General features: G+C 75.0%; 109 protein-coding genes, 3 tRNA genes and 1 other RNA gene (2 of these 113 only partly in view). 66 read left to right on the top strand and 47 right to left on the bottom strand.

Features of this window, described 5'->3' with window-relative positions:
* Positions 1-1,173, top strand: partial view of a hypothetical protein gene (locus tag ATJ88_RS18045; RefSeq protein ID WP_141538620.1) — the 3' portion only. It extends 468 nt beyond the left edge of the window; the window shows 1,173 of its 1,641 coding nt (coding positions 469-1,641); the start codon falls outside the window, past its left edge; its stop codon occupies positions 1,171-1,173.
* Positions 1,174-1,235: 62 nt separating this feature from the next.
* Complete coding sequence (locus ATJ88_RS05875; RefSeq protein ID WP_098463020.1) at positions 1,236-2,096, top strand: siderophore-interacting protein; 861 nt, start codon at positions 1,236-1,238, stop codon at positions 2,094-2,096.
* Between the two features lie 43 nt (positions 2,097-2,139).
* On the opposite strand, the gene ATJ88_RS05880 is transcribed toward ATJ88_RS05875, so the two are convergent.
* Positions 2,140-3,906: a phospho-sugar mutase gene (locus ATJ88_RS05880; RefSeq protein WP_098465150.1), complete on the bottom strand. Its 1,767-nt coding sequence runs from the start codon at positions 3,904-3,906 to the stop codon at positions 2,140-2,142.
* A 12-nt stretch (positions 3,907-3,918) separates the two neighbouring features.
* A complete protein-coding gene (locus ATJ88_RS05885) occupies positions 3,919-4,770 on the bottom strand; it encodes a purine-nucleoside phosphorylase (protein WP_098463021.1) in 852 nt (283 codons plus the stop codon).
* 54 nt (positions 4,771-4,824) lie between these two features.
* Between ATJ88_RS05885 and ATJ88_RS05890 the strand changes: the two genes are divergently transcribed.
* Positions 4,825-6,279 (top strand): NAD(P)H-quinone dehydrogenase, encoded by a 1,455-nt coding sequence (locus tag ATJ88_RS05890; protein WP_098463022.1) that lies wholly within the window; start codon positions 4,825-4,827, stop codon positions 6,277-6,279.
* A gap of 87 nt (positions 6,280-6,366) precedes the next feature.
* Here ATJ88_RS05890 and ATJ88_RS05895 read toward each other — a convergent pair whose 3' ends face one another.
* Positions 6,367-8,358, bottom strand: a complete 1,992-nt coding sequence (locus tag ATJ88_RS05895; RefSeq protein WP_098463023.1) for an endonuclease/exonuclease/phosphatase family protein — start codon at positions 8,356-8,358, stop codon at positions 6,367-6,369.
* A complete protein-coding gene (locus tag ATJ88_RS05900; protein ID WP_245852169.1) occupies positions 8,355-8,873 on the bottom strand; it encodes an NUDIX domain-containing protein in 519 nt (172 codons plus the stop codon). The genes ATJ88_RS05895 and ATJ88_RS05900 overlap by 4 nt, the downstream gene beginning before the upstream one ends.
* A gap of 90 nt (positions 8,874-8,963) precedes the next feature.
* On the opposite strand from ATJ88_RS05900, the gene ATJ88_RS05905 reads away from it, so the two are divergent.
* Complete coding sequence (locus ATJ88_RS05905; RefSeq protein WP_098463024.1) at positions 8,964-10,331, top strand: MFS transporter; 1,368 nt, start codon at positions 8,964-8,966, stop codon at positions 10,329-10,331.
* A 98-nt stretch (positions 10,332-10,429) separates the two neighbouring features.
* Here the strand turns inward: ATJ88_RS05905 and ATJ88_RS05910 are convergent, their stop codons facing one another.
* The 8 genes from ATJ88_RS05910 to ATJ88_RS05945 form a co-directional block, all read right to left on the bottom strand.
* Positions 10,430-12,247, bottom strand: coding sequence for an acetyl/propionyl/methylcrotonyl-CoA carboxylase subunit alpha (locus ATJ88_RS05910; RefSeq protein WP_098463025.1), 1,818 nt, complete (start codon positions 12,245-12,247; stop codon positions 10,430-10,432).
* A 283-nt stretch (positions 12,248-12,530) separates the two neighbouring features.
* On the bottom strand, positions 12,531-13,178 hold the full coding sequence (locus tag ATJ88_RS05915; protein WP_098463026.1) for a Maf family protein: 648 nt from the start codon (positions 13,176-13,178) through the stop codon (positions 12,531-12,533).
* Positions 13,179-13,200: 22 nt separating this feature from the next.
* On the bottom strand, positions 13,201-14,121 hold the full coding sequence (locus ATJ88_RS05920) for an AEC family transporter (protein ID WP_098463027.1): 921 nt from the start codon (positions 14,119-14,121) through the stop codon (positions 13,201-13,203).
* A gap of 1 nt (position 14,122) precedes the next feature.
* Complete coding sequence (locus ATJ88_RS05925) at positions 14,123-15,874, bottom strand: DUF885 domain-containing protein (protein ID WP_245852171.1); 1,752 nt, start codon at positions 15,872-15,874, stop codon at positions 14,123-14,125.
* 136 nt (positions 15,875-16,010) lie between these two features.
* A complete protein-coding gene (locus ATJ88_RS05930; protein ID WP_098463028.1) occupies positions 16,011-16,571 on the bottom strand; it encodes a hypothetical protein in 561 nt (186 codons plus the stop codon).
* On the bottom strand, positions 16,568-16,807 hold the full coding sequence (locus tag ATJ88_RS05935; RefSeq protein ID WP_098463029.1) for an acyl-CoA carboxylase epsilon subunit: 240 nt from the start codon (positions 16,805-16,807) through the stop codon (positions 16,568-16,570). The genes ATJ88_RS05930 and ATJ88_RS05935 overlap by 4 nt, the downstream gene beginning before the upstream one ends.
* Positions 16,804-17,346 carry a hypothetical protein gene (locus ATJ88_RS05940; protein WP_098463030.1) on the bottom strand — a complete coding sequence of 181 codons (543 nt, stop codon included), beginning with the start codon at positions 17,344-17,346 and terminating at the stop codon, positions 16,804-16,806. The genes ATJ88_RS05935 and ATJ88_RS05940 overlap by 4 nt, the downstream gene beginning before the upstream one ends.
* A gap of 23 nt (positions 17,347-17,369) precedes the next feature.
* On the bottom strand, positions 17,370-18,947 hold the full coding sequence (locus ATJ88_RS05945) for an acyl-CoA carboxylase subunit beta (RefSeq protein ID WP_245852173.1): 1,578 nt from the start codon (positions 18,945-18,947) through the stop codon (positions 17,370-17,372).
* A 135-nt stretch (positions 18,948-19,082) separates the two neighbouring features.
* Here ATJ88_RS05945 and ATJ88_RS05950 point away from each other — a divergent pair, with 135 nt between their 5' ends.
* Complete coding sequence (locus ATJ88_RS05950; protein ID WP_098463032.1) at positions 19,083-19,955, top strand: biotin--[acetyl-CoA-carboxylase] ligase; 873 nt, start codon at positions 19,083-19,085, stop codon at positions 19,953-19,955.
* A 58-nt stretch (positions 19,956-20,013) separates the two neighbouring features.
* Positions 20,014-21,084 carry an adenylate/guanylate cyclase domain-containing protein gene (locus tag ATJ88_RS05955; RefSeq protein ID WP_245852175.1) on the top strand — a complete coding sequence of 357 codons (1,071 nt, stop codon included), beginning with the start codon at positions 20,014-20,016 and terminating at the stop codon, positions 21,082-21,084.
* A 1-nt stretch (position 21,085) separates the two neighbouring features.
* On the opposite strand, the gene ATJ88_RS05960 is transcribed toward ATJ88_RS05955, so the two are convergent.
* On the bottom strand, positions 21,086-21,868 hold the full coding sequence (locus ATJ88_RS05960; protein ID WP_098463033.1) for an SOS response-associated peptidase: 783 nt from the start codon (positions 21,866-21,868) through the stop codon (positions 21,086-21,088).
* A 94-nt stretch (positions 21,869-21,962) separates the two neighbouring features.
* Between ATJ88_RS05960 and ATJ88_RS05965 the strand changes: the two genes are divergently transcribed.
* The 3 genes from ATJ88_RS05965 (at position 21,963) to ATJ88_RS05975 (ending at position 26,930) form a co-directional block, all read left to right on the top strand.
* The gene (locus ATJ88_RS05965) at positions 21,963-23,189 is read left to right on the top strand and encodes a multidrug effflux MFS transporter (protein ID WP_098465154.1); all 1,227 of its coding nucleotides are present in this window, start codon (positions 21,963-21,965) and stop codon (positions 23,187-23,189) included.
* Between the two features lie 75 nt (positions 23,190-23,264).
* Positions 23,265-25,541 (top strand): esterase-like activity of phytase family protein, encoded by a 2,277-nt coding sequence (locus ATJ88_RS05970; RefSeq protein ID WP_098463034.1) that lies wholly within the window; start codon positions 23,265-23,267, stop codon positions 25,539-25,541.
* Between the two features lie 105 nt (positions 25,542-25,646).
* Complete coding sequence (locus ATJ88_RS05975) at positions 25,647-26,930, top strand: LCP family protein (protein ID WP_245852177.1); 1,284 nt, start codon at positions 25,647-25,649, stop codon at positions 26,928-26,930.
* Here the strand turns inward: ATJ88_RS05975 and ATJ88_RS05980 are convergent.
* Entirely contained in the window at positions 26,907-27,839 is a 933-nt protein-coding gene (locus ATJ88_RS05980) for an ArgP/LysG family DNA-binding transcriptional regulator (RefSeq protein ID WP_098463035.1), read from the bottom strand. The genes ATJ88_RS05975 and ATJ88_RS05980 overlap by 24 nt on opposite strands.
* A 74-nt stretch (positions 27,840-27,913) precedes the next feature.
* On the opposite strand from ATJ88_RS05980, the gene ATJ88_RS05985 reads away from it, so the two are divergent.
* Complete coding sequence (locus tag ATJ88_RS05985; RefSeq protein ID WP_098463036.1) at positions 27,914-28,528, top strand: LysE/ArgO family amino acid transporter; 615 nt, start codon at positions 27,914-27,916, stop codon at positions 28,526-28,528.
* Positions 28,529-28,640: 112 nt separating this feature from the next.
* Here the strand turns inward: ATJ88_RS05985 and ATJ88_RS05990 are convergent, their stop codons facing one another.
* Positions 28,641-29,846 (bottom strand): aminotransferase class I/II-fold pyridoxal phosphate-dependent enzyme, encoded by a 1,206-nt coding sequence (locus ATJ88_RS05990; RefSeq protein ID WP_098463037.1) that lies wholly within the window; start codon positions 29,844-29,846, stop codon positions 28,641-28,643.
* Between the two features lie 319 nt (positions 29,847-30,165).
* Here ATJ88_RS05990 and ATJ88_RS05995 point away from each other — a divergent pair, with 319 nt between their 5' ends.
* From ATJ88_RS05995 to ATJ88_RS06080, 18 genes are all read left to right on the top strand, one after another.
* Entirely contained in the window at positions 30,166-31,413 is a 1,248-nt protein-coding gene (locus ATJ88_RS05995; protein ID WP_098465156.1) for a TadA family conjugal transfer-associated ATPase, read from the top strand.
* Entirely contained in the window at positions 31,413-32,270 is an 858-nt protein-coding gene (locus ATJ88_RS06000) for a type II secretion system F family protein (RefSeq protein ID WP_098463038.1), read from the top strand. Before ATJ88_RS05995 ends, ATJ88_RS06000 begins: the two co-directional genes overlap by 1 nt.
* Positions 32,267-33,199, top strand: a complete 933-nt coding sequence (locus ATJ88_RS06005; RefSeq protein ID WP_098463039.1) for a type II secretion system F family protein — start codon at positions 32,267-32,269, stop codon at positions 33,197-33,199. Before ATJ88_RS06000 ends, ATJ88_RS06005 begins: the two co-directional genes overlap by 4 nt.
* Positions 33,200-33,223: 24 nt before the next feature.
* A complete protein-coding gene (locus tag ATJ88_RS06010) occupies positions 33,224-33,406 on the top strand; it encodes a hypothetical protein (RefSeq protein WP_098463040.1) in 183 nt (60 codons plus the stop codon).
* Positions 33,403-33,798, top strand: a complete 396-nt coding sequence (locus ATJ88_RS06015; RefSeq protein ID WP_098463041.1) for a TadE family protein — start codon at positions 33,403-33,405, stop codon at positions 33,796-33,798. The genes ATJ88_RS06010 and ATJ88_RS06015 overlap by 4 nt, the downstream gene beginning before the upstream one ends.
* Positions 33,795-34,322, top strand: a complete 528-nt coding sequence (locus tag ATJ88_RS06020; protein WP_245852178.1) for a pilus assembly protein — start codon at positions 33,795-33,797, stop codon at positions 34,320-34,322. The genes ATJ88_RS06015 and ATJ88_RS06020 overlap by 4 nt, the downstream gene beginning before the upstream one ends.
* The gene (locus tag ATJ88_RS06025) at positions 34,319-34,777 is read left to right on the top strand and encodes a hypothetical protein (protein WP_098463042.1); all 459 of its coding nucleotides are present in this window, start codon (positions 34,319-34,321) and stop codon (positions 34,775-34,777) included. Before ATJ88_RS06020 ends, ATJ88_RS06025 begins: the two co-directional genes overlap by 4 nt.
* A gap of 96 nt (positions 34,778-34,873) precedes the next feature.
* Complete coding sequence (prfB, locus tag ATJ88_RS06030) at positions 34,874-35,983, top strand: peptide chain release factor 2 (protein WP_098463043.1); 1,110 nt, start codon at positions 34,874-34,876, stop codon at positions 35,981-35,983.
* Between the two features lie 408 nt (positions 35,984-36,391).
* A complete protein-coding gene (ftsE, locus tag ATJ88_RS18315; protein ID WP_170023541.1) occupies positions 36,392-37,432 on the top strand; it encodes a cell division ATP-binding protein FtsE in 1,041 nt (346 codons plus the stop codon).
* Positions 37,433-37,434: 2 nt separating this feature from the next.
* Complete coding sequence (gene ftsX / locus ATJ88_RS06040) at positions 37,435-38,346, top strand: permease-like cell division protein FtsX (protein ID WP_098463044.1); 912 nt, start codon at positions 37,435-37,437, stop codon at positions 38,344-38,346.
* A gap of 3 nt (positions 38,347-38,349) precedes the next feature.
* Entirely contained in the window at positions 38,350-39,816 is a 1,467-nt protein-coding gene (locus ATJ88_RS06045; protein ID WP_098463045.1) for a M23 family metallopeptidase, read from the top strand.
* A 100-nt stretch (positions 39,817-39,916) separates the two neighbouring features.
* Complete coding sequence (gene smpB, locus ATJ88_RS06050; protein ID WP_098463046.1) at positions 39,917-40,408, top strand: SsrA-binding protein SmpB; 492 nt, start codon at positions 39,917-39,919, stop codon at positions 40,406-40,408.
* A 102-nt stretch (positions 40,409-40,510) separates the two neighbouring features.
* Positions 40,511-40,878: a transfer-messenger RNA gene (gene ssrA / locus ATJ88_RS06055) on the top strand.
* Between the two features lie 194 nt (positions 40,879-41,072).
* Positions 41,073-42,125 (top strand): NAD(P)-dependent alcohol dehydrogenase, encoded by a 1,053-nt coding sequence (locus ATJ88_RS06060; RefSeq protein ID WP_098463047.1) that lies wholly within the window; start codon positions 41,073-41,075, stop codon positions 42,123-42,125.
* Between the two features lie 69 nt (positions 42,126-42,194).
* Positions 42,195-43,964, top strand: a complete 1,770-nt coding sequence (locus ATJ88_RS06065) for a beta-N-acetylhexosaminidase (protein ID WP_245852180.1) — start codon at positions 42,195-42,197, stop codon at positions 43,962-43,964.
* A complete protein-coding gene (locus ATJ88_RS06070; protein ID WP_098463048.1) occupies positions 43,961-45,565 on the top strand; it encodes an N-acyl-D-amino-acid deacylase family protein in 1,605 nt (534 codons plus the stop codon). The genes ATJ88_RS06065 and ATJ88_RS06070 overlap by 4 nt, the downstream gene beginning before the upstream one ends.
* A 14-nt stretch (positions 45,566-45,579) precedes the next feature.
* Entirely contained in the window at positions 45,580-46,719 is a 1,140-nt protein-coding gene (locus ATJ88_RS06075) for an alanine racemase (protein ID WP_098463049.1), read from the top strand.
* Between the two features lie 9 nt (positions 46,720-46,728).
* A complete protein-coding gene (locus ATJ88_RS06080) occupies positions 46,729-47,139 on the top strand; it encodes a RidA family protein (RefSeq protein ID WP_098463050.1) in 411 nt (136 codons plus the stop codon).
* A gap of 46 nt (positions 47,140-47,185) precedes the next feature.
* Here ATJ88_RS06080 and ATJ88_RS06085 read toward each other — a convergent pair whose 3' ends face one another.
* A complete protein-coding gene (locus ATJ88_RS06085) occupies positions 47,186-48,136 on the bottom strand; it encodes a DUF4349 domain-containing protein (RefSeq protein WP_098463051.1) in 951 nt (316 codons plus the stop codon).
* Between the two features lie 176 nt (positions 48,137-48,312).
* Between ATJ88_RS06085 and ATJ88_RS06090 the strand changes: the two genes are divergently transcribed.
* The 9 genes from ATJ88_RS06090 (at position 48,313) to ATJ88_RS06130 (ending at position 58,331) form a co-directional block, all read left to right on the top strand.
* A complete protein-coding gene (locus tag ATJ88_RS06090) occupies positions 48,313-49,467 on the top strand; it encodes an ROK family transcriptional regulator (RefSeq protein ID WP_098463052.1) in 1,155 nt (384 codons plus the stop codon).
* Between the two features lie 72 nt (positions 49,468-49,539).
* The gene (locus ATJ88_RS06095) at positions 49,540-50,877 is read left to right on the top strand and encodes an extracellular solute-binding protein (RefSeq protein ID WP_098463053.1); all 1,338 of its coding nucleotides are present in this window, start codon (positions 49,540-49,542) and stop codon (positions 50,875-50,877) included.
* Between the two features lie 77 nt (positions 50,878-50,954).
* The gene (locus tag ATJ88_RS06100) at positions 50,955-51,896 is read left to right on the top strand and encodes a carbohydrate ABC transporter permease (RefSeq protein WP_098463054.1); all 942 of its coding nucleotides are present in this window, start codon (positions 50,955-50,957) and stop codon (positions 51,894-51,896) included.
* Positions 51,893-52,840, top strand: coding sequence for a carbohydrate ABC transporter permease (locus ATJ88_RS06105; RefSeq protein ID WP_098463055.1), 948 nt, complete (start codon positions 51,893-51,895; stop codon positions 52,838-52,840). Before ATJ88_RS06100 ends, ATJ88_RS06105 begins: the two co-directional genes overlap by 4 nt.
* A gap of 1 nt (position 52,841) precedes the next feature.
* A complete protein-coding gene (locus tag ATJ88_RS06110; protein WP_245852182.1) occupies positions 52,842-53,831 on the top strand; it encodes an ROK family protein in 990 nt (329 codons plus the stop codon).
* 75 nt (positions 53,832-53,906) lie between these two features.
* On the top strand, positions 53,907-55,220 hold the full coding sequence (locus tag ATJ88_RS06115; protein WP_245852184.1) for an extracellular solute-binding protein: 1,314 nt from the start codon (positions 53,907-53,909) through the stop codon (positions 55,218-55,220).
* 49 nt (positions 55,221-55,269) lie between these two features.
* A complete protein-coding gene (nagB, locus tag ATJ88_RS06120; protein WP_098463057.1) occupies positions 55,270-56,052 on the top strand; it encodes a glucosamine-6-phosphate deaminase in 783 nt (260 codons plus the stop codon).
* 96 nt (positions 56,053-56,148) lie between these two features.
* Positions 56,149-56,475, top strand: a complete 327-nt coding sequence (locus ATJ88_RS06125; protein ID WP_098463058.1) for a DUF3039 domain-containing protein — start codon at positions 56,149-56,151, stop codon at positions 56,473-56,475.
* Positions 56,472-58,331, top strand: a complete 1,860-nt coding sequence (locus ATJ88_RS06130) for a DEAD/DEAH box helicase (RefSeq protein ID WP_098463059.1) — start codon at positions 56,472-56,474, stop codon at positions 58,329-58,331. The genes ATJ88_RS06125 and ATJ88_RS06130 overlap by 4 nt, the downstream gene beginning before the upstream one ends.
* Positions 58,332-58,341: 10 nt before the next feature.
* Here the strand turns inward: ATJ88_RS06130 and ATJ88_RS06135 are convergent, their stop codons facing one another.
* Positions 58,342-59,739: a nicotinate phosphoribosyltransferase gene (locus ATJ88_RS06135; protein WP_245852607.1), complete on the bottom strand. Its 1,398-nt coding sequence runs from the start codon at positions 59,737-59,739 to the stop codon at positions 58,342-58,344.
* Positions 59,740-59,876: 137 nt separating this feature from the next.
* Here ATJ88_RS06135 and clpS point away from each other — a divergent pair, with 137 nt between their 5' ends.
* The 6 genes from clpS to ATJ88_RS06165 all read left to right on the top strand — a co-directional run bounded on the left by clpS (position 59,877) and on the right by ATJ88_RS06165 (position 63,208).
* Positions 59,877-60,185: an ATP-dependent Clp protease adapter ClpS gene (gene clpS / locus ATJ88_RS06140; RefSeq protein ID WP_211287556.1), complete on the top strand. Its 309-nt coding sequence runs from the start codon at positions 59,877-59,879 to the stop codon at positions 60,183-60,185.
* A complete protein-coding gene (locus ATJ88_RS06145) occupies positions 60,182-60,802 on the top strand; it encodes a DUF2017 family protein (protein WP_098463062.1) in 621 nt (206 codons plus the stop codon). The genes clpS and ATJ88_RS06145 overlap by 4 nt, the downstream gene beginning before the upstream one ends.
* Before the next feature lie 138 nt (positions 60,803-60,940).
* Positions 60,941-61,744 carry a glutamate racemase gene (gene murI, locus ATJ88_RS06150; RefSeq protein WP_098463063.1) on the top strand — a complete coding sequence of 268 codons (804 nt, stop codon included), beginning with the start codon at positions 60,941-60,943 and terminating at the stop codon, positions 61,742-61,744.
* Positions 61,741-62,547, top strand: coding sequence for an MBL fold metallo-hydrolase (locus ATJ88_RS06155; protein ID WP_098463064.1), 807 nt, complete (start codon positions 61,741-61,743; stop codon positions 62,545-62,547). The genes murI and ATJ88_RS06155 overlap by 4 nt, the downstream gene beginning before the upstream one ends.
* Entirely contained in the window at positions 62,544-62,843 is a 300-nt protein-coding gene (locus tag ATJ88_RS06160) for a hypothetical protein (RefSeq protein WP_098463065.1), read from the top strand. The genes ATJ88_RS06155 and ATJ88_RS06160 overlap by 4 nt, the downstream gene beginning before the upstream one ends.
* The gene (locus tag ATJ88_RS06165) at positions 62,840-63,208 is read left to right on the top strand and encodes a DUF3054 domain-containing protein (RefSeq protein WP_098463066.1); all 369 of its coding nucleotides are present in this window, start codon (positions 62,840-62,842) and stop codon (positions 63,206-63,208) included. The genes ATJ88_RS06160 and ATJ88_RS06165 overlap by 4 nt, the downstream gene beginning before the upstream one ends.
* Positions 63,209-63,307: 99 nt before the next feature.
* Here ATJ88_RS06165 and rdgB read toward each other — a convergent pair whose 3' ends face one another.
* The 7 genes from rdgB to ATJ88_RS06200 all read right to left on the bottom strand — a co-directional run bounded on the left by rdgB (position 63,308) and on the right by ATJ88_RS06200 (position 69,434).
* Complete coding sequence (gene rdgB, locus ATJ88_RS06170) at positions 63,308-63,967, bottom strand: RdgB/HAM1 family non-canonical purine NTP pyrophosphatase (RefSeq protein ID WP_098463067.1); 660 nt, start codon at positions 63,965-63,967, stop codon at positions 63,308-63,310.
* Positions 63,964-64,701: a ribonuclease PH gene (rph, locus tag ATJ88_RS06175; protein WP_098463068.1), complete on the bottom strand. Its 738-nt coding sequence runs from the start codon at positions 64,699-64,701 to the stop codon at positions 63,964-63,966. The genes rdgB and rph overlap by 4 nt, the downstream gene beginning before the upstream one ends.
* Before the next feature lie 32 nt (positions 64,702-64,733).
* Positions 64,734-65,561 (bottom strand): LytR/AlgR family response regulator transcription factor, encoded by an 828-nt coding sequence (locus tag ATJ88_RS06180; protein ID WP_098465160.1) that lies wholly within the window; start codon positions 65,559-65,561, stop codon positions 64,734-64,736.
* 5 nt (positions 65,562-65,566) lie between these two features.
* Positions 65,567-66,892, bottom strand: coding sequence for a histidine kinase (locus ATJ88_RS06185; protein WP_098463069.1), 1,326 nt, complete (start codon positions 66,890-66,892; stop codon positions 65,567-65,569).
* Positions 66,879-68,570: a sodium/solute symporter gene (locus ATJ88_RS06190; RefSeq protein WP_245852187.1), complete on the bottom strand. Its 1,692-nt coding sequence runs from the start codon at positions 68,568-68,570 to the stop codon at positions 66,879-66,881. Before ATJ88_RS06190 ends, ATJ88_RS06185 begins: the two co-directional genes overlap by 14 nt.
* Positions 68,567-68,899, bottom strand: coding sequence for a hypothetical protein (locus ATJ88_RS06195; RefSeq protein ID WP_098463070.1), 333 nt, complete (start codon positions 68,897-68,899; stop codon positions 68,567-68,569). Before ATJ88_RS06195 ends, ATJ88_RS06190 begins: the two co-directional genes overlap by 4 nt.
* Before the next feature lie 64 nt (positions 68,900-68,963).
* Positions 68,964-69,434 carry a hypothetical protein gene (locus ATJ88_RS06200; RefSeq protein ID WP_245852188.1) on the bottom strand — a complete coding sequence of 157 codons (471 nt, stop codon included), beginning with the start codon at positions 69,432-69,434 and terminating at the stop codon, positions 68,964-68,966.
* A 270-nt stretch (positions 69,435-69,704) separates the two neighbouring features.
* Between ATJ88_RS06200 and ATJ88_RS06205 the strand changes: the two genes are divergently transcribed.
* Together ATJ88_RS06205 and ATJ88_RS06210 are read left to right on the top strand one after the other, a co-directional pair.
* On the top strand, positions 69,705-70,031 hold the full coding sequence (locus ATJ88_RS06205; protein WP_098463071.1) for a DUF4212 domain-containing protein: 327 nt from the start codon (positions 69,705-69,707) through the stop codon (positions 70,029-70,031).
* Entirely contained in the window at positions 70,028-71,704 is a 1,677-nt protein-coding gene (locus ATJ88_RS06210; protein WP_098463072.1) for a sodium:solute symporter family protein, read from the top strand. Before ATJ88_RS06205 ends, ATJ88_RS06210 begins: the two co-directional genes overlap by 4 nt.
* A gap of 155 nt (positions 71,705-71,859) precedes the next feature.
* Here the strand turns inward: ATJ88_RS06210 and hpxO are convergent, their stop codons facing one another.
* From hpxO to uraD, 3 genes are read right to left on the bottom strand one after another with little or no spacing between them, the layout of a single operon-like run.
* Positions 71,860-73,053, bottom strand: coding sequence for an FAD-dependent urate hydroxylase HpxO (gene hpxO, locus ATJ88_RS06215; RefSeq protein ID WP_098463073.1), 1,194 nt, complete (start codon positions 73,051-73,053; stop codon positions 71,860-71,862).
* A gap of 2 nt (positions 73,054-73,055) precedes the next feature.
* The gene (uraH, locus tag ATJ88_RS06220) at positions 73,056-73,385 is read right to left on the bottom strand and encodes a hydroxyisourate hydrolase (RefSeq protein ID WP_098463074.1); all 330 of its coding nucleotides are present in this window, start codon (positions 73,383-73,385) and stop codon (positions 73,056-73,058) included.
* Entirely contained in the window at positions 73,382-73,894 is a 513-nt protein-coding gene (uraD, locus tag ATJ88_RS06225) for a 2-oxo-4-hydroxy-4-carboxy-5-ureidoimidazoline decarboxylase (RefSeq protein WP_245852189.1), read from the bottom strand. Before uraD ends, uraH begins: the two co-directional genes overlap by 4 nt.
* Positions 73,895-74,028: 134 nt before the next feature.
* Between uraD and ATJ88_RS06230 the strand changes: the two genes are divergently transcribed.
* The 8 genes from ATJ88_RS06230 (at position 74,029) to ATJ88_RS06265 (ending at position 83,242) form a co-directional block, all read left to right on the top strand.
* On the top strand, positions 74,029-75,282 hold the full coding sequence (locus ATJ88_RS06230) for an MFS transporter (protein ID WP_098463076.1): 1,254 nt from the start codon (positions 74,029-74,031) through the stop codon (positions 75,280-75,282).
* Positions 75,279-75,620 (top strand): ArsR/SmtB family transcription factor, encoded by a 342-nt coding sequence (locus tag ATJ88_RS06235; RefSeq protein WP_098463077.1) that lies wholly within the window; start codon positions 75,279-75,281, stop codon positions 75,618-75,620. Before ATJ88_RS06230 ends, ATJ88_RS06235 begins: the two co-directional genes overlap by 4 nt.
* 65 nt (positions 75,621-75,685) lie before the next feature.
* Entirely contained in the window at positions 75,686-76,354 is a 669-nt protein-coding gene (locus ATJ88_RS06240; RefSeq protein WP_170023543.1) for a helix-turn-helix domain-containing protein, read from the top strand.
* A gap of 109 nt (positions 76,355-76,463) precedes the next feature.
* On the top strand, positions 76,464-77,852 hold the full coding sequence (gene allB, locus ATJ88_RS06245; protein WP_098463079.1) for an allantoinase AllB: 1,389 nt from the start codon (positions 76,464-76,466) through the stop codon (positions 77,850-77,852).
* A gap of 113 nt (positions 77,853-77,965) precedes the next feature.
* Positions 77,966-79,054 (top strand): acetamidase/formamidase family protein, encoded by a 1,089-nt coding sequence (locus tag ATJ88_RS06250; RefSeq protein ID WP_245852190.1) that lies wholly within the window; start codon positions 77,966-77,968, stop codon positions 79,052-79,054.
* Positions 79,051-80,694 (top strand): AtzH-like domain-containing protein, encoded by a 1,644-nt coding sequence (locus ATJ88_RS06255; RefSeq protein ID WP_098463081.1) that lies wholly within the window; start codon positions 79,051-79,053, stop codon positions 80,692-80,694. Before ATJ88_RS06250 ends, ATJ88_RS06255 begins: the two co-directional genes overlap by 4 nt.
* Positions 80,691-81,926, top strand: a complete 1,236-nt coding sequence (locus ATJ88_RS06260; protein WP_098463082.1) for a pyridoxal-phosphate-dependent aminotransferase family protein — start codon at positions 80,691-80,693, stop codon at positions 81,924-81,926. Before ATJ88_RS06255 ends, ATJ88_RS06260 begins: the two co-directional genes overlap by 4 nt.
* The gene (locus tag ATJ88_RS06265; protein ID WP_098463083.1) at positions 81,923-83,242 is read left to right on the top strand and encodes a Zn-dependent hydrolase; all 1,320 of its coding nucleotides are present in this window, start codon (positions 81,923-81,925) and stop codon (positions 83,240-83,242) included. Before ATJ88_RS06260 ends, ATJ88_RS06265 begins: the two co-directional genes overlap by 4 nt.
* Positions 83,243-83,248: 6 nt before the next feature.
* On the opposite strand, the gene ATJ88_RS18545 is transcribed toward ATJ88_RS06265, so the two are convergent.
* Positions 83,249-83,833 (bottom strand): TetR/AcrR family transcriptional regulator, encoded by a 585-nt coding sequence (locus ATJ88_RS18545; protein ID WP_211287470.1) that lies wholly within the window; start codon positions 83,831-83,833, stop codon positions 83,249-83,251.
* Between the two features lie 105 nt (positions 83,834-83,938).
* Between ATJ88_RS18545 and ATJ88_RS06275 the strand changes: the two genes are divergently transcribed.
* Positions 83,939-84,994, top strand: coding sequence for a 2,3-butanediol dehydrogenase (locus ATJ88_RS06275; RefSeq protein WP_098463084.1), 1,056 nt, complete (start codon positions 83,939-83,941; stop codon positions 84,992-84,994).
* A 100-nt stretch (positions 84,995-85,094) separates the two neighbouring features.
* On the opposite strand, the gene ATJ88_RS06280 is transcribed toward ATJ88_RS06275, so the two are convergent.
* The 8 genes from ATJ88_RS06280 to ATJ88_RS06315 all read right to left on the bottom strand — a co-directional run bounded on the left by ATJ88_RS06280 (position 85,095) and on the right by ATJ88_RS06315 (position 94,928).
* Positions 85,095-85,898: an ABC transporter permease gene (locus tag ATJ88_RS06280; protein ID WP_170023545.1), complete on the bottom strand. Its 804-nt coding sequence runs from the start codon at positions 85,896-85,898 to the stop codon at positions 85,095-85,097.
* Positions 85,895-86,704, bottom strand: coding sequence for an ABC transporter permease (locus ATJ88_RS06285; protein WP_098463085.1), 810 nt, complete (start codon positions 86,702-86,704; stop codon positions 85,895-85,897). The genes ATJ88_RS06280 and ATJ88_RS06285 overlap by 4 nt, the downstream gene beginning before the upstream one ends.
* Positions 86,704-87,555, bottom strand: a complete 852-nt coding sequence (locus ATJ88_RS06290) for an ABC transporter ATP-binding protein (protein ID WP_098463086.1) — start codon at positions 87,553-87,555, stop codon at positions 86,704-86,706. Before ATJ88_RS06290 ends, ATJ88_RS06285 begins: the two co-directional genes overlap by 1 nt.
* Positions 87,556-87,561: 6 nt before the next feature.
* On the bottom strand, positions 87,562-88,674 hold the full coding sequence (locus tag ATJ88_RS06295) for an ABC transporter substrate-binding protein (protein ID WP_098463087.1): 1,113 nt from the start codon (positions 88,672-88,674) through the stop codon (positions 87,562-87,564).
* Between the two features lie 105 nt (positions 88,675-88,779).
* Entirely contained in the window at positions 88,780-91,539 is a 2,760-nt protein-coding gene (locus ATJ88_RS06300; RefSeq protein WP_098463088.1) for a molybdopterin-dependent oxidoreductase, read from the bottom strand.
* Complete coding sequence (locus ATJ88_RS19000; protein ID WP_098463089.1) at positions 91,536-92,390, bottom strand: FAD binding domain-containing protein; 855 nt, start codon at positions 92,388-92,390, stop codon at positions 91,536-91,538. The genes ATJ88_RS06300 and ATJ88_RS19000 overlap by 4 nt, the downstream gene beginning before the upstream one ends.
* Before the next feature lies 1 nt (position 92,391).
* Positions 92,392-93,750 carry an 8-oxoguanine deaminase gene (locus ATJ88_RS06310; RefSeq protein WP_098463090.1) on the bottom strand — a complete coding sequence of 453 codons (1,359 nt, stop codon included), beginning with the start codon at positions 93,748-93,750 and terminating at the stop codon, positions 92,392-92,394.
* A complete protein-coding gene (locus ATJ88_RS06315) occupies positions 93,747-94,928 on the bottom strand; it encodes an XdhC family protein (protein WP_098463091.1) in 1,182 nt (393 codons plus the stop codon). The genes ATJ88_RS06310 and ATJ88_RS06315 overlap by 4 nt, the downstream gene beginning before the upstream one ends.
* A 74-nt stretch (positions 94,929-95,002) precedes the next feature.
* Between ATJ88_RS06315 and ATJ88_RS06320 the strand changes: the two genes are divergently transcribed.
* A complete protein-coding gene (locus tag ATJ88_RS06320) occupies positions 95,003-95,575 on the top strand; it encodes a nucleotidyltransferase family protein (protein ID WP_342744838.1) in 573 nt (190 codons plus the stop codon).
* A 156-nt stretch (positions 95,576-95,731) separates the two neighbouring features.
* On the opposite strand, the gene ATJ88_RS06325 is transcribed toward ATJ88_RS06320, so the two are convergent.
* Positions 95,732-96,175, bottom strand: coding sequence for a hypothetical protein (locus tag ATJ88_RS06325; protein ID WP_098463093.1), 444 nt, complete (start codon positions 96,173-96,175; stop codon positions 95,732-95,734).
* Between the two features lie 109 nt (positions 96,176-96,284).
* Here ATJ88_RS06325 and ATJ88_RS06330 point away from each other — a divergent pair, with 109 nt between their 5' ends.
* On the top strand, positions 96,285-97,931 hold the full coding sequence (locus ATJ88_RS06330) for an ATP-binding cassette domain-containing protein (RefSeq protein WP_098463094.1): 1,647 nt from the start codon (positions 96,285-96,287) through the stop codon (positions 97,929-97,931).
* Between the two features lie 18 nt (positions 97,932-97,949).
* On the opposite strand, the gene ATJ88_RS06335 is transcribed toward ATJ88_RS06330, so the two are convergent.
* The gene (locus ATJ88_RS06335) at positions 97,950-98,354 is read right to left on the bottom strand and encodes a type II toxin-antitoxin system VapC family toxin (RefSeq protein ID WP_245852191.1); all 405 of its coding nucleotides are present in this window, start codon (positions 98,352-98,354) and stop codon (positions 97,950-97,952) included.
* A complete protein-coding gene (locus ATJ88_RS06340; protein ID WP_098465164.1) occupies positions 98,351-98,605 on the bottom strand; it encodes a type II toxin-antitoxin system Phd/YefM family antitoxin in 255 nt (84 codons plus the stop codon). The genes ATJ88_RS06335 and ATJ88_RS06340 overlap by 4 nt, the downstream gene beginning before the upstream one ends.
* Positions 98,606-98,779: 174 nt before the next feature.
* Between ATJ88_RS06340 and ATJ88_RS06345 the strand changes: the two genes are divergently transcribed.
* The gene (locus tag ATJ88_RS06345) at positions 98,780-99,055 is read left to right on the top strand and encodes a hypothetical protein (protein ID WP_141538622.1); all 276 of its coding nucleotides are present in this window, start codon (positions 98,780-98,782) and stop codon (positions 99,053-99,055) included.
* 5 nt (positions 99,056-99,060) lie between these two features.
* On the opposite strand, the gene ATJ88_RS06350 is transcribed toward ATJ88_RS06345, so the two are convergent.
* On the bottom strand, positions 99,061-99,630 hold the full coding sequence (locus ATJ88_RS06350; RefSeq protein WP_098463097.1) for an NUDIX hydrolase family protein: 570 nt from the start codon (positions 99,628-99,630) through the stop codon (positions 99,061-99,063).
* Between the two features lie 163 nt (positions 99,631-99,793).
* Between ATJ88_RS06350 and trxA the strand changes: the two genes are divergently transcribed.
* Positions 99,794-100,171 (top strand): thioredoxin, encoded by a 378-nt coding sequence (trxA, locus tag ATJ88_RS06355; protein ID WP_098463098.1) that lies wholly within the window; start codon positions 99,794-99,796, stop codon positions 100,169-100,171.
* 88 nt (positions 100,172-100,259) lie between these two features.
* Here trxA and ATJ88_RS06360 read toward each other — a convergent pair whose 3' ends face one another.
* Positions 100,260-103,217, bottom strand: coding sequence for a glycosyl hydrolase (locus tag ATJ88_RS06360; RefSeq protein WP_098463099.1), 2,958 nt, complete (start codon positions 103,215-103,217; stop codon positions 100,260-100,262).
* Positions 103,218-103,417: 200 nt separating this feature from the next.
* Here ATJ88_RS06360 and ATJ88_RS06365 point away from each other — a divergent pair, with 200 nt between their 5' ends.
* Positions 103,418-103,753: a hypothetical protein gene (locus tag ATJ88_RS06365; protein WP_098463100.1), complete on the top strand. Its 336-nt coding sequence runs from the start codon at positions 103,418-103,420 to the stop codon at positions 103,751-103,753.
* A gap of 56 nt (positions 103,754-103,809) precedes the next feature.
* Positions 103,810-103,895 (top strand) — tRNA-Leu (locus ATJ88_RS06370).
* A gap of 16 nt (positions 103,896-103,911) precedes the next feature.
* Here ATJ88_RS06370 and bcp read toward each other — a convergent pair.
* Entirely contained in the window at positions 103,912-104,385 is a 474-nt protein-coding gene (bcp, locus tag ATJ88_RS06375; RefSeq protein WP_245852192.1) for a thioredoxin-dependent thiol peroxidase, read from the bottom strand.
* A 94-nt stretch (positions 104,386-104,479) separates the two neighbouring features.
* On the opposite strand from bcp, the gene ATJ88_RS06380 reads away from it, so the two are divergent.
* The 3 genes from ATJ88_RS06380 (at position 104,480) to ATJ88_RS06390 (ending at position 105,150) form a co-directional block, all read left to right on the top strand.
* The gene (locus ATJ88_RS06380; RefSeq protein ID WP_425432661.1) at positions 104,480-104,833 is read left to right on the top strand and encodes a GroES family chaperonin; all 354 of its coding nucleotides are present in this window, start codon (positions 104,480-104,482) and stop codon (positions 104,831-104,833) included.
* A 124-nt stretch (positions 104,834-104,957) separates the two neighbouring features.
* A tRNA-Lys gene (locus ATJ88_RS06385) sits at positions 104,958-105,030 on the top strand.
* Positions 105,031-105,074: 44 nt separating this feature from the next.
* Positions 105,075-105,150: transfer RNA gene (locus ATJ88_RS06390), tRNA-Lys, on the top strand.
* A 62-nt stretch (positions 105,151-105,212) separates the two neighbouring features.
* On the opposite strand, the gene ATJ88_RS06395 is transcribed toward ATJ88_RS06390, so the two are convergent.
* Positions 105,213-106,043 (bottom strand): SDR family oxidoreductase, encoded by an 831-nt coding sequence (locus ATJ88_RS06395; RefSeq protein WP_098463103.1) that lies wholly within the window; start codon positions 106,041-106,043, stop codon positions 105,213-105,215.
* A 76-nt stretch (positions 106,044-106,119) separates the two neighbouring features.
* On the opposite strand from ATJ88_RS06395, the gene ATJ88_RS06400 reads away from it, so the two are divergent.
* From ATJ88_RS06400 to trmB, 3 genes are read left to right on the top strand one after another with little or no spacing between them, the layout of a single operon-like run.
* Positions 106,120-108,738 (top strand): LuxR C-terminal-related transcriptional regulator, encoded by a 2,619-nt coding sequence (locus tag ATJ88_RS06400; protein WP_098463104.1) that lies wholly within the window; start codon positions 106,120-106,122, stop codon positions 108,736-108,738.
* A 55-nt stretch (positions 108,739-108,793) separates the two neighbouring features.
* On the top strand, positions 108,794-109,204 hold the full coding sequence (locus ATJ88_RS06405) for a pilus assembly protein CpaE (protein ID WP_098463105.1): 411 nt from the start codon (positions 108,794-108,796) through the stop codon (positions 109,202-109,204).
* Positions 109,205-109,249: 45 nt separating this feature from the next.
* The gene (trmB, locus tag ATJ88_RS06410; protein WP_098463106.1) at positions 109,250-110,035 is read left to right on the top strand and encodes a tRNA (guanosine(46)-N7)-methyltransferase TrmB; all 786 of its coding nucleotides are present in this window, start codon (positions 109,250-109,252) and stop codon (positions 110,033-110,035) included.
* A gap of 15 nt (positions 110,036-110,050) precedes the next feature.
* On the opposite strand, the gene ATJ88_RS06415 is transcribed toward trmB, so the two are convergent.
* The 4 genes in view from ATJ88_RS06415 to ATJ88_RS06430 are tightly spaced (each overlapping or abutting the next) and all read right to left on the bottom strand, a layout consistent with a single transcriptional unit that may run on beyond the window.
* Entirely contained in the window at positions 110,051-110,656 is a 606-nt protein-coding gene (locus ATJ88_RS06415; protein ID WP_211287471.1) for an energy-coupling factor transporter transmembrane component T family protein, read from the bottom strand.
* Positions 110,653-111,342 (bottom strand): energy-coupling factor ABC transporter ATP-binding protein, encoded by a 690-nt coding sequence (locus tag ATJ88_RS06420; protein WP_098463107.1) that lies wholly within the window; start codon positions 111,340-111,342, stop codon positions 110,653-110,655. Before ATJ88_RS06420 ends, ATJ88_RS06415 begins: the two co-directional genes overlap by 4 nt.
* Positions 111,339-112,511, bottom strand: coding sequence for a thiolase family protein (locus ATJ88_RS06425; protein WP_245852193.1), 1,173 nt, complete (start codon positions 112,509-112,511; stop codon positions 111,339-111,341). Before ATJ88_RS06425 ends, ATJ88_RS06420 begins: the two co-directional genes overlap by 4 nt.
* On the bottom strand, positions 112,508-112,883 hold the 3' end of the coding sequence (locus ATJ88_RS06430) for an AMP-binding protein (protein WP_141538623.1). It continues 1,016 nt past the right edge of the window; 376 of the gene's 1,392 nt are visible here — the last part of the coding sequence; the start codon falls outside the window, past its right edge — the gene reads right to left on this strand; the stop codon is at positions 112,508-112,510. The genes ATJ88_RS06425 and ATJ88_RS06430 overlap by 4 nt, the downstream gene beginning before the upstream one ends.

Raw genomic sequence — 112,883 nt, forward strand, 5'->3', positions numbered from 1 at the left:
TGGCGCCGCGGCGTCCTGGCCCTCGCGCTCGCGGCCCTGGTCGGCGGACTCGTCGGGTCCGCGCTGGCGGCCGCGTTCGTGGGCGGGCCGCAGGACGGGATCGCCCCGGTCGCGCTGGCCGCGTGGACGCTGTGCGCCGCCGGGTTCTCCCTCGCCCCCGTCGCCGTGGGGGTCGCCGGGCAGGGTTCACGACGGCGGTCCATCGGGCTCGTGGCGGTCGTCGGGCTCGTCGTCGTCGCCGTGGCCGCCGCGCTCGGGGGTGCGGAGCTCGTCGCCGACCCGACGACGGCGCCGGCGTGCGTCGGCGGGCTCCCGGCCGCCTGCGCGTCGTCCGGGCCGCCCGCGCTCGTCGCCGGCGCGGCCGTCCTCGTCGCCGCGACCTCGTCCTGGCTGGTGCTCGCGGTCCTGCCGGAGACCGTCGACCCCGACACCGCCGCCGCCGCGGGCGCGACGGCGCGCACCACGGGCGTCGGCCTCGCGGCGGGGGAGGCCGCCGGGCTCCGGCCCGTCATCGCGCCACCGCGCCGCGGCGTGCCGGGCCGGCTGCCCGGCGTCCTGCTGCCGCACGTCCCTCTCGTCGCGCGCGACGTCCTGGGCCTGTGGCGACGACGGCGGGCCACGGGCACCGCGCTGCTCGTGGGCGCCGCGGGGGCGTTCCTCGTCGCGGCCCACGGCGGCGTGCTGGTCACGGTGGTGGGAGCGCTGCTCCTCTACGGGGCCGCGGCCGCCTGGACCCGAGGGCTCGACGCGACCGCCGCCCATCCCGTGCCGGGCGGTCTGCTGCCCCACCGTCCCGGTCGGCTGCTGACCGAGCACGCCGTGGTCCCGACCGTCGCCGGTGTCGTCGTGGCCGTCGCCGGGCTCGCGACCGCGGCCGGGGTGGGCGCCGCGTCCGCCGCGCCCGCCGTCGCCGTCGTGGCCGTCGCCGTCCTCGGCGCCCGGGTCGGCGTGGCCGGGGCGACCACGGTGCCGCCCGGCCTGTTCACCCCCGTCGCCGGACCGGCGGGTGACGTGTCGCCGCTGGTCGTCGGCGCCTGGTACCTGCGGGGGTGGCTCGTGGTCGCGGCGGTCGCCTGGGCGACCGTGCGGTCCTGGCCGCTGGCGGTCGTGCTGGTCGCGGGCGTCGTCACGTGGGCGGCGGCGGGTGCGGTGCACCGTCTCGCGCGGTCCTGACGGCGGGTGTGACCAGGAGCACCCTGACGGCCGCGCGGCGTCGGAGGTTAGGCTCACCTGCGATGGAGACCTCGACGCAGCCGACCGACCGCCCGGGCCCGTCCCGGCGGGGCACGCCCCACCGCGCGACGGTCACCGCGGTGCGCCGGCTCACCCAGCACACCGTGCGCGTGACCCTCGGCGGGCCGGAGATCGCCGCGCTCGACGCCGGCGTGCACACCGACCGGTACCTCAAGCTCGTCCTCGGGCCGCCGCCGGTCGAGGGCGCCCGGCCCGTGGTCCGCACCTACACGATCCGCGCGGTGCGCGACGGTGAGTGGGACGTCGACCTCGTCGTCCACGGTGACGCCGGGCTCGGCGGCCCCTGGGCCGCTCGTGTGCAGCCGGGGGAGGAGGTCACGTTCCTCGGTCCGGGCGGCGGGTACGCGCCCGACCCCGAGGCGCCCTGGCACCTGCTCGTCGGCGACGACTCCGCCCTGCCCGCCATCGCCGCGGCCGTCGAGTCCCTGCCCGCCGGCGCGCGGGCCGTCGCGTTCGTCGAGGTACCCGGCCCCGGGGACGAGCAGCCCCTCGGGACCGCCGCCGACGTCACCGTCGTGTGGGTGCACCGCGGCACCGCGGACCTGGCGGACGTCGTCGCCGCCGCGCACGCCGCCGGCGACCTCCCCGCCGGCGTCCCGCACGCGTTCCTGCACGGCGAGGCCGGGTGCGTGCGCACCCTGCGGCGCTGGGCGCGCGCCGAGCTCGGCGTCGGCACGGACCGGCTCTCGGCGTCGGGCTACTGGCGGCTCGGGCACGACGACGAGGCGTGGCGCGCCGCGAAGCGCGACTGGAACGCCGCCGTCGAGCAGGACGACGCCACCCTCCGACCCTCCGGTGGCAGCGACGAGCGTGCTGGCTTCGTACCTCATCCCACAGGATGAGGTACGAAGCCAGCACGCTCGTTCGTGCGGCAGGGGTGGGACGTCAGAGGCCCAGCGCCGCCGACAGCTCCTTCTTCAGGCCCGCCAGCCGCTCCCGGGCCGCGACGCGGGCGTGCCCCACGTCCAGGGCGGAGGCGTCCACCGCCACGGGGGTGACGACCTCCAGGTAGCACTTCACCTTGGGCTCGGTCCCGGACGGGCGCACGATGACGCGGGTGTGGTCCTCGGCGAGCAGCAGCATGCCGTCGGTGGGCGGCAGGCCGTCGTACCCGGCGGACAGGTCCACCACGGTGTGCACGGGCGACCCGCCGAGCGTCGCCGGGGGAGCGGAGCGCAGCCGCGCCATGGTCTCCGGGATCTGGTCGAGGTCGTCGAACCGGGCGGAGAGCTGGTCGGTGACGTACAGCCCGTGGGCGCGCGCCACGTCGTCGAGGGCGTCCACGAGGGTGTGGCCCTCCGCCTTGAGGCGGGCGGCGAGGCCGGCCACGACGACGGCGGCGCTGATGCCGTCCTTGTCCCGAACGGTGGCCGGGTCCACGCAGTACCCGAGGGCCTCCTCGTAGCCGAACACCAGCTGCGGCGTGCGGGAGATCCACTTGAAGCCCGTCAGGGTGGTGACGTGCCCGACGCCCGCGTCGGCCGCGATCCGGCCGAGCGCCCGCGACGACACGACCGAGCTCGCGACGGTCGCCCCGGGGCGGGCGACCGCACCGGCCACCGCCTCCGCGCCGAGCAGCATCCCGACCTCGTCGCCGTGCAGCATGCGCCACCCGCTGGAGCGGGCCGTCTCGACGCCCAGGTGCGTACCGAGCGTCACGTCGCGCACCGCGACGGCGCAGCGGTCGGCGTCCGGGTCGTTGGCGATGACGAGGTCCGCGCCCCAGTCCTGCGCCACCCCGAGGGCGAGGTCGATCGCCCCCGTCTCCTCGGGGTTGGGGAACGCCACCGACGGGAAGTCGGGGTCGGGGGCGACCTGCTCCTCCACCGGGGTGACGTGCGTGAACCCGGCGTCGGCCAGGGCTCGCGCCAGCACGCGGCCACCGACGCCGTGCAGCGACGTCGTCACGACGCGCAGCGCGGCGGCGGCCTCACCCGCGGCCGTGCGCAGCGGCACCAGGGACGCGAGGTAGGCCTCCACGACGTCCGTGCCGAGCACCGTCCAGCCGCCCTCGGCGCGCGGCACCTCGTCGGCGGGCCCGACCGCCGCGATCCGCTCCGCGATCCCGGCGTCGTGCGGCGGCACGATCTGCGCACCTTGCCCGGCGCCCGGCTCGACCCGCCCGCCGAGGTACACCTTGTAGCCGTTGTCCGCGGCCGGGTTGTGGCTCGCGGTCACCATGACCCCGGCGTCGGCCTCGAACCGCCGGACCGCGAACGCCAGCACCGGGGTGGGCAGCGGGGCGGGCAGGAGCAGCACCTCCGCGCCGGCCGCGGCGAGGACCGCCGCCGTGTCGTGCGCGAAGTCCGCCGAGCGGTGCCGGGCGTCGTAGCCCACCACGACCCGCGGGCCCGAGCCGGGCCCGAGCGTCGCCGCGAGGTACGCGCCCAGGCCCGCCGCCGCCCGGGTCACCACGGCGCGGTTCATCCGGTTCGGCCCGGCCGCCATCGCGCCGCGCAGGCCCGCCGTGCCGAACTGCAGGGTGCCGTCGAACCGGTCGCGCAGCTCGGCCAGCGCCCGCGGGTGACGCTCGCCGTCGTCGGCGCTCGCCCGCGCCACGAGCCGCGTCAGCTCGTCGGCGTCACGGTCGTCGACGTCGTGCCTGATCCAGGTCTCGACGCGCGCCAGCAGGGACTCCAGGGACTCGGGCATCGTGCCTCCCACTCAGATCGCCCGGACGATCCGGGCCAGCAGATCGCTGATGCGCGGACCGGCGGCCTGACCCGCCTCGAGCACCTCGGCGTGGGACAGCGGCTCGGGGCTGATCCCCGCCGCGAGGTTCGTCACCAGCGAGATCCCCAGCACCTCCATGCCGCAGTGCCGGGCCGCGATGGCCTCCAGCGTCGTCGACATCCCCACCAGGTCGGCGCCCATGATCCCCGCCATCCGCACCTCGGCCGGGGTCTCGTAGTGCGGGCCGGGGAACTGCGCGTACACGCCCTCCGGCAGCTCCGGGTCGACCGACCGGGCCACGTCCCGCAGCCGCGGCGAGTACAGGTCCGTCAGGTCGACGAACGTCGCGCCCTCCAGCGGGGAGCGCGCCGTGAGGTTGAGGTGGTCCTTCAGCAGCACCGGCTGTCCGGGACGCCAGGAGATGTGGAGTCCGCCACAGCCGTTCGTCAGCACGACGGCGCTGCAGCCCGTCGCGGCGGCCGTGCGCACGCCGTGCGCCACCCGGCGCACACCCTTGCCCTCGTAGAGGTGGGTGCGGCTGCCGATGACCAGCGCGTGGCGCGTGGAGCCGTCGGGCCGCTCGACCCGGATCGACCGCGTCGTCGCGACGTGACCGTCCACCGACGGGCGCGAGAAGCCCGGGATCTCGTGGGTCGGGATCTCGGCGACGACCTCGCCCACGAGCTCGGCGGCGCCGCCCCAGCCGGAACCGAGGACGAGGGCCACGTCGTGACCGGACACCCCGGTGGCGGTGGCGATGTGGTCCGCGGCGGCGCGGGCGACGTCGAACGGGTCCGTCGTCGGGTCGTCGAGATCAGCGGTCGTGGGGGCGTCGGTGCTCATGGGCCGAGCGTATATCCGCCCGCACCGACCCGCCGGGCCTGCCACAATGGGCGCGTGCCTGAGCAGAACGCAGCCCTCGCCGGTCCCAACCAGAGCGTCGTCGTCCTCGGTGGTGGCCCCGGCGGCTACGAGGCCGCGCTGGTGGCGCGCCGTGCCGGCGCCGCCGTGACGGTGGTCGAGCGTGCCGGTCTGGGCGGCGCGGCCGTCCTCACCGACGTCGTCCCGTCGAAGACCCTCATCGCGACCGCGGAGTGGCTCACCATCGCCGAGTCCGCGCCCGAGCTCGGCATCCGCACGGGCGCCGCCCCGGTGTCCCCGACGGACGGCCAGCAGGCCCGCCGCGCGCTCGTCGACCTGGAGGCCGTCAACACGCGCGTGCTCGCGCTCGCGGCCGCGCAGTCGGCCGACGTCCGGGGGCGGCTGGAGCGCGAGGGCGTCGTCGTCGTCGACGGGTCGGGACGCCTCGACGGTCCGGGCCGCGTGGTCGCGACGCCGTCCGACGGAGGCCCGGAGGTCTCGTTCGACGCCGACATCGTGCTGGTCGCCACCGGGGCGACGCCGCGCACGCTCGCCACGGCGGAGCCGGACGGCGAGCGCATCCTCACCTGGACCCAGCTCTACGACCTCGACGAGCTGCCGGAGCGGCTGATCGTCGTCGGGTCGGGTGTCACCGGCGCCGAGTTCGCGGGCGCCTACCTGGCGCTCGGCTCCGACGTCGTGCTCGTCTCCTCGCGCGACCGCGTGCTCCCCGGCGAGGACGAGGACGCCGCCGAGCTGCTCGAGGGCGTGTTCCGGTCCCGCGGGATGACGGTCATGTCCCGCTCGCGCGCCGCGGCCGCGGAGCGCACCGCCGACGGCGTGGTCGTCACCCTCACCGACGGCCGGACCGTCGAGGGGTCCCACGTCCTCATCGCGGTCGGCGGCGTGCCCAACACCGCGGGCATCGGCCTGGAGGAGGCGGGCGTCCGTCTCACGGAGTCCGGGCACATCGCCGTCGACAAGGTGTCCCGCACGTCCGTGCGCGGCGTGTACGCCGCCGGTGACTGCACCGGCGTGCTGCCGCTCGCCTCGGTCGCGGCCACGCAGGGTCGCGTCGCGATGGCGCACGCCCTCGGCGACGCCGTCGTGCCGCTGCACCTGGGCAACGTCGCCGCGAACATCTTCACCGCGCCCGAGATCGCGACCGTCGGCTACTCCGAGCAGGGCCTGCGTACGCAGGGCTCCCGCTACGTCACCACCACGCTGCCGCTGGCCCGCAACCCGCGCGCCAAGATGCACGGCGTGCACGACGGGTTCGTCAAGCTGTTCGCCCACCCGGAGGCGGGGGTCGTGCTCGGCGGCGTCGTCGTCGGGCCGCGCGCCAGCGAGCTGATCTTCCCCGTGACCCTCGCCGTGTCCCACCGCCTCACCGTCGACGACGTCGCCGAGGCGTTCACCGTCTACCCGTCCCTGACGGGCACCATCGGCGAGGCCGCGCGCGTCCTGCACGGCCAGCTCACCCCGCGCTGACCTCCTCCCGCGCCGCGTCGGCCCGTCACGTCACCGTGGCGGGCCGTCGTGCGTGCGAGGGTCGGGTCGTGGGGGCGTGCGGCGCCGTCAGGGCAGGTCGAGCGTGACGAGCAGCGGCCGGTGGTCGGAGTCCACGACGTCGATCACCTCGGACGACGTCGCCGGGACGTCGGGGCCCGAGAACACCCAGTCGACGCGGTAGCGGGGCACGACGGCCGGGGACGTGAGCGCGGCGGGGTCGCCGACGGCGTCCTGCGCGCTGACCAGACCCTCGTCGGTGATCGCGGCGATCTCGGCCCAGCCCGGCTCGGCGTTGAGGTCGCCCGCCAGCACGTACGGTCCGTCGACGGGCTCCGCGGCGAAGATCGCGTCGAGCTGCGCGAGCCGGGTCGCGTGGTTCTCCTCGCGGTGCTGCAGGTGCGTGGTGACGAGCCGGAACGGCACGGCCCGCGGGGCGGCGTGCACGGTGACGGTCGCCGCGAGGGCGGAGCGGCGCTGCGGTCCGGCGCCGTACGGCAGCTCGACGACGGCGACGTCCGTGACGTCCGCGCGGTCCGGGTCCCACAGCAGCGCGTTGCCGAACTGCCGGTCCGCCGCGGGCGCCCAGGCGAGCTCCCGGCCGGTCGCGCGCGCCAGCGCCGACGCCATGTCGCCGCCGCCGCCCAGCACCCAGCCGCGCGAGACCTCCTGGAGCACGACGACCTCGGGGTCGGCCGAGGCGATGACGTCGACCATCTCGTCCAGGCGCACCGACGGGTCCGCGCTGACGCCGTAGTGCACGTTCCAGGACAGCACCCGGACCGCTCCGGCGTCCACGTCCGGGTCGTCCCCGGCCGTGCCCGGGAGGGCCACCACGACCGTCCCCGCGACGGCGACCGCCGCGACCGCACCGCACAGTACCGCGCCGCCGGGGGCCGGGACGGTGACCCCTCGACGTGCCTGCACCACCGCGGGCAGCGCCACGGCGAGGGCCGCCACGACCGGGGCGAGGCCGTTCGGGAACGGCAGGGGCACGTCGTAGTCGAGCTGGTAGACCAGCAGCGGCAGCGCGGTGCCGAGCCCGACCGCCGCGGCGGTGCCCGTCAGCCATGCCGTGCCGTGGACCCGCGCCGGCTGCGACCACAGCGGTGCCACGGCGCGGGCCCCGGCGGCGGGCAGCGCCGTCGCGACGGCCAGCAGCAGCCACGCCGCGACCGGGCCGGGCGGGGCGGCGAGGAACAGCACCCACACGCCGAGGACCAGGACGACGGCCGCGGCGAGGGGGCCGGCCAGCGGCCGCAGGAGGGACAGGGCGGCGCCGGTGGCGAGGGTCGCGACGGCCAGCGCGGCGCCGGCGACGGGGAGCGGGAGGTTCGCGTCGGAGGCGACGAACGCGGGATTGGCGAACACCTGCACGCCGAGGGCCACGTAGGGGCCCAGCACCCACAGGCTGCGCGTGCAGGGTCCGGCGGGGCGGCCGCGCAGCAGCCAGGCCGTGGCGAGCGTCCCGGCGGACAGCACGCCGACGACGACCCACGCCGCCGCGTCGGCGCGCCAGACGGCGTCCCAGGTGCCGAGCAGCAGGTGGACGGCCGCCGACCCGAGCAGTCCGTACGTGACACCGCGGGCGACGAGCGAGCCGCGGGCCGCGGGGGTGTCGGTCCCGGGCTCGGACGGCGGCTGGTCGCGCGCCGTCGGCTCGTCCGCGGGGGCCGAGACGAACGCGGCCACGACGACCAGCACGCCGAGCCCGAGCGCGACCGTCGCCAGCCCGAGCCAGGCCCGGGCCTCGCCCGCACCGGGGGCGAGGTCGACGGCCGCGACCTGCGCGCCGAGCACCTGCAGGGCGACCCGTGCCGCGACCAGCAGCGCCACCGCGAGCAGCACCACCCGGCCGGAGACCCGCCGTCCGACCGTCAGCGCCGCCACCACGACCGCGGGGGCGACGTAGGTGACGAGCGCGACCGTGGCGGCCGTCGTCACCCCCTGGGCGAACGCGCGGTCCAGCAGCGGGCCGCTCGCCCGCACGAGCTCCGCGACGAGGCCCGTGACGAGCGCGAGCAGGAACAGCTCGGAGCGTGCGCGCGACGCCGGGTTCACGCCGCCGAGGCTACCGCGAGCAGGTGCGGCAGGGCGTCCGCGAAGCCGGGGTGCAGGGGCAGCGCGGGGATCCGGTCCACCGGCACCCAGCGCACCTCGATGCTCTCGGAGTCGGTGGCCGCCGGCACCACGTCCGCGTCCGGCGCGACCTCCGCCACGACGGTCGTGTACGACCAGGGTCCGTGGTCGAGCAGGTGCTCGCCCAGCACCCGCACGGTGGCCGGGTCGACGCCGGCCTCCTCCGCCGCCTCCCGCAGGGCGCCCGCCTCGGGGGACTCGTGCGGCGCCACCGCGCCGCCCGGGACGCCCCACGTGCCGCCCTCGTGGGACCACGCCGCGCGGTGCTGCAGCACCACGTCGGTCACCCGCGGCACGCCGTCCGCGTCGAGCGCGCGCCGCACGAGGAACAGCCCGGCCGCGCCGTGCAGACCCCAGTGGCGGTGGTCGCCGCACTCCACCCAACCGTCACCGGGGTGCCGGTGGATCGCGTCCCGCGGCGGAATTGGACTTGGCACCCGGTCAGGCTACCGGCGAGAGTAGGCGCACCGTCGGCCGCGCCCACCCGGCGCGCCCCGACGGCCGCCCGACCAGGACGAGGAAGAACCATGACCGGACCCGCCCCCGCCGACCCGACGCCCGCCGCCGGGCACGACGGACCCGCCGCACCCGCCGACGGCGCCACGCACCCCGGCTGGGTGCGGAACGTCGCCGTGTTCCTCACCGGGCAGACCGTGTCCCTGCTGGGCTCGATGCTCGTCCAGTACGCCGTCATGTGGCACCTGACCATCACCACGCAGTCCGGGTCCGTGCTCATGCTGAGCATCGTGTTCGGCATGCTGCCGCAGGCGTTCGTCTCGATCTTCGGCGGCGTGTGGGCCGACCGGCACCACCGCAAGCTGCTCATCATCGGCGCGGACTCCGCCATCGCGGTGGCGACGCTCGCCCTGGCGCTCCTCATGGTGTCCGGCATCGACGACCTGTGGATCATCTACGCGGCGCTCGCAGTGCGGTCCACGTTCGCCGGGATCCAGACCCCGGCGGTGAGCGCGATGATCCCGCAGATCGTGCCCACCGCCCAGCTCGTCCGGATCAACGGCGTCAACCAGACCATCCAGTCCGGCATGATGCTGCTCGCGCCCGTCGTCGCGGCCGCGATCTACGCCAACTTCGACATCGTGGCCGTGTTCTTCATCGACGTCGTCACCGCGCTCGTCGGCGTCGGGCTGCTCCTCGCCGTGCGCGTGCCGCGGCTCGTGCGGTCGGACGCCGCGGCCCCGCCGAGCTACTTCGGCGACCTCGCCGCAGGCGTGCGGTACATCCGCTCCCACGGGCCCGTGAAGTGGCTCATGACGGTGTTCGCCGTGACCATGGTGCTCGTCGGCGCGCCCTCCTACCTGACCCCCCTCATGGTGGCCCGCACGTTCGGGCCCGAGGTCTGGAAGCTCACCGCCAACGAGATCTTCTGGGCCGTGGGCATGCTGCTCGGCGGCATCGCCATGGCCGTCGTCGGACCGCGGGTGACGAACCGGATGGGTCTGATCGTCGGCGTCGTGCTGGGGGCGGGCGTCTTCACCGCCGGGCTCGGGCTCGCCACCGACATGTGGGTGTTCTTCGTGCTCGGCCTGCTCGTCGGCACGTCGTTCACCCTCATGTCCGCGCCCGCGATGGCGATCCTCCAGGAGACCGTCGAGCCCGAGATGCAGGGCCGCGTCTTCGGGTTCGTCGGCATCGTCATGACCGTCGCGATGCCGCTCAGCATGGTCGCGTTCGGGCCGCTCGCCGACCGGTACGCCGTCGAGACCCTGCTCGTCGTCGCCGGAGCCCTGCTCACCGCGTTCGTGCTCGTCGTCCTCGCGATCCCGACGGCACGACGGTCCCTCGCCGCGGTCTCCCGGCCGGTCGCCGCACCGGACGCCACGACCGACGACGCCGACGCGTCGGCCGCCGAGGTCGCCCCGTCCACCCGGAACTGACCCGCCCGCCGACGAGCCCGCGCCCGGGTGCGTCGGCCACGCACGACGAAGGGCCGCCCCGCAGCGCAGGACGGCCCCTCGGGAGGACGGGACGCGGATCAGTCCGCGTCGACGATGTCGCAGATCGCGGCGCCCGCGGTCACGCCCGCGCCCGGCTCCAGAGCCAGGCCGCGCACGACGCCCGCCCGGTGCGCCACCAGCGGCTGCTCCATCTTCATCGCCTCCAGGACGACGACGAGGTCGCCCTCGGCCACCAGGTCGCCCTCGGCGACGGCCACCTTGACGATCGTGCCCTGCATGGGGGAGGCGAGCGTCGCACCGGTCGCACCGGTCGCGGCGGACCCGCCGGACCGACCCGTGCGGCGCGCCGGACGGCGTGCGGAGCCACGCCCCGCGCTCGCCGACCGGGCACGCGCCATACCCAGACCGGCGGGCAGCACCACCTCCAGGCGGCGACCCCCCACCTCGACGACGACGCGCTCCGGCTCCGCGTCCGGCTCGTCGTCGGCCGCGGGCTCCGCCGACGCGGCCGGGGCCAGCGCGGCGAGCTCCTCGGCGAACTCCGTCTCGATCCAGCGGGTGTGCACCCCGAACCCGGTGGCGTCCTCGCCCGCGGCCGGCACGAACGCCTCCGCCTCCAGCACCGCCCGGTGGAACGGCACCACCGTCGGGATGCCCGCCACCTCCAGCTCGCGCAGCGCACGGCGGGCGCGCTGCACGGCCTGCGTGCGGGTCGCACCCGTCACGATCAGCTTCGCGATCATCGAGTCGAACATCCCCGACACCGTGTCGCCCTCGACCACGCCCGTGTCGACGCGCACGCCCGGCCCCGACGGCCAGCGCAGCGTCGAGATCGTGCCCGGCGCGGGCAGGAACCCGGCGGCCGGGTCCTCCCCGTTGATGCGGAACTCCAGCGAGTGCCCACGGACCGTCGTGACGTCGTAGCCGAGCGGCTCGCCCGCCGCGATCCGGAGCTGCTCGCGCACCAGGTCGATGCCCGTGACCTCCTCGGTCACCGGGTGCTCCACCTGGAGACGCGTGTTCACCTCGAGGAAGGACAGCGTGCCGTCCACCCCCACGAGGAACTCGCACGTGCCCGCCCCGACGTACCCCGCCTCGCGCAGGATCGCCTTCGACGCCCGGTCCAGCTCCGCGCGCTGCTCGTCCGACAGGAACGGGGCCGGGGCCTCCTCGACCAGCTTCTGGTGACGGCGCTGCAGCGAGCAGTCGCGCGTCGACACCACCACGACGTTCCCGTGCGCGTCCGCCAGGCACTGCGTCTCCACGTGCCGCGGCCTGTCCAGGTACCGCTCCACGAAGCACTCGCCGCGCCCGAACGCCGCGACCGCCTCACGGACCGCCGAGTCGTACAGCTCCTCGATCTCGTCGTGGGTGCGCGCCACCTTCAGCCCGCGGCCGCCACCGCCGAACGCCGCCTTGATCGCGATCGGCAGACCGTGCTCCGCCGCGAACGCCCGCACCTCCGAGGCGTCCGCCACCGGGTCCTTCGTGCCGGGCACCAGCGGCGCCCCCGCACGGTCCGCGATGTGCCGGGCGCTCACCTTGTCGCCCAACGACTCGATCGCCGCCGGCGGCGGACCGATCCACGTCAGACCCGCGTCGATGACCGCCTGCGCGAACGCCGCGTTCTCCGACAGGAACCCGTAGCCCGGGTGCACGGCGTCCGCACCCGACCGGCGCGCCACGTCGAGCAGCTTCGCGACGTCCAGGTACGTGTCGGCCGCCCGGACGCCGTCGAGGGCGAACGCCTCGTCGGCGAGCTGGACGTGCAGGGCCTGGCGGTCCGGGTCGGCGTACACCGCGACGGACGCGATGCCGGCGTCGGCGCAGGCACGGGCGATGCGGACGGCGATCTCACCGCGGTTCGCGACGAGGACCTTCGTGATGGTGGGCACGGCTCACCGTAACGCGCCCGGCCGCAGCGACCAGCACCCGCACGGCCCCGCCGGGGAAGTCTGTGCCCCCGGCCAACGGCCCTCGGGTGCGTTTTGGAGGGTTCCCACATTGGCACCGGCCCACGACGCCCCGGGAGAACCTCGCGCTTGGTGGAATCGGCAGGTCGGCCCCCACCTGCGGGACGCTCCGGGTCAGCCCTCGCGGTGACATGGTCGGGCCGGCCCTGCGCGTCCCTGCGGCGGGTGCCTCGTTCCTCGGCCCCCACCTGCGGGACGCTCCGGGTCAGCCCTCGCGCAGCGCGTGCCAGGGGACGTCGATCTCCGCCAGCACCTCGCGCAGCAGCGGCAGGCTGACGCCCACCACGCCGTGGTGGTCGCCCTCGATCCGCTCCACGTACGGACCGCCCAGACCGTCGATCGTGAATGCGCCGGCGACCTGCAGCGGCTCGCCCGTGGCGACGTACGCGTCGATCTCCTCGTCGTCGAGGTCCGCGAAGAACACCGTCGTGGACGACGTCGCGCCGAGCGTCGCGCCCGTGCCGCCGTCCTCCACGTCGCGCACGTCGACCACCCAGTGGCCCGTGTGCAGCACGCCGGAACGGCCGCGCATCCGCCGCCAGCGCTCCGCCGCCGTCTCCGGCGTGCCCGGCTTGCCGACGATCTCCCCGTCGATCTCCAGCATCGAGTCGCAGCCCAGCACCAGCGCGCTCGGACCGTCCGTGTCCTCGACGTGGTTCGCCACCGCCTCCGCCTTCGCCTGCGCGAGTGCCAGCACGGCGTCCTCCGGCGGGAGGTCCGCGAACCGCTCCCGCACGTCGGCGAGGACGGCGTCCTCGTCCACGTCCGAGACGATCACGGTCGGGTCGACGCCCGCCGACCGCAGGGTGGACAGACGGGCGGGGGACTGGCTGGCCAGCACGAGATGCACCACGGGACGACCCTAACCGCTGCGGTCAGGTCAGCAGCGCGGTCGCGACGAGCATCACCACGGGCGAGGCGAGCGTCGTGACCAGGACGACGTCGCGCGCCAGGACGTCACCGCGGCGGAACCGCGCCGCGTAGTTGTAGACGTTCTGGGCCGTGGGCAGCGCGGCGAGGGTGACCGCCGCGACGACGTCGGCGTCGTCGAGCCCGAACGCGAGCCGGGCGGCGACGAACGCGACCGCCGGCATGACGACGGCCTTGAGCACGGACGCCACGACGACCGGCCCGCGGCCCTCCTCGCCGCGCAGCGGCCGCGACCCGTGCAGGGACATGCCGAACGCGAGCAGGATCATCGGGACGGCGGCGCCGCCGAGGATCTCCAGCGGCGCGAGGACGACGTCGGGCACGCCCACGCCCGTCAGGGACACGACGGCGCCGGCGAGCGCACCGAGGATGATCGGGTTGCGCACCGGCTGGCTGAGCACGAACCGCCACGACACCGTGCCGCTGGTCGAGGTGTCCAGCAGGAGCAGCACCAGCGGGCTGACGACGAGCAGCTGGAGCCCGATGACGGGCACGACGGCCGTCGCGTCCCCGAGCACGTACACCGCGACGGGCAGGCCGATGTTGCCCGCGTTGACGTACCCGGCGCCGAGCGCGCCGATCGTGGCCTCCGGCACGCGCAGCCGGAACCACAGCAGGTTCACGGCGACGAACACCGCCGCCACGGTGGCCGCCGCGACGAGCTGCACCAGCAGCGGGGCGCCCAGCAGGGCGCCCAGGTCGGCGTCCGCCACGACGGTGAACAGCAGCGCCGGGCTGGCCACGAAGAACCCGATGCGGTTGAGCGCCGTCGTCGCGTCCGGGCCCCCGAGGCGCAGCCGCGCCGCGAGGTACCCGGCCGCGATGACGACCCCGATGATCGCGAAGCCGGTGACGATCCCCTGCACGTCAGGCGAGCGCCTCGCGCAGCACGTCCAGGCCCACCGAACCCAGGCCGAGCGCGCGGGCGTGGAAGGCGCGCAGGTCGAACTCCTCGCCGCGAGCCTCGGCGGCCGCGCGGGCGTCGTCGCGGACCTGCTCCCACAGCCGCTGCCCGACCTTGTACGACGGCGCCTGCCCCGGCCAGCCGAGGTAGCGGTCCAGCTCGAACCGCAGGAACGACTCGTCCATGTTGGCGTTGGCCGCCAGGAACGTCCACGCCTTGTCGGCGTCCCACACCCCGCCGCCCCACTCGTCCGGGCACGGCTTGCCGAGGTGCACGCCGAGGTCGAGGACGACGCGGGCCGCGCGCAGCCGCTGCGCGTCGAGCATGCCGAACCGGTCGCCCGGGTCGTCGAGGTGGCCGAGGTCCGCCATGAGCCGCTCGGCGTACAGGGCCCAGCCCTCGCCGTGCCCCGACACCCAGCAGGCGAGCCGGCGCCACGAGTTCAGGGTGTCGCGCGCGGCCACCGCGGCGGCGCACTGCAGGTGGTGACCCGGGACGCCCTCGTGGTAGACGGTCGTGGTCTCGCGCCAGGTCGTGAACTCCGTGACGCCCGCCGGCACGGACCACCACATGCGCCCCGGGCGGGAGAAGTCGTCGCTCGGCGGGGTGTAGTAGATGCCGCCGGTCTGCGTGGGCGCGATCACGCACTCGATGGTGCGTACGGGGCCCTCGATGTCGAAGTGGACGCCCGCGAGGTCCGCGACCGCGCGGTCGGCGGTCTCCTGCATCCAGGCGCGCAGCTCGTCGGTGCCGTGCAGCTGACCGGCCGGGTCGGCGTCCAGCACCGCGACGGCGTCCGCCACCGTCGCGTCCGGCCCGGCGATCTCGCGCGCCAGGGCCTCCTGCTCGGCGACGATCCGGCCCAGCTCCGCCAGGCCCCACTCGTACGTCTCGTCGAGGTCGACCGCCGCGCCGAGGAACTCGCGCGAGTACCGTGCGTACGCCTCCCGGCCGACGGCGTCCTCCTGCGGTGCCTGCGGCGCGATCTCGGACTCCAGGAGGTCCGCCAGCTCCGCGTACGCCGCCCGCGCGGCGGTCGCGCCCCGCTCCAGCTCCGCGCGCACCAGCGAGCACGCCGCCGAGTCGTCCAGGACGCGGGCCGCCTCCTGGCCGGTCACCAGTGCCGTGAACGTCGAACCGTCGCCCGCGAGGTCGCGGGCCTGCTCGACGCACGCGCGCACCTGGCGGACCGCCGCCACCCGGCCGCGCGCCGCGCTCCAGCGCAGCGACTCCGCGTACCCGGCCAGCGCGGCGGGGATCGCGTTCAGACGAGCGGCGATGTTCTCCCACGCCTCCACCGTGCCCGTCGGCATCACGTCGAACAGGTCCCGCAGGTCCTGCACCGGCGACGCGATGTTGTTGAGGCTCATCTGCGGGTCGCCCGCCTCGTGCTGCTCCACCGCCAGCCCGACGCGCTCCCGCAGCGCCGCGAGGGTCACCCGGTCGACGTCGTCCACCGGCGTCTCGCCGGCGGCCTCCAGCTCGTCCAGCCGGCGCAGCAGCGCCCGGTCCAGGTCCGCGCGCGCGTCGTGGCCCGCGGGGGACAGGTCCGGCAGCTCGTGGTCGTGCCCCGGCAGCCCCATGACCGTCGCGGCGTCCGGACGCAGCGCCGCGGCCTCCTTGACGTAGGCGTCGGCGACGGCGTCCAGCGGCGTCGGGGTGCGGGGGGTGTGCTGCGCGCCGGTGTGGGGGGCGCCGGAGGTGTCGTGGGTCACGCCGCGAGCCTACCGGCCGGGAGAAACCGCTTCCTGCGTGCGGGGCCTTCCCGGGATCGCCGTCGAGCGTCTCTGAAAGTCCGCCGTCAGCCCCGCAGGGCTGACGTTCAGAGACGCTCGACGGCGGGACGCACGGTCAGCGTCGGGCGCGACGCCGCACGTCGTCCGCCCAGCCGCGGTGGTACCGGGCCACGACGACGTCGGTGCCCGGCGCCCACCAGACGGCGACGGGGTCGCCGGGGCGCGGTCCGGGGGCGTCGTCGTCGCCGACGAGGAGCGACCAGGTGTCCTCGGCGGTGTCGGTGCCCCGCGGGTAGGTGAGCAGGCCGCGGAGCATGACGCCGTCGGCGACGGGCCGCTCGGACACCGTCACGGAGCCGGTGGTGGAGCGGGCGTCGCGGCGCAGCGCCTCGACGGCCCGGGTCTCGGTGGCGCGGAGCTGGTCGTCGCGGTACCGCACGAGCGCGGCGACGGCGGTCACGGCCAGCGCGCCGAGCAGCGCGAGCATGAGCCACATCTCGAGCTCGCCGGACGGGTTCTGGACGAGCCGCTGCGCGGCGTACACGCCGACGGTGACGACGAGCGCGGCGAGCCACAGCCAGCGCCGCGCGAGACCGGGCCTGCGGGGTGCGGGGAGGTCGCCGAGGGGCGCCTCGACGTCGGCGGGGGAGCCGACCTGCTGCCAGCGGACGCTCACGAGCGCAGGCTCCAGCGCCAGGAGTCCATGTTGTGACGTCCCGAGCGGCCGCCGAAGCTGCGGGCGGTGGCCGCGCCGTTGCCGCGCAGGTTGCGGGCCCGGTTGGTCCACTCCTCCACGGGGGCGACGTCGTCGGGGAGGTCGTCGCGGGCGGAGACGGCGGCGAGGCCGGCCACAAGCGCGGCCACCTCGACGTCGTCCGGGGCCCCGCGCACGACGCGCACCTGCGGGCTCATGCCTCGTCCTCCTCGTCGTCCGCGTCGTCGCCGAACCCGGGGGGCAGGCCGCGCGACGCCGCCCACTCCATGACGTGGTAGCCGCCGTCGACGAGCCGCGAGGCGGCCTGCTCGCCCGCCTCGTCGAGGAGCTCGATGACGCCGTCGAGCGTCATGGACGCGCCGGCGGGGGAGTCCGCGACGACGAACCCGAGGTAGAACGCCTCGGCGGGGACGGTGCCCTCGGGCAGCTCGCCGGCGTCGTCGTGCTCGTCGTCGTCCTCGGGCTCCCACACGGACGTGGTGAGGTCGGGGTGCATGCCGAGCGCGTCGTGCAGCGTGTCGAACAGGGTGCCGTTGAGCGTGCCGACGCGGTGCTCGAGGGCGAGGATCCGGGGGTCCTCGTCGGCCTCGTGCGCACCGAACTCGGCGCGCACGCCGACGGCGGCGTCGACGTACTCGTGCAGCGCCGCGGCGAGCGCGTCGACGGCCCGGTGCATCGGGTCGGCGTCCACGTCGCCCAGGGGCGAGGGTCCGTGGGTCGTGTCCTCGTGGCTCATCGTCCGATCCTCTCAGACACCGCTCACAGCGGGATGTTGCCGTGCTTCTTCGGGGGCAGGCTGGCGCGCTTGGTGCGCAGCGCGCGCAGGGCGCGCACGATCTGCACGCGGGTCTCGGACGGCCGGATGACGGCGTCGACGTAGCCGCGCTCGGCGGCGTCCCACGGGTTGACGATGGCCTCGGTGTACTCGTCGGTGAGGCGGGTGCGCTCGGCGTCGACGTCGAGCCCGTCGTTCGCGGCGGCCTGCAGGGCGCGGCGCTGGAGGATGTTGACCGCGCCGGAGGCGCCCATGACCGCGACCTGCGCGGTGGGCCAGGCGAGGTTGACGTCGGCGCCGAGCTGCTTGGACCCCATGACGATGTACGCGCCGCCGTACGCCTTGCGGGTGATGACGGTGACGAGCGGGACCGTGGCCTCGGCGTACGCGTAGATGAGCTTGGCGCCGCGGCGGATGATGCCCTGGTGCTCCTGGCCGACGCCGGGCAGGAACCCGGGCACGTCGACGAACGTCAGGACGGGGATGTTGAAGGCGTCGCAGGTGCGCACGAACCGGGCGGCCTTCTCGGAGGCGTTGATGTCGAGCGTGCCCGCCATCTGCTGCGGCTGGTTCGCGATGACGCCCACGGCCTGGCCCTCGACGTGGCCGAACCCGACGAGCACGTTGGGCGCGTACAGCGGCTGGACCTCGAGGAACGAGTCGGGGTCGAGGACGGTCTCGACGACGGCCCGCATGTCGTACGGCTGGTTGTCGCCGTCGGGGACGATCGTGTCGAGCGCCTCGTCGTCGGCGGTGACCTCGAGCTCGGTCTCGTCCTCCGGCGCGAACGTCGGAGCGTCGGACAGGTTGTTCTGCGGCAGGTAGCCGAGGAGGTGGCGGACGTAGTCGATCGCGTCGTCCTCGTCCTCGCCGAGGTAGTGCGCGACGCCGGAGGTCGCGTTGTGCGTGCGACCGCCGCCGAGGGTCTCGAAGTCGACGTCCTCGCCGGTGACGGTCTTGATGACGTCGGGGCCGGTGATGAACATGTTCGACGTCTGGTCGGCCATGACGATGAAGTCCGTCAGCGCGGGGGAGTAGACGGCACCGCCGGCGCTCGGCCCGAGGATGAGGGAGATCTGCGGGATCACGCCCGACGCGGCGACGTTGCGCCGGAACATCTCCGCGAACTGGGTGAGCGCCGCGACGCCCTCCTGGATGCGGGCGCCGCCGCCGTCGGAGATCCCGACGATGGGCACGCCGGTGCGCAGCGCGAGGTCCTGCACCTTGGCGATCTTCTCGCCGTGCACCTCGCCGAGCGATCCGCCGAACACGGTGAAGTCCTGCGAGAACACGCACACCTGGCGGCCGTCGACGGTGCCGTACCCCGTCACGACGCCGTCGCCCGGCAGCCGCTTGGCGTCCATGCCGAAGTTGCGGCTGCGGTGCGTGGCCAGCGCGTCGAGCTCGACGAAGGACCCCTCGTCGAGCAGCGCCTCGATGCGCTCGCGGGCCGTCTTCTTGCCGCGCGCGTGCTGCTTGGTGCGGGCGGCCTCCTCGGGCGCGGTGATCGCGGCGGCGCGGCGGCGGTCGAGCTCGGCGAGCTTGTCGGCAGTGGTCTTCACTCTCGTGACCCTAGGTGGTGGGGCGGCGAGGATCGATGCGCGACAGGCCCGCGCCCCTCCCACAGTTTTGTGCGGTTCCCACAAACCGGGTCCGTCGTGGTGCCCGCGGGTGGTGCGGGCGGGCAGCATGGGCGCATGACCCGTGACGCCTCCCGCGCCCCCCTCGACGTCGACCGGTTGCGCCGCGCCCTGCTGCGCCCCGCGGGGCCGCTGGCCCGCCTCGACGTCGTGACCGAGGCCGCCTCGACGCACGTCGACCTGGTGGCCCGGGCCCGCGCGGGCGGGGCCGAGGTCCCGGCGCTCCTGGTGGCGGAGCACCAGTCGGCCGGCCGGGGCCGGGCGGGGCGGACGTGGACGACGCCGCCCGGGGCGGCGCTGGCCGCGTCGTTCCTGGTGCGTCCCGAGGTCCCGGCGGTCGCGCTGGGCTGGGTGCCGCTGCTCACCGGCCTGGCGGTGGTGCGGGCGCTCGCCGGGGCGGGGGTGGACGCCCGCGTGAAGTGGCCGAACGACGTCCTGCTCGCGCACCCGGACGAGATCGAGGGGTTCGGCGGGTCCCGCAAGGTCGCGGGCGTGCTCGCCGAGGCCGTGCCCGCGGCGGACGGGGGGCGGCCCGCCGTCGTCCTCGGCGTGGGGCTCAACGTGGACCAGCGCGCCGACGAGCTGCCCGTGCCGACGGCGACGTCCTTGCGCCTGGCGGCCGCGCCGGGCACGACGACGCCCGGGAGGGTGTCCCTGCTCGTGGCGCTGACGCAGGAGCTGAGCGAGTTGCTGGCCCGGCTCGGGGAGGCCGGCGGCGACGCGGCCGCCGCCGGGATCGCCGACGGGTACGCGGCGGCGTCCGCGACCCTGGGCGCGCGGGTGCGGGCCGAGCTCGCCGGTGACGGCGGCACCGTGGAGGGCGTGGCGGTGCGCCTCGCCGACGACGGCTCGCTCGTGGTGGCGACCCCGGCGGGGGAGCGGACCGTGACGGCCGGCGACGTGCACCACCTGAGGCTCGCCGACGGGTGACCCGGAGGGCCCCGGACGGGCCGCCGTCGCAGCGGGTGACCGCCGTTACAGTAAGGGCGTGACCAGCAAGACCCCCCAGGAGGCCCCCGAGGCCTCCGTGCCCGCGGCGCCGGACGCCTCCCCGACCGCCACGCCCCGAGACGCCGCCGCCCGCATCGACGAGCTGATCCTCGGCGGCCCGCGACGGTTCGACTTCGACGACCTCCTGCGGGAGACGGGGGCGTCGGCCGAGTTCGTCGAGGACTACTGGCGCTGGCTGGGGCTGCCCGTCACGGACCCCCACGAGGCCCGGTTCAGCGCCGCCGACCTGGAGTCGCTGCGCGAGATCCGCGACCTCATCGAGCGCGGCCAGCTCGACGAGCAGGCGCAGATGACCCTGGTGCGTTCCCTCGGCCACACCGCGGACCGGCTCGCCCTGTGGCAGGTCGAGGCGTTCGTCGAGCACCTGTCGCGTCGGTTCGACCTCGACGACGTCGCCGCCCGGCAGGCGACCCTGGACCAGGTGCCGCACTTCGCGGACGTCCTGGCGCGCCAGCTCGACCACGCGTGGCGCCGCCAGCTCGCCGCGCTGATGGGCCGGTTCGCCACCGAGCTGCGGGGCGTCGACGGCTCGGAGGTGTCCCGCGGTCAGCTCCCGCTGCGCCGCGCCGTCGGGTTCGCCGACATCGTGTCGTTCACCAAGCGCACGGCGGGCCTGGGCTCCCAGGAGCTCAGCGAGTACGTGCAGGCCTTCGAGTCGCGCGCGAGGGACGTCATCGTCGAGGCGGGCGGCCGGGTCGTCAAGACCATCGGCGACGCCGTGCTGTTCGTCGCGGACGACGTCGTCACGGGCGCCGAGGTGGCGCTCGGGCTCGCCGCGCCGCACGCCAGCGCCGAGGAGATCCCGGTCCGGGTGGGGTTCGTGTGGGGCCGCGTGCTGTCCCGGTTCGGCGACGTGTTCGGCCCGGACGTCAACCTGGCCTCGCGCATCACCGAGCTCGCCGAGCCGTCGACCGTGCTGGTGGACCCGACGACGGCGGCGCTGCTGTCCTCGTCGGCTCGGTACGCGCTGACGGCGCAGTCGCCGCAGGCCGTGCAGGGGCTGGGGGAGATCCAGCCCGTGCGGCTCCAGCGCGCCTACACGGGCTGAGTCACAGCAGCACGACGTCCGGGTCGAGGGGGTCCGGGTCCGGCTCGAGCAGCGACGGGTCGTCGTGGCGCACGTTGCCCACGGCCGCGCGCACGGGTCGGGTGCTGAGCGCGACCTCGGCGTCGTCGAGCAGGTCGTAGGCGTCCTGCGCGCCGACGGCGGGGTCGAGCCAGTCGTCCCACCGCGCGGCGGGCAGGTGCACGGGCATGCGGTCGTGGATGCGGTCGAGCCCGGGCGCGGCGTCGCGGGTGATGATCGTGGTGGAGACGAGCCAGCGGTCGGGGTCGTCGTCGGCGCGCGAGCGGTCGCGCCAGAACTCGTAGAGCCCGGCGAACGCGACGACGCCGCCGTCGGCCGGGTGGATCCAGTACGCCTGCTTGGGGACCTTGCGCGTGCCCTGCCCGGCGGGCAGTCGGCGCCACTCCCAGTAGCCGTCGGCGGGGACGAGGCAGCGGCGCACGCCGAGCGGCTTCGCGAACGCGCTCTTGTCGAGCAGGGTCTCGCGGCGGGCGTTGATCATCCGTGCGCCGACGCCGGGATCCTTCGCCCACGAGGGCACGAGGCCCCACCGCGCCGCCTGGAGGGAGCGCGTGATCTCCCCGGCGGTGGTGCCGCCGTCGGGCAGGGGCTCCCGGCGGGGCCGCTCGACGACGATCCGGACGTCGTCGGTGGGGGCGACGTTCCACCGGGGGCCGAGCAGGCGGACGTCGTCGGCGACCTCGGCGACGGCGAGCTCGTCGGCGAGGTCCTGGGACTCGGTGAAGGACGCGTACCTGCCGCACATGACTCCATCGTCGCGCACGCCTCCGACAGTCGGGTGAGCGGGGTCACCGGCATTTCCGTCGCCCTCGTCGTATCGATTCGATACGATGTTCGCCATGCCCGACGACCTGACCTCACCCCGGCGTGCCCGCACCTACCGCTGGGTGATCATGCTCGGCGCGCTCGCCGCGCTGCCCGCGTTCACGGTCGACATGTACCTGCCCTCGCTGCCCGAGGTCGCCGCCGACCTCGGCTCCACGGACTCCTTCGCCCAGCTGTCGGTCTCGATCATGCTCATCGGCGGCGCCTTCGGGCAGCTCGTCATCGGGCCGCTGTCCGACCGCTGGGGCCGTCGCGCCCCGCTGATGTGGGGCCTCGCGCTGCACGTCGTCACCTCGCTGCTGTGCGCGTTCGCGCCCACGATGGACGTCCTCATCGGGCTGCGTCTCCTCCAGGGGTTCTTCAACGCCGCCTGCGGCGTCGCCGCCATGGCCGTCGTGCGCGACCGGTTCGTCGGCGCCGAGGCCGCCCGCATCCTCTCGCGCCTCATGCTCATCATCGGCGTCGCGCCGATGCTCGCCCCCGCCTTCGGGTCCGCCGTCGCCGCGGCCGCCGGCTGGCGCTGGGTCTTCGCGTTCCTCGCCCTCGCCGGCGTCGGCATGGCGGTCGTCGTGTGGCGCCTCATGCCCGAGACCCTGCCCGTCGAGCGCCGCCAGGGCGGCGGCCCCCGCACCGTCCTCGGCGGCTACGGCACCCTCCTGCGCGACAAGCACTTCATGGCGCTCGCCGTCCTGCCGGGCCTCGGCCAGGCCGTCCTCATGAGCTACGTCGTCGGCTCGCCGTTCGTGTTCCAGGAGTACTACGGCCTCAGCCACACCCAGTTCTCGCTGCTGTTCGCGATCAACGGGCTCGGGCTCGTGCTGTCCGCCCAGGTCAACGCGTCCCTCGTGCGCCGCGTCGCCCCCATCCGGCTGCTGCGGTCCGCGCTGCTCGTCCAGGGCGTGTTCGCCGTCGGGCTGCTGGTCGTGGCGATCACCCAGTTCGGCGGTGTCGTCGGGCTCCTCGTCATGCTGTGGATCGTCCTGGCGTTCCAGGGCCTCATCCCCGCCAACGCGTCCGCCATCGCCCTGTCGCGGCACGGCGAGCGCGCCGGGACCGCCGCCGCCGTCATCGGCGCCGTCCAGTCCGGCGTCGCGGGCGCCGTCTCGCCGCTCGTCGGCGTCCTCGGCGGCGACGCCGTGGCCATGTCCGCCGTCATGCTCGGCGCCTGGGTGTGCGCGCTCGCCGTGCTCGCCCTCGCCACGCCCGCCTACCGCCGCGGCGGCTGGACCCAGCTCGCCTGACGACTTCACCCGGCCGCCGCCCAGGTTTCACCCGGGGTTCGGCCGGACGACGTCCCGCGCCGCTGACATGGGCGCATGCGACGAACACGGCAGTCCGTTGTCCTTGCCCGCACGGTCGCGGCCACCGCCGCCGCGACCCTCCTGCTCACCACCGCGGCCGCCGGGGTCGCGGCCGCCGCCCCGGCCACCGGTCGCGGGCACGACCCGCACGATCCCGGGCGCTCCGGCACCCGGGTGGTCCCCGTCCTGGAGGGCCGCGCCACCCTGAGCGCGGACTTCCTCGCCGACGGCCCGCCGTCGGGCGCCCGGGCCTCCGCCGCCAACGGTCGCCAGGGCCCCTGGGACGGCCAGGTCGTCCCCGGGTTCTCCGCCATGGTCGACAACGGCGACGGCACGTTCTGGGCGCAGCCCGACAACGGCTTCGGCGCGAAGGGCAACAGCGCCGACTTCCTCCTGCGCAACTACCTCGTGCGGCCCGACTGGGACACCGGTACGCGCGGCTCGGGCGAGATCGAGATCCTCGACCGCATCGACTACGACGACGCCGACCACGTGCTCGACTTCCCGATCGTGCACGAGGACACCGAGCAGCGGCTGCTCACCGGCGCCGACTTCGACGTCGAGTCCGTGGTGCGGGCGAAGGACGGCACGTTCTGGGTGGGGGAGGAGTTCGGGCCGTACGTGCTGCACTTCGACGCGACCGGCACCCTGATGTCCGCGCCCGTCGCGCTGCCCGACGGCCTGAAGTCCCCACAGAACCCCACCCTCGCCGCCGGCGAGACAGCCCGCGTGCGCGCCAGCGGCGGCTTCGAGGCGATGAGCGCCTCGCCCGACGGCCGCTACCTCTACCCGGTCGTGGAGAACGGGCTCGTCGGCGACGACGAGCGGCGTCGGGTCGTGTTCGAGCTCGACACCCGCCGTGGCGAGTACACGGGTCGCACCTGGAGCTACCAGGTGGACGCCCCCGGGAACCTCGTGGCCGACGCGTTCACGGTCGGCAAGGGCCGCTTCTGGATGGTGGAGCGGGACAACGCCGACGGCGCCGCGTCGGTGACCAAGCGGGTGTACGAGGTCGACCTGCGCCGCACCGACGCCGAGGGCCACCTGCGCAAGGAGCTGGTCCTCGACGCGCTGAAGATCGCCAACCCCCGCGGGATCGACGCGGGCGAGGGCTACGGCCTCGGCGAGACCTACGCGCTGCCCGTGCAGTCCTTCGAGACCGTCCTGCGGCTGCGCGACGGCCGCGTCCTGATCGGCAACGACAACAACTACCCCGGCAACGACGCCCGCGTCCCGGGCACGCCGGACGACACCGAGATGGTCGTCGTCGACCTGCGTCGCGAGCGGGTCCGCGACGACGGCGTCACCGTCGTGGGGCACCGCGGCGCGTCGGGCGACCGGCCCGAGCACACGCTGGCCTCCTACGAGCAGGCGATCCTGCAGTGCGCCGACTACATCGAGCCCGACGTCGTCGCCACGAAGGACGGCGTGCTCGTGGCCCGGCACGAGAACGAGATCGGTGGCACCACCGACGTCGCCGACCGGCCCGAGTTCGCCGACCGCCGCACCACCAAGCAGATCGACGGCCGTGCCGTCACCGGATGGTTCACCGAGGACTTCACGCTCGCCGAGCTGCGCACCCTGCGGGCCGTCGAGCGCCTGCCGCAGCTGCGACCGGCGAGCGCCGCCTTCGACGGTCTCTACCAGGTGCCGACCCTCGACGAGGTGATGGACCTGGCGCGCCGCTCGGTGACGTGCGACGGGGACCAGGTGGGCGTCTACCCGGAGACGAAGCACCCGACGTACTTCGACTCCGTCGGGCTGTCCCTGGAGGAGCCGCTCGTGGCGGCGCTGCAGGCGAACGGGCTGGACTCGCGGCGCGCCCCGGTGATCCTGCAGTCGTTCGAGACGGGCAACCTGCGCGAGCTCGACCGGATGACCCACGTGCGGATCGCGCAGCTGGTCTCGGCGAGCGGCGCACCGTACGACCTGGAGGCCGCCGGGTCGCCGGTCACGTACGCGGACCTGCTGACCGCGCGGGGCCTGCGGGACGTCGCCCGGTACGCCGACGGTCTCGGCGCGGTGAAGGACGTGCTGGTGCCGCGGCGCGCGGACGGCACGCTGGGCACCCCGACGTCCGTGGTCCGGGACGCGCACCGCGCCGGGCTCGACGTGCACGCGTGGACGTTCCGGGCGGAGAACACGTTCCTGCCCGCGGACCTGCGCACCTCGGCCGACCCGGCCGCGCACGGCGACCTCGCGGCGGAGATCGAGGTGTTCCTCGACGCGGGCGTCGACGGGATCTTCACCGACCAGCCGGCCGTCGCGGCCGGGCTCCTGGGCCGCGACTGAGGGCGTCCGGTCGGGCGGCGGCGGTCGCGGACGCACCGCGGCCGTCGCCGCCCGGCACGGACCTCTCGATCCTCGCCAAGGTGACATTCGACATAGGCTGAGCAGGTGACGAAAGCCCACCCCCGGCACACCGGCCCCGTCGCCGGTCATCCCGTGATCCGCTGGGTCGCCCTCGGCGTCACCGCCGTGCTGGCGTTCACCGCGTCGGCGGCGGTGGCCGCCTACGTGGACCTGCGGTCGCAGATGGAGGTGTCCGACGTCGACGCGCTGCTGGGCCGCGACGACCCGGAGCCCGTCGCGGAGCCGGCGGACGAGCCCGCCGACCCGAGCGACCCGTTCGCGGGCAAGGCGCGCAACATCCTCGTCATGGGCACGGACTTCCGTGACGCGCAGAACGCGAAGATCGCGGGGGCGGGCGAGGAGTTCCACTCCGACACCACCCTGCTGGTGCACATCAGCGGGGACCGGACCCGCATCGAGGCGGTGTCGATCCCGCGCGACTCGCTGGTCGACATCCCGTCGTGCCCGCGCCCGGACGGCAGCTCGACGTCGCCGCAGTACAACGCCATGTTCAACACGGCGTTCGCGCTGGGCGGCGGCCCGGAGCAGGACATCACGGGCGCGGCGGCCTGCACCATCCTCACGGTGGAGGCGCTGACCGGGCTGCGGATCCAGGACCACGTCGTGGTGAAGATGACGGGCGTCGTCGACATCGTGGACGCGCTCGGTGGCGTGCCGATGTGCTTCCCGGAGCCGGTCAAGGGCGACACCCGCTACTCGGACCTCGACCTGCCGGAGGGTCCGCACACCCTCGACGGGGAGGAGTCGATCCAGTTCCTGCGCGTCCGCAAGGGCGAGGGCATGGGCCTGGAGTACGGCAGCGACCTCAAGCGCATCGAGCGGCAGCAGGCGTTCATCGACTCGATGCTGCGCGAGGTCCTCGACCAGAACGTCATCACGGACACGTCGTCCCTGTACCGGATGGTGCGGGCCGCCCTCGGCGCGATGTCCACCAGCCCGCGGCTCGGCAGCCCGGCCGCGCTCGCCGGGCTGGCGTGGAGCATCAAGGACATCGACCCGGCGAACATCGTGTTCGAGTCCGTGCCCGTGGCGACCGCCCCGACCGACGCCAACCGGGTGGTGTGGACGTCCGAGGCCGACGAGATCTGGGCACGGCTCGACGCCGACGAGCCCCTGCGGGAGACCCCGAGCCCGACGCCGACGCCGAGCGTCACGGCGACGACGAAGGCGACCGACGAGAAGTCGTCGGGCGAGGAGTCGTCCGGCCAGGGCGACGGCGGGGGCTCGGACGGCGCGGGCAGCGGGTCGCAGGACGCCTCGCCGTCCCCGTCGCCCAGCCCGTCACTACTGCCCGGCGTCTGCGGCTGACGGCTGCGGCAGGGCCCGGCGCGCCGCCTCGCGCAGCGCGTCGGTGACGCGGTCCAGCACGGTCGAGCGCAGCCGCCACTGCTGCAGGTGCAGCGGCACCTCGACGACCGTGTCGTCGAGGGCGACCACGTCGGCGTCCGGCTCCAGCACGGCGAACCGGGCGCCGGCGCGGGGGAGCGGACCCCACATGCCCCACCCCAGGCCGTGCCGCACCGCGTCGAGGAACTCCGCGGTCGAGGGCACGTGGTGGCGCGGCGGGTCCGGCACGGCGGTGCCCGCGGCCGCGGCGACGTCCCGCAGCCAGCGGTCCTGCAGGTCGTCGGTGCGGGCGAACACCACCATCGGCGCGCTGTCGAGGGCGTCGGGCGTCGGTCCGTCGGGGAACCAGCGGACGGCCGCGTCCCGCCGGGCCGAGGGCCGGTACCGCGTGAGGCCGAGCGGCGTCGAGGTGCAGCCCTGCACCGGCTCCGCCCGGGACGTCACCGCCGCCATGACGGCGCCGTCGGGCAGCAGGTCGACCGTGCGGTCCTGGTCGGCGACGTGCACGTCGAACACGACGCCGTCCACCGCCGCCAGCGCGGGCAGCACCCAGGTGGCCAACGAGTCCGCGTTGACGGCGACCGGCACGGTGACGGGCCGGCGGTCGTCGTCGGTCGGCCCGAGCTCGTCGGCGGCCTCGGCGCCGAGCAGTTCCACCTGCCGGGCCAGGCGCAGCAGCACCCGGCCGGGGTCGGTGGCCCGCACGGGACGCGACCGGCGCACCAGGACGGCGCCCGCGGCCGCCTCCAGCGCGCGGATGCGCTGGCTCACCGCCGACGGTGTGACGTGCAGGGCGCGCGCGGCGCCCTCGAACGAGCCCTCGGCGACGACGGCCGCGAGGGCGGCGAGCTGTCCGGAGTCCCAACGCATGTCTGAAGTATCGCTTCATCAGGTGCAGGAACGATCGCTGGACTTCATCAGGGTGTCTGCCTAGCGTCGACGGCGTGATCCTCCTCGCCGGGTTCGGCCTCGGGCTGTCCCTCATCGTCGCCATCGGCGCCCAGAACGCCTTCGTCCTGCGCCAGGGCGTGCGCCGCGAGCACGTCGGCGTCGTCGTCGCCGTCTGCGCGCTCAGCGATGCCGTGCTCTACTCCCTCGGCGGCGCCGGCCTCGGCGTCCTCGTCGAGGCGCACCCCGGGTTCGTCACCGCCGCCCGGTACGCCGGGGCCGCCGTCGTCCTCGGCTACGGCGCGCTCGCCGCCCGCCGGGCCCTGCGCGGCGGCGAGGAGCTCGTCGCCACCGCCGACACCAGCGTCCCCGACGCCGGCCGCCGCCTGCGCCCCGTCCTGCTCACCGCGCTCGCCCTCACCTGGCTCAACCCCCACGTCTACCTCGACACCGTCGTCCTCCAGGGCGCCGTCGCCGCCTCCTACGGCGACGACCGCTGGTGGTTCACCGCCGGCGCCGTGGCGTCCAGCCTCGTCTGGTTCGTCGCCCTCGGGTACGGCGCCCGCCTCGCCGCGCCCCTGCTCGCCCGCCCCGGTGCGTGGCGCGTCGTCGACGGCGTCATCGCGGTCGTCATGCTCGCCGTCGCGGCGTCCCTCGTCGCCGGCGCCTGACGGCCCCGGCGCGACCGCCGGCTCGGCGTGAGTCAGCGCGGCTCGGCGCGACTCAGCGTGAAATCCGTTCACTCAGCGCTCGAGATCGCGAGTCAGCGCTCGATGGCGTGAGTCAGCGCGAGCCGGCGAGCGTGGCGAGCCGCCCGACGGCGTCCTGAAGGACCTCCGGCCGCTTGACGAACGTGAACCGCACCCGCGACGCGAAGGCGTCCGCCGCCGTCGACCCGGGGCGGCAGAACGCCGACACCGGTACGCCGACCACCCCCGCGAGGTCGGGCAGCCGGCGGCACAGGTCGTGACCGTCGGCGAACCCCAGCGGGGCGCCGTCCGCCACGACGAAGTACGTCCCCTGCGGCACGACGACGTCGAACCCTGCGGCCCGCAGCCCGTCGCACAGCAGGTCCCGGCGGGCCGCCAGCGACGCGGCGAGCTCGCGCGGCACGTCGTCGTCGGCCAGCGCCCGGGCGATGGCGGGCTGGAACGGCGAGCCCGAGGCGTACGTGACGAACTGCTTGACGGTGCGGATCGCCGTGACGAGCTCGGCCGGTCCGTGGACCCAGCCGACCTTCCAGCCGGTGAGGCTGAACGTCTTGCCCGCCGACGACACCGTGAGCGTGCGCCCCGCCATCCCGGGCAGCGTCGCGACGGGCACGTGGCGGGCGTCGTCGAACACCAGGTGCTCATACACCTCGTCGGTGACGACGACGGCATCACGCTCGCGGGCGACGGCGGCGACGTGCTCCAGCTCGGCGCGGGTGAGCACGGTGCCCGTCGGGTTGTGGGGTGTGTCGACCAGGATCATCGCGGTGCGGTCGCTCGCGGCGGCGCGCAGGGCGGCGACGTCGAGCCGCAGGTCGGCGGTGAGCGGCACCGGGACGTGGGTCGCGCCGGCCATCGCGATCGCCGCGGCGTGCGAGTCGTAGAACGGTTCGAGGGTGATGACCTCGTCGCCCGGGCCGACCAGGGCGAGCACGGCGGCGGTGAGGGCCTCGGTGGCGCCGGTGGTGACGAGGACCTCGGTGTCCGGGTCGACGTCGAGGCCGTAGTGGCGGTGCTGGTGGGCGGCGACGGCGGCCCGCAGCTCGGGCACCCCGTCGCCCGGGGCGTACTGGTTGCGGCCCGCGTCGATGGCGTCCTTCGCGGCGGCCTTGACCCAGTCGGGGCCGTCGACGTCGGGGAACCCCTGGCCGAGGTTGATCGCGCCCGTGGAGGCCGCGAGCGTGGTCATCTCCGCGAAGATCGTGCGGGCCACGGTGCCGTCGGCGGCGAGCAGGCCGGTCGCCGCCGCGACCGCGCGCCAGCGGGGGGTCGTCGTCATGCGTCGACACTACCGACCGGGCCGCGGGCCGCCCCTGCGCGGTGTTCAGCACGTGAGACGAACCAGTGGCGACCGCAGCGCACGGGTGTGAGCCCGGTCACATCTCGTCATCCACCGGGCTCCCACCCGGCACGGCCGGACCCCGGCATCGCTGGACTTCCGGCCGTCCACAGTCCCGCATCCGGGGTCGCCGTCGCAGCCGACCATCCGTCGTCCACAGGGCGCCGACCTGCCCCGACAGGACTTCGCTACTCTCGGCGCGCTTGGTGGAAGGCCCCGGAAGTCCCCGACGAGAGGTAGACCGGTGACCATCGACGTCATGGCCCGCGACGACGCCGTCAGCACCGTCGCGCGCGAGGTCCGCGAGCTCGTCCGGCGGCGCGGCCTCGACCCCGTCAGCGACCGCGCCGGCCTCGACCAGCTCGTCGCCGACGCCCTCGCCGACTACGCCGAACGCGCCGCCCTCGGCGTCGTGCCCGCCCTCGCCGACCCCGCCGCCACCGCGCGCGCCGTCGCCGACTCCCTCGGCGGGCTCGGACCCCTGCAGCCCTACCTCGACGACCCCGAGGTCGAGGAGATCTGGATCAACTCCCCGGCGCAGGTGTTCGTCGCGCGGCGCGGCGTCAGCGAGCTCACCACCACGCTGCTCACCGCCGACCAGGTCCGCGACCTCGTCGAACGGATGCTCAAGGTCAGCGGCCGCCGCCTCGACCTGTCCAGCCCGTTCGTCGACGCCACCCTCCCCGGCGGCGAGCGCCTCCACGTGGTCATCCCCGACGTCACGCGCGAGCACATGGCCGTCAACATCCGCAAGCACGTCGTGCGGGCCCACCATCTCGACCACCTCGTCCGCCTCGGGTCGCTCACCCCGCACGCCGCGCGCTTCCTCGACGCGTCGGTCCGCGCCGGGGCGAACGTCCTCGTCGCCGGGGCCACCCAGGCCGGCAAGACGACCATGCTCAACGCGCTCGCGGGCTCCATCCCCGCCGGGCAGCGAGTCATCTCCTGCGAGGAGGTGTTCGAGCTGCGCCTGCCCGTGCGCGACCAGGTGGCCATGCAGTGCCGTCAGCCCTCCCTGGAGGGCACCGGCGAGATCCCGCTGCGACGGCTCGTCAAGGAGGCGCTGCGGATGCGTCCCGACCGCATCGTCATCGGCGAGGTCCGCGAGGCCGAGAGCTTCGACCTGCTCGTCGCGCTCAACGCCGGCGTGCCGGGGATGTGCACGCTGCACGCCAACTCCGCCCGCGAGGCCGTGACCAAGATGTGCACCCTCCCGCTGCTGGCGGGGGAGAACGTCTCGGACCGGTTCGTCACGCCCGCCGTCGCGTCGTCCCTCGACCTCGTCGTCCACCTCGGGGTCACCCCCGACGGCGTGCGGCAGGTCCGTGAGGTGGTCGCCGTCACGGGTCGGGTCGAGGAGGGACGGGTGGAGACCGCGCAGATCTTCCGGCGGCGGCCCGGCGCGCTCGGCGGTGATCTCGTGCGCGGCGACGGGTTCCCCACCGGCGTCGAACGGTACGAGCGGGTCGGGGTGGACGTCCACGCGCTGCTCAGCGGGGAGGCCTGATGGGTGTCGTCGTGGGTCTCGTCGGGGGTGCGGGGCTGTTCAGCGTCTGGTGGTCGTGCTGGGAGCGTCCGCCCCGGGCGCGTCGCCGCAGCGCACGCCAGCAGCGGGTGCAGGACCTCCTCGTCCAGGCGGGTGCACCGACGGTCACCCCCGGCGGGCTCTACGCGGTCAGCGCGGGCGCGGCGGCCGTCGTCCTCCTCGTCGTCGTCGCCCTCACCCGGTCCGGCGTCATCGCGGCCGCGTTCGCCGCTATCGCCGCCGTCGCGCCCGGTGCGCTCGTGCGGGCCCGCGCCCGACGACGGCGCGACGACCTGCGGCAGGTGTGGCCCGACGTCGTCGACCACCTCTCCTCCGGCGTGCGGGCCGGGCTGTCGCTGCCCGAGGCCGTCGCGCAGCTCGGGGAGCGGGGACCCGTCCCCCTGCGCGAGCCGTTCGCGCGGTTCGCGGCCGACTACCGGGCGACCGGACGCTTCGGGGAGTGCCTCGACCTGCTCAAGGACCGGCTCGCGGACCCCGTCGCCGACCGTATCGTCGAGGCGCTTCGCCTGACCCGCGAGGTCGGCGGCACCGACCTCGGCCGGCTGCTGCGCAGCCTGTCGGAGTTCCTGCGCGAGGACGCCCGCACCCGCGGTGAGCTCGAGGCACGTCAGTCCTGGACCGTGAACGGCGCCCGTGTCGCCGCCGCCGGACCCTGGGTCGTCCTGGCGCTGCTGGCCACCCGGCCGCAGACGGCCGCCGCGTACGACTCCGCGGCCGGCGTCGCCGTGCTGGCCTCCGGCGCCGTCTGCACCGTCGTCGCGTACCGGGTGATGCGTCGCATCGGACGGCTCCCCGAGGAGAGGAGGGTGCTGCGATGACCCCGGTCGCCCTCGGGGCGCTGGTCGGGCTCGTGGCCGCGCTGGGGCTGCTGCTCGTCGCGTCGGGGCTGCGCCGCCGTCGGATCAGCCTCGACGAGCGTCTCGCCCCCTCCCTGCGCCCCCGGGACCGACGGTCCGGGCTGCTGCGCGACACCGACGTCCCCCGGACGCTCGGCCCCCTCGAACGGCTGCTCGCACCCGTCGTCGTCGACGCCGCGGAGTGGTTCGAGCGGCTCGGCTCCACCCGGGCGGACGTCAGGCGGCGCCTCGACCGGGCAGGGCTGGCGGACTCGGTCGAGCAGTTCCGCGCCCGGCAGCTGGTGTGGACCACCACCGCGCTCGCGGGCGGGTTGCTGCTCGCCCTCGCCCTGGCCGCCGGCCGCGGTAGCCCACCGCTCGTCCTCGCGGTCCTCGTGCTCCTCGCCGGGGCCGTCGGCTTCGTGGCGTGCGACCAGCAGCTCACCGCCGCGGCCCGCCGCCGCGAGGAGCAGATGCTCGCCGAGTTCCCGACCGTCGCCGAGCTCCTCGCGCTGGCCGTCACCGCGGGGGAGGGGCCCGTGCCCGCCCTCGAACGCGTCGCTGCCACCGCGCGGGGCGAGCTCTCCGACGAGTTCGCGGCGATGCTCGCCGACGTCCGCTCGGGCACCCCGATCGTCGGGGCCCTGCACGCCATGGCGGACCGCACCGGGCTGCCCACGCTCACCCGGTTCGCCGAGGGCGTCGCCGTGGCGCTCGAACGGGGCACGCCCCTCGCGGACGTGCTGCGCGCCCAGGCGCAGGACGTCCGCGAGGCCGGGCGCCGCGCCCTCATGGAGACCGGCGGCAAGAAGGAGGTGGCCATGCTCGTCCCGGTGGTCTTCCTCGTGCTGCCCATCACCGTCGTCTTCGCCGTCTTCCCCTCCCTGGCAACCCTCCGGATCGGTCTGTGACCGTCCCCTCGTGAAAGGTGCACCATGCTCGTCGACCCCACCGACCGACCCGACCTGACACCGTCCGACCCCGAGCGGGGGGACGTGCCGGGCTGGGTGCTGGTCACCCTCATGACCGCCGGGCTGGTCGTCGCGCTGTGGGCGCTGGCCGGCCCGCTGCTGGAGCAGACCTTCACCGACGCGATCCAGAGCGTCACCGGGCCGTGAACGGTCCGCCCGACGCGGGAGCCGCCGAGCGCGGGTCGGCGGTGGCGGAGTTCGTCCTGGTCTCGGCGCTCCTGGTCGCGCTGTTCCTGGCCGTGTTCCAGCTCGCGCTGGCGCTGCACGTGCGGGTGCTCGTCGTCGACGCCGCGGCGGAGGGCGCACGCGTCGCGGCGCGCGCGGACCGGGACCTCGCCGCGGGGGCGGCGCGGACGCGCGACCTGCTCACGGCCGCGCTGGACGAGCGGTACGCGCGCAGCGTCAGCGTCCGGGAGACGACCCGGTCCGGTCTGCCCGTCGTCGAGGTGACGGTCCGGGCGCCGCTGCCCGTGGTGGGGCTCCTCGGTCCCGGCGGCACGCTCACGGCCACCGGTCACGCGCTGGACGAGGACGCGTGACGGGGCCCGTCCGGTCCGCCGGTGCCCGACGGGCCGGTGACCCTCGCCGGCACGAGGCCGCCCGTCGGCGGGGCGACGGCGGGGTCGACCCCGACGGCGAGCGCGGTGCGGCGATGGTCGAGTTCCTCGGCGTCGGCGTGCTCCTGCTCGTTCCCCTCGTCTACCTGGTCGTGGTCCTCGCGCAGGTGCACGCGGCCGCGTTCGCCGTCGAGGGTGCGGCGCGGGAGGCGGCCCGGGCCGTGGTCACCGCCGAGTCCTCCGCGCAGGGCGTCGCACGGGCGCAGGCCGCCACGGCCCTCGCGCTCGGCGACCAGGGGTTCGACGTCGACCCGGCCGATCTGCTCACGGTGGAGTGCTCGTACCAGCCCTGCCTCACCCCGGGCGCGACCGTCGGCGTGCGGGTCCGGTACGACGTGCCCCTCCCGCTGGTGCCCGCGGCCCTCCAGGGTTGGGTTCCCGTCGCGGTGCCCGTCGAGGCGGCGCACGTCGCCGACGTCGAGGACCACGTGGAGGCCCGGCCATGACCGGCGGACGGGAGGACGGCCGGATCATGCTGCTCGGCATCGGATTCCTCGCGGTCGGGCTCATGCTGATCGCGATGGTGTCGTCGGTGGCCGCTGTCCACCTCGACCGCAAGCACCTCTTCGACCTGGCGGACTCCCTGGCGGTCGCCGGCGCGGACTCGATGTCGCCCGACGACTACTACGACCAGGCCGTCACCGCACCGGACGGCACCGGCACCCTGACGCTCACCGACGCCACGGTCGCGCAGGCGGTGCGCGAGCACCTCGGGCTGCAGCCTGCCGGGACGGCGCCGGGGCTGCGCGACGTCGTCGTGGTCGACGCGTCCACCCCGGACGGCCGGTCCGCCACCGTGACCCTCGCCGCCACGTCCCACCCGCCGCTGCTGCGCTGGTTCACCGACGCGCTCGGGGGCGGGTTCTCGGTGACCGCGACCGCCACGGCGCGCGCCGGCTGACGCGTCCCGCCCGCGGCGTCACGCCGCCTGCGGCCGGTCGCGTCTCACGCCCGCCCGGGCGGGATCCGCGCCCACCCGGCGGTAGGGTGGTACCTCGTGGCCACCATCGACTTCCCCGCCGAGATCAAGGCGCTTCGCAGCACCCTCGAGTCCATCGAGGCTGTGAGCGACCCCACCGCCCTCCAGGCGAAGATCGCGGACCTGTCGGAGCAGGCCGCCGCCCCCGACCTGTGGGACGACCCCGAGCAGGGGCAGAAGGTCACGTCCGCGCTGTCCTCGGCGCAGGCCGAGCTCGACCGCGTCAAGAAGCTCTCGCAGCGCATCGACGACGTCGAGACCCTCGTCGAGCTCGGGAACGAGATGGAGGACGCGGACTCCCTCACCGAGGCCGAGGCCGACGTCGCCGCGATCCGCAAGGACCTCGACGCCCTCGAGGTGCGCACCCTGCTCAGCGGCGAGTACGACGCCCGCGAGGCCGTCGTCACGATCCGCGCCGGCGCGGGCGGTGTCGACGCCGCCGACTTCGCCGAGATGCTCATGCGCATGTACCTGCGCTGGGCGGAGCGCCACGGCTACCCGACCAAGGTCATGGACACGTCCTACGCCGAGGAGGCCGGGCTCAAGTCCGCGACCTTCGAGGTCAACACGCCCTACGCCTTCGGCAACCTCTCCGTCGAGGCCGGCACGCACCGCCTCGTGCGCATCTCGCCGTTCGACAACCAGGGTCGCCGCCAGACGTCGTTCGCCGCCGTCGAGGTCGTCCCGCTCATCGAGCAGACCGACAGCATCGAGATCCCCGAGTCCGAGCTGAAGATCGACGTCTTCCGCTCCTCCGGCCCCGGCGGCCAGTCGGTCAACACGACCGACTCCGCCGTCCGCATGACGCACATCCCCACGGGCACCGTCGTGTCGATGCAGAACGAGAAGTCGCAGATCCAGAACCGCGCCGCCGCGCTGCGCGTCATGCAGTCCCGCCTGCTGCTCATCCGCCAGCAGGAGGAGGCCGCGAAGAAGAAGGAGCTCGCCGGCGACATCAAGGCGAGCTGGGGCGACCAGATGCGGTCCTACGTGCTGCAGCCCTACCAGATGGTCAAGGACCTGCGCACCGAGCACGAGTCCGGCAACACGCAGGCCGTGTTCGACGGCGCCATCGACGACTTCATCGAGGCCGGCATCCGCTGGCGTCGCTCCGGCGGCAACGACTGACGTCGGCTCCGTCCCGAACCCTCTCCGGCCCTGGCCGATCGCGTCGGCGCCCAGCTCCAGCGCTGAGTCGCACGGTCGTGTGCTGACTCGCGTGGCGCTTCGCTGACTCGCGCGATCCGACGCTGAGTCACCGGGAAGTGCGCTGACTCGCGGGACGCCGCGCTGACGCGCGCGATCCGACGCTGAGTCACCGGGAAGTGCGCTGACTCGCGGGACGCCGCGCTGACGCGCGCGATCCGACGCTGAGTCACCGGGAAGTGCGCTGACTCGTGCGGGTCTGACGGGTGTCCCGGGCAACCGACGAACCCGTGGCGCCCCGGCGTGTCGTCCGCCGGGCGCCGGTGACGTGCGTGCGACGCTCGAACTCGGCAGGCGCCCCGACCGGTGCAGGCCGGGAAGGGGCACGCCGTGATCCGTTTCGAGAACGTCTCGAAGGTCTACGAGCGCGGGGCACGTCCGGCGCTCGACGACGTCTCGGTCGACGTCGAGCGGGGCGAGTTCGTGTTCCTCGTCGGCGCGTCCGGGTCGGGCAAGTCGACGTTCCTGCGGTTGGTGCTGCGCGAGGAGCGTCCGACGGGTGGCCGCGTGTACGTGGCGGGCCGCGACCTGACACGGTTGTCGTCGTGGCGGGTGCCGGGGCTGCGGCGGGGCATCGGGATGGTGTTCCAGGACTTCCGGCTGCTGCCGAACAAGTCGGTGTACGAGAACGTCGCGTTCGCGCTGCAGGTCATCGGCAAGCCGCGCCACGTCATCCGCAGCACGGTGCCGGAGGTGCTGGAGTGGGTGGGCCTGGACGGCAAGGAGAAGCGGCGGCCGCACGAGCTGTCGGGCGGTGAGCAGCAGCGGGTCGCGATCGCGCGCGCGTTCGTCAACCGGCCGCCGATCCTGCTGGCGGACGAGCCGACGGGCAACCTGGACCCGACGACGTCGCTGGGCATCATGCGGCTGCTGGACCGCATCAACCGGACGGGCACCACGGTGGTGATGGCGACGCACGACGACGAGATCGTCAACGAGATGCGGCGTCGTGTCGTGGAGCTGTCCACGGGTCACGTGGTGCGCGACGAGGCGGAGGCGGCCTACGGGCGCCGCGAGGAGATCCTGCCGGCGGTCGGTCCGGCGCCGGGGCTGGACGCCCCGGGCCGCGGGGTACCGACACCGCGCATCACGGTGCAGCCCGAGCCGGGCGACGTGGCGGCCGAGCGGGCGGCGCGGGTCGCCGCCGCGCACGGCGTGTTCGAGGACGTGCCCGCGGCGGATCCGGAGCCCGAGCCGCTGCCGTCGCGACGCACGCGCGGCGGGGCGTCCGCGTACCGGTCCGCCGGTCCCGACGACCTCGACGTGGAGCCCGACGACGCACACGGCCCCGACGAGCGGGCGGACGGTCCCGACGAGCGGTCGCTGCGGCACGAGATGTCCGGTGCCGCGCACGGGCGACGGGAGGACTGAGGGTGCGTCTCCAGTTCGTCCTCGGCGAGGTGCTGCTCGGCCTGCGCCGCAACGCGACGATGGTGGTCTCCGTGGTCCTCGTGACGTTCGTGTCGCTGACGTTCGTCGGCGCCGCGGCGCTGCTCCAGCTCCAGGTGACCAAGCTCAAGGGCGACTGGTACGACCTGGTCGAGGTGTCGGTGTTCCTGTGCCCGGACGGGTCGACGGCGCCGACGTGCGCGGGTGGTGAGGCGACGGACGATCAGGTGGCCGCGCTGGAGCGGACGATCGAGTCCGACCTGGGCGACGTCGTCGCGACGACGTACTACGAGTCGAAGGCGGAGGCGTTCGAGGCGTTCAGCGCGCGCTACCCGGACGGCTACGAGGGGACGCAGCTCACCGAGGACGACATGCAGGCGTCGTTCCGGCTGAAGCTGTCCGACCCGGAGCAGTACCAGGTGGTCGACGAGGTCCTGTCGGGGCGTGACGGCGTCGAGGTGGTGGAGGACCAGCGGGCGGCGTTCGAACCGTTGTTCCTCGTGCTGAACCGGGCGTCGCTCGTGGCGGTGGGCCTGGCCGGCGTGATGCTGCTGGCGGCGACCCTGCTCATCGTGACGACGATCCGGCTGTCCGCGGTGTCGCGGCAGCGCGAGACGGGGATCATGCGTCTGGTGGGCGCGTCCACGCTGTTCGTGCAGCTCCCGTTCATGCTGGAGGGGGCGATCGCGGCGCTGGTGGGGGCGGTGCTCGCGGTGGCGGGCCTGTGGGCGGCCGTGCAGTATCTGGTCGTGGACTGGCTCGCGGAGTCCGTGGACTGGGTGAGCAGCGTGACCACCACGGACGTGCTGACGATCGCGCCCCTGCTGCTGGGGGTGGCGGTCGGTCTGGCCGCCGTCTCCTCCGCCCTGACCCTGCATCGCTACACGAGGGTGTGACCCGTGAGGACTCCTGACCTGCGCAAGGTGATCGGTGCCGTCCTGGTGGGGCTGCTGCTGGCAGGACCGGCGGTGCCCGCGGGCGCGGACGAGCTGGACGACCAGCGCGCCGCGGCCGAGAAGCAGCAGCGCCAGAAGGAGGCGGAGCGCGAGGACCTCCAGCACGAGCTGGAGGACGCCAACGACGAGTTCCGGCAGGCGGTCCTCGACCTCAACGAGGTGGAGGGGCGGCTCCCGGTGGCGCAGGCGGAGCTGTCGCAGGCGCAGGCGGTGCTCGCCGAGGCGCGGCGCAAGGCGGAGGTCCTGGCCGACCGCCTGACGGCGGCCGAGGCCGAGGAGCGGGAGGTCGCGGGGCAGATCGCGGACGGCGAGGGCAAGGTCGCCGAGGCCCGCTCCGACGTCGTCGCGATGGCGCGCGAGGCGTACCGGCGCGGCGACGACCTGTCCACGCTGGGCCTGGTGACGGGCGCGCAGTCCACACGCGAGTTCCTCGACGACGTCGCCGTGACGTCGTCGGCGGCGCGCAGCCGGTCGCGTGCGGTGACGGACCTGCAGGAGGCGGAGACGGTCGCGCGCAACCAGCAGGCGCGCCTCGACGCGGTGCGGGAGACCATCGCGGAGCTCAAGGCGGAGGCGGACGCGAACGTCGTCGCCGCGCAGGAGGCCGAGCAGGAGGCGGCGGAGCGCAAGGCGGAGGTCGAGCGGCTCATCGCCGAGCAGCAGGAGCTCAAGGCGTCGATCGCGGCCCAGCGCGAGGACACGATCGCGGAGCTGGAGGAGAACGAGGACCAGCGCGCCGACCTCGAGGCCCAGATCAAGGACCTCATGGTCAAGCAGGAGGAGCGTGACCGCCGGCTGGAGGAGGAGCGCCAGCGCCGCCTGGAGGCCGAGCGCAAGAAGCGCGAGGAGGAGGCCGCGGCGGCGGCCGAGGCGCAGCGCAAGGCCGAGCAGGAGTCGAGCAGGGGCGGGTCCGGCGGCGGTGGTTCCTCCTCGGGCGGTGGTTCCTCCTCGGGTGGTGGGTCGAGCAGCTCCGGCGGCTCGGGCGGCGGCGGGTCGTCCTCGTCGGGTCCGTTCCTCGGCTGGCCGACGAACTACCACGTGGTGACCAGCTCGTACGGGATGCGCTTCCACCCGTCGCTCAACTACTGGCGACTGCACGCCGGTACCGACATCCGCTCCTACTGCGGCACGCCGATCTACGCCGCGGAGAGCGGCTACGTGGAGCAGGCGTACTACGGCAGCGGGCCGGGCAACAACGTGCTCATCAACCACGGCCGGTACAAGGGTGACAGCGTGATGACGCGCTACCTGCACCTGTCGCGGGACACGGTGTTCGTGGGGGAGAAGGTCGACCGCGGCGAGATCATCGGCTACTCGGGCTCGTCGGGGACCTCCACGGCGTGCCACCTGCACTTCGAGGTGTACGTCAACGGCAGCACGGTCGACCCGATGGGCGGCTGGCTGAACTGACGGGTGCCGGCCCCGCGGCCGGGCTGCGCCGGGGGAGAAATCCGCTGGACCGGCGTCGTCGTCCGCGTATCCTGGGTCGTCGCACCTGGAAGGAGGAGCCGTGGCCAAGAACGCCAGGAAGAAGCCGGAAGACCCCCGCAAGGTGGTGGCGAACAACAAGAAGGCGCGTCACGACTACGTGATCGAGGACGTCTTCGAGGCGGGCATCGTGCTCTCCGGCACGGAGGTCAAGGCCCTGCGGATGGGTCGCGCGTCGCTGGTGGACGGCTACGTCGCGATCGACCGCGACGAGGCGTGGCTGGAGAACGTCCACATCCCGGAGTACTTCCAGGGCACGTGGAACAACCACACGCCGCGGCGCAAGCGCAAGCTGCTGCTGCACCGCGAGGAGATCGACCGCCTCGGGGTGAAGTCGCGCGAGAAGGGGCACACGATCATCCCGCTGCGCCTGTACTTCCTGGACGGCCGGGCCAAGGTGGAGATCGCCCTGGCGCGCGGCAAGAAGGAGTACGACAAGCGGCACGCGCTGCGCGAGCAGCAGGACATGCGCGAGGCGCACCGGGCGATCCGGCACCAGGAGCTGCTGTCCTGACGGGCCGCGACGGGTCCGCGCCGGAAATACCGGTGCGGGCCGCCGCGTTGTTCCACTACGATGGGACGGTCGGCCTGCGGGCCGGCGTTTGACAACACCACAGGGGCTGATCGGTTTCGACGGTGGTCGTGCTTCCAGGAGAAGCGGGCCGAGGACGCAGGCTCATCTCGTGAACGCTTGCCTGCAAACCTATAGGTGCCGATAACAAGCGCACCGACTTCGCCCTCGCCGCCTGAGCGAGCCTCGAAGTCCGTGAGCCCGGGATCGCTCTCGACCCGGTAGCTCGCGTCATCTAGAGAGCCACTGCTCGTCGCCCTCGTCATCGGGGCGGCGGGGACTTCCAGGTGACTGGGCCCGTCCGCACCTTGTCTGCGTGAGTGCGGGGGCCGAGAAAAGCACAGCAGACTGCGCCCGGAGAAGTCCTGGGATAGCGCCACCGGACCGGGGTTCGATTCCCCGCAGCTCCACAGCCCTGAGAGGCCCCGCCACGGCGGGGCCTCTCGTCGTTCCCGGGCAGCGACGACGCGCTCGATGTGAGGTTGGTCGCTTCGAGGGTCGTGGGCCCCTTTTTCATGCGAATGCATGCTTACGGTGAGGGTGATCCCGTTGCCGCGAGCAACGGACCGCCGATGACGTCAACCCGCGTCAGGAAGAAGGGATCGCCGTGCGCGCCGTCGTGTTCGAGAAGTTCCAGTCCGCTCCCGTCGTCACCGAGGTGGACCGTCCGGTCCCCGGCCCCGGTGAGGTGCTCCTCAAGGTCGCCGGCTCGGGCGCCTGCCACTCCGACGTGAGCATCTACGCCGACTTCACCGCCGACAACCCGGCCGGCATCCGGCCCCCGTTCGTCCTGGGCCACGAGGTCTCCGGCTGGGTCGAGGAGCTCGGCGAGGGCGTCGCGGGCGTCGAGGTCGGCAGCGCCCACCTCGTCTACGGCCCGATCGGCTGCGGCCGCTGCCGCGCCTGCTCGCGCGGGCAGGACACCTACTGCGAGAACGTCGCGAGCATGGACTACCTGGCGACCGGTATCGGCCGCGACGGCGGCATGGCCGAGTACGTGACCGTCCCGGTGCGGAACCTGGTGCCGCTCGGCGACGCCGACCCCGTCGCGGCGGCCCCGCTGAGCGACGCCGCCCTCACGCCGTACCACGCGATCAAGCTCGCGCTGCCGCACCTGGCGGGCGGCGGACGCTTCGCGCTCGTCATCGGCCTGGGCGGGCTGGGTCAGATCGCCGTCCAGATCCTCACCGCGCTGACCGGCGCGACCGTCATCGCCACCGACATGAAGCCCGAGGCGATGGAGCGCGCGGCCGCCGCGGGCGCCGTGACGGTCCCGGGCGGCGAGGGCCAGGTGGAGGCGATCCGGGAGATCACCGGCGGGCAGGGCGTGGACGCCGCCTTCGACTTCGTGGGAGCGGGCCCGACGATCCGTACCGCGCAGGCGTCGATGGCGCGACAGGGGCGACTCACGGTCGTCGGCATCGCCGGGGGCACGGCCGAGTGGTCGTTCTTCGCCAACCCGTACGAGGCGACGCTGACCAACACCTACTGGGGCACCGTCGAGGAGCTGCACGAGGTGGTCGCGATGTACCGCGCCGGGCAGATCCGCCCCGACGTCGAGCGGTTCTCCCTCGACGACGCCCTCGAGGCGTACCGCCGGCTGGAGGAGGGCACCCTGACCGGCCGGGCCGTCGTGGTCCCGCACGGCCCCGCGGCCTGACCTGCGGGGACGGCGTGTCGGGACGGGAGATTGTCAGGACGACTCCCTAATTCCGCTAGGGTGGGCCGGGTGGCCGACGACACACCGCTCCCGGCGCCGACGACGGCGCCGCCCACCGTGCCGAGACCTGCTCGGGCCGAGCCGGGAGGCGGTGCCGTCGTCCTGACCGACGGCACCCGTCTCCACGTCCATCCCGCCCTGCGCCCCGCCGCCCGCTGGTGGCGCCGCGTCACCGAGGACGCGTTCGGGATCGACCTGGTGACCGAGGACCCCGGCGCCCCGTCCCGCGGGACCGGCACGACGCCGTCCGTCGACCTCGACCTCGACCCCGGGCTGCCCGCCGGCGGGTACGCGCTGCGCACGAGCCACGACGCCGTCCGTGTGCGGGCCGCGGACCTCGCCGGCGCGCACGCCGCCGTGCAGACGCTGCGCCAGCTCGCCGGTCCCGACGCCTTCCGCCGGGCGCCGCTGCGCCCGGGCACCGGCCCGGGGCTCCCGGCCGTGGACCTGCACGACGCCCCCGCCCACGGCTGGCGCGGCGTGCTGCTCGACGTCGCCCGCCACTTCCTGCCGAAGGCGGACGTGCTGCGGTTCGTCGACCTCGCGGCGGCGCACCACCTCGACGTGCTGCAGCTGCACCTCACGGACGACCAGGGCTGGCGGTTCGAGTCGCGTCGCCACCCGCGCCTGCACGAGGTCGGGTCGTGGCGCACCTCGACGACGGTCGGGACCTGGCGCACCGGAACGCCCGACGGCCGCCCGCACGGCGGCTACTACACGGCCGACGACCTCCGCGAGGTCGTGGCCTACGCGCGCGAGCGCGGCGTGACGGTGGTCCCGGAGATCGACGTGCCGGGCCACACGCAGGCGGTGCTGGCGGCGTACCCGCACCTGGCGGCCCAGGACGGCCCGCACGAGGTCCTCACCACGTGGGGCGTGAGCGCGGACGTCCTCGACCCGTCCGAGGAGGCGCTCGCGGTGTTCCGCGACGTCCTCGACGAGGTGTGCGAGGTGTTCGACTCCCCGTTCGTGGCCCTCGGCGGCGACGAGGTGCCGCTGACGGCGTGGCGCGCCCGCCCGGACCTGGCGGAGCGGGCGGCGTCGCTGGGACTGACGCGCCCGGACGGGTCGGGTGACGTCGCACGGCTGCACGGCTGGTTCGTGGCCCGGCTCGCCGACCACCTGCGCGGGCTCGGACGCCGTGCGGTGGTGTGGGACGAGGCGTTCGGCCCCGACCTGCCGCGGGACGCCGTCGTGCTGTGCTGGCGCGGGCACGAGGTCGCGCTGGAGGCGATGGCCGCGGGCCACGACGTGGTGCTCGCCCCGGAGCAGGAGGTCTACCTGGACCACCGGGCGGCCGAGGACCCGGACGAGCCGGTGCCCGTCGGGTTCGCGCGGACCACCGCCGACGTGTACGCGTTCGAGCCGATGCCGGACGCGGTGCGGGCGTCCCGCCCGGACCTGCCGGCGGACCTGCCGGGCCGCCTGCTGGGTGCGCAGGCGCAGGTCTGGACTGAGCACCTCGACTCGGTGCGCCGCGTCGACTACGCGACGTTCCCGCGCCTGGCGGCGTTCGCCGAGGCCGTGTGGACGACGCGCGAGGTGTCGCGGGAGGTGGGCGGTGCGGCGTCAGCGGAGTTCCTGGAGCGCCTGGAGCACCACCACCTGCCGCGGCTCGACGCCGCAGGGGTGGAGTACCGACCGACGGCGGGTCCGCGGCCCTGGCAGCGGCGTCCCGGCGTCGAGGGCTTCCCGCGGGACCTGGCCGCGGAGCGGGCGGCGGCCGGGTGGCGCGGCGCCGGCGGCTGGGTCGAGGACGACGCCGAGGTGACCTCGTGAGGGGCGCCGTCGACGTGGTCCGCGGCGCGGTGCTGCCCCTGCCCGACGGCGGGCTGAGCGAGCCCCGCGACCTGCACCTGGCGGGCGGGCGCGTGAGCGCCGTCGTCCCGGCGGGGGCGCGCCCCGTGGCGGGCCGCGTGCTGGACGCGGGCGGGCGCATCGCGATGCCCGGCTTCGTGGACTCCCACGTCCACGCGGGCGGCGCGGTGTTCGACCCGGCGGTGCAGCTCGCGCTGCTGCGCCAGGGCGTGACGTCGATCGTGACGGGCGCGGACGGCGTCGGGTACGCGCCGTCGGACCGGGCGAGCCTGCTCTGGGCGAGCGGCTACTTCGCCGGGATCGACGGCGACCACCCGCGCTTCTCGGGCGGGACCGTGGCGGAGCTCCTGGCGACCTACGACCGGGCGACGCCCGTCAACGTGGGCGTCCTGGTGCCGCACGGGACGGTGCGCCACCTCGTGCTCGGCACGGCGCAGCGGCGCGCGAGCACGGCCGAGGCGGAGAAGATGGCCGCGATCGCCGAGCAGGCGTTCGCCGACGGCGCCCTGGGGCTGTCCACGGGGCTGGAGTACGTGCCGGCGGCCTGGGCCGACCAGGCCGAGCTGGTGGCGCTGGCCCGGGTCGCGGCGGCGCACGACCTGCCGCACGTGTCGCACATGCGGGGCTACGAGGCGAAGGCGGCGCGCGCGTTCGCCGAGCTGCTGCGGCTGTCCGCCGAGACGGGTGTGGCGACCCACGTGTCGCACCTGCACGGCCCGGCGGACACGCTCGTGCCCATGCTCGACGCGGCGCTCGACGACGGTCACGACGTCACGTTCGACTCCTACCCGTACCTGCGCGGCTGCTCGATCCTCGCGATGGTGGCGCTGCCGACGTGGCTGCCCCTCGCGGACCCCGACGCCACGCTGTCCGCGATCGACGCGCCGGCGCTGACGCTGCGGCTGCGCGCGCACCTGGCGGGCCTGGACGACCTGTGGCCGCGGGTGACGCTCGCCTGGGTGCCCGGGCTCGACCCGGACGAGGACGTCGCGGGGCGGCCGCTGACCGAGGTGGCGCGGCGCTGGGGCGTGAGCCCGGGCGACGCGGCGCTGCGGGTGCTGCGCGCGTCCCGACTGCGGGCGAGCTGCGTGTTCGCGCAGCCGCCGACGAACAGCGAGGAGTCGGTGCGCAGGCTCGCCACGCACCGCGCGCACCTCGGCGGCTCGGACGCGATCTACCAGCCGGTGGGCGCCGACGCGGCCCAGGGCAGGCCGCACCCGCGCGGCTGGGGGGCGTTCGCCCGGTTCCTGCGCGAGCGGGTGCTGGAGTCCGGCGACTGGTCGTGGCACGACGCGGCGGAGCACCTGTCGGGGCGGGCGGCCCGTCGCTTCCGCCTGGAGGGCCGGGGCTCCCTGGTGCCCGGGTCGGTCGCCGACGTCGTCCTGGTGGACCCGGCGACGCTCGCGGACCGCGCCACGTACGACGCCCCCCGCGTCCCGGCGACGGGCGTCGACGACGTCCTGGTCGCCGGGGTCCCGGTACTGGTGGACGGCGTGGCGACGCGGTCCCGTCCGGGCCGGGCGCTGCGACCGGGCGGCCCGGACGGGGCGGACCGGGCGTGAGGCAGGCTGAGAGCATGAGGATCGACGACCCGGGCCGCTCGTGGCCGCTGCTGACCCTGGACCGCGACGCGGTGGAGCACAACGTGGCGACGGTCGCGGAGGTGATGGCGTCCCGCGGCGTCGACCATGCGCCGCACGTCAAGACGCACCTGTCGCGCGGACTGTGGGAGCGGCAGGCCGCGGCGGGCGCGTGGGGTGCGACGGTGGCGACGCCGACGCAGCTCGCGACGGTCCTGGGCTGGGGCGTGCGCCGCGCGTTCCTGGCGAACGAGCTGGTGGACCCGCGCGACGCCGCGTGGCTGCGGGGCGTGCTGGACGACGACGGCGCCGACGAGGTCTGGGTGTACGTCGACTCCGCGCACGGCGTCCGCACGCTGGCCGCCGCGTTCGACGGTGCCCCGCACGACCGGCTGGGCGTGCTCGTCGAGCTCGGCGTCCCGGGCGGGCGGACGGGCGTGCGCGGCGTGGACGCCGCGGTGGCGCTGGCGCACGACCTGGTCGCGGCGGGGCTGCGGCTGGTCGGCGTCGCGGGCTACGAGGGTCCGGCGGCGTCGGGCCCCGACCCGCGGGCGGGCGTGGCCCGGTGGTGCGCGGACCTCCTCGCCGCGGCTGACGGGCTCCGGGCGTCGATCGACGGGCCGGTGGTGGTCAGCGCGGGCGGCAGCGCGTTCGCCGACGTCGTCCTGGACGCGCTGGCGGACCGGGCGGGCGTCCGTGCGGTGCTGCGGTCCGGTGCGTACGTCACGCACGACCACGGTCACTACCTGCGCGCGGACCCGTGGACGCGGCTGGGGGCCGAGGCCCTGCGTCCCGCGATCACGGTGTGGGCGTCGGTGCTGTCCGCGCCCGAGCCCGGACGCGCGGTGTGCGCGATGGGCCGCCGGGACGTCTCGTTCGACATCGACCTGCCGTTCCCGCTGCGGGTGCACCCCGTGGACGCCGCCGGCCGGCTCGGGCCGGGGCGGCCGGTGACCGCCACCGTGACGGCGCTCGACGACCAGCACGCCTACCTCGAGGTGCCCGACGACGACCTCGCCCCCGGCGAGGTGGTCGCGTTCGGCGTCTCGCACCCCTGCACGACCCTGGACAAGCACCGTTCGGGCCTGCTCGTCGACGGCCCGGAGGTCGTCGCCGAGCTCGCCCTCGAGCTCTGAGGAGGAGCGATGAGCAAGACCCCCATCAGCACGCCCCACGCACCGGCGCCCGCCCACACCTTCCACCAGGGGGTGCGGCGTGGCCCGTTCCTCCAGGTGTCGGGGCAGGGGCCGGTCGACCCGGCGTCGGGGGAGTACCTGCACCCGGGCGACGTGGCCGCGCAGACCACCCGCACGCTGGAGAACGTCCGGGCGATCGTGGAGGCGGGCGGCGCCACGTTCGACGACGTGATGATGCTGCGCGTGTACCTGACGACGCGGGACGACTTCGCGGCGATGAACGAGGCCTACGGCGCGTTCGTGCAGGAGCACTGCCCGTCCGGCGTGCTGCCGTCGCGCACCACCGTCATGACGGGGCTGCCGCGGGAGGAGATGCTGGTCGAGATCGACGCCTTCGCGGTGGTCGACGACCAGGCCTGACGAAGGGGGCCGCCGGGGCGGGGTGACGCCCGCCCCGGCGACACGTCTACGGGGTGAGCGCGGGCTCGCGCTCGGGGTCCTGCACGGGGGCCCCGGGGGCGGGCCCGTCGTCGTCCCCGGGACCGTGGTCCCCGCCGCCGGGCCCGGTGGGCGGCGTGGCCCGGCGGCGGCGCACCAGCCGGTAGACGACGTAGGCCGCGGCGACGGGCAGGAGCCAGGGCAGCAGCACGCCGACGACGAGGACGACGGTGCCGACGGTCGCGACGAGCGCCGCCCACCCGGTGCCGAGCCCGTCGACGAACCCGCTGCGCGGCGCGGCGACGGGGGCCGAGGTGGCGGTGACGGAGATGTCGATGGTGGACATCGCGACCTGGTCGCTGAGCGCCTCGCGCTGGGCGACGAGCGAGTCGAGGTCGGTCTGGCGCGCCGCCAGCTCGCGCTCGACGTCGAGCAGGTCCGCGGTGGTGGCCGCCGAGCCCATGAGCTCGGTGAGCCGGGTGGTGGAGGTCGTCAGCGCGGAGATCCGGGCGTCGAGGTCCTGGCCCTGGCTGGTGACGTCCTGGCGGCCGATCTCGACGCGGCGCAGCTCGGCGACGTCCGCGAGCGCGTCGACGGTGCCGGTGGTGAGGTCGACGGGCAGGCGGGCGGTGGCCGAGGCGTAGCCGGGCTCGCCGTCGGTGCCGGGGGACTCGACGAGGTTCTCGATGCGCCCGCCCGCCTGCTCGACCATGCGGACGATCTCGTCGATCGTCGCCACGGGGTCGTCGGCCACGAGCTCGGCCCAGCCGGTGACGACGACCTCGCGGTCGACGACCGCGCTCTCCTCGTCGGCGGCGCCGGGGGCGACGGAGGCGGCGGCCCCGGCGTCCTGCTGGGCGACGGAGCCGCCGGACTCCGCGGTGCTCTCGTCGGCGCCGGACCCCGAGCAGGCGGCGAGGGCGAGCGTGATCAGCAGCGCGAGGGCCGTGCCGGCGACCGGGCGCGCGGGAGACGTCATGGGTCGACTCTAGGGCGCTGACCTGCTGGGACGGCGGGGCTGGTGCCGATCGTGATGGGACCGTGCCATGGTCGTGACCTGCGCGCGTCCTGCGCGCCGCGCACCCGGAGTAACGATCCGATAACGAAGGAGTGCGGACATTGACCGAGGCTTGTAAGGACGGTGTACTAACAAACATGACCACGACGACGACACGTCCCGGCCGACGAGGGCTGGGCAACGGTCTGCGCGCCACCTCGAAGGTGCTCCCCGAGCACGCTCGCGCGCACAACCGGTCCCTCGTGCTCCAGCACCTCTTCCACGAGGGCCCCACCTCCCGCGCCGACCTCGCGCGGGCCACCGGGCTCACCCGCGTCACCATCTCCGACCTCGTCAACGTCCTCCTCGCGGAGGCGCTCGTCGAGGAGCTCGGCACGCAGCCCGGCCGCCGGGTCGGCAAGCCCGCCATCCTCGTCGGGATGCGCACCGACGCCTACCAGATCGTCGCGCTCGACCTGTCCGACGACACCGTGCTGCGCGGCGCGGTCCTCACCCTGACGGGCGAGGCCGTCGAGCGCCAGTCGCTCGCGGTGGACGGCCGTCGCGGGGACGACCTCGTCGACCTCCTCGGCCGGTTCGCCCGTCGCCTCGTCGCCGCCGCGACCCGCCCCGTCATCGGCATCGGCGTCGGCTCGCCCGGCGTCGTGGACCCGTCGGGCCGCGTCGTCGAGGCGCCCAACGTCGAGTGGACCGACCTGCCGCTCGCCGCCGTGCTGAGCGACCGTCTCGGCCTGCCCGTCCACGTCGCCAACGACGCCAACTCCGCCGCCCTGGCCGAGTACACCTACGGCGGTGCCACCGGGTCCACGCTCGTCCTCACGGTCGGCAAGGGCGTCGGTGCCGGGGTCATGGTCGACGGCGCGCGCGTCCACGGGGCGCGGGACGCCGCCGGCGAGCTCGGCCACGTCACGGTCGTCGACACCGGCGGCGAGGTGTGCGCCTGCGGTCGCACCGGCTGCCTGGAGACGGTGCTGTCCGCGCCCGCGCTGCGCCGCGCGGTCGAGGGCCTCGACGACGCCGCCGCCGACGCCGTCCTGGCGGACGTCGGGCAGACCCTCGGTCGTGTCCTCGCCCCGGTGGTCAGCGTGCTCGACCTGCGCGAGGTGATCCTCGCGGGGCCGCCGGAGCTCCTGGCCGGCCCGCTGGGCGAGGCCGCGCTGGCGACCATCACCGCTCGCACCATGCCCACCATCGCGGCCGGCCTGGAGCTGCGCATGTCCACCCTCGACGACGACGCCGTCCTGGCCGGGGCCGCCGTCCTCGTGCTCGGGGCGCAGCTCGGAGTCTCCTGATCCCCCCGACCCCCAACCCCCGCCGGACGGCTCGGCTCGAGCCGCCCGACACCCAGTGAGAGGAAATCCCCAGTGAAGAGGAACCGTCTCGTCGCCGCGACCGCGGCGTCGACCATCACCCTGGCGCTCACGCTCACCGCGTGCTCGTCCGAGTCCGAGGCCCCGGCGGAGTCCGAGGAGACCACGGCGGCCGAGGTCGAGCCCGGCGACATCACCCTGTGGGTCGCCGGTGGCGACACGCCGGAGCCGCTGCGCGAGTACCTCGTCGAGACCTTCGAGTCCGAGAACCCCGGCTCGAGCCTCACCATCGAGCAGCAGGACTGGACCGACCTCGTCACCAAGCTGACGACGGCCCTGCCCGACGCCGCGAACACCCCGGACGTCGTCGAGCTCGGCAACACGCAGGCGCCGACCTTCACCTACGCGGGCGCGTTCCGCGAGATCTCCCCGGAGCTCTACGAGGAGCTCGGCGGCGAGAACCTGCTGCAGTCCTTCGTGGACGCCGGTTCGGTGGACGACACCGTCTACGCCCTGCCGTACTACTTCGGCTCGCGCTACATGTTCTACCGCGCGGACGTCTGGGAGAAGGCCGGGGTCGAGGTCCCGACCACGCTCGAGGAGTTCGGCACCGCGGTCAACGAGCTCAAGACCAAGAACATGTCCGGCTTCGCCCTGGGCGGCCAGGACTGGCGCAACGGCATCTCCTGGGTGTTCGCGAACGGCGGCGAGCTCGCCGTCAAGGAGGGCGACCAGTGGGTCTCCACCCTGTCCGACCCGAACACGGTCGCGGGCCTGGAGCAGTGGCAGGACGTCTACTCCGCCTCGAACCTGCCGGCGACCGAGCGTGACGTCGCCTACTGGGACTTCCTGAACGACGCCGAGGACGGTGGCGACCCCGCCGCCGCGACCATCATGGCGCCGGGCTGGGCCCGCTGGTCCATCGGTGACCTCACCACCAACGACGACGGTGACGAGGTCCGCGACGGCATGGCGGACGAGTCCAAGTTCGACATCTTCGCCCTGCCGGGTGTCGACGGCGGCCTGGCCCCGGTCTTCGCCGGTGGTTCGAACCTCGCCATCTCGGCGCAGTCGCAGCACCCGGAGCTCTCCGAGAACCTCCTGCGGATCATCTACTCGGAGGAGTACCAGACCCTCCTCGCCGAGAACGGTCTCGGTCCGGCCAACACCGAGTACACCGACGTGATGGCCACCGACAAGTTCGGTGAGGTCACCGTCGAGACCGCCAAGGCCTCGAAGCTCACCCCGGCCGCCCCGGGCTGGGCCGCCATCGAGGGTGCCTTCGTCTACGAGGAGCTCTTCCAGAAGATCGCCGAGGGTGGTGACGTGACCGCTCTCGCCACCGAGTACGACGAGAAGCTCACGCCGATGCTCAACGGCCAGGCCGGCTGACGCCGACCGACACCCCTCCGTGGGCGGGGCGGCGACCCGTCGCCCCGCCCTCGGTACGACCGGAGAAGGACCCTCGTATGACCAGTCCCGCGCAGGCAGCGCCCCAGGCGCCGGCGGTGGAGATCCGGCACCGACGCCGCCCCGTCGTCCCGTACATCCTGCTGATCCCGTCCGTGGTGGCGCTGCTCGTCGGCCTCGGCTATCCCGTCTACTGGCAGGTCGTCACCTCCATGCAGGAGTTCGGTCTCCTGCAGCAGTTCGGTGCGCCGCCGACCTTCGTCGGGCTGGACAACTACGTCCGCATCTTCACCGACGAGCGACTGTGGATCGTCGTCGGCCGGTCGATCGTCTTCTGCCTGGTCAACGCCTTCGTCACGGTCGCCGTGGGCATGGGTCTCGCCCTGCTCATGCGTGCCGTGCACGGCGCGGTGCGCATCACCATCCAGATCGCGCTGCTGCTCGCGTGGGCGACCCCGATGGTCGCCGCCGTCACCGTCTTCCGGTGGCTGTTCGACTACCGCACCGGTGTCGTCAACTACCTCCTGCAGAACGTCGGCGTCACGCCGCCGCACGGCGGCGCCTGGCTCTCGGACCCCCTGACGTTCTTCGTCGTCGCGTCCCTGGTCATCATCTGGATGTCCGTGCCGTTCGTCGCGATGTCCGTCTACGCGGGCCTCACGCAGGTCTCCGAGGAGATGCTCGAGGCCGCGCGCCTCGACGGCGCCAACGGTGGCCAGATCCTGCGCCACATCCTCCTGCCCCTGGTCCGCCCGGTGCTCGCGATCGTCCTGCTGCTGCAGATCATCTGGGACCTGCGCGTCTTCGCCCAGATCCGCCTGCTCCAGGACGCCGGCGCCCCGGTCTCGGAGACCAACCTCCTGGGCAACTTCATCTACGAGCTCGGTATCGGCCAGCAGGACTTCGCCGGTGCCGCCGCCGTCTCGATCTTCGTCCTGCTGCTGACCGTCGTGCTCTCCGCGCCGTACGTCCGTAGCCTCATGAAGGAGGACGCAGCATGAGCGCCGCGACCACTTCCCCGGTTCCCGCCACGGACGGCGCGTCCGCCCCCGGCACCCCGACCGGCGTCGAGCTCCGGCCGGCCCCGCGTCGTCGGTTCCGTCCCGGCAAGGTCCTGCTGAGCCTGCTCGGGATCGCCGTCGCCCTGGCCTGGGTGTTCCCCGTCTACTGGATGCTGCTGTCGGCCGTCACCCCGAACGCCCGGCTGCGCAGCACCACCCCCACCTTCCTGCCGATCTACTTCACGACGTCGAACTTCGAGTCCGTCATCACCGACGGCGGGTTCACCAAGGCGCTCGGCATGAGCCTCATGATCACGGGCGTCACCCTCGTGTGCGTCCTCGTCTTCGCGTTCTTCGGCGCGCTCGCGATCAGCCGGTGGAAGTTCCGCGGCCGCACCGCCTTCATCCTCGCCGTGCTGTTCATCCAGATGCTGCCGGCCGAGGGCCTGTTCATCGCGCAGTACAAGATGCTCTCGACGTTCGGCGAGACCGCCCCGATGTTCGGCCTCAACTCCGTCCTGGGCATCTCGATCCTCTACACGGCGATGCTCATCCCCTTCACGATCTGGATGCTGCGCGGGTTCGTCGCGGGCGTCCCGGCCGAGCTGGAGGAGGCCGCGATGGTCGACGGGCTGTCCCGCACCAAGGCGTTCATCCGCATCACGTTCCCGCTGCTGGCACCCGGCCTCGTCGCCTCCGGCGTCTACGCGTTCCTCCAGGCGTGGAACGAGTTCACGACGGCCCTGGTCGTCCTGCCCGCCGAGTCCAAGCAGACGCTGCCGGTCTGGCTGCGCAGCTTCCTGTCCGCCTCGGCGAACCAGGGCATCAACTGGGCCGAGGTGATGGCGGCCTCCACCCTGATCGCGATCCCGGTCATCGTCTTCTTCATGATCGTCCAGGGCCGGATGACCTCCGGGCTCGTGTCCGGAGCGGTGAAGGGCTGACGTGAACGACCTCGCAACGGCGACGCCCGTGGCGTCGCCCGGCCTGAGCGTGGGCCTGGACATCGGCGGCACCAAGACCCTCGCGGTCCTGCTCGCCCCGGACGGCGCGGTCCTCGCGCAGTCGCGCCTCGCCACGGAGCAGGGCGCGGCCGGGGTGATCGACGGTGCCGTCCGGGCCGTGGAAGGCGTGACCCGGCAGGCCGGGGTGCCCGTCTCCGCGGTCACGGGCGTGGGCGTCGGCGTGCCCGGCCTGGTCGACGCGGACGACGGCACGGTGCGCCACGCGGTGAACCTCGGCCTCAACGGCGACCCCCTGGAGCTCGCGGCCCTGCTGTCGGATCGTCTCGGCGGCGTCGGCGTGGAGGTCGAGAACGACCTCAACGCCGCCGCCGTCGGCGCGGCCCACCTCGTCGAGGCCGAGAGTGGCAGCGGTGCCACCGACCTGGCGTTCCTCGCCCTGGGGACGGGCCTGGCGGCCGGTCTGGTGCTCGGCGGCCGGCTCCGGCGCGGCGCCTCCGGGGCCGCGGGGGAGATCGGGCACGTCCCGGTCGACCCGGCGGGCCCGCTGTGCGGCTGCGGCCAGCGCGGCTGCCTCGAGCTGTACGCGTCCGGCACGGCCGTGTCCACGATGTGGCCGTCCCGGGGCGACCGGCCGGCGCCCGTGGAGCTCTTCGATGCCGCCGCGCGGGGTGACCTCGCCGCGATCGCCGCCCGCGACCGGTACGCTCGCGCCGTCGCCGCCGCCGTGCGGATGCTCGTGCTGAGCGTCGACGTGCAGCACGTCGTGCTCGGTGGTGGCGTCGCCCAGCTCGGCGTCCCGCTCCTGGACGCCGTGCGCTCCGCCCTGACCGACGAGTCCGACCTCTCGCCGTTCCTGCGCTCGCTGGACCTGCCCGCGCGGGTCCGGCTGGCCCCGGGACGCGTGCCGGTCGGCGCGGTCGGTGCGGCGGTCGTCGGGCGCGGTCCCACCGCGCGGGCGACCCGCCCGTAACGAACGAACCCCGAGCCGGAGCGCGGCACCCACCCCCCTGACCGCGCCCGGCACGACCGAGAGGACACCCACCCCGTGAACCCCCGTCGTCGCGCCGCGGCCCTTGCCGCGACCTTGGCGCTGGTCCCTGCCCTTGCCGCCTGCGGGTCCGGTGAGCCGGTCCCGGAGAGCTCGAACGACATCGTGATGTGGCTGGTCGGCCCCGACACGGGCGACGCCCTGCGCGAGCACCTCGTCACGACGTTCGAGGAGCGCAACCCCGGCGCCACGCTCACGATCGAGGAGAAGGACTGGTCGACGATCCTCGAGGACCTCGACACGTCCCTCGGTGACCCCGCGCTCACGCCGGACGTCGTCGAGATGGGCAACACCCAGGCCCCGACGTACACGACGGCGGGCGCGTTCCGCGAGATCTCCCCGGAGCTGTACGCCGAGCTCGGCGGCGACGACCTGCTCCAGTCGTTCGTCGAGGCCGGCTCCGTCGACGGGACCGTCTACGCGCTGCCCTACTACTTCGGCTCCCGGTACGTCTTCTACCGCAAGGACGTGTGGAAGGCCGCGGGCGTGGACGTGCCCAAGACGCTCGACGAGTTCGGCGACGCCGTCAAGAAGCTCCACGCCGACACGATGGCGGGCTTCGCCATGGGCGGCCAGGACTGGCGCAACGGCATCTCCTGGGTGTTCGCGAACGGCGGCGAGCTGGCCGTCAAGCAGGGCGACTCGTGGGTCTCGACGCTCTCCGACCCGAACACAGTCAAGGGTCTGGAGCAGTGGCAGGACGTCTACGTCAACGCCTCGTACCTCCCGGCCACCGAGATCGACAACTCCTACTGGGACTTCGTCAACGACGGCGTGGAGTCCGAGGCCCCGGCCGCGGCGACCATGATGGCGCCGGCGTGGGCCCGCTGGTCCATCGGTGACCTCGTGCGCAACGACGACGGTGCCGAGGTCCGCGACGGCATGGCGGACTCGAGCCGCTTCGACATCTTCGCGCTGCCCGGCGTCGACGGCGGCGTCGCCCCGGTGTTCGCCGGCGGCTCGAACCTGGCGATCTCCGCGATGACCCGCAACGTCGAGCTGTCCGAGGACCTGCTGCGCGTCGTCTACTCGGACGAGTACCAGACCCTCCTCGCGGAGTCGGGCCTGGGGCCGGCCAACCAGACGTTCACCGAGGCGATGGAGGGCGACAAGTTCGGGCGCACCCTCGTCGAGACGGCCCAGGCGTCCCAGCTGACGCCGCCCGCGCCGGGCTGGGCCGACATCGAGGCGCAGGGCATCTACGAGAACCTCTTCAAGGAGATCGCGCGCGGTGGCGACGTGGCGCAGGTCGCCGCGAAGTACGACGCGATCATCACGCCGCTGCTCGACGGCACGGCCGACGACGAGTGACCCCGGGGGTGCGGCGGCGCCGCGCCCCGGTGACAGGAAGGAAGGAACCATGGAGGTCGTGATCGCTCCCGCCGAGGAGCTCGCGGTGCTGGCCGCGGACGCGATCGAGGCGCTGCTGCGCCGTCGCTCCGACGCCGTGCTCGGGCTGGCGACGGGGTCGAGCCCGCTCAAGGTCTACGACGAGCTGGCTCGCCGGCACGCCGAGGAGGGGCTGTCGTTCGCGCAGGCCCGCGGCTTCATGCTCGACGAGTACGTGGGCCTCGACGCCGAGCACCCGGAGCGGTACCGCAACGTCATCGCGACCGAGATCGCGGAGCGCGTCCGGTGGCCGGCCGAGCAGGTCCAGGGGCCGGACGGCCTCGCCGCGGACCTGCCGGCGGCCTGCGCGGCCTACGAGGAGGCGATCGAGGCCGCCGGGGGCGTGGACCTGCAGATCCTCGGGATCGGCACGGACGGGCACATCGCGTTCAACGAGCCGGGGTCGTCGCTGGCCTCGCGCACGCGCATCAAGACGCTGACCCGGCAGACCCGCGTGGACAACGCGCGGTTCTTCGACGGTGACGTGGAGAAGGTGCCCACCCACTGCCTGACGCAGGGCCTCGGCACGATCATGGACGCCCGCCACCTGGTGCTCCTGGCCACGGGTCGCCAGAAGGCGGAGGCGGTGCACCAGCTCGTCGAGGGCCCGGTGTCCGCCCTGTGGCCGGCCACCGTGATGCAGCTCCACCCGCACGCGACGGTGCTGGTCGACGAGGCGGCGGCGTCGCGCCTCCAGCTCGCCGACTACTACCGCCAGACCTACGCCTCCAAGCCGTCCTGGCAGGGGCTCTGACCTCACGGGTCACGAGGCACCGGCAGCGTCCGCACGTGCGTCGGCTCACGCCGTCGCCGGGGACGATGTCGGTGCCTCACCCGTAGGATGAGGACCATGAGCGACCCCCTCTCCACGCCCCCCGCGGCTCCCTCGCAGGACCCGGGCGCGGGCACGAGCGTCCTCGAACGTCCGGACACGCGTGAGCAGACCGCGGAGCCCGGCGACCACGAGCGCTTCGCGCACTACGTGCGCAAGGAGAAGATCATGGAGTCCGCGATGTCGGGCAAGCCCGTGATCGCGCTCTGCGGCAAGGTGTGGGTCCCGGGCCGCGACCCGTCGAAGTTCCCGGTCTGCCCGGTCTGCAAGGAGATCTACGACGGTCTGCGCGAGCCGCAGGACGGCGACGGCGGCCAGGGCGACAAGGGCGGCACCGGCAAGTGAGTGCGGGGCCGCTGCCCGAGTCCGAGTCCGTCGACCTCTTCGCCGCCGCCGCCGAACCGACCGAGCCGCCCCGGCCGCTCCCGCAGTCGCCGTCCGCGTCGGCGGCGTCGCACCTCAGCCCGGCCTACCCGCGGCGCGCGCCGTGGGGCACGGCGTCGAACCTGCGCGCCTGGCAGGCCGAGGCGCTGTCGCTGTACCACGCGAAGGCGGGGCGCGACTTCCTCGCGGTCGCCACCCCCGGGGCGGGCAAGACGACGTTCGCGCTGCGCGTCGCGACCGAGCTGCTGGAGTCGGGCGTCGTCCGCCGGGTCACGGTCGTGGCGCCCACGGAGCACCTCAAGCACCAGTGGGCGGACGCCGCGGCGCGCGTCGGCATCCGCATCGACCCGTCGTTCAAGAACTCCCAGGGTCGGCACGGCACCCACTACGACGGTGTCGCGCTGACGTACGCGCAGGTGGCGGCCAAGCCGGCGCTGCACCGGGCCCGGACCGAGGCCGCGCGCACGCTGGTGATCCTCGACGAGGTGCACCACGGCGGTGACGCCCTGAGCTGGGGCGACGCCGTCCGTGAGGCGTTCGAGGACGCGACGCGCCGCCTGGCCCTGACGGGCACGCCGTTCCGGTCGGACACGGCCGCCATCCCGTTCGTCACCTACGAGGCCGACGCCGAGGGCATCCGGCGCTCGAAGGCCGACTACACGTACGGCTACGGCGACGCGCTGCGCGACCACGTCGTCCGCCCGGTGCTGTTCATGACGTACTCCGGCGAGATGCGCTGGCGCACCCGCGCCGGCGACGAGGTCAGCGCGCGCCTGGGCGAGCAGATGACCAAGGACATGCACGGTCAGGCGTGGCGGACCGCGCTCGACCCGAACGGCGAGTGGGTGCCGTCGGTGCTCGCCGCCGCGGACCAGCGCCTCACCGAGGTGCGGCGCGCGGTGCCGGACGCCGGCGGGCTCGTCATCGCGTCCGACCAGACGGACGCCCGCGCCTACGCCGGGCACCTCGCGCGCATCACGGGCACGAGCCCGACGGTCGTGCTCAGCGACGACGACGGCGCGAGCGCCCGCATCGACGAGTTCGCCGCGGGGACGCAGCGCTGGATGGTGGCCGTGCGCATGGTGTCCGAGGGCGTCGACGTGCCGCGGCTCGCCGTCGGCGTCTACGCGACGAGCACGTCCACGCCGCTGTTCTTCGCGCAGGCGGTCGGCCGGTTCGTGCGTGCCCGCAAGCGCGGCGAGACGGCGTCGGTGTTCCTGCCGTCGGTGCCGCTGCTCACGGGGCTCGCGAACGAGATGGAGGCGGAGCGGGACCACGCGCTCGACCGGCCGCAGACCGCCGAGGAGCAGGGGATCGAGTACGACCCCGAGGCGGCGCTCCTCGCGGCGGCCAACAAGGAGGAGAAGGCGTCGGGCGAGCTGACGGGCTCGTTCGAGGCGCTCGAGGCGCAGGCGTCGTTCGACCGTGTCCTGTTCGACGGCGGCGAGTTCGGCACCGGCGGCGAGATCGGGTCGGCGGCGGAGCAGGACTTCCTCGGCCTGCCGGGTCTGCTGGACGCCGACCAGGTGGGCCTGCTGCTGCGCCAGCACCAGGCGGCGCACTCGGCGGGCCGGTCCGGGGGCGACGCCGCGGCGGAGCTGGAGCGGTCGGAGCAGGAGCACCGGCGCGCGGCCGCGCTGCGCAAGGAGCTGTCCAAGCTGGTCTCCGCGTGGGCGCGCAAGGCGGGTCGCCCGCACGGGTCGGTGCACACCGAGCTGCGCCGCCGGTGCGGCGGACCCGAGGTGCCCCTCGCCACCGCCGACCAGCTCGAGGCCCGCGTCGAGATGGTCCGCGGCTGGTTCGTCGGCAAGCGCTGACGGACGTCCGTCAGCGCGCGACCGGCTCCGCGAGGGCGACCTCGACGGTCGGGATCGCGGGGTCGCCGTGCGAGAGGCGGCGAGCCCCCCGGGGCAGCTCGGCGCGGGAGGCCTGGTGCCGCTGCACCGCGTTCTCGACGCCGTACGCGCCGATCCAGCGGGAGTCCACGGCGCCGTCGACGACGAGCGGGACGTGCAGGGGTCGCAGCTCGCCCTCGCCGCCCACGGCGCCGTCGGGCTCCCACGCGGTGACGGCCTCGTCGGGGCCGGTGACGAGGACCTCCTCGACGGCGCGCCCGTCCCCGTCGAGCCGGCGGGCGGCCGCCTTGCGCCCGCCCCGGCTGCTCTTGCGCGCGGACGCCTTGGCGACGGGCTGCAGGACGCCGTCGGCGTCGGCGCGGGCCACGAGCTTGTAGACCATGCCGCAGGTGGGGGCGCCGGACCCGGTGACGACCGACGTCCCGACCCCGTAGCTGTCCACCGGGACGGCGGCGAGCCCGGCGATGGCGTACTCGTCGAGGTCGGAGCTGACGACGATCTTCGTGCCGCGCGCGCCGAGCGCGTCGAGCTGGGCGCGGACCTCCACCGCGAGGGTGCCGAGGTCGCCGGAGTCGAGGCGGACCGCACCGAGCGACGTCCCGGCGGCGGCCACGGCCCGCTCGACGCCACGGCGCACGTCGTAGGTGTCGACGAGCAGGGTGGTGCCGGGGCCGGACGCCGCGACCTGGGCCGCGAACGCGGACTCCTCGTCGTCGTGCAGCAGGGTGAACGCGTGCGCGGCGGTGCCGATGGTGGCCAGACCGTACCGGTAGCCGGCCTCCAGGTTGCTGGTGCCGGCGAACCCGGCCACGACGGCGGCCCGGGCCGCGGCGACGGCGGCCTGCTCGTGCGCGCGCCGCGAGCCCATCTCCAGGCAGGGCCGGCCGACGGCGGCGCTGGTCATGCGGGACGCCGCGGACGCGACGGCCGAGTCGTGGTTGAGGATCGACAGCAGCAGGGTCTCCAGCAGCACGGCCTCGGCGAACGTGCCCTCGACCTGCAGCACGGGGGAGCCGGGGAAGAACGTCTCGCCCTCGGCGTACCCGGTCACGGTGCCGGTGAAGCGGTAGCCGTGCAGGAAGTCGAGGGTGCGTTCGTCGACGACCCCGGTGTCGCGCAGGTAGGACAGCTCGGCGTCGCCGAACCGGAACGCCGACAGCGCCTCCAGGACGCGGCCCGTGCCCGCCAGGACGCCGTACCGGCGGCCCGCGGGGAGCCGGCGCGTGAAGACCTCGAAGACGCAGTGGCGGTGCGCGGTGCCGTCCGCGAGCGCGGCCTGGAGCATGGTGAGCTCGTACCGGTCGGTGAGCAGCGCCAGCGACGGCCGGACCGTCGGCAGGGGTGCGGCGGGCAGGACCTCGGGGAGCATGACCCGTCCCAGCGGGACGCCGTCGACCCGTCGCTCGTCGTTCATGGGGACCACGGTACGGGTCACGGGGAGATCACGGCGGTCGGTGCCGGATCGCGGACGCCGCGCGGCCTGCGCCTAGGCTGGTGCCCGTGACGATCACGAGCGCCGACACGGTCGAGGAGACGGGCACGGCTGCCTCGGCACAGGTCGCGGACCCCTGGGTGACGATCGTGTGGAATGACCCGGTCAACCTCATGAGCTACGTGTCCTACGTCTTCGAGAGCTACTTCGGGCACCCGCCCGACAAGGCCCGGCGGCTCATGCTGCAGGTGCACCACGAGGGCAGGGCCGTGGTGTCGGCGGGACCCCGGGAGCGGATGGAGGTCGACGTGCAGGCGATGCACGGGTTCGGGCTGTGGGCCACGATGCAGCCGTCGGACGCGCCGGGCGGGGCGGACGCATGACGCCGTTCCGGTCCACGCCCGCCGGGTTCGCCGCCCGGTGGGAGCCGGTCGAGCGGCAGGTGCTGGCGCGGGTGGCCCGTGACGTCGCGGGCCTCGTACGGGCGGACGCCGGGCTGCCCGAGGACGTGGATCCGGACTCGGCGTTCACGGGCGTGCCCCGGGTCCCGGTCGACCCGGCGGTGCAGCGGCTGCTGCCCGACGCGCACCGCGACGACGCGGAGGCCGCGGCCGAGTTCCGTCACCTCACGCAGACGGACCTCGCGGCGGGCAAGGTGCGGCGTCTGGAGGAGTTCGCGCGGCGCGTGGGCGGCGACGACGAGGACGCCCCGCCCGAGGGGCAGGTCCTGGTGCCGCGCGAGGACGCCGAGGCGTTCGCGGGTGCGCTGACGGACGTGCGGCTCGTGCTGGCCGAGCGGCTGTCCCTCGAGGACGACGACGCCGTGGAGCGGCTGCACGACGCGGTGGTCGGCGGTGAGACGGACGACCTGCGTCCCCCGGAGGGGATGGACGCCGAGCAGTGGGTCTACTGGGGCGGGGTGTTCGTCGCGGCCGGGTTCGCCCAGGAGTCGCTGATGGACGAGCTGCTGTCCGAGCTGCGGGCCCGCCGGCCCCGGTGACGTCGCCGTGGCGTCCGTCCCGCACGCCGGACGTGCACGTCTCGTGAGGGGTGCGGGGCGGACCTGTGTCGGGGGCCACGCCGTGTCGGTCGTCACGACGCCGCCTGCGACGGCCTCGTCGCGGATAGGCTGCGAGCCGTGAACGACGCCCCGATCGGAATCTTCGACAGCGGTGTGGGCGGCCTGACGGTCGCCCGCTCGGTGCTCGACCAGCTCCCGCACGAGCAGCTGCTCTACATCGGTGACACGGCGAACAGCCCGTACGGCCCGAAGCCGCTCGCCGCGGTGCGGGCGATGGCGCTGGACGTCATGGACCGGCTGGTCGACGCCGGGGTGAAGATGCTGGTCATCGCGTGCAACTCCGCGACGGCGGTCGCGCTGCCGGACGCGCGCGAGCGGTACACGGTGCGTCGCGGCATCCCGGTGGTGGAGGTGATCCGCCCGGCGGCGCGCCGCGCGGTGCTCGCCTCGCGCACGGGCCGGATCGGCGTCATCGGCACGACGGCGACCGTGGACTCGCGCGCCTACGACGACGCCTTCCACGTGACGCCCGGGCTGGAGATCACCACGCAGGCGTGCCCGGAGTTCGTGCCGCTGGTGGAGGCGGGGGTGACGTCGGGGCCGGAGGTCCTGGAGGTCGCGCACCGGTACCTCGACCCGGTGAAGGCGGCCGACGTGGACACGCTGGTGCTGGGCTGCACCCACTACCCGCTGCTGTCGGGGGTCGTGTCCTACATCATGGGGGAGGGCGTCACCCTGGTGTCGAGCGCCGAGGAGACGGCGAAGGACGTGTACCGCAACCTGGTGGAGCACGGCCTGGAGCGGTCGCCCGACGCGCCGCCGCCGGTGCACCGGTTCCTCGCGACGGGCAGCCCGGCGCCGTTCGAACAGCTGGCCCGCCGGTTCCTCGGGCCCGAGGTCAACCTCGTGGAGGCGGCATGAGACTCGTCACGGTCGGCGTCGCCGGGTCGATGCCCGGTCCCGCCTCGCCCGCGTCCTGCTACCTGGTCCAGGTGGAGGACGGCGGCCGGACGTGGAACGTGCTGCTCGACCTCGGCGCGGGGTCGCTCGGCGCGCTCCAGCGGGTGGTGGACCCGGCCGACCTCGACGCGGTCGCGCTGTCCCACCTGCACCCGGACCACTGCTCGGACCTCAGCGGCCTGTACGTGTACCTGCGCTACCACCCCGAGCGGGGCTCGGTGGCCACGGGGGTGCCGCCGCGTCTGACGGTGCTCGGCCCGTCCGGCGCCCGGGAGCGGGCCGCGGCCATGTACGGCCTGACGCCCGGCGAGGACATGGACGACGAGTACGCGTTCGCCACCTGGCGCGCGGGGGAGCCCGTCCGGGTGGGGCCGCTGACCCTGGAACCGTTCGTCGTCGCGCACCCCGTCGAGGCGTACGGCGTGCGGGTCACGGGACCGTCGACGCTGCGCCCGGGGGAGTCGGCGACCCTCGTGTTCTCCGGCGACACCGACTACTGCGGCACCCTCGTCGAGGGCGCCCGGGACGCGGACCTGCTGCTGTGCGAGGCCGCGTTCCAGGAGGGGCGTGACGACGGCGTGGAGGCCGGCATCCACCTCACGGGCCGCCGGGCGGGCCGTGTCGCCGCCGAGGCGGGGGCGAGGGCGCTCGTGCTCACGCACCTCCAGCCGTGGACCGACCCCGACCTGACGCTGGCGGACGCCCGCGGCACGTACGACGGCCCGGTCGAGCTGGCGGTGGCCGGCGGCTCGCACGTCCTGTGACGTCGGCCGTGCGCCTCGGCGCGGGCGGGCGCGGCCCGTGGTGGGCCCTCGTCGCGGGGCTCACGGTCCTCGGCGTGCTCGAGGCGGTCCTCCTGCACTGGGCCGCCGACGCGCTCCTGCCCGCCGGCCCGGCCCGGGTGGTGGACGTCGTGGTGGGCGGCGCGACCGCGGCCCTGCTGCTGGTGATGGCGTCCCCCCTGTGGTCGCGCCACCGGGTGGCGAACGCCGTGTCCGTCGAGGACGCGGGCACCCTGGTGCGTGCGCTCGGGGGCCCGGCGGCTACGCTCGCCCCGTGACCAAGCTTCCCGCGTGGCCCGCCGTCGTCTGCGACGTGGTGTGCGTGCTCGTGTTCACCCTGGTCGGGACGGCCAGCCACGCCTCTGGCGGCTCCGCCGCGCACGTGGCTACCGTCGGCGCCCCGTTCCTCGTCGGTCTGGGCGTGGGGTGGCTCGCCACTCGTGCATGGCGCGCACCGGCGCAGGTCTGGCCGACGGGCGTCGCGGTCTGGTTCGCGACCGTGGTCCTCGGTCTGTTCCTCCGGCCCCTGCTCGGCGGCGGGTTCGCCTGGTCGTTCGCCCTGGTGACGGCGGTGTTCCTCGCGGCCACGATGCTCGGCTGGCGGCTGCTCGCCGCCCTCGCCGCCCGCCGCGCCCGGACCTGACCGCCCCCGCCCGTCACGCTGCGGGGCGCGAGAGCGGCAGCCCTCCGACGACGGAGAGCTGCCGTGCTCACGCCCGCAGCGTGACGGGGGAGCGGTGCGTCAGAGCACGGCGGCGACGGCCGGGGCGAGCGTGCGCAGCGCCTTGCCGCGGTGGCTGATCGCGTTCTTCTCGTCCGGCGTCAGCTCGGCCGACGTGCGGGTGCCGGGCGTCCCGTCCGCGGCGGGGGCCTGCTCGGCGGGCACGAGGATCGGGTCGTAGCCGAAGCCGTTCTCCCCGCGCGGCTCGCGCACCAGCACGCCCGGCATCTCACCGAGCGCGACCTCCTCGCGGCCGTCCGGCGTGACCAGCGCGACGGCGGCGACGAACGCCGCGCCGCGGTGCTCGTCGCGGACGTCGCCGAGCTGGGCGAGCAGCAGGCCGAGGTTCGCGACGTCGTCGCCGTGGCGTCCGGCCCAGCGGGCCGAGAAGATCCCCGGTGCGCCGCCCAGCACGTCGACCGCGAGGCCGGAGTCGTCCGCCACGGCGGGCAGCCCGGTCGCGGTCGCCAGGGCGCGGGCCTTGATGAGCGCGTTCTCGGCGAACGTCACGCCGTCCTCGACGGGCTCGGGCGCGCCGACCTCCCCGGCCGTGACGACGGCCTCGTCGGGCAGCGTGTCCAGGCCCGGCTGGGACCGCAGCACCGCCAGCAGCTCGACCAGCTTCTTGCGGTTGTGGGACGCGAGGACCAGACGGGCGCCCGGCGGGACCGTAACCGTCACAGCGCGCGCTCCAGCGCCTCGCGCTGGATGCGGGTCAGCTCGGCCGTCCCGGCGGTGGCGAGGTCGAGCAGCGCGTCGAGCTCGGCGCGGTCGAACGGCGCGTGCTCGGCCGTGCCCTGCACCTCGACGAACGTCCCCGAGCCGGTGGTGACGACGTTCATGTCGGTGTCGGCGCGGACGTCCTCCACGTACGGCAGGTCCAGCATCGGCACGCCGTCGATGATGCCCACGCTCACCGCCGCGACGGAGTCCACCAGGACCTTCTTGCCGCCCTTGACGTGCCCGTGGCGCGTGCCCCACGCGACCGCGTCCGCGAGCGCCACGTACGCGCCCGTGATCGCGGCGGTGCGGGTGCCGCCGTCGGCCTGCAGGACGTCGCAGTCCAGCACGATCGTGTTCTCCCCGAGCGCGGAGACGTCCACGACGGCGCGCAGGGCGCGGCCGATGAGGCGGGAGATCTCGTGGGTGCGGCCCCCGATCTTGCCCTTGACGGACTCGCGCTGGCTGCGCTCGTTGGTGGCGCGGGGGAGCATCGCGTACTCGGCGGTCACCCAGCCCTCGCCGGAGCCCTTCTTCCAGCGCGGCACGCCCTCGGTGAACGACGCGGTGCACAGCACGCGGGTGTCGCCGAACTCGACCAGGACGGAACCCTCGGCGTTGCGCGTCCAGCTGCGGGTGATGGTCACGGGGCGGAGCTGGTCGGGCGTGCGGCCGTCGGCGCGAGTCGTCGTCATGCCGCTCACCCTAACCGGGCACGCGGCCCGGGTCAGATGCCGAAGCGGCGCCGCAGCTCGCGCGCGTGCCGGCGCGCCACCTCGACGCGGGAGCGCTGCCGGTCGTCCATGACGACCACGAGGGAGCCCTGGAAGTCCGGCACGAGCTCGCGCACGTGGTCCAGGTTGACGAGGTAGGACCGGTGCGCCCGGAAGAAGTGCCCGTGCAGGCGCCGCTCCAGCTCGTTGAGCGACATCGTCACGAGCAGCCGCTCGTCGGCGAGCTTGAGGTAGGAGTACCCGCGGGCGGCGGTCGCGTACACGATGGAGTCGCCGTCGACGAGCACGGTGCGGCCGTCGCGCTGCACCGGGATGCGGACCAGCGGCGCCACCGGCGACCCGGCGGACCGGTCGTCCGCCGGGGTCCTCGAACCGGCGGAGGCCGGCACCCGCGGGCCGTCCGGCGCCGCCGGCGGCGGGTCCGCGGGGTGCGCCGTCGGGGAGTCCGCACCGTCCGGGCCGTCCCCGAGCGCCCGGTCGAGCGCGCGGCGCAGCCGGTCCACGTCGAACGGCTTGAGCAGGTAGTCCGCGGCCGCCAGGTCGAACGCGTCGACCGCGTGGTCCGGGTACGCGGTGGTGAAGATGACCTTGGGCGGGTGGGGTCGGTCCCGCAGCGCGGCGGCGACCTCCAGGCCCGACCCGCCGGGCATCCGCACGTCCAGCAGCACCAGGTCGTAGTCCAGCGAGCCGAGCAGCAGAAGTGCCTCCTCGCCGTTCGTCGCCTCGCCCACCACCTGGACCTGCCCGACCTCCTCGAGCAGGTAGCGCAGCTCCGCGCGGGCGGGGGCCTCGTCGTCGACGATCAGGGCCTTCGGTCGCATCGGGGTCACCTTAGCGGGATCCGCAGGTCCACGGTCGTGCCGCCGCCGGGGGTGGAGGCGACGTCGAACGTGTACCGGTCGCCGAACAGCGCGTCGAGCCGCTGCGAGATGTTCCCGAGGCCCACGCCGGAGTGCTGGGCGCCCGGACCCGGCGCGGGGGAGCGGGTGCCCGCGAGCAGGCGGTCGAGCACGTCGGGCGCCATGCCCACCCCGTCGTCCGACACCCGGATCGACGTCGTCCGGGTCAGCGGGTCGACGCGCGCCCGCAGGTGCACGGTGCCGCCCGTCACCGAGTCCGCGACGCCGTGCTTGACCGCGTTCTCCACCAGCGGCTGGATCACGAGCACCGGCACCCGCGTGGTCAGCACCTGCGGGTCGATGTCGTAGCGCACCTTGAGGCGGTCCCCGAACCGCGCCTGCTCCAGCGACACGTAGGTCCGCACGAAGAAGTACTCCTGGCTGAACTCCGCGAAGTGGCCGTCCTGGCGCACCGCGTACCGGAAGAAGTCGGAAAGGCGCAGCAGGAGCTGGCGGGCCTCGTCGGGGTCCGTGCGGGACTTCGACGCGATCGTGTTGAGGATGTTGAACAGGAAGTGCGGGTTGATCTGCGCCCGCAGCGCGTCCAGTCTCGCGTCGGCCGCGAGGTGGCGCTCACGGTCCATCTCGGCGAGCTCCAGGTGCAGGGACAGCATGGACGCCATGTCGTCGACGAGGACGCGCGGCGGGGGCTCGTCGTGGGTGCGGTACACCTTGAGCGTCCCCACGACGCGTTCGCCCACGGCCAGCGGTGCGACGACGGCCGTGCGCAGCGGGCAGTCCGGCTCGGGGCAGCCGATGCCGTCGCGGGCGTGCACCACGACGGTGCGGCCCTTGCCGAGCGCCACCCGGGCGACGCGGGTCTGCAGCGCCCCGCCGACGGGGTGGTGGTCGGCCCCGGGGCCGACGAACGCGAGCACCTGCTCGGTGTCGGTGATGGCGACGGCGTCCCCGCCGAGCAGGGGCTTGAGGAGCTGGGCGGTGCGGCGCGCCGCGTCCGGGGTGAGGCCGTTCCGCAGCGGCACGGACCTTCCGGCCGCGGCGATCGTCAGGCCGTCGCGCATGCCGCGGGGGTCGCTGCGCCGGCGCGGGACGCGGGCGGTCCGCCCGGCGGGGGCCCGGGGGCCGCGCAGCGCCGACGGGTAGCCGAGCACGACGACGGTGCTCACCACCAGGCCCGCCGCGAGGGTCGCGGCGACGTCCAGCGGCGGCGCGACCAGCACCTGGGTGACGAGGTACACCAGGAGCCAGGCCGCGGCCAGGACGGCCGCCAGCAGCCCGCTACCGCCGCGCACGGCGCACCTCCTTGCGCCGTCGCCCCTCGGCGACGACGAGCCGGGCCAGGCGCTCGGCCCGGCGGTCCGCCGCCGTGCCGTGCATGATCAGCCACGACCGCTCCACGTCGGGCGGCGGCGTGGTCCGCAGCGACACGAGCACCGTCACCGTCGCGGCGAGCGGGGCGGCGACCAGCGTGGGGGTCACCAGGACGTCGTGCAGCAGGCCGCCGCTGGACACCGCCCCGGCGGTGAACATGCCGACGGCCGCGACCGTGCCGGTCGCCATGCCCCACACGGCGCCCGCCGCCGTGGTGCGCTGCCACCAGATGGACAGGATGAACACGGGCGTCAGCGCGGACCCCGCCACGGCGAACGCCCACGTCACCATCGTCGCGACGATCGACGGCGTGGCCCCCGCCATCGTGTCGGGCCGCATCACCAGCCCGAGCCCCGCGGCCGCGCACGCGGTGACGAGGGTGGTGACCCGGCCCGCGAGCACCGCCTGGCGCTGCGTGGCCCGCGGGTTGACGTGGCGCTCGTAGACGTCGTGCCCCCACGACGTCGCGGCGGCGAGCAGCAGGCCCGCCACCGTGGACATGACCGCCACCAGCGCGCCCGCGGCGACGACGCCCAGCCCGGCGTCGCCGCCGAAGATCCGACCGAGGACGGGCAGCGCGTGCTCCGGGACGAGCAGCACGCCGTCCACCGTGAGGTCGGCGAGCCACGGGTTGTCCGCGACCGCGCCCGGGATCAGGTCGCGCGCCGCGGTCCCGACCATGACGGCGAGGGAGTAGAACAGCCCCGCCAGGCACAGCACCCACACCGTGGTGGTGCGCGCCGCGGCCCCCGTCGGGGCCGTGAAGTACCGGTTCATGACGTGCGGCAGGCCAGCGGTGCCCATCGCGAGCGTGACGATGAGCGCGAGCTGGCCCAGGCCGCCGTAGGTCGCCCCCGGCTCGCCGAACACCGCCGGGCGGTCGGGGTGGAGCGCACTCCGCTCCGGCGCCAGGGAGCCGTCCGCCGCCGGGGTCTCCAGCGGCACCGTCGAGATGTGGTCCACCGCGTCGCCGTAGTGGAAGCCGGCCCCCACCACCGTCGCGGCCAGCCACACCAGCGCGCCGAGCAGCAGCAGGAACTGCACCGCCTGCGTCCACGTGGTGCCGCGCATCCCCCCGAACGCGACGAGCGTCGCCACCACCGCGGTGGACGCGACCACGCCGGTCGCGTACGCCGACATGCCGAGCACGCCGTCACCGACCAGCAGCTCCCACGTGATGCCCGACCCGACGGTCTGCGGCAGCAGGTAGGTGAGGATGACGAGCTGCACGACGCCCACGGCGACCAGGCGGACCCGCTCCGAGCCGAGGCGCCGGCCCAGGAAGTCCGGGATGGAGAACTCCCCGAAGCGGCGCAGGGGAGCGGCGACGAACAGCAGCACCGGGACGAACCCCGCCGCGAACCCCACCGCGTACCAGGCGCCGTCCAGCCCCGTCGCGTACACCGCCGCGGCCACCCCGAGGAACGACGCCGCCGAGAAGTAGTCGCCGCAGATCGCCCAGCCGTTCGTCACCACCCCCACCCGGCGGCCCGCCAGGTAGAAGTCGACCGTTGAGGCGCCGCGCGGACGCATCACCACCGCCACCGTGACGACGGCCGCCAGCGCGACGACGAGGCTCGCCGCCCCCGCGCCGGTCACGGGACGCGCCCGTCGTCGAGGAAGAGGTCGTCGTCCGCCGTCGGGGTGTCACCCAGCATGCGGTGCTCCACCGCCGACGACAGCCGTGCCGCCGCCAGGCCCAGCACGGCGAAGAACACGTAGAGCCCGAACGCCGCGACGAGGAACCCGGGGCTCATGCCGCCCACGAGGCGTGCGCTCGACCACCAGTCCAGCGTGAGGGACAGCACCGGGAACGCGGCCACGCCGAGGACGAACACGACGAAGTAGCCGACCGCCACGCGCCGCAGGGTGCGGAACGTGGCGTCCACCTCCGCCACGGTGTCCCGGGGCGTGACGTCGTCGTCCATGTCCCCGAACCCTACGGACACGGCGTCGTCGGGGAAAGCCCCCCCGGGGGGTCGTGACGGGTTCTCACCCACCGGGGGTCGGGACGACGGCCGGCGTGCGCAGCAGCCGCACGCCCGTGGCCAGCAGCACCACGGCACCGCCGCCGGTCATCACCAGCCCGATGCCCGGCATGGCCTGACCCCAGGAGTCCGTCGACGACATCACCTCGACCAGGCGCACCAGCTGCCACCCCACGACGAAACCCGCCGACCCGCCCGCCAGCAGCGCGTGCGAGATCGCGAACCAGCGGCGGGGGAACAGGGCGCCGGCAAGGGCGAGGAAGCCCGCGCACAGGGTCCACAGCCCGGGCCCGCCCGTGCCGCTGAGGCTCCCCACCGGGGTCACGACCCACGGCAGCAGGCTGCCGACCACCACGAGCAGCGCGCCCGTCAGCATCCCGACGCTGCCGGGATGCAGGATCCGCTTGCGGGGCGCGGCGGTGCGGCCGCCCGCGCGGAGCAGGTTGCCGAGGGCTGAGCTCGTCGTCGAGGCCATGGACCGACTGTAGGTCCGCCGGCCTCCCGCACGGCCCCCGATCTGCCGAACGGTCCGTCCGGTCCCGCGAACGGTCGCGAGCCGCCCGCGAGCGGTCCGTGCCGCCCGCCCGACCGGTCGCACGGCCCCGCCGACCGCTCGCGGGAAGCAACCCGCCGTCGGGCGACCAGCCCTTGTGACCGGGGCGAACGGTGCGATTCGCTCACCGGGTACGGGTACGGACGTTCCCCGGACGACGACGTCCGGGGACCGCGACGAAGGGAGCGTCCGATGGCTGACATCCAGCCGCAGAGCGCGCCGGACCCCGGGGCACCGCCCGGGGGCAACGGCTGGCGCGAGGAGTACTGGAAGAAGAACCTGCGCCTGATGGTCGTGCTGCTGTCCATCTGGTTCGTGGTGTCGTTCGTGTGCGGGATCCTGCTCATCGAGCAGCTCAACACGATCGTCGTCGCCGGCTTCCCGCTCGGCCTGTGGTTCGCCCAGCAGGGATCCATCTACACGTTCATCATCCTCATCCTCGTGTACACGCTGCGCATGGACCGGCTCGACGACGAGTACGGCGTCGCCGAGCGTGACGACGAAGGGCGGCGACTGTGAGCCAGATCCAGGGGTGGACCCTCCTCTTCGTGGGTCTGTCGTTCGCCGTCTACCTCTACATCGCCTGGCGCAGCCGGGTGAAGGAGACCAAGGGCTTCTACGTCGCCGGGCAGGGCATCCCCGCCGTCGCGAACGGCGCCGCCGTCGCCGCCGACTGGATGTCCGCCGCCTCCTTCATCTCCATGGCGGGCCTCATCGCCTTCCTCGGCTCCGACGGGTCCGTCTACCTCATGGGCTGGACGGGCGGCTACGTCCTGCTCGCCCTGCTGCTCGCCCCCTACCTGCGCAAGTGGGGCAAGTTCACCGTGCCGGAGTTCGTGGGCGACCGGTACTCGGAGTACGTGCGGCTCATCGCCGCCGTGGCCGCCATCATCGTGTCGTTCACCTACGTGGTCGGCCAGATGCGCGGCGGCGGCATCGTGTTCAGCCGATTCCTCAACCTGTCCATCGAGGGCGGCGTCGCCGTCGCCGCGGTCGTCATCTTCCTGTACGCCGTGCTCGGCGGCATGAAGGGCATCACCTGGACCCAGGTCGCCCAGTACACCGTGATGATCGTCGCCTACCTCATCCCCGCGTGGACCATCGCGCAGAAGATGACCGGGTTCCCGGTGCCGCAGGTGACGTTCGGGCAGATCCTCGGCGAGCTCGACGCGCTGAGCGAGAAGTTCGGGCTGTCGGCCTACACCGAGGCGTTCGCCGCCCGGCCCCAGCTCGACGTGTTCCTCGTGACGATGTCGCTCATGATCGGCACCGCCGGCCTGCCGCACGTCATCATCCGGTTCTACACGACCAAGTCGGTGCGCGGCGCCCGGTTCTCCGCGTTCTGGGCGCTGGTGTTCATCGGCCTGCTCTACACCACCGCCCCCGCGGTCGGCGCGTTCACCAAGCTCAACCTCATGTCGTCCGTCGACGGCGTCGCCGTCGCCTCGCTGCCCGCGTGGGTGGGCAACTGGGCGGCCACCGGGCTGGTCACCGTGTCCGACACGGCGTCCACCATCTCGACGCTGAGCAACGACCCCGAGTCCGGGGCCGACCTCATCGTCAACAACGACATCCTCGTGCTCGCCACGCCCGAGATCGCGGGCCTGCCCGCCCCCATCGTCGGCCTGGTGGCCGCCGGTGGTCTCGCCGCCGCGATGTCGACCGCCGCGGGCCTCCTGCTCGTCATCTCGTCCTCCGTCTCGCACGACCTGTACTTCCGGGTCGTCAAGAAGAAGGCGTCGGAGTCGCAGCGGCTCCTCGTCGGCCGCATCGCGATGGGCCTCGCCGTCGTCGTCGCCATCTACGGCGGCATCAACCCGCCGGCGTACGTGGCCCAGGTGGTCGCCTTCGCCTTCGGGCTGGCGGCGTCCACCTTCTTCCCGATCCTCGTGCTGGGGATCTTCTGGAAGCGGGCGAACGCCGTCGGCGCGGCCTCCGGCATGATCGCCGGCCTGGTCTTCACGGCGTCTTACATGATCTGGACGCTCGACGTGTTCTTCACGCAGGCGCACGAGTTCGTCTGGGGCATCTCGCCGGAGGGCATCGGCGCCATCGGTGCGCTGGTCAACGTCCTCGTCACCGTCGTGGTGTCGAAGCTGACCTCACCACCGTCGGAGCACGTCCAGGAGATGGTCGAGGAGATCCGGTACCCGGCCCGGCGCGTGACGGCGCCCGTCCCGGACGCCGAGTAGTCCCTGGTCACCTTCGGGTGGGAGGACGGGTCTGCCGCGCGGTCGCGCTCACGGGCGCTGCGCGCCCTCCGCGTCCGGTCTGACGACCGCGCGGCAGACCCGTCCTCCCACCCTTCGGCGTCCCGTCCCGCTCGGGAGCGTCGCCGCCGAGCGGGTCAGAGGACCCCGACGCCCAGGTTGACGGGGGAGCCGGTGATGTTGCCGACGATGCCGCGGATGATGCCGGTGCCGTCGGCGCCGCGCAGCCCCGCGTACCAGGCCTCGGTGCGCACCGGGTCGTAGCCGTGGGTCTCGGCGCCGCGGGCCCGGGCGCGCAGGACCAGGTCCGCGGCCCGCTCGGTGCGGGCCGCGGCGTAGCGGCGCAGCGAGTCCTCGACGCCCACCGTGTTCGTGGCGAGGCTGATCGCGAGGGCGAAGGTGTCCTCCAGGGCGAGGCAGGCGCCCTGCCCGATGTCGGGCGCGGTGTTGTGCGCGGCGTCGCCGAGCAGGGCGACCCGCCCGCGCACCCACGTGTGGAAGGGGTCGATGTCCCAGATCTCCACCCGGTTGAGGGAACGGGCGGGGTCGATCGCGGCGAGCAGCGCCTTGACGCCCGGCGCCCAGTCGCCGAACGCCTCGGTCAGCGGTGCGGTGCCGTCGGCACGGTCGTACGGCACGCCCGCCGGCTGCGGGACGTCGAACCAGAAGTAGAACCGGTCGCCCGCGACCGGCATGACCGCGGCGCGCTTGCCCTCGGCGACGTAGGTGGTCCACCGGTCGACCGGGCCGATCGCGGTGTCCGCGGGCACGAGACCGTTGAAGTTCGTGTAGCCCGAGTAGGTGCGCTCGATGCGGGTGCCGCCGTCGTCGGCCCGCGTGACGTGGTCCCGGGTGAGGGAGCGGGCGCCGTCCGCGCCGATCAGGAGGTCCGCGGAGTCGGTGGAGCCGTCCGCGAACGTCACCGTGACCCGCTCGCCGTCGTCGGCCAGCGCGACCATCTCGCGGCCGAGCCGCACGTGGTCGGCCCCGACGGCGTCCAGGAGGAGGCTCTGCAGGTCTGCCCGCGCCACCGGGTAGGGACGCTGGCCCGTCTGCTCGGTCACGGGCGCCAGGCTGAACGCGCACAGCTCGTCACCGGTGCGCCCGTCGAGGTAGGCCATGTCGTCCATGCGGCCGCCGAGCGCGGCGACCTCCTCGCCCAGGCCGAGCCAGTTGAGGACCTTGACCCCGTTGGACCACAGCGACAGCGCCGCGCCGACCGGCTTGTTCTCCCGCACGCGGTCGTAGACGACGACGTCGTGCCCGAGCCGCCGCAGCGCGATGGCCGCGCTCGCCCCGCCGACGCCGGCGCCGATGACGATGATCTTCACGGTCAGCTCCCGCGGTAGGTCGAGTAGGCGAACGGGCTCAGCAGCAGCGGCACGTGCAGGTGCCGGTCGGCACCGGCGACGGTGACCTCGAACGTCACCGTCACCTCCGGGTAGAAGGTCTCCACGCCGCTGCGGGCGAAGTACGCGGCGGTCCCGAACGTCAGGGCGTACCGGCCGGGCGCCAGCCGCTCGGGGCCGAGCGCGGCGCGGCCGTCGGCGTCGGTGACGGCCGCGGCGACGAGCGTGTCCTCGGCGTCGGTCAGCTCGACGGCGACGCCGGTGGCGGGGACGCCGGTCGCGGCGTCCAGCACGTGGGTGGTCAGGTGGGTCACGGGTGGTCCTCGGGGTCGGTCACGTCGCCGCGCAGCCTCAGCAGCGCGATCTGGGCGAGCTGGTCGCAGGCCTCGGCGACCTCGGTGGCGTCGTCGTGGTGGAGGCGTCGTTCGAGCTCGGCGAGCATCTCGTCGGGCGTGCGCCCGGCGGCGCGCACGAGGAAGACGCGGCCGAACCGCTCCTCGTAGGCGCGGTTGCCGGCGGCGAGGCGCGCGGCGACGTCGTCGTCGGCGGTGGTCATGCTCGCCTGCTCGCGGCGCGAGGCCGCGGCCTCGGCGCCGTCGCCGGTGGGGCGTTCGCCGATGCGGGGGTGGTGGGCCAGGGCGGCGTCGAGCTCGGGGCGTCCCCACGTCGTGGCGAGCGCGGCGGCGTGGGCGGCCAGCGCGGCGGTCGTGCCGTAGGGGCGGCCCGCCACGACCGCGTCGGTCCAGGTGGGGACGGCGGCCCAGACGGCGACGGTCGCCGTCGCCGTGGCGGCGTCCAGGGTGTCGAAGTCGTCGATGTGCACGGGACTCCTTTCGTCGGGTGAACGTACGTCGCGAACGCTGCGGTCCTGTTTCGGTCGGATGACGACGACGTGACGTGCGACACGTTGAAGATGCATGCTTGCGCAGATACGCAATTACATCGGATGATGGGCGCATGCTCCGCGCCCTGGGTCACCCGGTCTACCGTCGGCTCCTGGCCGCGCAGGTCGTCGCGCTGCTCGGGACAGGTCTCGGCACGGTCGCGCTCGGCCTGCTCGCCCACGACCTCGCCGGGCCGCGCGCCGGGGCCGTCCTCGGCACGGCCTTCGCCGTGAAGATGCTCGCGTACGTGCTCGTCGCGCCGCTGGCCTCCGCGCTCCTCGCGCGCCGGTCCCGGCGGGCGGTGCTCGTCGGTGCCGACGTGGTGCGCGTGGCGGTCGCCGCCGCGCTGCCGTTCGTCGGCGAGGTCTGGCAGGTCTACCTGCTGGTCTTCGTCCTGCAGGCCGCGTCGGCGACCTTCACCCCGACGTTCCAGTCCGTGGTGCCCGACGTCCTCGTCGAGGAGGACGACTACACCGCCGGGCTGTCCCTGTCCCGGCTCGCGTACGACCTCGAGGCCGTCGTGTCGCCGCTGCTCGCCGCCGCGCTGCTGCTCGTCGTGCCGGCCTCGACCCTGTTCGCCGGGACGGCGCTCGGGTGCGCGGCGTCGGCCCTGCTCGTCGCGGCCACCGTGCTGCCGCGCCGCACCGGCGCGGACGAGCCCGACCGCGACGCCGGGTCGTTCGGCCGGCGGGCCCGGCGCGGCGTCGTGCTGTTCGTCAGGACGCCGGGGCTGCGTCCGGTGCTGGCGCTCAACCTGGCGGTCGCGTCCGCCGGCGCCTTCGTCCTGGTGCAGGCGGTGGTGACGGCGCGCGACGTGCTCGGCCGGGGCGACGGGGCGGTCGCGCTGCTCCTCGCCGCCACGGGCGCGGGGTCGATGGTCGGGGCGTTCGTGCTGCCCGCGCTGCTGCGCCGGGTGCCCGAACGTCCCGTGATGCTCGTCGGCGGGGCGGTCGCCGCGGCCGCGACGCTGCTCGTGCCGGTCGCGCTCGCCCTGCCGTCCGAGGGTGCCGTCGGTGCGCCCGCGGCGCTCTGGGCGGCCGTCGGCCTCGGCTGGTCGGCCGCGGAGACGCCGGTCGGCCGGCTGCTGCGCCGGCACGTGCCTGCCCCGGACCTCCCGGACGCGTTCGCGGCGCAGTTCTCCCTGTCCCACGCGTGCTGGCTCGTGACCTACCCGCTGGCGGGCTGGCTGGGGCTCGCCGTCGGGACCGGGGCCACGGCCCTGTGGCTCGGCGGTCTGGCGGTCGCCGCCACCGTGGTCGCGGCCCGGTCCTGGCCGACCCGCGTCGTCGTCTCCTCCGCCCCGGAGGTGCACGACGTGGGAGCATGAGGCCCGTGGAGACGCGGCCCGGACTGCCCCCAGACGTCGACCTCGACCATGCCGTCGAGGTGCTGCGGCTGCTCGCCGACCGGACGCGGCTGGCGATCCTCGTCATGCTGGACGGCACCGAGATGTCCGTGAGCGCCATCGCGGACACCCTCGGTCGGCCGACGCCCGCCGTCTCCCAGCACCTGGCCCGGCTGCGGGCGGGGCACCTGGTGACGTCGCGCCGCGAGGGCACGACGATCTTCTACGCGCAGCAGGACGAGCACGTCGCGGCGCTCGTGACCAACGTCCTGCAGCACGGCGAGCACGTGCTCTACCCGTCGCCGCCGCACCACCGCTGAGGCGCGACACGTCCCCGTGACGTGCGGTGCCTACGATGGCGCCACCCTCGCCGACAGGAGACGCCGTGGACACCACCCCCCTGCCCGCACGGATCGGGACCCGCCTGCGCGGCCTGCGCACCGCCTCGGGGCGGTCGCTGGCGTCGGTCGCCCAGGAGCTCGGCATCTCGTCGAGCGCGCTGTCGCAGATCGAGACCGGCGTGATGAAGCCGTCGGTGCAGCGGCTGGTCGAGCTGGTGGGGGTCCTGGGCGCGCCGGTGTCGGCGATCTTCGACGACGTGGGCGTCGCGACGCCGCGCGCGGACCCGCCGGGCGACGACGTGGAGGAGCCGCTGCCCGGGGTCCTCGTGGCGCACGGGGACCGGTCGGAGCCCGCCCACCTGGGGGAGGGCGTCACGTACCGGCGGTTGTCGCCCGCGCCGCTGCGCGGCGTGACGCTGTTCGAGTCGACGTACCCGCCCGGGTCGGCGTCCAGCCCCGCCGGGGAGATGCTGGTGCACGCCGGCTACGACTGCGGGCACGTCGTGTCCGGCGAGCTGACGTTCGAGTTCGCGGACGGGCCGGTGCGGCTGGGTCCGGGCGGCTCCCTGTCGTTCGCGGCGTCGCGTCCGCACCGGGTGGTGAACGCCTCGGACGCCGTGGCGGTGGCGGTCTGGCTCACGGTCGAGCCGGGCGCCGCGGACGACGGCGGCGGCGAGGCGGTGCCGGGCGTCATCGGGGCGTTACCCGGGTGAAACGGGGGAGTGTTAAGCAATGACTTGACACTCTGCGGGCGTCGTCGACGCCCGCCACGCCCCCGGGAGGCCGCATGACGACGCACCGCACCGACGTCCGGACCCGCTCGTGACCCGCCGGGTCCTGCGCGCCGGGCGCGCCTGGGTCGACGGGTCCCTGCGTCCGGCCGCCGTGCTCGTCGAGGACGGCCGCGTCGCCGCCGTGCTCGACCGGGACGCCCCGGTCGCGGACGCCGACGACCTCGCCCTTCCCGACGACACCGTGCTCCTGCCCGGCCTGGTCGACTCCCACGTGCACGTCAACGAGCCCGGCCGCACCGAGTGGGAGGGCTTCGCGTCCGCCACCGCGGCGGCGGCCGCCGGCGGCGTCACCACGCTCGTCGACATGCCGCTCAACTCCCTGCCGCCCACCACCACCGCCGACGCGCTCGCGGTCAAGCGGGCCGCCGCCCGGGCGAAGGTCCGCGTGGACGTCGGGTTCTGGGGCGGCGCCGTCCCGGAGAACCTGGGCTCGTTGGGCCCGCTCCACGACGCCGGGGTGCACGGCTTCAAGTGCTTCCTCGCGCCGTCGGGCGTGCCGGAGTTCGGCCACCTCGACGCCGCGGGCCTGGACGCCGCCGCCGCGGAGGTCGCCGCGCTCGGCTCCCGGCTGATCGTGCACGCCGAGGACCCGGACCTGCTCGCGCCCGCCGGCGCGCTGGGCCGCGGCTACGCCGCGTTCCTGGCGTCGCGACCCCCCGCGAGCGAGGCGTCGGCGATCGACGCCGTCATCGCGGCCGCGCGCCGCACGGGTGCCCGGGTGCACGTGCTGCACCTCAGCGACGCCACCTCGCTGCCCCTGATCCGGGCCGCGCGCGCCGACGGCGTCGACCTCACCGTGGAGACCTGCCCCCACTACCTCACGCTCACCGCCGAGGAGGTCCCCGACGGCGCCGCCGAGTTCAAGTGCTGCCCACCCATCCGCGGCACCGCCAACCAGGACCTGCTGTGGGGGGGCCTGCTCGACGGCACGATCGACGCCGTCGTCAGCGACCACTCGCCGTCCACGGTCGAGCTCAAGCGGTCCGGCGACGGCGACTTCGGGCTCGCGTGGGGCGGCGTCTCGGGGCTGCAGGTGGGGCTGTCGGCCGTGTGGACCGAGGCCCGCCGTCGTGACGTCCCGCTGGAACGGCTCCTGCCGCTCTTCACCACCGGGCCGGCCGCCGTCGCCGGGCTGACCGGCGTCGGGACGATCACCCCCGGGGCGCCGGCGCACCTGACGGCGTTCGCCCCCGACGAGGAGCACGTCGTCGACGCCGCCGCGCTCCTGCACCGCAACCCCGTGTCCGCCTACGACCACCGCACCCTGCACGGTCGGGTGCGACGCACCTGGCTGCGCGGCGAGACCGTGTTCGACCTCGACCGCGGTGGCGTCGTCGGGGCGCCCGCGGGCCGCCTGCTCGCCGCGGCCACCGCCCGCACCGCCGCGCCCGTCCCGGCCGCCGGGGCCGACCGATGACCGGGTCCGTGCCGGCCACGACCACCGCCGCCGGGCCGGCACCAGCACCTGCACCCGCACCCGCGCCCGCACCGGGCCCGGCGACGACGCCGACCACCGAAGGGAACCCGCCCGTGCCGACGCCGATCCTCCAGCCCCACCCGGACGCCGTGCCCGGCGACCACTACCTGCCCGCGACCCCGGGCACGGTGCTGTGGGGCCGCCTGCCGTGCGCCACCGACGCCCCCGTGCTCACCGTGTCCCCGGGCGAGACCGTCACGATCGACACGATCAGCCACGAGGGGATCCTCGAGGACCAGGGCAAGGACCCGGTGGCGTGGTTCGCCCGCCACGGCGTGCCCCGCGAGCAGGTGCTCGACGACGCCGTGGAGGTCGCCGCGGCCCTGTCCCGCGACCCGGGCGTCGACGGCCCGCACGTCGTCACGGGCCCCGTGCACGTCGTCGGCGCCCGCCCCGGCGACCTGCTGCGCGTCACCGTGGAGGCCCTGGACCTGCGGGTGCCCTACGGGGTGATCTCGAACCGGCACGGCAAGGGCGCGCTGCCCGGCGAGCTGCCCCGCACGCCCGGCACCGTCAGCGTGTTCTGCCCCGTCGAGGAGCGCGCCGGCCGGCTCGTCGGGACCCTTCCCGTCATCGAGGGCGGCCCCCGTGTCGTGGAGGTCCCGCTCGCGCCGTTCCTCGGCACGATGGGCGTCGCCGTGGAGGGGGCGGAGCGGCCGCACTCCGTGCCGCCCGGCCCGCACGGCGGCAACATCGACATCCGGCTCCTCACCCAGGGGTCGGTCCTGTACCTGCCGGTGCAGGTCGACGGCGCGCTCGCGTACGTCGGCGACCCGCACTTCGCGCAGGGCGACGGCGAGGTGGCCCTCACCGCGCTGGAGGGCTCGCTGCGCGCGACCCTGCGCTTCGACGTCGTCCCGCGCGCCGAGGCGCTCGCGGAGTTCGGCGACGTCCTCGGTCCGCTGGTGCGTGCCGACGGCTACCTCGTGCCCACGGGCCTCGACCCCGACCTCGGGGAGGCGATGCGCCGCGCCGTGCGCGCCGCCCTCGCGCTGCTCCAGGCGCGTTGGGGCATGGACGAGCACCTGGCCTACGCCTACCTGTCCGCCGCCACCGACTTCGACGTCTCCCAGGTCGTCGACGTCGTGTGCGGCGTCCACGCACGCATCCGCGAGGCCGACTTCGCGGAGGTCGAGCGATGACCGCCGCCCCGGTCCCCGGCACGGAGGAGGTCCCGGCCGACCTGCTCGCGGCGTTCACCGCGTACGAGGCGGCGCTCGCGGCCGACGACCTCGACCACCTCGACGCGGCGTTCGCGCCCGGCGCGGGCACGCTGCGCGGCGACGCCGCGGGGCTGCTGGTGGGCCACGACGCGATCTCGGCGTTCCGGTCGACGCGCGGGGGCGTGCCGCCGCGGGTCATCGAGCGGGTCGAGCACCGCGAGCTGGCGCCGGACGTCGCGCTCCTGGTGTCGGTGTCGCGGTACGCGAGCGGCGGCACGGGCCTGCAGACGCAGGTGTGGGAGCGGGCCGACGGGACGTGGCGGATCACGGCCGCGCACGTCACGCCCCGCGCGCAGGCGTTCGACCGGTCCGTGTGGCGCACCGTCGGCGACCCGCTCTACCAGGGCGCGTGGGAGGGGCCGCTGGTCGGGCTGAACGTCGCGGTGAAGGACGTGTTCGCGCTGGCCGGCTACCGCATCGGCGCCGGCAACCCGGCCTTCCTGGAGAGCGCCCGCCCCGAGACGTCGACCGCCCCGGCGGTGAGCGACCTGCTGCGCGGCGGCGCCTCCCTGCGAGGCATCGCCCGGACCGACGAGTTCGCGTACTCGATCGCGGGCGACAACGCGCACTACGGCACCCCGCCGAACGGTGCGCTGCCCGGTGCGCTGCCGGGCGGCTCCTCCAGCGGTCCGGCTGCCGCCGTCGCGACGGGCCAGGCGGAGGTCGGGCTGGCCACCGACACCGCCGGGTCGGTGCGCGTGCCCGCGTCGTACCAGGGGCTGTGGGGGCTGCGGACCACGCACGACCTCGTCCCCCGGCAGGGGATGCTCCCGCTCGCGCAGTCGTTCGACACCGTCGGCTGGCTCACGCGGGACGGCGACACCCTGCAACGGGTCGCGGACTGGTGCCTCAGCTACGACGGTTCGCAGTCCACCGAGTCGGTGCTCGGCGAGTCCGGCGACGACCTGCCGTGGCGGCTGGTCGTCCCCGTCGAGGTGCTCGACGAGGTCGAGCCCGCGACCCGGGCCGCGTTCGAGACGTTCCTCGCGGCGCTCGCGGCCCACCCGGGGGCGCCCTCCGTCGAGCGGGTCCCGATCGGCCCGCTGGACGACTACCTCGACCCGTTCCGCACGGTGCAGGGCGCGGAGGCGTGGCGCAACGACGGCCCGTGGCTGCGCGAGCACCCGGGCGCCGTCGGGTCGGCGGTCGCCCAGAGGTTCCGCACGGCGGCGGCCGTCACCGCGCAGGACGAGGCGGCGGCCCGGAAGGCGCTCGCCCCGCTGGCCGCACGGCTCGACGCGCTGGTCGCCGACGCCGTCCTGCTGCTGCCCACCGTCCCGGGCCCGGCGCCGATGCGCACGCGCGACGCCGACGCCCTCGACGCGGTGCGCGCCGCGACGTTGCGCCTGACCACCCCTGCCGCGGTCGCGGGGCTGCCCGCCCTGTCGGTCCCGCTGCTCACCGTGCCGTCGCTGCTCGGGCCCGCCCCCGTCGGGGTGTGCGCCGTCTCGCGCCGCGGCACCGACATCGCCCTCGTCCGTCTCGGCCGCCGTCTCGCCGGGCTCCTGGCCGCAGGCCCGGACGCCGCCGCACCCGTCCCCGGAGGTTCCCCCGCATGACCCACGCCCCGCTGCCCGGCCCGATCGACCCGCCCGCCCGGCTCCTCATGGGCCCGGGCCCGATCTCGGCGTACCCGAGCGTGCTGCGCGCCATGTCCGCGCCCCTGGTGGGCCAGTACGACCCGTTCATGACGGCCACCATGACCGAGACGCAGGAGCTGTACCGGGCGGTGTGGTCGACCCGCAACGAGGCGACGGTGCTCGTCGACGGCACGTCGCGGGCGGGCATCGAGGCGGCGATCGTGTCGCTCGTCCGCCCGGGCGAGCGCGTCCTCGTGCCCGTGTTCGGCCGGTTCGGGCACCTGCTGGCCGAGATCGCCCGGCGGGCGATGGCCGAGGTGCACACGATCGAGGTGCCCTGGGGCCAGGTGTTCACCCCGTCCGCGATCGAGGAGGCGGTCGCCCGTGTGCGCCCGCACCTGGTGGCCCTCGTCCAGGGCGACACGTCCACGACGATGAACCAGCCGCTCGACGAGGTCGGGGCGATCTGCGCGCGCCACGGCGCCCTGTTCTACACCGACGCCACCGCGTCGCTGGGCGGCAACGCGTTCGAGGCCGACGCCTGGGGGCTCGACGCCGCCACGGCGGGCCTGCAGAAGTGCCTCGGCGGGCCCTCCGGGTCGTCGCCGATCACCCTGTCGGACCGTGCCGTCGAGGTGGTGCAGGCCCGCAAGTCGATCGAGGCGGGCATCCGCGAGGACGGCGACCCCGACGCGGCGGACTTCGTGCGGTCCAACTACTTCGACCTCGGGCAGATCCTCGACTACTGGGGCCCGCGCCGCCTCAACCACCACACCGAGGCCACGACCATGCTCTACGGGGCGCGCGAGTGCGCGCGCGTGCTGCTCGGCGAGGGTCGGGACGCCGTCATCGCCCGGCACCGGCTTGCCGGGGACGCGATGCTCGCCGGGGTGCGGGCGCTCGGCCTGGCGGTGTTCGGCGACGTCGCGCACAAGATGAGCAACGTGGTGGCCGTCGAGATCCCCGACGGCGTCCCGGGCGACGCCGTGCGGGCGGCGCTCCTGAGCGACCTCGGCATCGAGATCGGCACGTCGTTCGGGCCGCTGCACGGACGGGTGTGGCGCATCGGCACCATGGGGTACAACGCCCGCCAGGACGCCGTCCTGACGACCCTCGCCGGGCTGGAGGCCGTCCTGCGGCGCTTCGGGGCGAAGGTCCCCGCCGGCGGCGGCGTCGAGGCCGCCGCCGACGTCTACCGGGCCGCGGCATGACGGCTCGGCTGCTCGTCGCCGGGAGCGACGCCGTCGCGGTCGCGGCCCGCCGCGTCATGGCGCGCTGCGACGAGCTCGCGCGCGTGTCGGCGACCCTCGGCGCCGTCGAGCGCGTCTACCTGTCGCCCGAGCACGCCCGCGTCAACCGGCTCGTGGCGGAGTGGATGCGCGAGCTCGGCATGACGTCGCGCCAGGACGCCGCGGGCAACCTCGTGGGCCGGCTCGAGGCCGGCTCGGCGTCGGGCGCCGTCCGCGACGACGCGCCCGCCCTCGTGCTCGGCTCCCACCTCGACACCGTCCCGGACGCCGGGCGCTACGACGGCATCGTCGGGGTCCTCATGGCCCTGGAGGTCGTGCGGCTCCTGCGCGTGCCCGGGCCCGACGGGGTCGGGTACCGCTCACCGCTGCCGTTCGCCGTCGAGGTCCTGGCCTTCTGGGACGAGGAGGGCACCCGGTTCGGCAAGGCCCTGCTCGGGTCGTCCGCCGTCGCCGGGACGTGGGACCCCGACTGGTGGGACCTCGCCGACGCCGACGGCGTCACCCTGGCCGAGGCGTTCCGCGAGTTCGGCCTCGACCCGGGCCGGATCGGGGAGGCGGCCCGGCACCCGGCCGAGCTCGTCGGCTACCTGGAGGCCCACATCGAGCAGGGGCCCCGGCTCGACGAGCGCGGCGAGTCCCTCGCGGTCGTGTCCTCCATCGCGAGCGCCCGCCGGTTCCAGCTCGTCGTCACCGGGGAGGCCCGGCACGCGGGCGGCACCCCGTACGAGCGGCGACGGGACGCGCTGCTGGGGGCGAGCGAGGCGGCCCTCGCGGTGGAGCGGCTGTGCCGGGCCGAGCACCACGTCATCGGTACCGTGGGGCAGCTCGAGGCGTTCCCCGGCGCCGTGAACGTGGTGCCGGGCGAGGCGCACCTCAGCGTCGACCTGCGCGGCGAGCTCGACGGGGAGCGGGACCGGGTGTGGCGGTCGATCGAGACCGAGCTCGACGCGATCATGGGGCGTCGTCACCTGCGCTGGCAGGCCCGGGAGGTCCACAGCGCACCCGCGGTGTTCTGCGCCCCGCTGCTGCAGGACGTGGTCCGCGAGGGTGTGGTGTCGACGTCGGCGCCGGGTGCGGCGGAGCCCGCGACGCTGTTCAGCCCGGCGGGGCACGACGGGATGGCGATCGGCGCGGTGACGGGCGTGGGGATGCTGTTCCTGCGCAACCCGGACGGGATCAGCCACCACCCGGCCGAGGCCGTCTCCACCGGCGACGTGGCCCACGGGGTGCGGGCGCTGGCGGAGGCGGTGCTGCTGCTGGCGACGGACCGCGGCTGACGACGGTCAGCGGGCCCCGGCGACGCTCCCGGCCCACGCCGGGGGACCGCCGGCGATGACGGTGCGGGCGAGGGCCGGGATGTCGGCCTCGTCGCCGCCGTCGCGCAGCCAGACACCGATGGCGCCGACGGTGCCGGCGGCGGAGTAGGCGACGAGCACGGTGCGGGCGGTGTCGGCGGGCAGGCCGCCGGGCACGGGGGGCGCGACGTCGGGGTGCTCGCGCAGGTACTCGTCGAGGCGGGCCGCGATGACCTCGTGCAGGACCTCGCGGAGGCGGCCGTCGGCGCCGTCGACGAGCGCGGCGCGGTAGATCTCGCGGTGGGCGGCGACGTGGCGCAGGAGCCGGGTCTCGGCGCGCACGAAGTCGTCGTCCCCGTCACGGGTCGGGGGCTCGATCTGCCGCAGCTCCTCCTCGAGGACGCCGGCGAGGAGCTCGACGGGGCTCGTGGTGTGCCGGTAGAAGGTGTCGCGTGTCACCCCGGCGGCGCGGGCGACCTCGGCCACGGTGAGGGTCCCGACGGGCCGCTGACCGGCGAGTTCGAGGATCGCGGCGCGCAGGCTCGCCCGGGTGCGCTGCTGGCGAGGGTCCATGGCGCCATGGTGGCACAGGTCACGGGTTATCCAACAGGTGTCAGATTCGTGTACCGTTCCTGCACCGCCGCGACATCGACCCCACACAGAGAGGTGCCACCCACCATGAAGGCTGCCGTGCTCCACGCCCAGGAAGACCTCCGGGTCGAGGACGTCCCCGAGCCCACCGTGAAGCCGGGCCAGGTCAAGCTCCGCAACGCCTACGCCGGCATCTGCGGCTCCGACCTGCACGCCTACTTCGACCCGGCCGGCGCCGGTCTCGACCTCGAGAACCCGCACCCCGTCACCGGGTCGCGGCTCCCGCAGATCCTGGGCCACGAGTTCTCCGGCACCGTCGTCGAGGTGGGCGAGGGCGTCGAGGACGTCGCCGTCGGAGACCGCGTCGCCGTCTTCCCCCTGTACTCCTGCGGCACCTGCGCCGCCTGCCGCCGTGGCAACACCAACGTCTGCCGCACCATCGGCTTCCACGGCCTCACGTCGCACGGCGGTGGCATGGCCGAGTACACCACCATCGCCGCGTCGATGGTCCACCGGCTCCCCGAGAACGTCGACCTCAAGCTCGCCGCGCTCGTCGAGCCGATGGCCGTCGCCTGGCACGCCGTCGACAAGACCGGCATCGCGGCCGGGCAGAGCGCCCTCATCGCCGGCGCCGGCCCCATCGGCATCGGCCTCTACTTCGCGCTGCGCGCCCGCGGCGTCGACAACATCGTGGTCTCGGAGCCGAGCGCCGACCGTCGTGCCGCCATCGCCGCCGTCGGTGCCACGAATGTGGTGGACCCCGTCACCCAGGACCTCGCGGCCGCCGTCGCCGAGGCCACGGGCGGCGACGGCGTCGACGTCGCGTTCGACGCCGCCGGTGTCGGCCCCGCCGTCGCCTCCGGTCTCGCGTCGCTCGCCCCGGGCGGCACCGTGCTCGTCGTCGCCCTCCACGAGCGCACCGTCGAGATCCACCCGACCGTCCACCTCGTCATGGGCGAGACCACCATCACCGGTGCGCTCGGTTACCTGCCGAAGGACTACACCGCCGTCATCGAGGCGATGTCGCAGGGCCTGTACGAGGCCTCCGACGCCTGGATCTCGGAGGCGACCATCGACGAGGTTCCCGCGGTCGTCCAGGACCTGCGCGCCGGCAAGCGCATGAAGGTGCTCGTCCGCGCCTGACAGACCGGCGGCCGGTCGGGAACCCCGAGCCCGGCCGGTCGCCTCCCCCCTGCGTCCGGGGCCCCGCGCCCCGGACGCAGGCTCCCGCCGGGCCGCGAGGTCAGCGCTGCGCCGAGGCCATCGCCATGCGTGCGAGCACGGCGTTCTCCACCACCTGCACGAGGTTGTACAGGACGAGCGTCACCACGGTGACCAGGGCGACGGACGCCCACAGGTCGTCGAACCGCGCGGACGCGGTGAACTTCACGATCGACCCGCCGATGCCGGTGCCGGTGGACAGCCACTCGGCGAGCAGCGCGCCCGTCACGGCGCCCGGCACGGACACGCGCGCCGCGGCGAACAGGGACGGCAGCGCGCCCGGCACGTTGACCTTGCGCATCGCGGTCAGCCGCGAGCCCCCGTAGACGTGCACGAGGTCCAGGCTCTGCGCGCTGGCCCGGCCCAGGCCGAACATGATCGACGCCAGCGCGGGGAACAGCACGACGATCGAGCCGATGACCGCGACGGACGCCTGCGTGCCGCGCCCGGTGACCAGGATGATGACCGGCGCGATCGACACCAGCGGGATCGACCGCAGCAGCAGGGCGAGCGGCATGACGCCGGCCTCGACGGCGCGGGACAGGGAGAAGCAGACGGCGAGGACGCCGGCGACGCCCATCCCCACGACGAACCCCAGGGCCGCGTCCTGCAGCGTGCGGACCAGCAGCGGCGCCAGGTCGGCGCGGTGCGCGGCCGCCTCCTCGCCCGTGACGAGGAACTCCCACACGTCCGCGGGCCCCTTGGCCACGTAGGGGGAGATGCCCGTGAGGTGGACGACCGCCCACCACAGGGCGAGCACGATGACGAGCGTGAGCACGCCGTTGACGGCCGCCCGTCCCACGGGGCGCCAGGAGGCGGCGTTCACGGGGTGCTCCGTCCCGCCACCCAGGGGGTGGCCACTCGCGAGATCAGACCGACGATGCCGTACCCGACCAGGGCGACGGCGGCGGTGAGCAGGAACACCGCCCACACGCGGGGCGAGTCGAGCTCGCCCTGGAGGCGGATGAGGGTGATGCCGACGCCGCGGTCGGTGCCGCCCATGTACTCGCCGAGCACCGCCCCGAGGAACGCGGACGGCACGGCGATCTGCAGCGCGTTGAGGATGGCGGGCGTCGCGGCCACCAGCCGCACCTTGCGCAGCTGGGTGAACCGGGTGCCGCCGTAGACGCGCACCACGTCGAGGCTCGCGGCGTCGGCCGACCGGAACCCGAGCAGCGCACCGACGACGGTCGTGAAGAACACGGCCAGCGCCGCGAGGAAGATCGCCGTCGCGCTGGGCTCGCCGGGCCGCTCCGCACCGCCGAGGACGACGATGGCGATGCCGCCGACCGCCACCACGGGCAGGCAGTAGCTCACCACGGCGACCTGGAGGACGACCGGCTCGATGCGGGGCGCGAGCAGCACGGTGGCGGCGAGCAGCAGCGCGATGCCGTTGCCCCACGCGAACCCGACGAGGGCCTCCGTGATCGTCACCTGGAACACGCTCCAGTAGGGCGCGAGCCCGTCCGAGACCAGGGTCTGCAGCACGACCGCCGGGGACGGGACGGGCGTGAACGTCGTCCCGGGCGGCGGGTCGAACACGGTGACGGAGAACAGCCACCACGCGACCACCAGCACCACGGCGCCGATCAGCCCCGCGAGCCACGCGGGGACGCCGGGACGCCCGCGCATCAGGCCTCCGCCGCGGCACGGCCGTCGGCGCCGAACAGCAGCTCGGAGGCGCGGTCCACCAGCGCGTGGAACTCGGGGGAGCGCATCATGTCCGGCGTGCGCGGCCGGGGCAGGTCGACCTCGATGATCTCCTTGACCCGCCCCGGCCGGGGGGACATCACCGCGACCCGGTCGGACAGGAAGATCGCCTCCGCGATGCCGTGCGTCACCAGCAGCGTGGTGGCGGGCTTCTCGGTCCAGATGCGCAGCAGCTCCAGGTTGAGGTTCTGCCGCGTCATGTCGTCGAGCGCGCCGAACGGCTCGTCGAGCAGCAGCACCGACGGCTTGAGGGCCAGGGCGCGGGCGATGGACACGCGCTGGCGCATGCCCCCCGACAGCTGCGCGGGCTTGGCCTTCTCGAACCCGGTGAGGCCGACGAGCTCGATCAGCTCGTCCACGTAGGCCTTGTCGACCTTGCGGCCCGCGACCTCGAACACGAGGCGGATGTTGGCGGTCACGCTGCGCCACGGCAGCAGCGCGTGGTCCTGGAACGCGATGCCCAGCTCGCTGTCGCGCCGCAGCTGCGCGGGCGTCTTGCCGTCCACGAGCACGGTGCCGGACGTCGGCTGCTCCAGGTCGGCCAGGACGCGCAGGATGGTCGACTTGCCGCAGCCCGACGGGCCGAGGAGGGCGAGGAACGACCCCTGGTCGGTGTGCAGGTGGGTGTCCTGCAGCGCGGTCACGCTCCGGCCGCGACCGGTGGGGAACGTCTTGGTGAGGCCGTCGATGTTGATGCCCGTGCCCCCCGGGGCTGCTGCGGTGTCCTGCGGCAGCCCCGGGGCGACGGCACCCGACGTGAGGTCGTTGCTCATGGTTCCTTACGGGAGGTAGTCGACGAGCTCGGGGGAGTCGGCGTAGATCTCGTCGATGATCGAGGTGTCGAAGAGCTGGTCGGTGGTGACCTCCCAGCCGGCGGCCGCGAGGGAGTCCACGGTCTGCTGCTGGAGCTCGTCGGAGATGGTGAACAGGCCGTTGGCCTCGGTCTCCTCGGTCGAGATGAGCTCCTTCTCCGCCTCCAGGCCCATCGCCGTCTTCGTCGGGTCCAGCGCCCCGAACACGGCCTCCAGGCCGTCCGCCGACTCCGCGGCCGCGGCGTTGTAGTGCTCCTCGACCAGCGCGACCGTGTCGTCGGTCGACTCCGTGAACACGTGCGTCCAGCCCTTGATCTCCGCGGTGAGGAACGCCTTGAGCAGCTCGCGGTTGTCGGCCAGGTACTCGTCGGTCACGGAGAACGTCTCGGCGACGTACGGGACGCCGTTCTCGGCGTAGGCCAGGTTCGTGACGTCGTAGCCGGCGAGCTCGACCGTGAGGGCCTCGTTCGTCAGGTACGCCATGAAGCCGTCGACCTCGCCGTTCATCAGCGGCGTGGGGTCGAAGTCGACCGGGACCACCGTGACGTCGCCCTCGTCGATGCCGTTGGCGCGCAGCAAGGCCGCGAACACCGACGCGTTGGAGTCCTGCACGCCGATCGTCTTGCCGACGAGGTCCTGCGGGAACGTGATGTTCCCGCCGTCCGCGAGGGACAGGATCGTGAACGGGTTCTTCTGGAACGTGGCGCCGATGATCTTCAGCGGGGCGTCCTGCTCCGCGATGGCCGCACCGATGGACGCGGCGTCCGACAGGGCCACCTGCACCGACCCGGACAGGAGCTTGGCGACGCCGGTGTCCGGGCCGGAGATCCCCAGGACCTCGTCGAACCCGGCCTCGTCGTAGTAGCCCTCGTCCTCGGCGTAGAACTCGCCCGCGAACTCCTCGTTCTTGATCCACGAGTACTGCACGCTGATCTCGCCGTACGACGCCTCGCCCTCGGACCCGCCCGCGGCCCCCGGCTCACCGCTGGAGCAGCCGGCGAGCGCCAGGGCGGTCGCGGCGACCGCCGCGCCGACGGCACCCAGGCGGACGCGTCGCGAGGAACTGCTGTGAACTGCCATGGGTGGGACTCCGCTCGACGTGGTGGCGATGTGACGTACCGCAACGTAGGCAGCGGACGTTTCGGGCCGACCCCTCGGGCGTTTCACCCCGGTTAAGCCATCACTTCACCCCGCGTGGTCGGCCTCCTGGGCGAGCCGCCACACCCGTTCGCGGGTGAACGGCTGCCGGTACGGGCGGCGGCCGAGGGCACGGGCGATCGCGTTGCCGATCGCGGGCGCGACGGGGTTGTAGGGGGACTCGCTCATCGACTTCGCGCCGAACGGGCCGATGGTGTCGTAGGTGTCCGCGAAGTACACCTCGGTGTCGGGGACGTCCGCGGACTGCGGCACCCGGTAGGTGCGGAACACGGGGTTCTGCACCGCACCGTCGGGCCCGACCAGCACCTCCTCGTAGAGCGCGGAGCCCAGGCCCTGCGCCGCGCCGCCCTCGACCTGGCCGCGGCACTGGGCGGGGTTCATGACGAACCCCGCGTCCGCGGCCTGCACCGACTGCAGCACCCGCACCGACCCGGTCTCCGGGTCGACGGCCACGCGGACCGCGTGCACGTTGAACGCCATGCTGCGCTCCAGGCCGTCGTCGCGGCCGTGGGCCGTCAGCCCGCCGTCGCCGGAGGCACCCGGGTCGCGCAGGACCGCCGCGGCGACCTCGGGCAGGCTCACCCGCCGGTCGCCGACGTGCACGCCGTCGGCCGTCAGCTCGGTCGCGGCGTCGGCGTCCGCCCCGACGAGCCGGCGGGCGCGCTCCAGGACGGTGTCGCGCAGCGCCGTGCACGCCCGGGTCAGCGCCTTGCCCGCCACCACCGTGCCGGCGGACGCGAACGCGCCGGTGTCGTGCTCCACGAGGTCCGTGTCCGCGGTGCGCAGCACCACCCGGTCGGGCGGCGCCGCCAGCACCGTCGCGGCGATCTGCCGGTGCACCGTCGAGGTGCCGTTGCCGAACTCGGCCGTGCCCACCCCCAGGACGTACGTGCCGTCGGGGCGCAGCGTCGCCGTCGCGTGCGCGTGGTGCCCGCCGGGCGCCGCGCCCGCGATGAGCGAGATCGCCATGCCCTCCCCGGTGCGCCAGCCCGGCGGGGCCTCGACCCCGTTGCCGCGTGCCAGCGCGGCCTGCGCCAGGTCCAGGCACTGGTCGAGCCCGTAGCTGCCCCACCGCAGGTCCGGCTCCGGTTCCTCGGACACCGTGAGCAGCGGGTCCCCGTCGCGCACCGCGTTGCGGCGGCGCAGCTCGAACGGGTCCACGTCCAGCTCCTGCGCGAGCAGGTCCATCGCGGACTCCACGCCCAGGATCACCTGCCCCAGCCCGTACCCGCGGAACGCGCCCGACGGCACCGTGTTCGTGTACACGACCTCCGCGTCCACGCGCTTGACCGGGCAGCGGTACACGTTCACCGACTCCGACACCGAGTGGAACAGCACCCCGATGGCGTGGTTGCCGTACGCGCCCGTGTCGCTCAGCACGTCCAGCTTCATCGCCGTCAGCCGACCGTCCGCGTCGGCCCCGAGGGACACCTGCACGCGGAACGGGTGCCGCAGGGCCGCCCGCCGGAACTCGTCGGTGCGCGCGAACTCGTACGCCACCGGCCGCCCCGTGGTCAGCACCGCGAGCGCCACCAGGTCCTCGGCGAACATCTCCTGCTTGCCGCCGAAGCCGCCGCCCAGGCGGGCGGCCAGCACCCGCACCCGGTCGCGCGGCAGGTCGAAGACGTGCGCGAGCTCGTCCCGGGCGAGGAACGGCACCTGCGTGCTCGCCCGGACGACGAGCCGCCCGTCGTCGTCGAGCCAGCCGATCGCGCCGTGCGTCTCCAGCTGGGCGTGCGCCACCCGGCCCGTGCGCCACGTGCCGCTCACGGTGACGGCGCTCGCGGCGAGCGCGGCGTCGGCGTCGCCGCCGATCCCGGCGTGCAGCCCGGCGATCACGTTGCGGTGCGCCTCGGCGACCCGGTCGTCGGGGCCGAGGTCCGGGTGCAGCAGGGGGGCGCCGGGGCGGCGGGCCTCCTCGGGGTCGTGCACGGACGGCAGGACGTCGTAGCTGACGTCGATCAGGGCGAGCGCGGCGTCGGCGGCCTCGGCGGTCTCGGCGACGACGGCGGCGACGCGCTGCCCGACGAACCGCACGGTGTCGTCCAGGACGCGGGTGTCGTCGGGGTCGTCGGTGCGGTGCTCGTGCCGGGCGGTGGAGAACCGGGTGCGGGGGGCGTCGGCATGGGTGAGGACGGCGACGACGCCGGGCAGCGCGCGGGCCGCGGCGGTGTCGACGGCGACGATCCGGGCGTGCGCGTGGGGGGAGCCGAGGACCCGCAGGACGAGCGCGTCGCGGGCGACGGGCGTGTCGAACGTGAACGGCTCGCGGCCCTGCACGATCCGGCGGGCGGGCTCGGGCGGCACGGACCGGCCGACGCCGTGCCCGGCGGGAGCGTCGTCGTCGGGCACGGCGCCCTCCAGCACGGACCGCACGGCCTGGCGGATCGGGCGGTAGCCGGTGCAGCGGCACAGGCTGCCCTTGAGCCGCTTGTCGAGGTCGGGCAGGTCGTCGGCGGTCAGGCAGGACGCGGTGACGCTCATGCCGGGGGCGCAGAACCCGCACTGGAACCCGAACTCGCGCACGAGCGCCTCCTGCACGGGGTGCAGGTCGTCGCCGGGGGCGAGGCCCGCGGCGGTGGTGACGACGGCGCCGTCGGCGCGCTGCGCGGGCACGAGGCAGGAGTGCACGGGCGTGCCGTCGAGGAGCACGGCGCAGGCGCCGCAGTCCCCGGCGTCGCAGCCCTTCTTGACCTCGGTGTGGCCGTGCTCGCGCAGCAGGGTGCGCAGGCACTGGCCGGGGCGGGGGTCGGTGTCGTGGGTGGTCCCGTCGACCTCGATCTTCATGCGGTCTCCTCGACGGTTCCGGTGGGTGCGCCCGCGAGGTCGCGCCGCAGACGCTCGGCGAGCACGACGCTCACGCCGCGGCGCCAGTCGGCCGCGCCGAGCGGGTCGGTGTAGTAGCCGGGGGCGTCGGCGACGTCGGCGGCCAGGGTCGCGGCGTCGGGCAGGGCCGCGTACCGCAGGACGACGGGGCGGACGACGGCGGCGGTGAGCGTGAGGACGGCGGCACCGTCGGGGTCGACCCGGCCGGTGGCGACGGCGCCGGAGCGGCCGAGCTCGGCCAGGGCGATCTTGCGCAGCCCGGCCCGCGACCGCAGGGCGGTGGCAGGGATCTCCAGCGCGCGCAGCACCTCGCCGGGGGCGAGGTCCGTGGTGCCGGCCCCGGTGACGAGGCGCTCCACGGGCGTGCGCCGGGTGCCGCCGTCGGGCGTCCACACCTCGGCGACGGCGTCGAGCGCGACGGCGAGGGACACCATCGCCGCGGCGGGGAAGGCCCGGCACACGTTGCCGCCGACGGTCGCGGTGTTCCAGATCTTGAAGGACGCGAGCAGCGCGTCGACGGCGTCGGGGACCATCGCGACCGCCGTCCAGCCCGCCGGCACGGCGAGCGGTCCGCGGCCCTCGGCCCAGGCGCGCAGCGTGGCGATGCTGCACGTCGCGGCCACGCGCAGCCCGTCGTCGGTGACCTCGAGGTCGGGCCAGCCGAGACCGGTGAGGTCGACGAACCCGGTGGTGCCGGGCTGCGGCTCGCTCATCAGCCACGTGCCGCCGCCGAGGACCACCTCGCCCGGGGCGAGGACGAGGTCGGCGCGGGTGCGGGCCGTGCGGAACGACGCGACGGAGGTGACGTCCATGTCAGAGCCGTTCGGCCAGCTCGCGGGACGCGACCGCGACGCCGCGGGCGAGGGCCTGCTCGTCCGCCGTGGCGAGGTGCGCGTCCTCGACGACGGTCCGGCCGCCCACGTAGAGGCGCTTCAGCGGGGGCAGCGCACCCAGGCCGAGCGCGGCGACGGGGTCGAGGATGCCGGCGTGCTCGACGCCGTCGACCTGCCAGACGGCGACGTCGGCGAGCTTGCCCGGCTCCAGGGAGCCGATCTCGTCGTGCCGGCCCAGCACGCGCGCCCCGCCGATCGTGGCGACGCGCAGGGCGTCGCGGACGCTCATCGAGTCCGCCCCGGTGCGCAGCCGGTTCATCAGCACGGACTCGCGGATCTCGGTCCCGAGCTGGCCCGACTCGTTCGACGCCGCGCCGTCCACCCCGAGCCCGACGGGCACGCCCGCGTCCAGCAGGTCGCGCACCGGGGCGATGCCCGCGGCGAGCCGCGCGTTCGACGACGGGCAGTGCGCCACGCCGGTGCCGGTGGCGGCGTACCGCGCGATCGCGGCGGCGTCGAGGTGCACGCCGTGCGCCATCCACACGTCGTCGCCGAGCCAGCCGAGGTCCTCCAGGTACTGCGTCGGCGTCGAGCCGAAGTGCTCGGCGCAGTACGCGTCCTCCTCGACGGTCTCGGAGGCGTGGGTGTGCAGGCGCACGTCGAGGGAGCGGGCCAGCACGGCCGCCTCGCGCAGCAGGTCCTTCGTCACGGAGAACGGGGAGCAGGGGGCGATGGCGATGCGGACCGTCGCGTCGCGCGACGGGTCGTGGTACGCCTCGACGGCGGCCTGCGACGCCTTGAGCGCCGCGTCGGTGGTCTCGACCGCGAAGTCCGGCGGCAGCCCGCCGGACGAGGCGCCGAGGTCCATCGACCCGCGGGTGGCGTGCAGCCGCACCCCGACGGTCGCCGCGGACTCCACGAGCGCCCCGACGATGTCGCCCGAGCCCTGCGGGAACACGTAGTGGTGGTCGCCCACCGTGGTGCACCCCGACCGGGCGAGGACCGCCATCGCGCCCGCCGCGCCCGCGCCGGTCAGGTCGGCGTCGATGCGGGACCACAGCGGGTACAGCGACGTCAGCCAGTCGAACAGGATCGAGTCCTGCGCGTAGCCGCGCGTCAGCCACTGGTACAGGTGGTGGTGGGTGTTGACCAGGCCCGGGGTGACCAGGCACCCGCTCGCGTCCACGACGTCGGCGCCGTCGCGCAGGTGCTCGGGCGCGCGGCCCGGCCCCACGGCGGTGACGACCCCGGCCTCGATGACGACGTGCCCGACGGCGTGCTCCGTGCCGGCGGCGTCGACGGTGGCGACGTGGCCGTTCTCGAGGATGGTGCGGGTCATGACCGGGCTCCTTCGGTGCGGGTGGTGCTCGTGGTGCGGACCGTGCTCGCCGCCGGCGCGGCGCGCCCGGGCTCCGCGGTGGTGCAGGCGGGTGCCGTGCCGACGTCCCGGTGGATCCGGCCGGTCCGCTCGCGCAGCGGCACCCCGGAGCCGCCCCGCCGGGAGGCGACGATCTCCGCGAGGACGGACACCGCCGTCTCCTCGGGCGTGACGCCGCCCAGGTCGAGACCCAGGGGGGAGTGCAGGCGGGCGAGGTCGACCTCGGCCACCCCGGCGGCGCGCAGCTGCGCGGCGCGGTGCGCGACGGTGCGGCGGGCACCCATCGCGCCCACGAACCCGACCGGCATCGCCAGGGCGGCACGGATCGCGGGGACGTCGAGGCGCTCGTCGTGGGTGAGCACGCACACGGCCGTGCGGGCGTCGGTGTCCTCGGGACCGAGGGAGGCGAGGTGGTCGGCCGGGACGGCGGTGACCAGGCGGTCCGCGGCGGGGAAGCGCTCGGGCGTCACCAGGGTCTCCCACGGGTCGCACACCGTCACCGCGAACCCTGCGGCCGCGCCGACGCGGCACAGCGCCGCCGCGTGCTCGCCGGCGCCCAGCAGGATCAGCCGCGCGCGCGGCGCGTGCTGGAGCACCAGCAGGTCGGCGCCGTCGAGCGCGCCGGGCAGCAGCACGCTCTCGCGGTCCACGAACGACGACTCCAGCGCCGCGGCGGCGTCCTGCGGCAGCAGGTCGTCCGCCGGGCCGGCGCGCAGGGCGTCGACGTCCACGACCCGACCGACGTCCGGCCCCGACGTCACGATCCCGAGCGCCGCGGCACGGTCCGCGGCGGCCCGTTCCAGGGCGTCCGTGGTGAGGGCGTCCTCCGGGTCGAGGCGGTGTGCCACCACCTCGACCTGCCCGCCGCAGGCCAGGCCCGCCGCGTGGGCGGTCGCGTCGTCGAACCCGAACCGGGCGGTGGCCGCCCGGCCCGTCGTGGCCGCGATCCGGCCGAGAACGACCGCCTCGCCCTCGACGCACCCGCCGGAGATCGACCCGACCACCGCGCCGTCTCCCGTGACCGCCATCGCCGTCCCGACGCCGTGCGGCGCGCTCGAGCTGACGCGCGTGATCGTCACCGCGGCGACGGGGTTCCCCGACCTCACCAGCGGCAGCAATTCAAGCGCTGACTTAAGCATGGACTCAACGTAACCCCCGCGATGTTTCGTGCGGACTACGCTTCTGTGACGCCGGAGGACGGAGGGACGTGCGGGTGATCGGACTGGTCCTCGCCGCGGGCGCGGGCACCCGGTTCGGCGGGCCCAAGGGGCTCGCCCGGACCGCTGCGGGCGAACCCTGGGTGGCACGCGCCGTCACGATGCTCGCCGCCGGCGGGTGCGACGACGTCCTGGTCGCCGTCGGTGCCCGCAGGGCCGAGGTCGCCGCCCTCGTGCCGTCGCCCGCGCACGTGGTCACCGTGCCCGGCTGGGCCGACGGCCTCGCCGCCACGCTGCGCGCCGGGCTGGCCGCCGCGGCCGCGCGCGACGGCGACGCGCTCGTCGTCACGCCCGTGGACACCCCGGACGCGCCGCCCGTGGCCGTCGAGCGGGTCCTCGCCGCTGCCGTCCGGGTCGCGCCGACGCCCACCGCCGTCCTCGCCCGCGCCGTGTATGGCGGCCGCCCCGGCCACCCCGTCGTGCTCGGCCGCGACCACTGGGACGGCGTCGTCGCGTCCCTCGCCGGCGACACGGGCGCGGGTCGCTACCTCGCCACCCACCACGCCCTCGACGTCGAGTGCGGCGACCTCTGGACCGGCCAGGACATCGACCGCCGCGTCCGGCCGTAGATCGACCTCAGGGCATGAACATGACGACGATCGAGGTGCCCACCGAGGTCCGCGTCGTGCACGCGGAAGCGGGCGCCCGCATGGACACGGCGAACCGGCTGACCCCTGGTCGACGGCAACGAGCGACTGTCGTGGATCGGGGGCTGAGCCTGCGGGCTACGACCCCACGGTGATCTCGACCCCGGTGCTCGGTGAGGCGTCGATCCGTGCCTGACCAGGGACGGCGTCGGCGGGCACCGTCGCACGGAGGGCCCAGCCGCCGTGCTCGTCGGCGTCCACGACGCCCAGGTCGACCGTGACCCCGCCCTGGAGCCATCGCACGGGCACGTCGGTCATCGACGTGGACTCCTCGGCAGCCGGGTGGTCCTCGCACCCGTGGGCGAAGCCCACGCCGGTGATCTCCATCGTGTCGCCGGGCGCGACCGTCGCAGGGTCCGCCTCGACGGCCGGCGCGGCGCAGGCGTTCTCACCGGGCGTCCCGGACGCCGTCGCGCACCCCGACGTCCCGGCCACGACGAGGCCCGCGAGAACGGCGGCCAGGACGCGGGCGCCGGTCGGTGCTCCGGTGGTGACCGCGAGGGCGGGGCGGTGCTCGGGCACGGGGGTCTCCTCGTCGAAGCCGGGGGCGAGCGACGTCGCTCGCCGTCGATCCCACCACAGGACGGTGCCGGGGCGCGAGGGCGTCCGGCGTCCCGCTTAGGCTGGTGCGGTGCATCTCGTCGCCTCCGGCATCTCCTTCGCGTACCCCGGCCGACCCGTCCTGGACGGCGTCGACCTGCGGGTGTCCGGCGGCGTGCGCCTCGGCGTCGTCGGGGAGAACGGGTCCGGGAAGTCGACCCTCCTGCGGGTGCTCGCCGGCGAGCTCAGGCCCAAGGCGGGGGAGGTGCGGCGTCGCGGCACCCTCGCGTACGTGCCGCAGGAGCTCACCGACACCGCGGGCCGCACCGTGGGCGACCTCGTCGCCGACACCCTCGCGGACGTGCGGGCGCTCGCCGCCCGTCTGGAGGAGGCCGCCGCCGCGTTCGACCACGAGAACGACGACCTGAAGCGGCTCGGCGGCCTGCTGTCCGGGATCGAGCACCTGGCCGCGTGGGACGCCGACCGCCGCGTCGACGTCGCGCTCACCCGCCTCGGGGCGGTGCGGGACCCGGGGCGTCGCCTCGACACCCTGTCCGTGGGGCAGCGGTACCGGGTGCGCCTCGCGTGCCGTCTCGCGGAGCGTGCCGACCTGCTGCTCCTCGACGAGCCCACCAACCACCTCGACGACTCCGGCGTCGCCTACCTCACCGAGACGATCCAGGCCTGGCGCGGAGGGGTCGTCGTCGTCACGCACGACCGCGAGCTGCTCGACGACGTCGTCACCGCGATGTTCGACCTCGACCCCGCGATGGACGGCCGCCCCGCCCTGTACGGGCAGCCCGGCTACCACGAGTACCGGTTCGCGAAGGCGCAGATGCTGGCCCGCTGGCACCAGCGGTTCCGGGCCGAGCAGAAGCGCGCCGCCGAGCTCGCGTTCCGCCTCGACCGCTCCTACGAGGGGCTGTCCGACGAGTGGCGCCCGCCCAAGGGATCCCAGAAGAACCGCCGCGGCACCCGCGCCCGCATCCACGTCAAGGCCGCCGACCGGCTCGTGCAGAAGCTCGAGGCCGAGGCCGTCGACGTGCCGCCGCCGCCCCCGGCGCTCGCCTTCCCCGACCTGCCCGCCCTGTCGGCCGGCTGGGAGGCGGGCGACCCGCTGGTCGAGCTGCGCTCCCCGCACGTCGTCGCACCGGACGGCGCCACCCGCCTCGACCTGCCCGGCACCCGTCTCGCGGTCCCGCCGTCGGGCCGGCTGCTGGTCACCGGACCCAACGGCACCGGCAAGTCCACGCTGCTCGCCGCGTTCACGGGCGCCCTGCCCCTCGCCCGCGGCACCCGCACCGCCCGCGACGGGCTCCGCATCGGCGTCGTCGGGCAGGAGAGCGACGCCGTCACGGCCGAGCACGCGAAGCGCTCCGCGTTCGACGCCTACGCCGCGCACGCCCTGGCGCTGCTCAGCCGCGGCGAGCTCGACCCGGACCACCTCGTGCCCGTCGCCGCGCTCGGGCTGCTGTCCGAGGACGAGCTGGAGCGGCCGCTGGTCGAGCTCAGCGTCGGGCAGAAGCGCCGCTTCGACCTCGCGCTCGCCCTGCTCCACGCCCCGCACCTGCTCGTCCTCGACGAGCCCACCAACCACCTGTCCGTCGACGTCATGGACGCCCTGACGACCGCGCTGCTGCGCACCTCCGCGGCCGTCGTCGTCGCCACCCACGACCGGCGCATGCGCGCCGACCTCGCGGACTGGCCCGTCCTCGACCTCGCGACCGTCCCCGCGTGAGCGGGCCGCCCGCCCGGGTCAGCGGAACGTCACCGTGACGGACGAGACGCCCGGCAGGCCCGAGAAGTTCGCCCGGGCGTCCGTCGTGTAGAGGGTCAGCCCCGTCTGTGCGGCGTGAGCAGCGACGATCAGGTCGTGCGCACCCCGAGGTTCGCCCGACGAGCGGGTGTGTGCCAGCAGCCGTCCGTGCTGCACGGCCGTGGGGTACGTGTAGTCGAGCACGGTGACGGCGGCGAGAAGTCGGGACTCGACCTCTCGTTGACGTTCGTAGTGGGAGCTGCCCTTGAACCGCTCCACGCCCTCGCGGACCTCCGCCACGGTGATCGCGGCGACAGCCAGCTCTTCGTCCGGGAGCGAGCCTGGTGTCCCCGGCCGCCGCGAGCGCGCGATGGCGATCAGCACTCCCGTGTCCAGGAGGATCACGCGTCGCTCCAACGGTCCGGCGGCGTCATGTCGACCGAGGGTGTCCCGTCCTCGGCGCCTCGGGCGAAGTCTGGGACGGGCCCCAGCTCATCGAGGCTGGCGACCAGGTCGCTGAGCGTCGCTCTGCGGGGCGGGCCCAACGTGGCGACGGGCACGCCGGACCGCGTCACCGTGATGCGTTCACCGGCGGCGACCTCGTCCAGCAGGTGGGAGAAGCCCCGTGCCGCCTCTGTGGCCGTGATCGTCCTCATCATCCGATCATATCTGATCAGATCGCTGACGCGATGGCCCGGCAGTCATCGGTGGTGCTCACGAGCCGATGTCCGCGGGGCCCCTGGACGTCCCGACGCGTGCAGCACCGGCGCCCTCGCCGGTGCCACATGGCCTGCGGCATGACCGCCGGCGACCGCCGCTAGGCTGCGCCCGTGACGAGTCCTGACGACATGACCGCCCAGCCCGCAGTCCCGGTCGACGTGCCGCGGCCGGAGAGGTCGGCGGGTTCGCTCGCCTGGGGCCTGATCCTCCTGACCGTCGGTGGCGCGCTCGCATCGATCGACCCGTCGTCCGTGGCCAGCGTCATCGGGCTCGCCCTGGCCGTCGTCGGCGGCCTGAGGTTCGCCGTCGGTGTCCACCGGGCCGCGAGCAACCTCGACTCGATGGCCGCCGTCGCCTACAACGCGTCGCGGCGCGACGACATCTGACGTCGTCAGTCCAGGCGGCCGACGTGCGCCATCGCCTGGCGCACCAGCGTGCCCTGACCGTTGACCATCTCGGCCTGCACGGTGTCGCTGCACGCCTCCTCGGGGGTGAGCCACGCGAGGTCGAGCGCGTTCTGCTGGGGGCGGCAGTCGCCGGACACGGGCACGACGTAGGCGAGCGAGATGGCGTGCTGGCGGGGGTCGTGGAACGGGGTGATGCCGGGCGTCGGGAAGTACTCGGCGACGGTGAACGGCTGCGGGGAGGCCGGGATCTGCGGCAGGGCGACCGGGCCGAGGTCCTTCTCGATGTGCCGCAGCAGGGCGTCGCGGACGCGCTCGTGGTAGAGCACGCGGCCGGACACGAGCGCGCGGGTCATGGACCCCAGGGGCGTCGCGCGCAGCAGGAGACCCACCGACACGACGTCGCCGGACTCGTCGACCTGCACCGGCACGGCGTCCACGTACACGAGGGGGAGCTGGGCGCGCGCGGCCGCGAGGTCCTCGGGCCGCAGCCAGCCGGCGGGGGCCTCCTCGCGGCCGGGATCGTCGTCGGGAGGGAACTCGGCGGTGTCGGTCACCCCTTGTTTGTACCAGCCCGAGGGAGGGTGCCACCTGTCGACGCGGAGGGCGGTCGATGGAAGTGTGAGGTATCTGGCAACCACGGTCCGCGGCGCCCCTGGAATACCCGGTGGGGTTTCTGCGCTGTTGCCGGGTAGTACGTCATCCACGAGAGGACTCCGCATGGCCACCGTCGAGCTCACCGACACCACCTTCGAGCAGGCGATCAAGGACAACGACATCGTCCTGGTCGACTTCTGGGCGTCCTGGTGCGGCCCCTGTCGCCAGTTCGCGCCGGTGTTCGAGGCGTCCAGCACGGACCACCCCGAGATCGTGCACGCGAAGGTCGACACCGAGGCGCAGCAGCAGATCGCCGCCGCCGCCGGGATCACCGCGATCCCGACCCTCATGGCGTTCCGCGAGGGCGTCCTCGTCTTCAACCAGGCGGGCGCCCTGCCCGGCCCGGCGCTGAAGCAGGTCGTCGACGCGGTCAAGGGCCTGGACATGGACGAGGTCCGTGCCCAGATCGCCGCCGCGAACGACGGCGCGTCGCAGTCCTGACGACGCCCGCGCACGACGCGACGACGGCCGCCCCGGGATCCCTCCGGGGCGGCCGTCGTGCTGTCCGGACGAGGTCCGGGAGCGGCGGCTACTCGAACGGCAGGGTCATGCTCGACGCGGCGCCCGTGGCGACCTGCGGGCGCAGGGTGCCGAGCGCGCTCCACAGCTCGACGGTGACCGTGCCGCCGTCGAGGTCGCCGAGCGCGCCCGTGGTGCTGACGGGCCGTCCCTCGGAGGCGTACGTCTCCGGGCCGACCACGGGGTCGGTCGCGAAGTAGGCGTACGTCTCGGTGCGGTCGACGGTGCCGTCGCCGGTGAGGTCGTAGCTGACGCGGGCCTGCACCGCCAGCCCGACGTGCGGGCCGCCGTCGACGGCGAACGCGAACCGGGTGCCGCCCCCGGTGTGCCGCGCGGTGACGTCCGTCGCGGTGAACACCGTCGCCTCGTGCGGTGTGCCGTCCCGGGTGGCGCCGCCCGCGCTCGCCAGCGTCACCACGCCGTCCGGTCCGGGCTGCGCCGGCAGCGTGCCGCCCGCCCCGAGGTGCCGCGTCGCGGCGAACGGCTCACCGGTGGGATCCGGGTCGGGCGACGGCGTCGGGTCGGGCGTGGGTTCGGTCGACGGCGTGGGCGTCGGGTCCGGGGTCGGCGACGGGGGAGCGCTCGGCTCCGGCGACGGCGTCGGGCCGCCCGTGGCGGACCCGCCCTCGAACGACCGGGCCCCCACCGCGACGGTCCGGCCGGCGGGGACGGCGACCGTGCGCCCGTCGGAGAACGTCACCGTGACCGGCGCGGCCGTCACGTTGGCCGCGACCCACGTGCGTCCGGCGGCGGAGTCGAACGCGACCGCCAGCGGGTGGTCGGCCCGGATGTCGGCCGCGACCGTGCCGAGCGAGGCCAGGTTCCGGATCCAGTGGTAGGTGTGGGCGCGGGTCTCGCCCTCCTCCGGCGTGTACGACGACGACGTCAGCAGGTCCAGCGCCCGCTGCCCGTCGGCGAGCGCCAGGTGGTTCCACAGGATGTCCTGCCACACCGTCGGCGGGCCGCCGTTGACGGACTCCAGGTGGGCGTAGGCGGCCCGCACGGTGGCGGGCGACGACCCGAGGTACAGGTGGGAGCCCGTGATCGGCAGGGTGTTGATGCCCTGGATCATCTCCGGCTCGCCGCTGAACCACGTCGCGTACGCCCCGCCGTCGCCCCACACCATCCCGACCACGGGATGACCGAACGCGGCGGGGAACGTGTCGCCGTCGACGTCGAACCAGTAGCGGTCGATCGCCGCGGCCTGCGTGGCGTAGATGTAGGCCCCGGCGTCGCGGACGGCACGGTCGCCGGTCGCCTCGCCCCACTGGACCAGCGCGCCCGCGAAGTTCATGCCCTCCGAGCTCGACTCCTGGTTGTTGCCCGCGGCGAACGCGCCGTGGCCCGACGCCCAGTCGTGCCCCGCGTACACGTCGAAGTCGCGCAGGTACGGGAACCGCGTCTCGCTGCGGTCGTAGCCGTTCGCGTCCCGGATCAGCAGGTCCACCATCGGGCCGTAGTCCTGCGCCCACGCCGGGTCGAACCGGGCGAGCGTCGCGGCCGCGGCGATGAAGTACCCGTAGTGGAAGTGGTGGTCGTTGAGCTCGGTGTCGGACCCGTAGGACGCCGGGAACCCGACGAGCGTGCCCCACCCGGCGTCGTAGGAGAACACCTGCTCGGTCTTGCCGGGGGTGGCGGTGAACCAGTCGGTGAGCACCCGGCGGACGTCGGCGAGGGCCGCGTCGCGCTGGGCGGTGCGGCCGAGCTGGTCGGCGATCTCGATCACGCGGGTGGCGCGCCCGAGGGCCTTGCCCGTCCAGTACGTGTCGGCCTTGACCTGGCCGAGCGGGTCGCCCAGGTCGTCGAGCAGCGCCTCCAGCTCCGCGCGCCCGGCGCCCGCGGACGTCGCGACGGCCGGGACCTCCGGCAGCAGCCCGCCGAACGGCGTCGCGGTGGTGAAGGAGTCGACGTCGGTGAGGACGGCGAGGTCGCCGCGCGGGGACGTGTAGGTGACGCCCGTGGGGTCGTCGCCGGTGAGGTACGCCGACTGGTGCGGGTACAGCGCGGCGATCGTCCCGGCGTCGTCGGCGCCCGGCCACGGCGTCGTGGTGACGGCGTAGGTGGTGCGCACGACGCCGTCGGCCTCGTCGTAGTCGTAGTCCGCGCGCGTGCCCGTCACCGGCGCGCGCCCGGCCGCGGTGTAGGCGTCGAGCAGCGCGGTCCGCCCGGCCGCGCCGACGTCGGGCAGCAGCGCGACGGCGAACCGGTCCGTGGCCGCGCGGCGCGTCGTGCCGCTGCCCGTCCAGCGCACGTCCGCGGGCGCGACCGCGAGGTAGTCGGCCCCGCCGACGCTCACGCCGAGCCGTCCCGGCTCGTCGAGCCAGACGTCCGGGGACCCCGCGAACGTGAGCAGCGCGTCGCCGCCCGTCGCCTCGAACCACGCCACGGGCAGGCCGTGCCCGATGGTCGCGCGCAACGACTGCTGGCCGTCGTCCCACACCGGGTCGACCGTCCAGTCCGTCCAGCCGCCCACCTTGACGTCCGGTGCGTCGAGACCGACCACCCCGGCCCGCAGGTCCTCGGCGTACGGGAAGTGGTACTCCGCGACGCCGGTCGGCGTGCCGCTGATCGCGGGCGTCGTCGTGTAGGAGACGCCGAGCCCGCCCGCCGAGGGCAGGTAGGAGGCCGGGTGCGCGTGCAGGGGCGCGCTGAACGAGCAGTCGAACACCTTGAAGGCCAGCGACGACCACCAGTCGTTGGTCGGCAGCGGGGTGTCGGGGGCGTCGTCGGTGACGAACGCGCGCGGGTCCGCCTCGATCGCGTCGCAGCCCTGCGGGGCCGACCCCACGCGGTCGGTGGTGTAGCTGCCCGCGCCGACGTCGACGACGTCGGCGCTCGCGGGGGCCGCGGTGCCGACGAGCGTGCCGCCGGCGAGCAGGGCCAGGGCGGCGGCGACCGCGGTGCGGCGTCGTCGCGGAGGGTGATGACTCGTGTCACTTACGGGGACAGGTCGACTGCGGAACGTCATCGTTCGGTCACCTCGCGGGCTGCGGCACCGGTCGGAGCGCCCGCCCGGCGCCCCCTGCCGGCCTCGTCGCCGACCCCGGGGCGGGGCTCGCGGTGCGTGTTAACGCGAGGTTACACGGCTTGGTGACACGTGCAACTAGGCGGACGCGCGGTCCATACTGGTCCCGCCAGCCGGACGGGGCCGACCAGCAGGAGGCGGACGTGAAGACCTTCCGCTTCTCCGCGCCGCGGGTGCGCAGCGACCGGGTCGACGCCCGCAACCTCCGGATCTCGGAGGCGCTCGTCCGCGCGCCCTCGCTCACCGCGGCGCAGGGGCTCCTGCGGCAGCACGGCCTCGTCTCCAAGGACTGGCGCCGCGCCTTCGTCAGGGACGAGGACGTCCTGGACGTGCCCGGCGTCGGGCAGGTCGCATGGCGTGACGTCGACGCAGGGGAGGGTCAGGCCGACGGGCCGGAGTCCGGATGGGTCTACGTCCCGGTCGACGAGTTCCTCCAGGACCTGCACGCCCGCTTCCAGGCCGACGACCGGGCGGTGTGATCGGCCGTCGGCGCCCCGGCCCGACAGGCCCGGAGCGCCGCTAGACTGAGCCGCCGGCCGGAGTGGTGGAACAGGCAGACACGCGGCACTTAGGATGCCGTGCCCGAGTGGCGTGCGGGTTCAAGTCCCGCCTCCGGCACCAGACCTCGCGTCGACCCTCAGTCGATGCCGAGCGTCTTGCGCAGCCGGGCGACGTGCCCGGTGGCCTTGACGTTGTGCTGGGCGACCTGGACGACGCCGTCGGTGCCGACGACCACCGTCGAGCGGATCACGCCCACGTACGTGCGGCCGTAGTTCTTCTTCTCGCCCCACGCGCCGTACGCCTCCAGCACGGTGTGCTCGGCGTCGGACGCGAGCGGGAACGTCAACGCGTCCCGCTCGGCGAACGTCGCCAGCTTGGCCGGCTCGTCGGGGGAGACGCCGACGACGGCGTACCCGGCGCCCTGCAGCGCGGCGAGCGAGTCGCGGAAGTCGCACGCCTGGGTGGTGCAGCCCGGCGTCATCGCGGCCGGGTAGAAGTACACGACGACGCCCTTGTCCGCGGACGCGCGCAGGTCGGCGAGCGACACGGTGCCGCCGTCGGCGGTGGGCAGGGTGAAGTCGGGGGCGGTGTCGCCGGCGGCGAGCGTCACGGGGTCTCCTCGGTGTCGGTGCGGGTCCGTCGTCGAGCCTATCCGGCCGGTGGACGGTGCCCGGCGGGGAGTTCGGCTCGCGTAGCGTGGTGCCGTGAGCTCCGCAGCACCCAGCACCTCGACCCCGGGCACCGCGCCGCTGCCCATCCGCATGCTCCACGACCGTGTCCTGGTGGACCCGGAGGTCGACTCGTCCGAGCGGCAGTCGTCCGCCGGGCTCGTCATCCCCGCGACCGCCGCGGGGCCCAAGCGGCTCGCGTGGGCGAAGGTCGTGGCCAAGGGCGAGCACGTGCGCCAGGTCGCCGTCGGGGACCGCGTCCTGTACGACCCGGAGGAGCGCGCCGAGGTCGAGCTCGGCGGCACCGACTACGTGCTGCTGCGCGAGCGTGACGTGCACGCGGTGGCTCAGGCGCACGACGACGACGGCTCCACCGGCCTGTACATGTGACCTGCCCGGGCGGTGCCTGACCTGCACGGCAGCCCCCCGCGGGTCTGTCGTGGAGGTCACAGCCCGAGTGCCCGGAGCCGGTTCGAACGACGGCTCCGGGCCTGGTAATGTTTCACCTCGCAACGCGCCATTAGCTCAATTGGCAGAGCAGCTGACTCTTAATCAGCGGGTTCGGGGTTCGAGTCCCTGATGGCGCACCGGCAACGACCTCCACCGCTCCGGCGGGGTGGTCCGCGCTCCTGCGCCATTAGCTCAATTGGCAGAGCAGCTGACTCTTAATCAGCGGGTTCGGGGTTCGAGTCCCTGATGGCGCACCACGAGGCCCTCGTCGCGACAGCGGCGAGGGCCTTCGACGTCCCCGGGGCGGGTCGCCCGGCTCTCAGCCCCCGACGCCGCGGGCCCAGACCGCGTCGAGGCCGCGTGCGGGCAGCACCGCCTTCATCGCGAGGATCATCCGGGCGTCCCGGCCGACCACCGTGCGTGGGCGGGTCCGACGCCGGACGAGCTGGCGTTCGACGGCGGCCGCGACCTGCTCCGGCGGCTTGGCGCCGCGACGGATCCGGCCGACGAGCTGCCTCTCGCCCGCGAAGTGCGGCGCGTACAGGGGCGCGAGCGCCGGGTCGAGGCCGGCCTCCAGCTCGTCGAGCAGCTCGTCCATGCGGTGCCACGGGTCGGTGTCCACCACGCCGGGCTCGACGAGCGCGACCTGGACGCCGAAGGGTCGCAGCTCGACCCGCAGGCAGTCGGCGACGGCCTCGACGGCGTACTTCGACGCGTTGTACAGGCCGGTGAACGGGAACGAGACGCGGCCGTTGATCGACGAGATGAACACGACGCGGCCGCGGGCGCGCCGCAGCCGGGGCAGCACGGCCCGGGTCAGCGCGAGCGGGCCGACCAGGTTGACGTCGAACTGGTGGAGCATGTCCGTCCGGGACAGGGTCTCCACCGGCCCGGCCACCGCGACGCCCGCGTTGTTCACCAGGGCGTCCAGACGGTCGGGCAGGACGGCGTCGAGCGCGGCGACGTGCTCGGGCACGGTCACGTCGAGCTCGACGGGCGTCACCCGGTCGGACGCCTCGGCGAGCTCCTTGGCGGCGACGTCGTCCCGGACCCCGCCGTAGACGTGCCAGCCGGACCTGGCGAGGCGCAGCGAGATCGCGCGGCCGATGCCGCGCGAGGCGCCGGTGACGAGGACGGTGCGGGTGCTCATGACCCCACCCTCGCCCCGGCCGTACGCCGCGCCGCGAGTAGTGCGGTACCCGAGCTCCCGTCGCTAGCATGAACCCATGGAGCGGACTTGGCCGCTCACCGGCCGGGACGACGAGCTGCGGACCCTCGCGGCAGCCGTCCGACCGGGAGCGGCCGGCATCGTCGTGGCCGGTCCGGCCGGGGTGGGCAAGACCCGGCTCGCCCGCGAGGCGCTGGCGCTCGCCGCCCGCCGGGGTGCGACACCGGTGTGGGCTCACGGCAGCGCCGCGGCCCGCCCGCTTCCCCTGGGCGCGTTCACCGGCGTCCTCGACCTCCCGGCGGGGGAGTCCGCCGAGTCCGTGGGCCGTGCGTTGGAGCACCTCGCCGCCCGCGAGCGCCTCGTCCTGGCCGTCGACGACGCCCACCTGCTCGACGAGCACTCCGCGATCCTGCTCGACCGGGTGGTCGAACGCCGGGCCGCGACCGTCCTGGTCACGGTCCGGGCGGGGGAGCCCGCGCCCGACCCGGTGACGTCGCTGTGGAAGGACGACCGTCTCGCCCGGCTCGACGTGGCTCCTCTGGACGCCGCGCGGACGGCGGAGCTGGTGGCGCGGGTGCTCAGCGGCCCCGTCGACCAGGCGTCGGCGCACCGCCTGTGGGCCCTCACCGAGGGCAGCCCGCTGTTCCTGCGGCACCTGCTCGGCGGGGAGGTGTCGGCCGGGCGGTTCGCCGCCACGGCGGGCGTGTGGCGGTGGACGGGCGACCCGGCGATCCCCCCGGGGCTGGCCGACCTGCTCGCCCGGGAGATCGGCGGGCTGGCCCCGCCCGTGCAGGACGTCGTGGACCTCGTGGCGCTCGCCGAGCCGGTGGACGTCACGACGCTGTGCTCCCTCGCGTCGGCGGGTGCCGTCGAGGAGGCCGAGGTGCGCGGCCTGGTCCGCACCGACGGCACGGTGGCGCGGCTCGCGCACCCCCTGTACGGCGAGGTGCGGCGCGCCGTCATGGGGACGGTGCGCGCCCGGCGCCTGCGCGGGCTCGTCGCCCGCACCCTCGACCCGGGACCCGACCCCGTGCCGCGGGCCGTGCTCACCCTCGACTCCGACCTCGGCGCGGACCCGGTGCTGTTCCTGCGGGCGGCCGAGGCCGCGACCCGCCTGTTCGACCTGCCGCTCGCCGAACGGCTCGCGCGCGCCGCCGCCACGACCGGGGCACCGGTCGCCCGCCTGGTGCACGCCGCGGCGTTGTCCTGGCTCAGCCGGGGCGACGAGGCCGAGGCCATCCTCGTGGACCTGGTGGCGTCCGCCACGGACGACGCGACCCGGACGATGGCGCAGCTGCACCGGGCGGGCAACCTGCTCTGGACGATGGCGCGGCCCGCGGAGGCGCGTCGGGCGCTCGCCGCCGCGGAGGCGACCGGTGCGCTGCCGCTGCACGTCGCCGGGATGGCCCTGGCCCTGGCGGCCGCCGACGGCGACCTGCGGGCGGTCCTCGAGGGTGGCCCGGCGCTGCTGCGCGCCGACCTGCCGGACGACCTCGCGCGCATCCTCGTGTCGTCGGCCGTCACGGCGGCCGCCGCCGTGACGGCCGACCAGGAGCTCCTGGACGAGGCCGCGACCGTCGGCGGCCTCACCCCGGACCGTGTCCCGACCAGCATCCCCGGGTTCGGCCTCGCGGACATGCAGGTGCTCGGGCACCGGCTCGCCGGGACCCCCGGGCGCGCCGCCGAGCAGGCCCGCCGCATGCGCGACGTCTCGGCGGACCTCCCCGGGCCGGCGCACCTCATGGGCCTGGTCGTGGCCGGTCACGCCGCGCTCGCCGGGGGCCGGGTCCGGGACGCGCTCGTCCTGCTGCGGGACGCGTGGGCCGGGCTGGCGGACTCCGGGCACGAGTTCCGGTTCCGCTGCCGCACCCTGCTCGCCACGGCCTGGGCGCTGGCCGGCGACCCCGGACGGGCTGCCCCCCACCTGGCCGGGATCGTGGTCGGCGCCCACCCCGCCTACCGCCTGTACGCGCCCGACGACCTCCTGGCGCGCGCGTGGGGTGCCGCCGCCGAGGGGGCGACGACCCAGGCGGTGACCCACGCGACGGACGCGGCCACCCTCGCGCGAGCGATGGCCGCACCCGCCTACGAGGTGCTCGCCCTCCAGACCGTCGTCCAGCTCGGGGACGCGGCCGCCGCCCTGCCGCGCCTGGAGGCGCTCGCAGGGCTCGGGCCCCGGGCCGACGTCGCGCTCCGCCACGCCCGGGCCGCGGTCGCCGAGGACGCCGAGGCCCTGCTGCGGGCCGCCGACGAGTGGGTCGCCCTCGGCGACCTCGTCGCCGCGGGGGATGCCGCCGCCGGGGCGGCCGCGGTCCACCGGCGTGCCGGACGCCGGGGCTCGGCGTTCACCGCCGCGGCGCTCGCGCAGGACCTGGCGGGCCGGTCCGGGGCGCGCACCCCGGCCCTGACGGACGCGGTGCACCCGCTGCCGCTGACGGCGCGGGAGCGGGAGATCGTCACGCTCGCCGCCCGCGGGTGGTCGAACCGGGAGATCGCGGACCGGCTGACCGTCTCCGTGCGGACCGTCGAGGGCCACCTCTACCGGGCGGGCCTCAAGCTGGGCGTCTCCGAGCGGGCCGGGTTCGGCCCCGTGCTCGGCCTGGCGTCCGACGCCGCGCCGGACGGGCTCCCGGACCGGTCGGCACGCGTCGTCGTGGACGGCCCGGCCGCCCGCTGAACCGGTGCCGCCGCCCGGCGGTTGCGTCCCGGCGCGCGGCGGGCACGATGGGACGATGATCTCGACCCGGCTCGCCGCACGGCTGCGCGACGCGGGCCTCGTGTGGCGGCCCGTCGACGGCGACCGGTTCCACATCGACGCCCCGGAGCTCGACGCCGACGTCTTCACGGTCTCGACGATGACGATCGAGGCGCACCAGTTCCCGACCGGCACCGTGCTCGGCTTCAACGGCACCACCGAGTGGGCGCTGGACTCGGTACGGATCGAGGACACCCTGTGGTTGCCGCGCGAGGACCAGCTCCGCGACCTGCTCGGCGGCACCTTCCGGACGCTGCGGCACGACGGCGACGCGTACGTGGTGCACGCCGAGCTGCTGGGCGAGGAACGCACCTTCACCGGGCCCGAGGCCGCCGAGGCGTACGGCGAGGCGCTGCTCGCCCTCGTCACCCTGTCGGGCGACGGCTGACCGCTCCCGGCGGGGCGCACGGCGCGCGGCCCGTAGGCTTGGTCGGTGCCCGAGACCCCTGAACCGACCGCCGGCGAGACCCCGCACCTGCGTCGTCCGCTGAGCTACGTGCGCCGGACGGCGCGCCTCACGCCGAGCCAGCAGCGCGCCTGGGACACCCGCCGACACCAGTACCTCGTGGACGTGCGCCGCGAGACGGAGCACCGGGTGCTGTCGGTGCACCCCGACTGGCGGTTCGACGCCGCCGCGGAGTTCGGGCGCTCGGCGCCGCTCGTCATGGAGATCGGTACGGGCCTGGGGGAGTGCGTCGTCCACGCGGCCGCCACCCACCCGGAGCGCGACCACCTGGCCGTCGAGGTGTACACGCCCGGCGTGGCCTCGACGATCGTGCGGGCCGGCCACGCGGGCACCGACCCCGCGGACGCGGGGGGCGCACCGGGCCAGGAGCTGACGAACCTGCGGATCCTCCAGGCGGACGCCGCGGCCCTGCTGGAGCACGGCCTGCCCGCGGCGAGCCTCGACGAGCTGTGGGTGTTCTTCCCCGACCCGTGGCCCAAGAAGCGGCACCACAAGCGGCGCCTGGTGTCGCCCGAGTTCGCGGAGCTCGCCGCACGGGTGCTGCGCCCGGGCGGCGTCTGGCGGCTCGCGACGGACTGGGCGGAGTACGGCGAGGTGATGCTCGCCGTCGGCGACGGGTCCGCGCACTTCCGCAACGCGCACCAGGAGGGCAACGTGGCGCCCCGGTTCGAGGGCCGGGTGATGACCAGCTTCGAGCGCAAGGGCCTCGACGCAGGTCGGTCGGTGACGGACCTGGAGTTCGTGCGCCGCTGACCGGTGCCGGCCGGGTCAGTCGTCCAGGCCGCGTGCCCGCAGCGCCTCGCCGAGGGCGTCGGCCTGCCGCAGCGCGCCGACGACGAGCGGCACCGCGAACGCCCTGACGTCGCGCTCGCGCCCGCGGGCGCGCCGGGCGTCCCGGACGCGCCCGGACAGGGCGGTCAGCACGGGCACGGTCCGCAGGGTGAGGGCCAGGACGAGGGCGGCGCGGTCCGCGTCCACGCCGACGCGCTCGAACGGGCGCAGCGCCCGCTCCAGGGCGCCGAGGACGGCGGACGTCGCGGTCGTCAGCGTGACCAGCCCGGCCAGGGCGACGAGCACGACGAGCCGGGTGGTGAGCACGGCCGCGCCGAGTGCCCCGACCGTCCACACCTGGACCGCCGCGAGCACCGGCACGACCCACCGCAGGGGCCGCACCTGCCCCCACAGCGCCCGCGGTCCCAGCCCGGCCAGCGCGTAGAGGGCCACCACGCCCACCACGGCGACCGCAGCCCCGGGCAATGACCCGACCGCCGGCATCGCCACCGACAACCCGCACAGGGCGAGCAGCTTGGTGCCCGCGCCGAGGCGGTGCACCACCGACGGCCGTCGTCCCGCGCCGGGCGGGGTCCCGGTCACGCCGGGACCCCCATGAGCGTCCGGTAGGCGGGGACGGCGACCGCGGGCACGTCGTCGACGACGACGCGGCCGTCGTCGACGACGAGCACCCGGTCGTAGCCGGCCACCAGGTCGAGGTCGTGGGTGACGAGGACGACGTCCTGCTCCAGCGCCGCGAGGCGGGCGGCGACGTCGCGGGTGCGGCGCAGGTCGAGCAGGGTGGTGGGCTCGTCCGCGACGACGAGCCGCGGGCCGGACACGAGCACGCCGACCAGCGCGAGGAGCTGCTTCTGCCCGCCGGACAGCAGGTGCGCGGGGTGGTCGGCGTGCCCGGCGAGGCCGTACCGGTCGAGCTCGGCGGCGACCCGCGCGTCGATCTCGGCGCGGGACAGGCCCGACCGGCGCAGCGAGTAGGCGACGTCCTCGGCGACGGTGGGCATGAGGATCTGCGCGTCGGGGTCGGTGAACATGAACCCGACGCGCCGCCGGACGTCGCGCCCGCGGCGCCGGGTGTCGAGCCCGTCGACGTGCACGGAGCCCGTGGTGGGCAGCACGAGCCCGTTGAGGAGCCGCGCGAGCGTGGACTTGCCCGACCCGTTGGCCCCGATCACGGCGACGCGCCGTTCGGTGATCCGCAGGCTCACGCCGCGCAGCACGTGACGGCCCTCGCGGTGCACGTGGACGTCGTCCAGCACGATCTCGGTCATCGGACCACCTCCACCAGCACCGCCACGCCCTGACCCCCGGCGGCGGCCGCGGCCGCCACCCCCAGCGAGCCGTCCGGGACGTCCGCACGCACGAGCCGGGAGAACAGCCGCACGAGCGCGACGGCGCCGCTCGCGCCGAACGGGTGCCCCCGCCCGAGGGCGCCGCCGTCCGCGTTCCACCGCGGGTCGGCGAGCACGTCGAGGCCGAGGTCGTCGCCGACGGCCAGCACCTGCCCGGCGAACGCCTCGACGACCTCGAGCGCGGCGACGTCGTCGAGCCGCACCCCGGCGCGGGCGCACACCCGGCGCACGGCCGGCACGACGGCCAGGGGCGCGTCGGCAGGGGTGCCCGCCACGGCGACGGTCGCGACGACCCGCAGCCCGGCCGCCCCGGGCGGGAGGGCGTCGTCGGCGACGAGCGCCACCGCCGCGGCGCCGTCCGCCGCGGGCGCGGCCGACAGCGCCGTCACGGAGCCGCCGGGCGTGAACGCACCGGGCAGCCGCGCCTGCATGCCCGGGGGCACGGTGCGGGCGTGCTCGTCGTGAGCGAGCGACCCGACGCCGGTCGTCTCGGCGGCGAACCGGTCGGCCGCGTGCGCGGCGAGGATCCGGGCGTGGGACGTCGCGGCGCAGGTGTGCTGCCGCTCCCGGTCGATCCCGCGCCGGGTCGCGAGCGCCTCGGCGGCGAGCCCGAGGTCGGGGTCCGCCCAGGGCGGCGGGGCGAACGACGCACGCGCGTACCGCAGCGGGCCGTGCGCACGGGTCGGTGCCCGCCCGGCGACCTCGACGCCCCCGGCGAGCACGACGTCCGCCTGGCGGGCGTCCACCAGGGCGGACCCGAGCACGACCGCCGCGAGCCCGGAGGCGCACTGCCTGTCGACCCCGACGCCGGGCACGTGCCGCCCGAACGCGGCCAGCGCGGCCCGGCGGGCCACGTCGCCGCCGTGCCCGGCCGCGTTGCCGAGCAGGACGTCGTCGACGTCGGCGCGCTCGCCGCGTGGTGGGGTGCCGGGGCCGCGAGGTCCGGGTGGTGCGGCGCGGAGTCCGCCCGCGAGGTCCTGGGCGCAGGCCGCGAGGACCGCGGCGGCGAGCGTCGTCTCGTCCTGCGCCGCGTGCCCGCGCCCGGCGCGCCCGACCCAGGTGCGGCGCGCGGCCACGATCACGCTCACCGCAGGGCCTCCAGGTCGCCGACGTCCGCCGTGGGGTCGATCCCGGCGACGGCCGCTCCCAGGGCCGAGCGGGCGGGCTTGCCGCCGCCGGTGCGGGGCAGGGCGTCGAGCCGGTACCAGCGGCGGGGACGCTGCGCCGGAGCGAGGGTGCTGCGGGCGACGCGGTCGAGGTGGGCGCGCAGCCCGGGGCGGGCGTCGGCCTCCACGACGGCCACGACGACGGCGCCGAGCCGGCGGTGCGGCGCCCCCACGACGACGACGTCCCGCACGCCCGGCACGGGGCGCAGCGCCAGCTCGACGTCCTCGGGCACCACCGTGGCGCCGGCGGTGAGGATGGCACCGTCCCCGCGCCCGCGCAGCACGAGCGGCGCG

This window comes from Isoptericola jiangsuensis, from assembly GCF_002563715.1.
Taxonomy (GTDB): Bacteria; Actinomycetota; Actinomycetes; order Actinomycetales; family Cellulomonadaceae; genus Isoptericola; species Isoptericola jiangsuensis.

What these genes read in the sequence shown, in the direction of transcription:
- ATJ88_RS05875 (WP_098463020.1), top strand. Translation starts at nt 1,236, where the DNA reads ATGGAGACCTCGACGCAGCCGACCGACCGCCCGGGCCCGTCCCGGCGG.
- ATJ88_RS05880 (WP_098465150.1), bottom strand. Translation starts at nt 3,906, where the DNA reads ATGCCCGAGTCCCTGGAGTCCCTGCTGGCGCGCGTCGAGACCTGGATC.
- ATJ88_RS05885 (WP_098463021.1), bottom strand. Translation starts at nt 4,770, where the DNA reads ATGAGCACCGACGCCCCCACGACCGCTGATCTCGACGACCCGACGACG.
- ATJ88_RS05905 (WP_098463024.1), top strand. Translation starts at nt 8,964, where the DNA reads ATGACCGGACCCGCCCCCGCCGACCCGACGCCCGCCGCCGGGCACGAC.
- ATJ88_RS05935 (WP_098463029.1), bottom strand. Translation starts at nt 16,807, where the DNA reads ATGAGCCCGCAGGTGCGCGTCGTGCGCGGGGCCCCGGACGACGTCGAG.
- ATJ88_RS05940 (WP_098463030.1), bottom strand. Translation starts at nt 17,346, where the DNA reads ATGAGCCACGAGGACACGACCCACGGACCCTCGCCCCTGGGCGACGTG.
- ATJ88_RS05950 (WP_098463032.1), top strand. Translation starts at nt 19,083, where the DNA reads ATGACCCGTGACGCCTCCCGCGCCCCCCTCGACGTCGACCGGTTGCGC.
- ATJ88_RS05960 (WP_098463033.1), bottom strand. Translation starts at nt 21,868, where the DNA reads ATGTGCGGCAGGTACGCGTCCTTCACCGAGTCCCAGGACCTCGCCGAC.
- ATJ88_RS05965 (WP_098465154.1), top strand. Translation starts at nt 21,963, where the DNA reads ATGCCCGACGACCTGACCTCACCCCGGCGTGCCCGCACCTACCGCTGG.
- ATJ88_RS05970 (WP_098463034.1), top strand. Translation starts at nt 23,265, where the DNA reads ATGCGACGAACACGGCAGTCCGTTGTCCTTGCCCGCACGGTCGCGGCC.
- ATJ88_RS05980 (WP_098463035.1), bottom strand. Translation starts at nt 27,839, where the DNA reads ATGCGTTGGGACTCCGGACAGCTCGCCGCCCTCGCGGCCGTCGTCGCC.
- ATJ88_RS05990 (WP_098463037.1), bottom strand. Translation starts at nt 29,846, where the DNA reads ATGACGACGACCCCCCGCTGGCGCGCGGTCGCGGCGGCGACCGGCCTG.
- ATJ88_RS05995 (WP_098465156.1), top strand. Translation starts at nt 30,166, where the DNA reads ATGGCCCGCGACGACGCCGTCAGCACCGTCGCGCGCGAGGTCCGCGAG.
- ATJ88_RS06000 (WP_098463038.1), top strand. Translation starts at nt 31,413, where the DNA reads ATGGGTGTCGTCGTGGGTCTCGTCGGGGGTGCGGGGCTGTTCAGCGTC.
- ATJ88_RS06005 (WP_098463039.1), top strand. Translation starts at nt 32,267, where the DNA reads ATGACCCCGGTCGCCCTCGGGGCGCTGGTCGGGCTCGTGGCCGCGCTG.
- ATJ88_RS06010 (WP_098463040.1), top strand. Translation starts at nt 33,224, where the DNA reads ATGCTCGTCGACCCCACCGACCGACCCGACCTGACACCGTCCGACCCC.
- ATJ88_RS06025 (WP_098463042.1), top strand. Translation starts at nt 34,319, where the DNA reads ATGACCGGCGGACGGGAGGACGGCCGGATCATGCTGCTCGGCATCGGA.
- ATJ88_RS06075 (WP_098463049.1), top strand. Translation starts at nt 45,580, where the DNA reads ATGAGGATCGACGACCCGGGCCGCTCGTGGCCGCTGCTGACCCTGGAC.
- ATJ88_RS06080 (WP_098463050.1), top strand. Translation starts at nt 46,729, where the DNA reads ATGAGCAAGACCCCCATCAGCACGCCCCACGCACCGGCGCCCGCCCAC.
- ATJ88_RS06085 (WP_098463051.1), bottom strand. Translation starts at nt 48,136, where the DNA reads ATGACGTCTCCCGCGCGCCCGGTCGCCGGCACGGCCCTCGCGCTGCTG.
- ATJ88_RS06090 (WP_098463052.1), top strand. Translation starts at nt 48,313, where the DNA reads ATGACCACGACGACGACACGTCCCGGCCGACGAGGGCTGGGCAACGGT.
- ATJ88_RS06100 (WP_098463054.1), top strand. Translation starts at nt 50,955, where the DNA reads ATGACCAGTCCCGCGCAGGCAGCGCCCCAGGCGCCGGCGGTGGAGATC.
- ATJ88_RS06105 (WP_098463055.1), top strand. Translation starts at nt 51,893, where the DNA reads ATGAGCGCCGCGACCACTTCCCCGGTTCCCGCCACGGACGGCGCGTCC.
- nagB (WP_098463057.1), top strand. Translation starts at nt 55,270, where the DNA reads ATGGAGGTCGTGATCGCTCCCGCCGAGGAGCTCGCGGTGCTGGCCGCG.
- ATJ88_RS06125 (WP_098463058.1), top strand. Translation starts at nt 56,149, where the DNA reads ATGAGCGACCCCCTCTCCACGCCCCCCGCGGCTCCCTCGCAGGACCCG.
- ATJ88_RS06135 (WP_245852607.1), bottom strand. Translation starts at nt 59,739, where the DNA reads ATGCTCCCCGAGGTCCTGCCCGCCGCACCCCTGCCGACGGTCCGGCCG.
- ATJ88_RS06145 (WP_098463062.1), top strand. Translation starts at nt 60,182, where the DNA reads ATGACGCCGTTCCGGTCCACGCCCGCCGGGTTCGCCGCCCGGTGGGAG.
- ATJ88_RS06155 (WP_098463064.1), top strand. Translation starts at nt 61,741, where the DNA reads ATGAGACTCGTCACGGTCGGCGTCGCCGGGTCGATGCCCGGTCCCGCC.
- rph (WP_098463068.1), bottom strand. Translation starts at nt 64,701, where the DNA reads ATGACGACGACTCGCGCCGACGGCCGCACGCCCGACCAGCTCCGCCCC.
- ATJ88_RS06180 (WP_098465160.1), bottom strand. Translation starts at nt 65,561, where the DNA reads ATGCGACCGAAGGCCCTGATCGTCGACGACGAGGCCCCCGCCCGCGCG.
- ATJ88_RS06195 (WP_098463070.1), bottom strand. Translation starts at nt 68,899, where the DNA reads ATGGACGACGACGTCACGCCCCGGGACACCGTGGCGGAGGTGGACGCC.
- ATJ88_RS06200 (WP_245852188.1), bottom strand. Translation starts at nt 69,434, where the DNA reads ATGGCCTCGACGACGAGCTCAGCCCTCGGCAACCTGCTCCGCGCGGGC.
- ATJ88_RS06205 (WP_098463071.1), top strand. Translation starts at nt 69,705, where the DNA reads ATGGCTGACATCCAGCCGCAGAGCGCGCCGGACCCCGGGGCACCGCCC.
- ATJ88_RS06230 (WP_098463076.1), top strand. Translation starts at nt 74,029, where the DNA reads ATGCTCCGCGCCCTGGGTCACCCGGTCTACCGTCGGCTCCTGGCCGCG.
- ATJ88_RS06235 (WP_098463077.1), top strand. Translation starts at nt 75,279, where the DNA reads ATGAGGCCCGTGGAGACGCGGCCCGGACTGCCCCCAGACGTCGACCTC.
- ATJ88_RS06255 (WP_098463081.1), top strand. Translation starts at nt 79,051, where the DNA reads ATGACCGCCGCCCCGGTCCCCGGCACGGAGGAGGTCCCGGCCGACCTG.
- ATJ88_RS06260 (WP_098463082.1), top strand. Translation starts at nt 80,691, where the DNA reads ATGACCCACGCCCCGCTGCCCGGCCCGATCGACCCGCCCGCCCGGCTC.
- ATJ88_RS06265 (WP_098463083.1), top strand. Translation starts at nt 81,923, where the DNA reads ATGACGGCTCGGCTGCTCGTCGCCGGGAGCGACGCCGTCGCGGTCGCG.
- ATJ88_RS18545 (WP_211287470.1), bottom strand. Translation starts at nt 83,833, where the DNA reads ATGGACCCTCGCCAGCAGCGCACCCGGGCGAGCCTGCGCGCCGCGATC.
- ATJ88_RS06275 (WP_098463084.1), top strand. Translation starts at nt 83,939, where the DNA reads ATGAAGGCTGCCGTGCTCCACGCCCAGGAAGACCTCCGGGTCGAGGAC.
- ATJ88_RS06285 (WP_098463085.1), bottom strand. Translation starts at nt 86,704, where the DNA reads ATGCGCGGGCGTCCCGGCGTCCCCGCGTGGCTCGCGGGGCTGATCGGC.
- ATJ88_RS06290 (WP_098463086.1), bottom strand. Translation starts at nt 87,555, where the DNA reads ATGAGCAACGACCTCACGTCGGGTGCCGTCGCCCCGGGGCTGCCGCAG.
- ATJ88_RS06295 (WP_098463087.1), bottom strand. Translation starts at nt 88,674, where the DNA reads ATGGCAGTTCACAGCAGTTCCTCGCGACGCGTCCGCCTGGGTGCCGTC.
- ATJ88_RS06300 (WP_098463088.1), bottom strand. Translation starts at nt 91,539, where the DNA reads ATGAAGATCGAGGTCGACGGGACCACCCACGACACCGACCCCCGCCCC.
- ATJ88_RS19000 (WP_098463089.1), bottom strand. Translation starts at nt 92,390, where the DNA reads ATGGACGTCACCTCCGTCGCGTCGTTCCGCACGGCCCGCACCCGCGCC.
- ATJ88_RS06310 (WP_098463090.1), bottom strand. Translation starts at nt 93,750, where the DNA reads ATGACCCGCACCATCCTCGAGAACGGCCACGTCGCCACCGTCGACGCC.
- ATJ88_RS06315 (WP_098463091.1), bottom strand. Translation starts at nt 94,928, where the DNA reads ATGCTTAAGTCAGCGCTTGAATTGCTGCCGCTGGTGAGGTCGGGGAAC.
- ATJ88_RS06340 (WP_098465164.1), bottom strand. Translation starts at nt 98,605, where the DNA reads ATGAGGACGATCACGGCCACAGAGGCGGCACGGGGCTTCTCCCACCTG.
- trxA (WP_098463098.1), top strand. Translation starts at nt 99,794, where the DNA reads ATGGCCACCGTCGAGCTCACCGACACCACCTTCGAGCAGGCGATCAAG.
- ATJ88_RS06360 (WP_098463099.1), bottom strand. Translation starts at nt 103,217, where the DNA reads ATGACGTTCCGCAGTCGACCTGTCCCCGTAAGTGACACGAGTCATCAC.
- ATJ88_RS06395 (WP_098463103.1), bottom strand. Translation starts at nt 106,043, where the DNA reads ATGAGCACCCGCACCGTCCTCGTCACCGGCGCCTCGCGCGGCATCGGC.
- ATJ88_RS06400 (WP_098463104.1), top strand. Translation starts at nt 106,120, where the DNA reads ATGGAGCGGACTTGGCCGCTCACCGGCCGGGACGACGAGCTGCGGACC.
- ATJ88_RS06405 (WP_098463105.1), top strand. Translation starts at nt 108,794, where the DNA reads ATGATCTCGACCCGGCTCGCCGCACGGCTGCGCGACGCGGGCCTCGTG.
- ATJ88_RS06420 (WP_098463107.1), bottom strand. Translation starts at nt 111,342, where the DNA reads ATGACCGAGATCGTGCTGGACGACGTCCACGTGCACCGCGAGGGCCGT.